The sequence below is a fragment of the Arthrobacter sp. SD1074B genome (genome assembly GCF_056780195.1).
Genome location: NZ_JBRAZT010000001.1, coordinates 168,515 through 279,705, shown reverse-complemented (window position 1 = coordinate 279,705; position 111,191 = coordinate 168,515). Strand labels below are relative to the sequence as shown.

The 111,191-nt window shown below is 68.9% G+C and carries 108 protein-coding genes and 1 tRNA gene (2 of these 109 running past the window's edge); 51 read left to right on the top strand and 58 right to left on the bottom strand.

The window, feature by feature from the left end:
• From ACUYM2_RS01355 to ACUYM2_RS01320, 8 genes are all read left to right on the top strand, one after another.
• Positions 1-42: the end of an ArgP/LysG family DNA-binding transcriptional regulator gene (locus ACUYM2_RS01355; protein ID WP_481598434.1), read on the top strand. The gene continues 840 nt to the left of window position 1, outside the view; 42 of the gene's 882 nt are visible here — the last part of the coding sequence; its start codon lies off the left edge, out of view; the stop codon is at positions 40-42.
• Positions 43-175: 133 nt separating this feature from the next.
• Positions 176-1,210 carry a DMT family transporter gene (locus tag ACUYM2_RS01350; RefSeq protein WP_481598433.1) on the top strand — a complete coding sequence of 345 codons (1,035 nt, stop codon included), beginning with the start codon at positions 176-178 and terminating at the stop codon, positions 1,208-1,210.
• A 10-nt stretch (positions 1,211-1,220) separates the two neighbouring features.
• The gene (locus ACUYM2_RS01345) at positions 1,221-1,667 is read left to right on the top strand and encodes a metallopeptidase family protein (protein WP_481598432.1); all 447 of its coding nucleotides are present in this window, start codon (positions 1,221-1,223) and stop codon (positions 1,665-1,667) included.
• A gap of 29 nt (positions 1,668-1,696) precedes the next feature.
• Positions 1,697-2,617, top strand: a complete 921-nt coding sequence (locus ACUYM2_RS01340; RefSeq protein ID WP_481598431.1) for a cation diffusion facilitator family transporter — start codon at positions 1,697-1,699, stop codon at positions 2,615-2,617.
• A 220-nt stretch (positions 2,618-2,837) separates the two neighbouring features.
• Positions 2,838-4,286 carry a C40 family peptidase gene (locus ACUYM2_RS01335; RefSeq protein ID WP_481598430.1) on the top strand — a complete coding sequence of 483 codons (1,449 nt, stop codon included), beginning with the start codon at positions 2,838-2,840 and terminating at the stop codon, positions 4,284-4,286.
• Positions 4,287-4,427: 141 nt separating this feature from the next.
• Positions 4,428-4,808, top strand: a complete 381-nt coding sequence (locus ACUYM2_RS01330; RefSeq protein ID WP_481598429.1) for a DUF7793 family protein — start codon at positions 4,428-4,430, stop codon at positions 4,806-4,808.
• A 74-nt stretch (positions 4,809-4,882) separates the two neighbouring features.
• Positions 4,883-6,421 carry a putative bifunctional diguanylate cyclase/phosphodiesterase gene (locus ACUYM2_RS01325; protein ID WP_481598428.1) on the top strand — a complete coding sequence of 513 codons (1,539 nt, stop codon included), beginning with the start codon at positions 4,883-4,885 and terminating at the stop codon, positions 6,419-6,421.
• Positions 6,422-6,430: 9 nt separating this feature from the next.
• A complete protein-coding gene (locus tag ACUYM2_RS01320) occupies positions 6,431-7,270 on the top strand; it encodes a class I SAM-dependent methyltransferase (RefSeq protein WP_481598427.1) in 840 nt (279 codons plus the stop codon).
• Between the two features lie 87 nt (positions 7,271-7,357).
• On the opposite strand, the gene ACUYM2_RS01315 is transcribed toward ACUYM2_RS01320, so the two are convergent.
• The 3 genes from ACUYM2_RS01315 to ACUYM2_RS01305 form a co-directional block, all read right to left on the bottom strand.
• Positions 7,358-8,200, bottom strand: coding sequence for an ABC transporter permease (locus tag ACUYM2_RS01315; protein WP_481601371.1), 843 nt, complete (start codon positions 8,198-8,200; stop codon positions 7,358-7,360).
• A gap of 82 nt (positions 8,201-8,282) precedes the next feature.
• Positions 8,283-9,311 (bottom strand): ABC transporter ATP-binding protein, encoded by a 1,029-nt coding sequence (locus ACUYM2_RS01310; protein ID WP_481598426.1) that lies wholly within the window; start codon positions 9,309-9,311, stop codon positions 8,283-8,285.
• Positions 9,308-10,435 carry a LolA family protein gene (locus ACUYM2_RS01305; protein ID WP_481598425.1) on the bottom strand — a complete coding sequence of 376 codons (1,128 nt, stop codon included), beginning with the start codon at positions 10,433-10,435 and terminating at the stop codon, positions 9,308-9,310. Before ACUYM2_RS01305 ends, ACUYM2_RS01310 begins: the two co-directional genes overlap by 4 nt.
• Positions 10,436-11,357: 922 nt before the next feature.
• Between ACUYM2_RS01305 and ACUYM2_RS01300 the strand changes: the two genes are divergently transcribed.
• The gene (locus ACUYM2_RS01300; RefSeq protein WP_481598424.1) at positions 11,358-11,729 is read left to right on the top strand and encodes a hypothetical protein; all 372 of its coding nucleotides are present in this window, start codon (positions 11,358-11,360) and stop codon (positions 11,727-11,729) included.
• 59 nt (positions 11,730-11,788) lie between these two features.
• Here ACUYM2_RS01300 and ACUYM2_RS01295 read toward each other — a convergent pair whose 3' ends face one another.
• A complete protein-coding gene (locus ACUYM2_RS01295; RefSeq protein WP_481598423.1) occupies positions 11,789-12,826 on the bottom strand; it encodes a universal stress protein in 1,038 nt (345 codons plus the stop codon).
• Positions 12,827-13,206: 380 nt separating this feature from the next.
• Here ACUYM2_RS01295 and ACUYM2_RS01290 point away from each other — a divergent pair, with 380 nt between their 5' ends.
• Positions 13,207-13,860 carry an FAD-binding protein gene (locus ACUYM2_RS01290; RefSeq protein WP_481601370.1) on the top strand — a complete coding sequence of 218 codons (654 nt, stop codon included), beginning with the start codon at positions 13,207-13,209 and terminating at the stop codon, positions 13,858-13,860.
• A gap of 18 nt (positions 13,861-13,878) precedes the next feature.
• On the opposite strand, the gene ACUYM2_RS01285 is transcribed toward ACUYM2_RS01290, so the two are convergent.
• On the bottom strand, positions 13,879-14,568 hold the full coding sequence (locus tag ACUYM2_RS01285) for a copper resistance CopC family protein (RefSeq protein ID WP_481598422.1): 690 nt from the start codon (positions 14,566-14,568) through the stop codon (positions 13,879-13,881).
• A gap of 112 nt (positions 14,569-14,680) precedes the next feature.
• Between ACUYM2_RS01285 and ACUYM2_RS01280 the strand changes: the two genes are divergently transcribed.
• Together ACUYM2_RS01280 and hutG are read left to right on the top strand one after the other, a co-directional pair.
• Positions 14,681-16,123, top strand: coding sequence for an NCS2 family permease (locus tag ACUYM2_RS01280; RefSeq protein ID WP_481598421.1), 1,443 nt, complete (start codon positions 14,681-14,683; stop codon positions 16,121-16,123).
• A gap of 109 nt (positions 16,124-16,232) precedes the next feature.
• Positions 16,233-17,192, top strand: coding sequence for a formimidoylglutamase (gene hutG, locus ACUYM2_RS01275; protein ID WP_481598420.1), 960 nt, complete (start codon positions 16,233-16,235; stop codon positions 17,190-17,192).
• A gap of 44 nt (positions 17,193-17,236) precedes the next feature.
• Here the strand turns inward: hutG and ACUYM2_RS01270 are convergent, their stop codons facing one another.
• On the bottom strand, positions 17,237-18,541 hold the full coding sequence (locus ACUYM2_RS01270) for a cation:proton antiporter (protein WP_481598419.1): 1,305 nt from the start codon (positions 18,539-18,541) through the stop codon (positions 17,237-17,239).
• A gap of 194 nt (positions 18,542-18,735) precedes the next feature.
• Here ACUYM2_RS01270 and ACUYM2_RS01265 point away from each other — a divergent pair, with 194 nt between their 5' ends.
• The gene (locus ACUYM2_RS01265; protein WP_481598418.1) at positions 18,736-18,972 is read left to right on the top strand and encodes a hypothetical protein; all 237 of its coding nucleotides are present in this window, start codon (positions 18,736-18,738) and stop codon (positions 18,970-18,972) included.
• An 83-nt stretch (positions 18,973-19,055) separates the two neighbouring features.
• Here ACUYM2_RS01265 and ACUYM2_RS01260 read toward each other — a convergent pair whose 3' ends face one another.
• From ACUYM2_RS01260 to ACUYM2_RS01245, 4 genes are all read right to left on the bottom strand, one after another.
• Positions 19,056-19,292 carry a hypothetical protein gene (locus tag ACUYM2_RS01260; RefSeq protein WP_481598417.1) on the bottom strand — a complete coding sequence of 79 codons (237 nt, stop codon included), beginning with the start codon at positions 19,290-19,292 and terminating at the stop codon, positions 19,056-19,058.
• A gap of 151 nt (positions 19,293-19,443) precedes the next feature.
• On the bottom strand, positions 19,444-21,036 hold the full coding sequence (hutH, locus tag ACUYM2_RS01255) for a histidine ammonia-lyase (RefSeq protein ID WP_481598416.1): 1,593 nt from the start codon (positions 21,034-21,036) through the stop codon (positions 19,444-19,446).
• A 100-nt stretch (positions 21,037-21,136) separates the two neighbouring features.
• Positions 21,137-22,834 carry a urocanate hydratase gene (locus ACUYM2_RS01250; protein WP_481598415.1) on the bottom strand — a complete coding sequence of 566 codons (1,698 nt, stop codon included), beginning with the start codon at positions 22,832-22,834 and terminating at the stop codon, positions 21,137-21,139.
• 160 nt (positions 22,835-22,994) lie between these two features.
• Positions 22,995-23,855, bottom strand: a complete 861-nt coding sequence (locus ACUYM2_RS01245; protein ID WP_481598414.1) for an IclR family transcriptional regulator — start codon at positions 23,853-23,855, stop codon at positions 22,995-22,997.
• A 217-nt stretch (positions 23,856-24,072) separates the two neighbouring features.
• On the opposite strand from ACUYM2_RS01245, the gene ACUYM2_RS01240 reads away from it, so the two are divergent.
• Positions 24,073-24,588 (top strand): hypothetical protein, encoded by a 516-nt coding sequence (locus tag ACUYM2_RS01240; protein ID WP_481598413.1) that lies wholly within the window; start codon positions 24,073-24,075, stop codon positions 24,586-24,588.
• 137 nt (positions 24,589-24,725) lie between these two features.
• Positions 24,726-24,989, top strand: a complete 264-nt coding sequence (locus ACUYM2_RS01235; RefSeq protein ID WP_481598412.1) for a hypothetical protein — start codon at positions 24,726-24,728, stop codon at positions 24,987-24,989.
• A 29-nt stretch (positions 24,990-25,018) separates the two neighbouring features.
• On the opposite strand, the gene ACUYM2_RS01230 is transcribed toward ACUYM2_RS01235, so the two are convergent.
• The 3 genes from ACUYM2_RS01230 to ACUYM2_RS01220 form a co-directional block, all read right to left on the bottom strand.
• A complete protein-coding gene (locus ACUYM2_RS01230; protein ID WP_481598411.1) occupies positions 25,019-25,936 on the bottom strand; it encodes a hydroxymethylglutaryl-CoA lyase in 918 nt (305 codons plus the stop codon).
• The gene (locus ACUYM2_RS01225) at positions 25,936-27,207 is read right to left on the bottom strand and encodes a CaiB/BaiF CoA transferase family protein (RefSeq protein WP_481598410.1); all 1,272 of its coding nucleotides are present in this window, start codon (positions 27,205-27,207) and stop codon (positions 25,936-25,938) included. Before ACUYM2_RS01225 ends, ACUYM2_RS01230 begins: the two co-directional genes overlap by 1 nt.
• Before the next feature lie 116 nt (positions 27,208-27,323).
• Entirely contained in the window at positions 27,324-28,121 is a 798-nt protein-coding gene (locus tag ACUYM2_RS01220; protein ID WP_481598409.1) for an IclR family transcriptional regulator, read from the bottom strand.
• Positions 28,122-28,377: 256 nt separating this feature from the next.
• On the opposite strand from ACUYM2_RS01220, the gene ACUYM2_RS01215 reads away from it, so the two are divergent.
• The 3 genes from ACUYM2_RS01215 (at position 28,378) to ACUYM2_RS01205 (ending at position 31,235) form a co-directional block, all read left to right on the top strand.
• Positions 28,378-29,217, top strand: a complete 840-nt coding sequence (locus ACUYM2_RS01215; RefSeq protein WP_481598408.1) for an ABC transporter ATP-binding protein — start codon at positions 28,378-28,380, stop codon at positions 29,215-29,217.
• Positions 29,214-30,056 carry an ABC transporter permease gene (locus ACUYM2_RS01210; RefSeq protein ID WP_481598407.1) on the top strand — a complete coding sequence of 281 codons (843 nt, stop codon included), beginning with the start codon at positions 29,214-29,216 and terminating at the stop codon, positions 30,054-30,056. Before ACUYM2_RS01215 ends, ACUYM2_RS01210 begins: the two co-directional genes overlap by 4 nt.
• 99 nt (positions 30,057-30,155) lie before the next feature.
• The gene (locus tag ACUYM2_RS01205) at positions 30,156-31,235 is read left to right on the top strand and encodes an ABC transporter substrate-binding protein (RefSeq protein ID WP_481598406.1); all 1,080 of its coding nucleotides are present in this window, start codon (positions 30,156-30,158) and stop codon (positions 31,233-31,235) included.
• Positions 31,236-31,320: 85 nt separating this feature from the next.
• Here the strand turns inward: ACUYM2_RS01205 and ACUYM2_RS01200 are convergent, their stop codons facing one another.
• The 3 genes from ACUYM2_RS01200 to ACUYM2_RS01190 all read right to left on the bottom strand — a co-directional run bounded on the left by ACUYM2_RS01200 (position 31,321) and on the right by ACUYM2_RS01190 (position 34,249).
• Positions 31,321-31,953 (bottom strand): flavin reductase family protein, encoded by a 633-nt coding sequence (locus ACUYM2_RS01200; protein WP_481598405.1) that lies wholly within the window; start codon positions 31,951-31,953, stop codon positions 31,321-31,323.
• Positions 31,954-32,056: 103 nt separating this feature from the next.
• On the bottom strand, positions 32,057-32,806 hold the full coding sequence (locus ACUYM2_RS01195; RefSeq protein WP_481598404.1) for a 3-hydroxybutyrate dehydrogenase: 750 nt from the start codon (positions 32,804-32,806) through the stop codon (positions 32,057-32,059).
• 63 nt (positions 32,807-32,869) lie between these two features.
• Complete coding sequence (locus tag ACUYM2_RS01190; protein ID WP_481598403.1) at positions 32,870-34,249, bottom strand: MFS transporter; 1,380 nt, start codon at positions 34,247-34,249, stop codon at positions 32,870-32,872.
• Between the two features lie 133 nt (positions 34,250-34,382).
• Here ACUYM2_RS01190 and ACUYM2_RS01185 point away from each other — a divergent pair, with 133 nt between their 5' ends.
• Positions 34,383-35,300: a LysR family transcriptional regulator gene (locus ACUYM2_RS01185; RefSeq protein WP_481598402.1), complete on the top strand. Its 918-nt coding sequence runs from the start codon at positions 34,383-34,385 to the stop codon at positions 35,298-35,300.
• Positions 35,301-35,328: 28 nt separating this feature from the next.
• On the opposite strand, the gene ACUYM2_RS01180 is transcribed toward ACUYM2_RS01185, so the two are convergent.
• Positions 35,329-36,294 (bottom strand): spermidine synthase, encoded by a 966-nt coding sequence (locus tag ACUYM2_RS01180; RefSeq protein WP_481601369.1) that lies wholly within the window; start codon positions 36,292-36,294, stop codon positions 35,329-35,331.
• Positions 36,295-36,474: 180 nt separating this feature from the next.
• Here ACUYM2_RS01180 and ACUYM2_RS01175 point away from each other — a divergent pair, with 180 nt between their 5' ends.
• From ACUYM2_RS01175 to ACUYM2_RS01150, 6 genes are all read left to right on the top strand, one after another.
• Complete coding sequence (locus tag ACUYM2_RS01175; protein WP_481598401.1) at positions 36,475-37,323, top strand: hypothetical protein; 849 nt, start codon at positions 36,475-36,477, stop codon at positions 37,321-37,323.
• Positions 37,320-37,751: a phage holin family protein gene (locus ACUYM2_RS01170; protein WP_481598400.1), complete on the top strand. Its 432-nt coding sequence runs from the start codon at positions 37,320-37,322 to the stop codon at positions 37,749-37,751. Before ACUYM2_RS01175 ends, ACUYM2_RS01170 begins: the two co-directional genes overlap by 4 nt.
• Positions 37,752-37,766: 15 nt before the next feature.
• A complete protein-coding gene (locus ACUYM2_RS01165; RefSeq protein ID WP_481598399.1) occupies positions 37,767-38,375 on the top strand; it encodes a DUF3618 domain-containing protein in 609 nt (202 codons plus the stop codon).
• 81 nt (positions 38,376-38,456) lie between these two features.
• Entirely contained in the window at positions 38,457-39,611 is a 1,155-nt protein-coding gene (locus ACUYM2_RS01160; protein WP_481598398.1) for a YihY/virulence factor BrkB family protein, read from the top strand.
• Positions 39,612-39,741: 130 nt separating this feature from the next.
• On the top strand, positions 39,742-40,593 hold the full coding sequence (locus tag ACUYM2_RS01155) for a universal stress protein (RefSeq protein ID WP_481598397.1): 852 nt from the start codon (positions 39,742-39,744) through the stop codon (positions 40,591-40,593).
• 66 nt (positions 40,594-40,659) lie between these two features.
• Positions 40,660-41,664 (top strand): zinc-dependent alcohol dehydrogenase family protein, encoded by a 1,005-nt coding sequence (locus ACUYM2_RS01150; RefSeq protein ID WP_481598396.1) that lies wholly within the window; start codon positions 40,660-40,662, stop codon positions 41,662-41,664.
• On the opposite strand, the gene ACUYM2_RS01145 is transcribed toward ACUYM2_RS01150, so the two are convergent.
• Entirely contained in the window at positions 41,661-44,864 is a 3,204-nt protein-coding gene (locus tag ACUYM2_RS01145) for an HAD family hydrolase (RefSeq protein WP_481598395.1), read from the bottom strand. The two genes, ACUYM2_RS01150 and ACUYM2_RS01145, sit on opposite strands and share 4 nt — an antisense overlap.
• Positions 44,865-44,924: 60 nt before the next feature.
• Positions 44,925-45,854, bottom strand: coding sequence for a polysaccharide deacetylase family protein (locus ACUYM2_RS01140; protein WP_481598394.1), 930 nt, complete (start codon positions 45,852-45,854; stop codon positions 44,925-44,927).
• Between the two features lie 211 nt (positions 45,855-46,065).
• Here ACUYM2_RS01140 and ACUYM2_RS01135 point away from each other — a divergent pair, with 211 nt between their 5' ends.
• Positions 46,066-47,997: a heavy metal translocating P-type ATPase gene (locus ACUYM2_RS01135; RefSeq protein WP_481598393.1), complete on the top strand. Its 1,932-nt coding sequence runs from the start codon at positions 46,066-46,068 to the stop codon at positions 47,995-47,997.
• Here the strand turns inward: ACUYM2_RS01135 and ppsA are convergent.
• The 7 genes from ppsA to ACUYM2_RS01100 all read right to left on the bottom strand — a co-directional run bounded on the left by ppsA (position 47,945) and on the right by ACUYM2_RS01100 (position 57,773).
• The gene (ppsA, locus tag ACUYM2_RS01130; RefSeq protein WP_481598392.1) at positions 47,945-50,350 is read right to left on the bottom strand and encodes a phosphoenolpyruvate synthase; all 2,406 of its coding nucleotides are present in this window, start codon (positions 50,348-50,350) and stop codon (positions 47,945-47,947) included. The two genes, ACUYM2_RS01135 and ppsA, sit on opposite strands and share 53 nt — an antisense overlap.
• Before the next feature lie 96 nt (positions 50,351-50,446).
• The gene (locus ACUYM2_RS01125; protein ID WP_481598391.1) at positions 50,447-53,089 is read right to left on the bottom strand and encodes a cation-translocating P-type ATPase; all 2,643 of its coding nucleotides are present in this window, start codon (positions 53,087-53,089) and stop codon (positions 50,447-50,449) included.
• A 154-nt stretch (positions 53,090-53,243) separates the two neighbouring features.
• Positions 53,244-54,050, bottom strand: coding sequence for a glycosyltransferase family 2 protein (locus ACUYM2_RS01120; RefSeq protein ID WP_481598390.1), 807 nt, complete (start codon positions 54,048-54,050; stop codon positions 53,244-53,246).
• Complete coding sequence (locus tag ACUYM2_RS01115) at positions 54,047-55,459, bottom strand: PIG-L family deacetylase (protein ID WP_481598389.1); 1,413 nt, start codon at positions 55,457-55,459, stop codon at positions 54,047-54,049. The genes ACUYM2_RS01120 and ACUYM2_RS01115 overlap by 4 nt, the downstream gene beginning before the upstream one ends.
• A complete protein-coding gene (locus ACUYM2_RS01110; protein ID WP_481598388.1) occupies positions 55,453-56,538 on the bottom strand; it encodes a hypothetical protein in 1,086 nt (361 codons plus the stop codon). Before ACUYM2_RS01110 ends, ACUYM2_RS01115 begins: the two co-directional genes overlap by 7 nt.
• A gap of 153 nt (positions 56,539-56,691) precedes the next feature.
• Entirely contained in the window at positions 56,692-57,369 is a 678-nt protein-coding gene (locus ACUYM2_RS01105; protein WP_481598387.1) for an O-methyltransferase, read from the bottom strand.
• Positions 57,370-57,446: 77 nt separating this feature from the next.
• A complete protein-coding gene (locus ACUYM2_RS01100; RefSeq protein ID WP_481598386.1) occupies positions 57,447-57,773 on the bottom strand; it encodes a thiamine-binding protein in 327 nt (108 codons plus the stop codon).
• 122 nt (positions 57,774-57,895) lie between these two features.
• Between ACUYM2_RS01100 and ACUYM2_RS01095 the strand changes: the two genes are divergently transcribed.
• The 3 genes from ACUYM2_RS01095 to ACUYM2_RS01085 are packed head-to-tail and all read left to right on the top strand — an operon-like array spanning position 57,896 to position 59,111.
• The gene (locus ACUYM2_RS01095) at positions 57,896-58,558 is read left to right on the top strand and encodes a TetR/AcrR family transcriptional regulator (protein ID WP_481598385.1); all 663 of its coding nucleotides are present in this window, start codon (positions 57,896-57,898) and stop codon (positions 58,556-58,558) included.
• A 10-nt stretch (positions 58,559-58,568) separates the two neighbouring features.
• Positions 58,569-58,985 (top strand): YkvA family protein, encoded by a 417-nt coding sequence (locus ACUYM2_RS01090; RefSeq protein WP_481598384.1) that lies wholly within the window; start codon positions 58,569-58,571, stop codon positions 58,983-58,985.
• 42 nt (positions 58,986-59,027) lie between these two features.
• The gene (locus ACUYM2_RS01085; protein ID WP_481601368.1) at positions 59,028-59,111 is read left to right on the top strand and encodes a hypothetical protein; all 84 of its coding nucleotides are present in this window, start codon (positions 59,028-59,030) and stop codon (positions 59,109-59,111) included.
• Positions 59,112-59,132: 21 nt separating this feature from the next.
• On the opposite strand, the gene ACUYM2_RS01080 is transcribed toward ACUYM2_RS01085, so the two are convergent.
• The 4 genes from ACUYM2_RS01080 to ACUYM2_RS01065 form a co-directional block, all read right to left on the bottom strand.
• Positions 59,133-59,381 (bottom strand): hypothetical protein, encoded by a 249-nt coding sequence (locus ACUYM2_RS01080; protein WP_481598383.1) that lies wholly within the window; start codon positions 59,379-59,381, stop codon positions 59,133-59,135.
• A gap of 70 nt (positions 59,382-59,451) precedes the next feature.
• Positions 59,452-59,763 carry an AzlD domain-containing protein gene (locus tag ACUYM2_RS01075; RefSeq protein ID WP_481598382.1) on the bottom strand — a complete coding sequence of 104 codons (312 nt, stop codon included), beginning with the start codon at positions 59,761-59,763 and terminating at the stop codon, positions 59,452-59,454.
• Positions 59,760-60,551, bottom strand: coding sequence for an AzlC family ABC transporter permease (locus ACUYM2_RS01070; protein ID WP_481601367.1), 792 nt, complete (start codon positions 60,549-60,551; stop codon positions 59,760-59,762). Before ACUYM2_RS01070 ends, ACUYM2_RS01075 begins: the two co-directional genes overlap by 4 nt.
• A complete protein-coding gene (locus tag ACUYM2_RS01065; RefSeq protein ID WP_481598381.1) occupies positions 60,503-60,958 on the bottom strand; it encodes a DoxX family protein in 456 nt (151 codons plus the stop codon). The genes ACUYM2_RS01070 and ACUYM2_RS01065 overlap by 49 nt, the downstream gene beginning before the upstream one ends.
• Before the next feature lie 123 nt (positions 60,959-61,081).
• On the opposite strand from ACUYM2_RS01065, the gene ACUYM2_RS01060 reads away from it, so the two are divergent.
• Together ACUYM2_RS01060 and ACUYM2_RS01055 are read left to right on the top strand one after the other, a co-directional pair.
• Positions 61,082-62,083, top strand: a complete 1,002-nt coding sequence (locus ACUYM2_RS01060; protein ID WP_481598380.1) for an ABC transporter ATP-binding protein — start codon at positions 61,082-61,084, stop codon at positions 62,081-62,083.
• Entirely contained in the window at positions 62,076-63,668 is a 1,593-nt protein-coding gene (locus ACUYM2_RS01055) for an ABC transporter permease (protein ID WP_481598379.1), read from the top strand. Before ACUYM2_RS01060 ends, ACUYM2_RS01055 begins: the two co-directional genes overlap by 8 nt.
• A gap of 30 nt (positions 63,669-63,698) precedes the next feature.
• Here the strand turns inward: ACUYM2_RS01055 and ACUYM2_RS01050 are convergent, their stop codons facing one another.
• Positions 63,699-64,586, bottom strand: a complete 888-nt coding sequence (locus ACUYM2_RS01050; protein ID WP_481598378.1) for a glycerophosphodiester phosphodiesterase — start codon at positions 64,584-64,586, stop codon at positions 63,699-63,701.
• Positions 64,587-64,636: 50 nt separating this feature from the next.
• Between ACUYM2_RS01050 and ACUYM2_RS01045 the strand changes: the two genes are divergently transcribed.
• Positions 64,637-65,947, top strand: a complete 1,311-nt coding sequence (locus ACUYM2_RS01045) for a DUF445 domain-containing protein (RefSeq protein ID WP_481598377.1) — start codon at positions 64,637-64,639, stop codon at positions 65,945-65,947.
• Between the two features lie 124 nt (positions 65,948-66,071).
• Here ACUYM2_RS01045 and ACUYM2_RS01040 read toward each other — a convergent pair whose 3' ends face one another.
• The 13 genes from ACUYM2_RS01040 to ACUYM2_RS00980 form a co-directional block, all read right to left on the bottom strand.
• The gene (locus tag ACUYM2_RS01040; RefSeq protein ID WP_481598376.1) at positions 66,072-67,295 is read right to left on the bottom strand and encodes an MFS transporter; all 1,224 of its coding nucleotides are present in this window, start codon (positions 67,293-67,295) and stop codon (positions 66,072-66,074) included.
• Positions 67,296-67,371: 76 nt separating this feature from the next.
• On the bottom strand, positions 67,372-68,205 hold the full coding sequence (narI, locus tag ACUYM2_RS01035) for a respiratory nitrate reductase subunit gamma (protein ID WP_481598375.1): 834 nt from the start codon (positions 68,203-68,205) through the stop codon (positions 67,372-67,374).
• A gap of 2 nt (positions 68,206-68,207) precedes the next feature.
• Complete coding sequence (gene narJ / locus ACUYM2_RS01030) at positions 68,208-68,828, bottom strand: nitrate reductase molybdenum cofactor assembly chaperone (protein WP_481598374.1); 621 nt, start codon at positions 68,826-68,828, stop codon at positions 68,208-68,210.
• A complete protein-coding gene (gene narH / locus ACUYM2_RS01025) occupies positions 68,825-70,531 on the bottom strand; it encodes a nitrate reductase subunit beta (RefSeq protein WP_481598373.1) in 1,707 nt (568 codons plus the stop codon). Before narH ends, narJ begins: the two co-directional genes overlap by 4 nt.
• Complete coding sequence (locus ACUYM2_RS01020) at positions 70,531-74,241, bottom strand: nitrate reductase subunit alpha (protein WP_481598372.1); 3,711 nt, start codon at positions 74,239-74,241, stop codon at positions 70,531-70,533. Before ACUYM2_RS01020 ends, narH begins: the two co-directional genes overlap by 1 nt.
• Positions 74,242-74,403: 162 nt before the next feature.
• On the bottom strand, positions 74,404-75,153 hold the full coding sequence (locus tag ACUYM2_RS01015; RefSeq protein WP_481598371.1) for a LamB/YcsF family protein: 750 nt from the start codon (positions 75,151-75,153) through the stop codon (positions 74,404-74,406).
• Positions 75,137-75,952, bottom strand: a complete 816-nt coding sequence (locus ACUYM2_RS01010; RefSeq protein ID WP_481601366.1) for a hypothetical protein — start codon at positions 75,950-75,952, stop codon at positions 75,137-75,139. The genes ACUYM2_RS01015 and ACUYM2_RS01010 overlap by 17 nt, the downstream gene beginning before the upstream one ends.
• A 147-nt stretch (positions 75,953-76,099) precedes the next feature.
• Entirely contained in the window at positions 76,100-76,690 is a 591-nt protein-coding gene (locus ACUYM2_RS01005; protein WP_481598370.1) for a hypothetical protein, read from the bottom strand.
• 112 nt (positions 76,691-76,802) lie between these two features.
• On the bottom strand, positions 76,803-78,176 hold the full coding sequence (locus ACUYM2_RS01000) for an NAD-dependent succinate-semialdehyde dehydrogenase (protein WP_481598369.1): 1,374 nt from the start codon (positions 78,174-78,176) through the stop codon (positions 76,803-76,805).
• A gap of 200 nt (positions 78,177-78,376) precedes the next feature.
• Positions 78,377-80,710, bottom strand: coding sequence for a glycoside hydrolase family 65 protein (locus ACUYM2_RS00995; protein WP_481598368.1), 2,334 nt, complete (start codon positions 80,708-80,710; stop codon positions 78,377-78,379).
• A 54-nt stretch (positions 80,711-80,764) separates the two neighbouring features.
• The gene (locus tag ACUYM2_RS00990; protein WP_481598367.1) at positions 80,765-81,511 is read right to left on the bottom strand and encodes an HAD family hydrolase; all 747 of its coding nucleotides are present in this window, start codon (positions 81,509-81,511) and stop codon (positions 80,765-80,767) included.
• A gap of 109 nt (positions 81,512-81,620) precedes the next feature.
• On the bottom strand, positions 81,621-82,631 hold the full coding sequence (locus tag ACUYM2_RS00985) for a LacI family DNA-binding transcriptional regulator (protein WP_481598366.1): 1,011 nt from the start codon (positions 82,629-82,631) through the stop codon (positions 81,621-81,623).
• A 174-nt stretch (positions 82,632-82,805) separates the two neighbouring features.
• Complete coding sequence (locus ACUYM2_RS00980; protein ID WP_481598365.1) at positions 82,806-83,423, bottom strand: alpha/beta hydrolase; 618 nt, start codon at positions 83,421-83,423, stop codon at positions 82,806-82,808.
• 339 nt (positions 83,424-83,762) lie between these two features.
• Here ACUYM2_RS00980 and ACUYM2_RS00975 point away from each other — a divergent pair, with 339 nt between their 5' ends.
• The 7 genes from ACUYM2_RS00975 to ACUYM2_RS00945 all read left to right on the top strand — a co-directional run bounded on the left by ACUYM2_RS00975 (position 83,763) and on the right by ACUYM2_RS00945 (position 89,660).
• Positions 83,763-84,026 (top strand): DUF6458 family protein, encoded by a 264-nt coding sequence (locus ACUYM2_RS00975; protein WP_481598364.1) that lies wholly within the window; start codon positions 83,763-83,765, stop codon positions 84,024-84,026.
• Between the two features lie 435 nt (positions 84,027-84,461).
• Positions 84,462-85,268, top strand: a complete 807-nt coding sequence (locus ACUYM2_RS00970; RefSeq protein WP_481598363.1) for a DeoR/GlpR family DNA-binding transcription regulator — start codon at positions 84,462-84,464, stop codon at positions 85,266-85,268.
• Positions 85,265-86,251, top strand: coding sequence for a 1-phosphofructokinase family hexose kinase (locus ACUYM2_RS00965; RefSeq protein WP_481598362.1), 987 nt, complete (start codon positions 85,265-85,267; stop codon positions 86,249-86,251). The genes ACUYM2_RS00970 and ACUYM2_RS00965 overlap by 4 nt, the downstream gene beginning before the upstream one ends.
• Positions 86,252-86,253: 2 nt before the next feature.
• On the top strand, positions 86,254-88,326 hold the full coding sequence (locus tag ACUYM2_RS00960) for a PTS fructose transporter subunit IIABC (protein ID WP_481598361.1): 2,073 nt from the start codon (positions 86,254-86,256) through the stop codon (positions 88,324-88,326).
• A 58-nt stretch (positions 88,327-88,384) separates the two neighbouring features.
• Positions 88,385-88,663, top strand: a complete 279-nt coding sequence (locus ACUYM2_RS00955; protein WP_056736454.1) for an HPr family phosphocarrier protein — start codon at positions 88,385-88,387, stop codon at positions 88,661-88,663.
• A 203-nt stretch (positions 88,664-88,866) separates the two neighbouring features.
• Positions 88,867-89,370 (top strand): SRPBCC family protein, encoded by a 504-nt coding sequence (locus ACUYM2_RS00950; RefSeq protein WP_481598360.1) that lies wholly within the window; start codon positions 88,867-88,869, stop codon positions 89,368-89,370.
• Positions 89,371-89,372: 2 nt separating this feature from the next.
• On the top strand, positions 89,373-89,660 hold the full coding sequence (locus ACUYM2_RS00945) for a DUF7218 family protein (protein ID WP_481598359.1): 288 nt from the start codon (positions 89,373-89,375) through the stop codon (positions 89,658-89,660).
• 37 nt (positions 89,661-89,697) lie between these two features.
• Here ACUYM2_RS00945 and ku read toward each other — a convergent pair whose 3' ends face one another.
• Positions 89,698-90,813, bottom strand: coding sequence for a non-homologous end joining protein Ku (gene ku, locus ACUYM2_RS00940; protein WP_481598358.1), 1,116 nt, complete (start codon positions 90,811-90,813; stop codon positions 89,698-89,700).
• Positions 90,814-90,853: 40 nt separating this feature from the next.
• Here ku and ACUYM2_RS00935 point away from each other — a divergent pair, with 40 nt between their 5' ends.
• The gene (locus ACUYM2_RS00935) at positions 90,854-93,385 is read left to right on the top strand and encodes an ATP-dependent DNA ligase (RefSeq protein ID WP_481598357.1); all 2,532 of its coding nucleotides are present in this window, start codon (positions 90,854-90,856) and stop codon (positions 93,383-93,385) included.
• A gap of 29 nt (positions 93,386-93,414) precedes the next feature.
• Here ACUYM2_RS00935 and ACUYM2_RS00930 read toward each other — a convergent pair whose 3' ends face one another.
• Together ACUYM2_RS00930 and ACUYM2_RS00925 are read right to left on the bottom strand one after the other, a co-directional pair.
• A complete protein-coding gene (locus tag ACUYM2_RS00930) occupies positions 93,415-93,672 on the bottom strand; it encodes a hypothetical protein (RefSeq protein ID WP_479778033.1) in 258 nt (85 codons plus the stop codon).
• Positions 93,673-93,744: 72 nt separating this feature from the next.
• Positions 93,745-93,981: a hypothetical protein gene (locus tag ACUYM2_RS00925; RefSeq protein ID WP_481598356.1), complete on the bottom strand. Its 237-nt coding sequence runs from the start codon at positions 93,979-93,981 to the stop codon at positions 93,745-93,747.
• Positions 93,982-94,093: 112 nt separating this feature from the next.
• Here ACUYM2_RS00925 and ACUYM2_RS00920 point away from each other — a divergent pair, with 112 nt between their 5' ends.
• From ACUYM2_RS00920 to ACUYM2_RS00910, 3 genes are all read left to right on the top strand, one after another.
• Positions 94,094-94,597, top strand: coding sequence for an N-acetyltransferase family protein (locus ACUYM2_RS00920; protein ID WP_481598355.1), 504 nt, complete (start codon positions 94,094-94,096; stop codon positions 94,595-94,597).
• Between the two features lie 267 nt (positions 94,598-94,864).
• Complete coding sequence (locus ACUYM2_RS00915) at positions 94,865-96,454, top strand: MFS transporter (RefSeq protein WP_481598354.1); 1,590 nt, start codon at positions 94,865-94,867, stop codon at positions 96,452-96,454.
• Positions 96,455-96,664: 210 nt separating this feature from the next.
• Complete coding sequence (locus ACUYM2_RS00910; RefSeq protein ID WP_481598353.1) at positions 96,665-97,732, top strand: FUSC family protein; 1,068 nt, start codon at positions 96,665-96,667, stop codon at positions 97,730-97,732.
• Positions 97,733-97,743: 11 nt separating this feature from the next.
• On the opposite strand, the gene ACUYM2_RS00905 is transcribed toward ACUYM2_RS00910, so the two are convergent.
• From ACUYM2_RS00905 to ACUYM2_RS00885, 5 genes are all read right to left on the bottom strand, one after another.
• Positions 97,744-98,532, bottom strand: coding sequence for an SDR family NAD(P)-dependent oxidoreductase (locus ACUYM2_RS00905; RefSeq protein WP_481598352.1), 789 nt, complete (start codon positions 98,530-98,532; stop codon positions 97,744-97,746).
• Between the two features lie 32 nt (positions 98,533-98,564).
• On the bottom strand, positions 98,565-99,392 hold the full coding sequence (locus ACUYM2_RS00900; protein ID WP_481598351.1) for a hypothetical protein: 828 nt from the start codon (positions 99,390-99,392) through the stop codon (positions 98,565-98,567).
• An 83-nt stretch (positions 99,393-99,475) separates the two neighbouring features.
• Positions 99,476-99,820, bottom strand: a complete 345-nt coding sequence (locus ACUYM2_RS00895) for a GNAT family N-acetyltransferase (protein ID WP_481598350.1) — start codon at positions 99,818-99,820, stop codon at positions 99,476-99,478.
• On the bottom strand, positions 99,817-101,160 hold the full coding sequence (locus ACUYM2_RS00890; protein WP_481598349.1) for an acyltransferase family protein: 1,344 nt from the start codon (positions 101,158-101,160) through the stop codon (positions 99,817-99,819). Before ACUYM2_RS00890 ends, ACUYM2_RS00895 begins: the two co-directional genes overlap by 4 nt.
• 122 nt (positions 101,161-101,282) lie before the next feature.
• Positions 101,283-101,540, bottom strand: coding sequence for a metal-sensitive transcriptional regulator (locus tag ACUYM2_RS00885; RefSeq protein ID WP_138767747.1), 258 nt, complete (start codon positions 101,538-101,540; stop codon positions 101,283-101,285).
• Between the two features lie 248 nt (positions 101,541-101,788).
• Between ACUYM2_RS00885 and ACUYM2_RS00880 the strand changes: the two genes are divergently transcribed.
• The 5 genes from ACUYM2_RS00880 to ACUYM2_RS00860 all read left to right on the top strand — a co-directional run bounded on the left by ACUYM2_RS00880 (position 101,789) and on the right by ACUYM2_RS00860 (position 105,003).
• Positions 101,789-102,610 carry an SGNH/GDSL hydrolase family protein gene (locus tag ACUYM2_RS00880; RefSeq protein ID WP_481598348.1) on the top strand — a complete coding sequence of 274 codons (822 nt, stop codon included), beginning with the start codon at positions 101,789-101,791 and terminating at the stop codon, positions 102,608-102,610.
• An 88-nt stretch (positions 102,611-102,698) separates the two neighbouring features.
• Positions 102,699-102,908: a dodecin gene (locus ACUYM2_RS00875; RefSeq protein WP_476866914.1), complete on the top strand. Its 210-nt coding sequence runs from the start codon at positions 102,699-102,701 to the stop codon at positions 102,906-102,908.
• Between the two features lie 18 nt (positions 102,909-102,926).
• A complete protein-coding gene (locus tag ACUYM2_RS00870) occupies positions 102,927-103,898 on the top strand; it encodes an aldo/keto reductase (protein WP_481598347.1) in 972 nt (323 codons plus the stop codon).
• Positions 103,899-104,113: 215 nt separating this feature from the next.
• A complete protein-coding gene (locus ACUYM2_RS00865; protein ID WP_175322464.1) occupies positions 104,114-104,377 on the top strand; it encodes a GlsB/YeaQ/YmgE family stress response membrane protein in 264 nt (87 codons plus the stop codon).
• A gap of 104 nt (positions 104,378-104,481) precedes the next feature.
• On the top strand, positions 104,482-105,003 hold the full coding sequence (locus ACUYM2_RS00860; protein ID WP_481598346.1) for a hypothetical protein: 522 nt from the start codon (positions 104,482-104,484) through the stop codon (positions 105,001-105,003).
• 35 nt (positions 105,004-105,038) lie between these two features.
• Here ACUYM2_RS00860 and ACUYM2_RS00855 read toward each other — a convergent pair whose 3' ends face one another.
• From ACUYM2_RS00855 to ACUYM2_RS00835, 5 genes are all read right to left on the bottom strand, one after another.
• On the bottom strand, positions 105,039-105,893 hold the full coding sequence (locus ACUYM2_RS00855) for a putative protein N(5)-glutamine methyltransferase (protein WP_481598345.1): 855 nt from the start codon (positions 105,891-105,893) through the stop codon (positions 105,039-105,041).
• A gap of 115 nt (positions 105,894-106,008) precedes the next feature.
• Entirely contained in the window at positions 106,009-106,917 is a 909-nt protein-coding gene (locus tag ACUYM2_RS00850; protein ID WP_481598344.1) for a serine/threonine-protein kinase, read from the bottom strand.
• On the bottom strand, positions 106,914-107,216 hold the full coding sequence (locus ACUYM2_RS00845; protein WP_481598343.1) for a hypothetical protein: 303 nt from the start codon (positions 107,214-107,216) through the stop codon (positions 106,914-106,916). Before ACUYM2_RS00845 ends, ACUYM2_RS00850 begins: the two co-directional genes overlap by 4 nt.
• Before the next feature lie 110 nt (positions 107,217-107,326).
• Entirely contained in the window at positions 107,327-107,830 is a 504-nt protein-coding gene (locus ACUYM2_RS00840) for a MarR family winged helix-turn-helix transcriptional regulator (protein ID WP_481598342.1), read from the bottom strand.
• 148 nt (positions 107,831-107,978) lie between these two features.
• Positions 107,979-108,051 (bottom strand) — tRNA-Lys (locus ACUYM2_RS00835).
• Positions 108,052-108,254: 203 nt separating this feature from the next.
• Here ACUYM2_RS00835 and ACUYM2_RS00830 point away from each other — a divergent pair.
• The 3 genes from ACUYM2_RS00830 to ACUYM2_RS00820 all read left to right on the top strand — a co-directional run bounded on the left by ACUYM2_RS00830 (position 108,255) and on the right by ACUYM2_RS00820 (position 110,898).
• Positions 108,255-108,911, top strand: a complete 657-nt coding sequence (locus ACUYM2_RS00830) for a hypothetical protein (RefSeq protein ID WP_481598341.1) — start codon at positions 108,255-108,257, stop codon at positions 108,909-108,911.
• Between the two features lie 351 nt (positions 108,912-109,262).
• Complete coding sequence (locus tag ACUYM2_RS00825) at positions 109,263-109,880, top strand: DUF47 domain-containing protein (protein WP_481598340.1); 618 nt, start codon at positions 109,263-109,265, stop codon at positions 109,878-109,880.
• 1 nt (position 109,881) lies between these two features.
• The gene (locus ACUYM2_RS00820) at positions 109,882-110,898 is read left to right on the top strand and encodes an inorganic phosphate transporter (protein WP_481598339.1); all 1,017 of its coding nucleotides are present in this window, start codon (positions 109,882-109,884) and stop codon (positions 110,896-110,898) included.
• 102 nt (positions 110,899-111,000) lie between these two features.
• On the opposite strand, the gene pstB is transcribed toward ACUYM2_RS00820, so the two are convergent.
• A protein-coding gene (pstB, locus tag ACUYM2_RS00815; protein WP_481598338.1) for a phosphate ABC transporter ATP-binding protein PstB crosses the window boundary here: on the bottom strand, positions 111,001-111,191 show its final stretch. 589 nt of this gene lie beyond the right edge of the window; the window shows 191 of its 780 coding nt (coding positions 590-780); the start codon falls outside the window, past its right edge — the gene reads right to left on this strand; the stop codon is at positions 111,001-111,003.

The following is a 111,191-nucleotide window of genomic DNA, read 5'->3' as shown; positions in this document are numbered from 1 at the left end:
GTCGCAGCTGCCATCCAGGCCGCCGCCCGGCCGCTCAGGTGAGACAGGGCGGCGGGTCAGGCCGGCGGGTGAGGGCCGGCACGGCACTGACATTGCCCGCAGGTTGGCAGGAACTCGACTAGACCTGACCGATTTCCGCCAGCTGCCCGGCCGCCGCACCGGCTAGATTGGCAACATGGCAACAACAGCCGAGACAGGCTCCCCCTCCCCGGACAGCACGCATCCGAACAGTACGCTGCCGGACAGCACCCGCGACGCGGCCGCGCAGGCCACCCCGCAGGCCGCGGCAGGCGCAGCCCTCCGGCCCGGGCAGATCAGCCGGCTCGGGATCGCCGCCGTCATTGTCACCGTGGTGCTCTGGGCGTCGGCCTTCGTGGGCATCCGCGCCGTCGGCCCCAGCTTCTCCCCCGGACCGCTGACCCTGGGACGCCTCGCCGTGGCCGCCGTCGTGCTGGGCCTCGTGGTGCTGCCAAAATTCCGCAAGGCCGCCGTGCTGCCCCGGGGCCGCGAGTGGTGGCCCATCCTGGCCTACGGCGTGATGTGGTTCGGCGGCTACAACGTCGCCCTGAACGCCGCCGAACACCTGCTCGACGCGGGCACCGCCGCCCTGCTGATCAACGTCAACCCCATCCTCGTCGCCGTGATGGCCGGGCTCATCCTGAAGGAAGGCTTCCCGCGCTGGCTGATCATCGGCAGCCTGGTCGCGTTCGGCGGCGTCGCGGTGATCGCCCTCGGTTCCGGCCAGCGCTCGACGGCGGACGTCGCCGGCGTGCTGCTCTGCCTGCTCGCCGCCGCCCTCGCGGCGGTGAGCGTGATCGTGCAGAAGCCCGTGCTGCGGAAATTCCCCGCGGCCCAGGCCACCTGGTTCGGCATTATGGTCGGCGCGGTGTGCTGCCTGCCGTTCAGCGGCCAGCTCGTCGCCGAGCTGCAGGCCGCGCCGCTGCCCGCAACGCTGGGGCTGGTCTATCTCGGCGTCTTCCCCACCGCGATCGCGTTCACCACCTGGGCCTACGCGCTCTCACTGATCGACGCCGGACGGCTGGCCGCCACCACGTACCTGGTGCCCGGCACCACGATCCTGATCTCCTGGCTGGTGCTGGGCGAAATTCCCACCGTCTGGGGCCTGGTGGGCGGCGTGATCTGCCTCGCCGGCGTCGCCCTGACCCGGCGCCGCTCCCGGGCTCTGCCCGGGGCTCCGGCCAAGGCCTAGGTTCCGGAAGATGTCCGCATCCCTTCCGCCCGGCCTGCCGATCATTCCCGGCGGAAACAACGAGGACGGTACCGTCCACGGCCCCGGACCGTTCCCGATGTCCGAGGATGAATTCGAAGCCGCAGTGGGCGACGCCCTGGACCGGATCCCGCCGGAACTGGCGAAGACCATGAACAACGTGGCGGTCTTCATCGAGGACGACTACACCCCGCAACCGGGCGAGGACCCGGACACGGTTCTGCTGGGCCTCTATGAGGGCGTGCCGCTGACCGAGCGGGATTCCTGGTGGGATGCCGGCTCGCTGCCGGACCGGATCACCATCTACCGCCGGCCGATCCTGGACCTCTGCGCCTCCCGCGAGGACGTGGTCGAGGAAGTCACGGTCACCGTGGTCCATGAGATCGCACACCACTTCGGCATCAGCGACGAGCGGCTGCACGATCTCGGCTGGGGCTAGCCGCCTCCGGTGCGACTAGCCTTGGAATCATGGGACACGACCACAGCCACTCACACGGGATGACGGCCACAGCGAAGCACCGCAAGCGCCTGATCGCCGTCCTGGGCATCACCCTGTCCGTGGTCCTGATCCAGGTTGTTGGTGCCCTCGTCTCCGGCTCGCTGGCCCTGCTGGCCGACGCCGGGCACATGCTCTCCGACGCCGCCGGCGTCTTCATCGCGCTGCTCGCCGCCTGGATTGCCGCGCGGCCGGCGAGCGATGCGCGGACCTACGGTTATCAGCGCGCCGAGGTCCTCGCCGCGCTGGCCAACGCGCTGGTCCTGATCGTCATTTCCGTGGTCATCTTCACCGAGGCCTTCCGGCGCCTCGGCTCGGCCCCCGACGTCCACACCGACGTCATGCTTTTCGCCGCCATCCTGGGCGCGGTCGCCAACCTGGTCTCGCTGCTGATCCTCCGCGGCGCCCAGAAGGAAAGCCTCAACGTCCGCGGAGCGTACCTGGAAGTCCTGGGCGACCTGCTGGGCTCCTTCGCCGTCATAGTCGCAGCCATCATCATCATGGCCACCGGGTACCAGGCCGCTGACACCATCGCCTCGATCCTGATCGCGCTGATGATCCTGCCCCGGGCTTGGCACCTGCTCCGGGACGTCGTGGACGTACTCCTCGAAGCCACGCCCAAGGGCGTGGACGTCCAGATGATCCGCGAGCACATCCTGGCCGTGGACGGCGTGGTCTCCGTCCACGATATCCACATCTGGACGATCACCTCCGGGGTGCCGGTCTTCTCGGCCCACGTGGTGGTGGAGGACGCGGCGCTCGGCGCCCGCGGGGCGGACAGGGTGCTGGACAAGCTGGTCAGCTGCCTGGGCTCGCACTTCGACACCGAGCACTGCACCTTCCAGCTCGAACCGGCCACCCACGCGGAGCACGAGGCACACCAGCACGCCTGACGGGCCCGCCGGCCCCCGTAACCACCCCCCGGCGGGTCACGACACGCCCCGCCGGATGGATCCGAATCACACGCTTGTTGTTTATGTTACTGATGTGACCTTTGTTGCCAAAGTGGCATATGACACGTAGCCTCGTCCCTGCTGGGCGATCCGCAGAGGGGCCATTCACGTGCCACATTCCAACCTCGCTCGCGCCAGCCTGACTGCAACGAGGTTTTCCATGGCTTGGACCGGATCCGGCGGCAGGGCCGCCGCCCTGTGCACCGCCGTCGTACTGCTCGGGGCATTCGCTGTCCCCGCCCAGGCCTCGCCCGCGGCCGCCCAGGCCGCTCCCTCCCTGAGGATGCCAGCCACACCGGACCTCCCGACGCCCGGGGAGATCGCCGCGGCCAAGACCAGTGAACGCGCGACGGCGGACCAGGTCAGCCGGATCGACCGCATCCTGGCGGACGCCTCTGCGGCCAAGGAAGCCGGACTGGCAACCTCACTCGCCGCCAACAACGCCTACGCGGATGCACTGGTGGAACTGCACATCAGGCGGGACGCCGCCGCCCTGGCGGACGCGAAGGCCACCGCCGCCGAGGCCGAGCAGAAGAAGGCACGCTGGCTCATCGGCCAACTCGCCGGTGACCTTTACCGCAATGGCGGCATGACGCCGGCGCTCAGCCTGGTCAGCGGTAACGGCGAGGCGCTCCAGCAGGCCGCCACGCTTGAGGCGGTGGCCGCCGGCCGAACCCGGGCCTTCCAGGCCGCGGAGAATGCTGCCGCCGCCGCCCGGTCATCGAGGGAGGCTGCCGCGGACGCGGACCGCGCCGCCGACGACGCCGCCCGCACCGCAGAGTCCCGTAAGGCCAACGCCGAACACGCTGACGAAGACCGGCAAAAAGCGGTGTCCGATGCCGCCGCCCAGCGAAAAATCCTGGTGAGGCAGCTGGCCACACTGCGGAACACCACCGTGGCACTGGAGTCCGCGCGGGTGGACGCCCTGGACCGGCAGCGCCAGCAGGCACGGCTCGCGGCGCTGACGGCGGCAGCGGCCACCAGCCCGCAGCCTGGCCGGGCAGCGGACCCTGCGCCTGTTACGCCGGCCCGCCCGGCCGGCACGACGCCGACGTCGCCACCGGTGGTACTGGAACCGGTTCCCACCGTCCCGGCGCCGGTCCAGCCCGCGCCCGTCCGTCCGGCCCCGGCACCCCGTCCCGCCCCGGCACCGGCACCCGCCCCGCGTCCTGCCCCGCCGGCTCCCGCACCCGCACCGGCTCCCGCACCGGCACCGGCACCGGCACCGGCACCGGGAGGTTCCAACCAGGTGGCAATTTCCGCGGCCCTCAACAAGGTCGGTTCACCGTACTTCTACCAGTACGGCGGAACGGGCTCCTACGGCTTCGACTGCTCCGGCCTGGTCCAGAATGCGTTCTCCGCCGCCGGCAAGCAGCTGCCGCGCACGGCCGCCCAACAGTACGCGCAGGCACCGGTGCACGTGCCCCTTTCCGCGGCGCTGCCCGGCGACCTGCTGGTCTGGGGCTCGGCCCCGGGCTTCTACCACGTGGCCATCTACCTGGGCGGCGGCCGCGTGGTCCAAGCGCTGAACCCGGAGAGCGGGCTGACCGTGACGGACCTCGCTTCCATGTCCGGGATGCAGCTGTACCCCTACGCTGCCCGGTACTGAGTCGACGCATCCGGGGCGGCTGCTCCAGAACGGGCCGAAAAGTGGGCTCATCAATTCGTGTCCGCTTCAACAGCCCACCCGGAATTCCAGAGTACCTTTGAGAGACTGTCGAAAAGCTCGGCGGCCCATTCAGGAGGCGACGTGGTCGTAGCACCGGAGACCGTGGACGGCGGCAAAGGCACTGTCGAACTGCGCGCTGACGGCGTCGTCCATCTACGGTGGTTGCCTGGGATCCACATTGAGGTAGCGGATGCCAGGGCCGCAATGGCGAAAGTGAATGACGTCTGCCTCGGCGTGCCACACCCGATGCTGGTCGACATGGCTACCGTCGCCTCGGTGAGCCGGGAAGCCAGAAGCATCTGGTCGATTCCCTGCGACGCCGCCCGGATCGCCTTGTTGGGACGCTCCCCGGTGGACCGGGTCCTGGCGAACTTCTTTCTCGGCGTGCATATACCGCCGTGCCCGACCCGTTTCTTCACTTCCCGCGACGAGGCGACGGACTGGCTCTATGACGAGCGGTAGGCGCCGCCATCTGACGGCTCAGCAGCGTCAGCGGCGAGTCCGACTTCACCGAACTATTCCTCGGTCCGGGACACATGGGTCCTGAGGAGGGCATCGAGGACCCGCGCCTGCAGGAGTTGGTAGACGGCATCGTCCGGCTGGCCGCCGGAGAGCTGGACGCGCGTATCGAGCCGTCGGAACGAAGGGATGCCATTGACGCTGTCATCACCGGCGTCAACCTTCTGGCCGAAGAGCTCGGGTATATCCACTCGGACCTGGAGGAACGCGTGGCGGCCCGAACGGCCATGTTGCGTAGAACGCAGGTGGAGCTGGAACAAATGGCCAAGACCGACGCCCTGACCGGTTTGGCTAACAGGACCCTTCTCAACGAGCGCATCAACGAGGCAATCCGGACCGGCCCAGGCGCCCAGGATGCCCCTGCCGTGCTTATCTTGGATCTGGATTCCTTCAAAGCTGTCAACGACACCTTGGGCCATAGCGCCGGAGATGCCGTACTGGTCGAAGTGTCACGCCGCCTTCGCGCCGTTGTGCGGGCCGCGGATACTGTAGCCCGCCTCGGCGGCGATGAATTCGCGGTCCTCATCGCCGGAGCCAGCGCCGAAGAAGTCATGATCATCGCGCACCGGGCGTGGGAAGCCCTGCAGGAAAGTGTGGACATTGGAATAGAAACGGTGTGGACCACGGCCAGCATCGGCGTCTGCATCCGCAGCGCCGGATACTCGGCAGAGGAACTGGTGCGTGGCGCCGACATTGCGATGTACCAAGCCAAAGCGCACGGCAGGAACAAGGTCCAGCTCTTCCACCCGGATATGCTCAATGCCGTCCAGGAGAGGTCGCGGATCACCGCCGAGCTACGTACGGCAGCTGCCAGCGGCCAGCTTGCGTTGCTCTACCAGCCGGTAGTCGAACTAGCGACCGGCAGAGTCGCCGGCGTCGAGGCCCTCGTCCGGTGGCATCACCCCGTACACGGCACCATCATGCCCGACAGCTTCATTGGCATCGCCGAAGAAACCGGCCTGATCCTGGAACTCGGCCGGTGGGTGCTGCACGAAGGCATCTCCCAGCTGGGCCGCTGGAAACGAGCCGCCCCAGAGCTCACCGGGTTTTGCCTGCACATCAACCTCTCGGCCGCGGAACTTCTTCGAAGCGATCTCCTCGAAGACGTCAGCCGGACCCTGGCGAAGAATGACATCGAACCTGGCCGCTTGGTCCTGGAGATTACCGAGAGCGTCCTTATGTCCCGAGGGACGGGCGAAGAACAGGTCCTGGAAAAACTCCGCGCCTTGGGCGTCGGGCTGCAGATCGACGACTTCGGCACCGGTTATTCTTCCATCAGCTACCTGCGGGTCCTTCCCGCCGACACAGTGAAGGTTGACCACTCCCTCATCAAGAACCTCGAATCCGACCTCCGGCAACAGAGATTCGTCGCTGCAATCCTGCAATTGATATCAGCAGCGGAGTTGGAGGCGATCGTCGAGGGCATCGAGACCGCCGAACAGGCAGCCCGATTGCAAGCAATGGGCTGCCTCTACGGGCAGGGCTATTACTTCGGACGCCCCGCCCCCGCCGCGGCGGTACTCGAACGGATCAGCGGCTCCGAGCCCCAACGGTAAGGTGTGTCCATGTCGAAGTTTTGGGACCGGATGCTGCTTGTCCCGACAGTGGTGCGCCTGGTGTCCGGCGCGCCGAAGGATCCGCATGCCGCCTGGGAAAAATACTGGACCGGGATACGTGCCACGGGTCACGACGGAGATGTGCTCTGGGACTCCGGCTCTCCGGCAGAGCGCAAACAGTACACAGAGATAGTTCTCGCGCACTTTGATTCGGACCTGCCCGTCGTCGACGTCGGATGCGGCAACGGGACATACAGCCGATGGCTTGGTTCCCTTTTCCCCAAGGTTCTTGGCGTTGACGTCTCCGCGAGCGCCGTTGCGAGAGCCACCTGGGAAAGCAGGGACAGCCAAAACTTGGGATTCGCCGTCCTGGACGCCACAGAGGTGGGCGCCGGAGACCGCCTCCTGGAGTGCCTGGGGCCCGCGAACGTCTTCGTCCGCGGCGTGTTTCACGTGCTGAAACCCGACAAGCAAGCGGCGCTGGCAGACAACCTGAGAACCATCGTAGGAGGAGCCGGACGCGTGTTTCTCGCCGAAACAAATTTTCCCGGAAACAGCCTCGACTACCTGGCCGAACTCGGCGCAACAAGCGCACATGTACCCGCTCCGTTGCAGCGGGCCTTGGAAAACCTACCCCGTCCGGGGCGTTTCGGCGCCGCGCAGCGACGCGACGCCTTCCCTGAAACAAAGTGGCGCACCATCGCGGACGGACCGGCCAGCATCGGTGTCATCGCCATGAACTCCGCCGGCCGGCCGCAACGGGTCCCGGGCTACTTTGCCCTCATGGCCAGCGCGCCACCCCCGACGGCCGAACACCACCGGACGCAGAACGACATGACGCCTCAGTGATCACGGCTGGGCGCTCCGACCGGTCCCGGCCGGGAGCTCGGCCCTACCGTGCTCGCAGGGCGACGGCGGCGTTGCGTCCCCGAAGTCCTAGGAGAGCACGTCCTTTGTAGCGAACCGTGCGTAGGCGAGGGCGCCGAAGAAGGCCAGGTAGCCGCCCTGAAGCAGCGCGTTGGCGGCGAACGACTCCCAGGCGACGGGCTGGCGCAACAGGTCGGCGAAGTCGAGCCACCGGTGGGTGAAAAGCCACGGGTGCAGCCACTCCAGCTGCGGCAGCGCATCGGCAACCTGGGCGACGACGGCCAGCACCACCGTGGCCGCCATCGCACCGACGGGCACGTCCGTCAGGGTCGACATGAACAGGCCAATGGCCGACAGCCCCACGAGTGAAACCGCCAGATAGGCGGCGATCAGCAGCAGCCGCCCGAATGCCTCGGCGGCGCCGATCGAAGCGCCGGAGAGCAGGGTCACAGGCCCCACCGGGAACAGCGCCGCCCCGATGCCCGCCCCGACCAGGGCCACCGTGAACGGGGCTGCGACGGCGAACGCTGCGGCCCCGGCGTACTTGACCAACAGCAACCGCCCCCGCCCGGCCGGGGCGGCGAGGAGATAGCGCAGGGTCCCCAGCCCGGCCTCGCCGGCCAGGGTGTCGCCCGCGACCACCCCGATCGTGAGCGGCAGGAACAAGGGGACGGCGACCAGCATGGCCGTCACGCCGACGAACAAGCCGTTTTGGCTGATCCGGTCCAGGAACGCGGGCCCGCGGCCTGCCGGTACCGCCGAGGAGAGCCGCACAGCCACGGCGATCAGCACCGGGATGGCGGCCAGGGCGAGCAACATGGCCCAGGTCCGGCGGCGGCGGAACAGCACCCCGAGTTCGGAGCCAAGCAGCCGCACGCCCGGGGCCTTGGCCACCCTCGGCTCCCTGGCCAGCCGCGGGGCAGCCCGGGCCGCCGGAGCAGCCGCCACGACAGGCTCCCCCGCACCGGGGTCGCCTGGACGCAGGGCGGGCGGGTCATTGCGCAACGTCGAAGCCCTCCCCGGTCAATTCCACGAAGCGGTCCTCGAGGCTGCCCTGTTCGACGGCGAAACCGCGGACCCTCACGCCGGCCGCCACGAGCCCCGCCACGAGCTCCTCCGGCGAAGGAAATCCGTCGGCGGAGCCGGCAGGCAGCGGGGCATAAAGCACCTGCCCCGCGCCTGTCTCGCCGGTGAACGCACCGGGGGTCGTGCTGCCCTCGCCCCCGGACTGCGGCTTCCCGCCGTCGACGGCCAGCCCCCAGCCGGCCATCACCCGGGCGGCGGCTCCGGGGTCCGGGGTCAGCAGCCGGACCCTGGACTGCCCGGCCTGCCGCAGTTCCGGCAGGGGGCCCTGGGCCACCAGGCGGCCGGCGCTCATGATGGCGGCGTGCGTGCAGATCTGTTCCACCTCGGCCAGCAGGTGGCTGGAGACGAACACGGTGGCGCCGTCCGCGGCGAGGGACCGTACGAGGTGCCGGACCTCACGGGTTCCCTGCGGGTCCAGGCCGTTGGTCGGCTCATCCAGCACCAGGAGCTCCCGGGGCGTCAGCAGCGCGTTGGCGATCCCCAGCCGCTGCTTCATGCCCAGCGAGTAGGCCCGGACCTTCTTGTCCGCGGCGTGCGCCAGGCCCACGCGCTCCAACGCCGTGCGCACCCTTGCGCGCCGGGTCCCGGCGGGCGCTTCCGGATCCGCGGCGTCGAAGCGGAGCAGGTTCGCGGCGCCGGAGAGGAAGGGGTAGAACGCCGGCCCTTCCACCAGGGCGCCCACCCGCGGCAGTACCGTGCGCAGCTGCCGGGGCATCTCCTCGCCCAGGACGCGCACCGAACCGCTCGACGCCGCCGCGAGGCCCAGCATGATCCGGATCGTGGTGGTCTTGCCCGAGCCGTTGGGGCCTAGGAAACCAAAGACCGAGCCCTTGGGCACCGCGAGGTCGACGCCGTCGACCGCCAATTGCCGGCCGAAGCGCTTGCTCAGGCCCCGGGTCTCGATGCTCAGTTCGGCGGAAGGCGCGACGGCGGTCACCGGGCGGCAGCTGCGGCCTGAAGCCGCTCAAGCGGGACGGATCCGGCGAGGATGCGGCCATCGTCCAGGATCAGCACGTTCACCAGGGCGCTGGAGAGGAGCCTGCCGCCGGCCACGGGCACCGCCGCCTGGGCCAGCAGCGACGCCGCGCTCCCGGGTTTGCCCTGCTGCTGCGGTGTGCCTTGCTCCAACGCTGCCTTGGGCAGGGTGCCGGCGGGCAGTTCGACGACGGATTCCCAGCCGTTCCCGCTCATATTGGCCTTGTCCTTCGGAGCGGCGGCGGGCGCCTTGGTGGCAGGACCGCGCCGTTCCCTGGCGCCGGTCGCCTTGTGGTCCGGAACCGGGAGCTCCTTGACGGTGGCGCCGGGCGGGGGGCTGAACTGGAAGATGGCGGCGTCCGGGGCCTCCAGCGAAAGTTTGGTGAACGCGACGCTGAACGCCGGTTCGGTCTGGCCCCGAGCCGTCAGCTCGACGCCGAGCGGCATGCCGCTCTGGCCGTCGACCGAAATCGCCACGGAGGCCAGCAGCGTGGTCGAGGACCGGGGCGTGAGCACCAGCTGGTACGCGGCGCGCCCGGCGACCTCCACATCCGGGCCGACGGCCACGTCACTGCTGCGGTCGAGCGTGGCGAGGAGCTTCCCGGCCAGCACGTCCGGGGCGGGCACGGACTCCTGCCCGGACGGGTGGCGGCCTGCGGACCGGGCCGGGAGCACCGCGTGCGCTGCGGTGTTGTCCTTGGAGTTGTAGAACCAGAGCTCGTTGCCGTGCCGGATGACGTCGCGCTCGGCGAGCCGGTCCATCACTTGGATGCGGGCGTTCTCCGTCCCGTCGCGGTAAACCCTGGCCGTGTGCGGTCCCGTCAGCAGTTCCAGCCAGGCGGTGTCGCTTGACGCGGTTCCCGGGCCGGTCTGCGGCAGTTCCGGCAGGCCCAGCTCGGAGGTCTGTTCCAGGGTCCCGGAAAAGGACGTCTGGCGGTGCTGGGCTACCAGCTCCAGCACCTGCTGGGGTGATTTGGCCGGCAGCGGATCCCCCGCACTGGCCGGAAGGGATCCCGCCAGCACACCGGCGGCGATCACTGCAGGAACGGTTGCGGCAGGCAACCAGCGCAACCAGGTACGGGTCATTGTGACCGCGCTCCAACATGGCTCATCTTTCAAGGTTACGCCCGGAATCGGCAAGGATCACCGGGCGCGGCAGATTCTTCCCTGCCGCCGTCGACTGTAATGCCCTGCCCGGTGGCGTCCAGCGAGTCGAGGGCGCCACGAGGATCTCACCGGAGGCAGGGGGATGAGTTCTTGGCCACCCCCGAAGAGCTACTCGCCACTCACCGGCAATCCGAGCGCGCGGTATGGGCTCGCTGCGGTGTCGTGCTGCGCGGGTAGAACCCCTTCAACGGTGATCCCCGTTAAGGCTCAGGTCAATCGAAGGACCGGGCCTTGCGAGGCGGCCGCAGCAACCACAATACCGGCGAGAATAACTAGATCCATGCGGACTCCCTTCTCAGGATCGGGTCCGGCCCCTGAGCCCCCAAGCATGGCTGCTCAACTCTCCCTCGGAAACGGCATAGGGGAGGTTCACGCCCACACCCGGGAGAACCCCTAGGCAGTCCGGCACGGGAGGGTCCACAATGGGCGGATCGTCCCACCAAGGGAGGTCGACATGGATCGGACGCGAGTTTCCTGCTTCCTGGGCATGCTCTTGATGCTCACAGCGTGCAGCACGACCGAGAGTCCCTCGACCAAAACTGCCGAATCATCATCAGCGGCAGCCACAGCAGGGACACCCGCCGCCACAACGTCACCCGTGGCGCCGCCCGCATCACCATCGGCGACCGACGCAACTGTCATGGGCACCCTGGCCATCACAGTCGACCCTTGGGGACACGACGTAGTCGAAACCCCCGTCCCGACTGTGTCTGTCTCGCCAACTGGGGACAGCTTTTGTGACCTTTCACGTGTCACTAACAGGTCCGATGCCTACATGTGTGTTTATGAGACGGGCAAAGGTCAGAACCCAGCCGACTTTTGCTTCCGAAAGCCGTCCGCCATGGATGTATACGCCTGCCTCGGGCCGGATCTGCACTGGCAGGTCCTGCGTGGGATCCGGTACCAGGGTATCGAGTCATCCAGAAGGCCGGGAGCTGCTGGTAACTATGTCTACCTCAAGTTAACGGACGGCGCGCTGTGCCGGATCGGAAGAGATAGCAAACCTGATATTCCACACATCGGCGACTACGTCTTTCAGGGTTTCTGCGACGACAACACCTTCTACTACACCCGCTTTGTTGGAGCCGAGCCACCGACTGATGCTGCGAGTCCGTATGGTGAAGGTACCGACCCTGAGGGACGTTGGTTGATCAAAACATCGGACGGCTCTGGTCAGCTCGTAACCAGAGCCGTCGCGGCCGCCTACCGATAGATCAGCCTGCAATGGGGCCCTTTCCGGCCGTTTGGACAAGTGTGTGGTCCCGGGGTGGGCTAGGAGTCGCCGAGCATGGGGCCGAAGCTGGCCCGGTCGGCCAGCCGCGGGTCGTCACGGTCGGGGACCACCATTACGGGGCCTTTGGCGTGGTGCAGGATCCCGTCGGACGTGGATCCCAGCAGCATCCCGGCGAAGCCGCCCCGGCCGCGGGTGCCCACCACCACGAGTTCCACGTGCCGGCTGGCGTCGACGAGGATGTCGATCGGGGAGCCGTCCACAAGCTGGGTCTCGACGTCGAGCCGGGGGAAGTGGCTCTTAACCCACGCCACGCCGGCATCGAGCTGGACCCGGATATCCGCGAAGAGGGCTTCGCGGTCCATCGGGGCGGGGACCCAGGCGAGGGAGCCGCTGTATTGCGGGACCGCGCAGACCAGGCGCAGCGGCGCGGAGAGCCGTTCTGCCTGGGCAGCCGCCTCGAGGACCGCCACCCGGGCCTGCTCGGAGCCGTCGACGCCGACCACCACGACGTTTTCGACCGGCTGGTGCCCGGATTTTTCCCGTTCGGCCCGGACTCGTTTGTCCTGCGTGATTTCGCCCAGCCGGTCGCCGCAGATGAGCGGCACCGTGACGGTGGGGCATTGGGCGTGCGCGGGCAGCGCGCTGCTGACCGATCCGAGGAGCCGGCCCACGAAGCCGCCCCGGCCGCGCGTGCCGAAGACCAGCAGTTCGGCGGTTTCCGACATGTCCAGCAGGACCCCGGAGGCGTCTCCGTTCTCCACCGAGGCGTCGACGTCGATGTTGTAGCCGGCCACCTTGTCCATTGCCTGCTTCAGGATGGCCTCGGCGCCCTCCCGGATCACCGAATCGTCCACCGTCGCGTAGCCCCCGTCCAGCCCGGAGGCTGCGAAAACGGGCACCGAGTATGCGGTCACGATGTGCAGCGGACGACCCCGGCGTGCCGCTTCGCGGGCCGCCCAGACCAGGGCGCAGTGGCTGTGCTCCGAGCCGTCCACGCCGACGACGATCCCCCGAGGAGCGGACCGCTCGGCGTCGGCGTCCCCCGCCGGATCCGGGTGCACCTGTTCTCGGGCCATGGGGTCCGCCTCCTCGCGTTACGTGGCTGTGTTGCGGCTATTCTGCCAGAGAAGTGCCAGGGCGCGGCGTCCACCGGGGGCGCGGGCAGGATGTACCAGCTGTTTACGTACCGCCGGGCAGGATCGGAAACCCGCTCAGTGGCGGCTGTCCGGGCCGCCGAAGCCCGCGTAAGAGGCCGGAAAACCGCGGAAAAGGAAAGTCGGATAGGCCCTGTTCACAGCCCGCAATCTTGGGTATCCTCTGAGGCATTGCTGAACCGAGACTCGTCTTTCAGATCGCAGGCTCCCACGCGGGGCGCGTCGGGACGGACCGCCGGAACAGCGCTCCGGGCCCGGGCCCGGAATCCGCATCATTCGAGGAGGGACCCGCAGTGTCGAGCATGCCTGTGTATGGCGGTATCGAACGGACCAGCACTGTGGTCATCGGCACGGGCCTGTCCGGACTGGCGGTCGCCAGCGAGCTGCAGCGCCGGGGGGTCGGAGCCATCGTGGTTGACGGCCTGGATCTGCTGGGAGCCGGGAACCCGGCCAATACCTCCTCGCTGCAACGATGCGACGCGGCGGACGCCGCCACCCTCAGGGAGCGCAATGAAATCCTGCGCCACCTGCGGAACTACGCCGCCAGCCACAGCCTCGACGTCCGCAACAACGTCCGGGCCCTGCAACTGGACCACCTGGACGCGGACCGCCCGGAGGTCGACGGCCTCGACTTCCAGGGAGCGGGACACCCGGCGCAGCAGTGGGCCGTCAGCACGCCCAATGGCGTCCTGTACGCCGACCACCTGGTGCTGACCCGCTGCGCGCACAGCCAACTGCGCCGCATGCTGGCCGAATTAGGGGTGTCCGCGGGCCAGAACCTCATGGCTGCCATGCACGCCCTTGGCATGTACCTTGTCGGCGTCGGCGAACTGATCACCCCCACGCCGAAGGAAGTCCTGCGCCAGGCCAAACTGGTAGGGCAGGCGATTTCCGCCAAAGTCCATCCGGAGGGCATGCCCTCGCTGCTGCCCGCGGGGCTGGCGCTGCCGGCCTAGGAGCCGGCCTCGGCCACGCTAGTGTCGGGGTTCCTTGGCCGGTTCGTCCGGGTCCACGTCCGTGCCGCCTCCGGCTGGGGCGCCGCCGTCGTCGCCCTCTTTAAGTCGCCGCTTCGCCATCAGGCCCAGGGCAACCAGGATGCCCACGGCCACTGCCACGAAAATCACGATGCTCCACGGGAAGGGCTGGGAGGCGTCCGGCGCGGGGGGCGAGGGCGCGATCGTGGTTCCGGGCTGGGCGGTGCCCAGCGTCGGTACCGAACCCGGCGCCGGGGCAGACGCCGGGGCAGTGCCGCCCGCCGTCGAACCACCGGCTGCTGCCGCGGCGGTGAAGCTGAAGGTGCCTTCGATCGGGTGCCCGTCCGCGCTGGCCACCCGCCACTGCACGGTGTAGGGCCCGGCAGGTGCGCCCGTTTTGAGCTTCTGCGCGGCCACGTTGTCCACGATCTCCACAGCACCGTCGGCCCAGTTGGTGCCGGCGGCGTCGCTGACCTTGATCTGGGTGCCGATCGCCAGCGGGTGGTTGTTCAGGGTGACCGAGACCCTTGCCGGCGGGGTGGGCACCGTCGCGCCGGCGGCCGGGCTGGTCGATTCTACGACGTCATGGGCCAACGCCGGAGCGGCGCCCAGGAGTGCAGCGCCGAACAGGACCGCGACCAGCGTGATCAGGCCGAGCAGGGCGCCCGGAAGTTGTCGAAAAAAACGCATGGCTGGACTGCTCCTTGTGTTGGCTTCCTTACAGACTAGGCGAATTTGGCAGGTGGGCGCCGTCACGCCTAATAGGATTTAGCTAACACCCCCTTTCCCTCCCGGAGGACCAATGCTTAAGCAGGGCTCTGCACTCGACCGGTATTTCAAGATTTCCGAGCGGGGGTCAAACTTCTCGCGCGAGATCCGTGGCGGGTTCGCCACATTCTTCGCCATGAGCTACATCGTGGTGCTGAACCCGCTGATCCTGTCCGGCCCGGATTCGTCCGGCGGGACGCTCGGCTTCCCGGCCGTCGCAGCCGTGACCGCCTTCGCGGCAGGCATCCTGACCATCCTGATGGGGGCCTGGGCCAAGCACCCCTTCGCGCTGGCCACCGGCCTGGGCGTCAACGCGTTCGTGGCCGTCACTGTCGCCACCAACCCGGGCCTGACCTGGCCGGACATGATGGGCCTGGTGGTCCTCTCCGGTGTCACCATGCTGATCCTGGTGCTGACCGGCTTCCGGACCGCGGTATTCAAGGCCGTCCCGGAAGGGCTCAAGACCGCGATCGTGGTCGGCATCGGCCTCTTCATCGCCCTGATCGGCCTGGTCAACGCCGGGTTCGTCCGCCGCATCCCTGATGTCGCCGGCACCACCGTGCCGGTCGGCCTCGGCTTCGACGGCAAGCTGCTGGGCTGGCCCACGCTGGTGTTTGTGGTCGGCCTGATCCTGACCATCGCCCTCGTGGTCCGCAAGGTCAAGGGCGCAATCCTGATCGGCATCATCACCTCCACCATCCTGTCCGTGATCCTGGAATTCACCTTGCACATCGGCCCCAGCTTCGACGGCAAGAACTTCAACCCGCAGGGCTGGTCCCTCGTGGCGCCCAAGTTCACCGAATGGGCCGCCCCGGACCTGTCCCTGATTGGCAAGGCCAACCCGTTCGGTGCGTTCGAGCACCTCGGCTTCGTCGCCGCGACCCTGCTGGCGTTCGTGATCCTGCTGAGCATCTTCTTCGACGCGATGGGCACCATGGTGGGCCTGGCCACCGAAGCCGGCACCATCGACAAGGACGGCAACATCCCCAACGTGGACCGGGTGCTGCAGATTGACGCCCTGGGCGCAATTGTGGGCGGCGGCGCGTCCGTCTCCTCCAACCAGATCTACGTTGAATCCGGCGCCGGCATCGGCGAAGGCGCCCGCACCGGCCTGGCCTCGATCGTCACCGGCTTGCTCTTCCTGGTCGCCATGTTCTTCACCCCGCTGATCAACCTGGTCCCGTTCGAAGCCGTGGCTCCGGCGCTCGTCGTCGTCGGCTTCATGATGGTCTCCCAGGTCGGCAAGATCGACTGGCAGGACTGGGGCATCGCGATCCCCGCGTTCCTGACCTTCACGCTGATGCCGTTCACCTACTCGATCGCCAACGGACTCGGCGCCGGATTCATCTCCTTCGTGCTGATCCGGCTGGTCCAGGGCCGCGCCCGCGAAGTGCACCCGCTGATGTGGGTCGTGGCCGCCGCGTTCCTTCTGTTCTTCGGGATCGGCCCGATCGAGGCCGCGCTCGGCATCCACTAAGGATCCCCGCCCGTCCCCTCGGCGGCGTTTAAGCGGGGTTTCCGGGATTTCGGACACTCCGACGGCGGCGCTGCTGGTTTTCCGGTCCCGGCTGCGGTGAGCTAGGGACATGCCTTCCGCCAAACCCGCCGTTGATGTCCCGCCGCAGTCCTGGACCGGACGGTTCGACGGCGACGGCCCCGACCACCGCCGCTGGTGGCAGGCCGTGACGCCCCGCGCTGCGCACCCGCGGCCGGCCGGCTCCCCCGCCGCGCGGCCCGCCGTCATCCTCGGCTTCGGCAGCGACGCCGGGGTGCGGCGCAACAAGGGCCGCGCAGGCGCCGCCGCCGCGCCGGCCGCCATCCGCGCCGCCCTCGGCCCGCTCGCCTTCCACCTGGACCGGGAGGTCCAGGACGCCGGCGACGTCACCGTGGCCGGGGACGCGCTGGAGGCCGGGCAGGCGCGTGCCGGACTCGCCATCACCGGGCTGCTCGACGCCGGAGCCCTGCCGGTGGTCCTGGGCGGCGGCCATGAAACCGCTTTCGCCAGCTACCTCGGCGTGGCCGGGGCCTCCGCGGTCCGCGAGGGCCTTCGTGTGGGCGTGCTGAACCTGGACGCCCACTTCGACCTCCGCGACGAGCCCGTGCCCAGTTCCGGCACCCCGTTCCTGCAGATGGCCCGGGCGGAAGCCGCCGCGGGCCGCGAACTGAAGTACGCCGTCGTCGGGATCTCCGAACCGAACAACACCCGCGCGCTGTTCCGGACCGCGGCGGAACTGGGCGTGGACTTCCTGCTGGACGAGGACTGCTCCGCGGCCGCCGCGCACGCGTTTGTGGCCGCGTTCCTGGCCCAGGTGGACGCGCTGTACCTGACCATTGACCTGGACGTGCTGCCGGCGTCGGTGGCACCCGGCGTTAGCGCCCCTGCTGCCTACGGTGTCCCGCTTCCGGTGATCACAGCGGTCTGCCGGCAAGTGGCCTCGAGCGGGAAACTGCTGCATCTTGATGTCGCAGAGCTGAACCCGGAGTTCGACGTCGACGGCCGCACCGCCAAGGTCGCCGCGCGGCTGATTAATACACTGTTGCGGTAGCCGGCCGGCGGCGTTAGCGCGGAGCGGGGTTCACGCCCGGCCGCTCAGATGGCTGTGTGCGGGGCCTGGCCCTCGTCGCCGTGCTCTTCCACCGCGCGGCGCTGGCGCAGCCGGTCCAGCCGGTTCATCACCGGCGCCGTCGTGGCGCCGTGCAGCACGATGGACATCGCCACGACCAGACCCACAAAGGCCCAGAGTTCTTCCGCCTGCGCGCCGAAGTTCCCATGACCCAGGGCGTAGGCGAGGTAGTAGAGCGAGCCGATACCACGAATGCCGAAGAAGGAGATGGCGATCCGTTCCCGCGGGCCGGTTTTGCCGCGGGCAAGCCCAAGCCAGCCCGCCAGCGGGCGCACCAGCAGCAGGAAGGCCAGCGCCACCAGCACCTCCGTCCAGCCGATCCCGGCGAGCAGGCCACGGGCGATCGCCCCGCCCAGCAGCACCAGGACGACCACCGTCATGAGCCGCTCCAGCTGCTCGACGTAGGAGTGCATCACCCGGTGGAAACCGTGCGTGCGTTCCGCGGCCCGGATGGTGACGGCGCAGACGAATACGGCGACGAAGCCATAGCCCTCGATCAGCTCGGTCACCCCGTAGGCCAGGAATGTCGCGGCCAGCGCCACGAACCCCTCGGAGTGGTTGGAGAGCCGGACGCTCTCATGCCGGGCCGTGAAGAAGAGCCGGCCCAGCAGCTTCCCCGTCCCGACGCCCAGCAGGATGCCGATGCCGATCCGCCAAAGCACGTCCACGGCCAGCCAGTGACCCAGCCACCCGGACGGGGAGGCCCCGACGAGGCTGATGACAATGGCGAGGTAAACAAACGGGAACGCCAGGCCGTCGTTCAGGCCGGCTTCGGAGGTCAGCCCGAAGCGGATCTCGTCCTCGCGTTCAGTTTCCTCTTCCTCGTCGGCCGGCTCCCCCACCTGCACCTCGGAGGCAAGGACCGGGTCGGTCGGTGCCAGCGCGGCCGCGACGAGCAGCGCGGCGCCCAGGCCGAGGCCCAGGCACCACAGCCCCAGCAGGGTCAGGCCGACGATGCACAGCGGCATGGCCAGGCCCAGCATCCGCCAGGTCGTCGACCAGCGCCGGAGCCCCAGCGGGCGGTCCAGCGCCAACCCGGCGCCCATCAGCGAGATAATGACGCAGACCTCGGTCAGGTGGGTGACGAACTCCCCGTGCTGCAGCGGATCGGGGTCCGGCAGCGCCGGCATCAACGTGAACGCCAGCATGCCGGCGCCCAGGAACACCATCGGCATCGAGAGGGGCGCGTTGCGCAGCAGCTTGGGCAGCACCGCCGCTATGAAGACCGCGATTCCAGCCGCGACGAAGACAATACTGGGTCCCTCAAACATGTGCACGCCCTCCTGCCGCAACCGGGGAGAACGCCCGGAATGGGTCGGGGCGCCGTTCCCAAAAGAACGGCGCCCCTCGCCTAAAAGATATACCGCCACCTGCACACTACCGGCTCCGGGCCTGGACGCCACGCCGGAGAGACTAGAATAGTGGGCGGCCAACCAACCGGCCAGATTCTAGGAAAGACCAGTTAATGAACACACACACCATGCGGACCCAGGCCTCTGACGCTACGTCCATCAAGCTCTCGTTCGCCAGCGCCCACGAGGTCCACCACGGCCTCGAAAACGCCGTCAACACCCTGATCGCCTCGGCCGTGCAGGACCGCCGCTGCGGGATCCGGGTAACCCGCCACGAGCCGGGCGCGTACACCGTGGCGCTCGATGACACCGTGCCGTTCGGCGAGACCCACGAGGACGTCGCCGCCTAGCCTGCGCGGCCGGGACAGGCCAAGGGCCGGTGAGGGAAGCCCCTTACCGGCCCTTCTTTCTTGCCCCGGGCGGCACGGGGCGCTTAGCGCCGGCGCACCTGCACGCCGTCGGACTTCAGGAACAGCTGCGCCTCCGACGGCGCTTCCGGCACCAGCCAAAGCACGTTGCCGCTGGAGGAAACCTCCTCGACTTCGCCCGCCGCCAGCAGCTGCGCGTGCTTCAGGATTTCCACCCGGTCCCCCGCCTTGAGGCTGCTCCAGTCGGAGACCGTGGCTGCGAACGCCGTGCGCCTGGACATAACCGTCCCGCGTGCTTTCATGAACTTCTACCCCTTTGTAGGTTCCTGCCACAACATCTTTGGTGTGGGCTTGCTCATATTTTTACTACACTTCCCGGGGCCCCGGCCGCCGTGTTGCCGAACATTTCGGGGGCCCCAGGAAATTTCTCCGTGCCGCGTATTTTGTTTGCCGTCAGGCCAGATTTCCGACCGCGGATTCGGCGGCGGCCCGCACCTTCCCGGAGGCAACCAGTTGGTCGGCGGCCTCCAGTTCGGGCGAGAGGAACCGGTCGGTGCCGGGGCCATCGACGACGTCGCGCAGCACCGCGATGACCGCGGTCCCGGCCGGTCCCGGCGTCAGCTCGCCGCCGGAGAGCTGCGTACGGATGTCCAGGGCCCGGGCCGAGGTCACCAGCTCGATCGCGAGGACGCGGCGGAGGTTCTCCACCGCACGGCGCAGCTTGCGGGCCGCGTGCCAGCCCATCGACACGTGGTCCTCCTGCATGGCCGAGCTCGGGATCGAGTCCACCGACGCCGGGACGGCCAGCCGCTTGTTGTCCGATACCAGCCCGGCCTGGGTGTACTGCGCGATCATCAGGCCGGAGTCGACGCCGGGGTCCGCGGCAAGGAAGGCGGGAAGCCCGTGCGAGCGGGCCGGGTCCAGCATCCGGTCGGTGCGGCGCTCGGCAATGGAGCTCAGGTCCGCGACGGCAATGGCCAGGAAGTCCAGCACGTAGGCCACCGGGGCGCCGTGGAAGTTGCCGTTGGAGCTGACCCGCCCGTCCGGCAGGACCACCGGGTTGTCGATCGCGGCAGCCAGTTCGCGGGAAGCGACGAGCGCGGCGTGGTCCACGGTGTCACGGACGGCGCCGGCCACCTGCGGCGCGCAGCGCAGCGAGTAGGCGTCCTGGACCTTGGTGTCGTTGATCCGGTGCGAGGCCACGATCGGTGAATTGGACAGCACCCGCAGCATGTTGTCCGCGGAGGCGGCCTGTCCCGGATGCGGCCGCAGCGCGGCGTGCAGTTCGGGCAGGAACACCTGGTCGGTGCCGAGCAGCGCCTCGACGCTGAGCGCGGCGGTGATGTCCGCCGTCGTGAGCAACTGGCGCAAGTCCGCGATGGCCATCAGCAGCATGCCAAGCATGCCCTCGGTGCCGTTGACAAGGGCCAGGCCTTCCTTTTCGGCCAGGGTCACGGGTTTAATGCCGTGCGCGGCGAGGAGGTCCGCGACCGGACGGCCGTCCTTGGAGCCGTAGAGCTCCCCGTCCGGGCCCACCGCCTCGCCTTCGCCCATCAGGACCAGGGCGCAGTGCGAGAGCGGCGCGAGATCGCCCGAGCAGCCCAGCGAGCCGAATTCGCGCACCACCGGGGTGATGCCGGCGTTGAGGACATCCACCATCGTCTGCAGCACCACGGGGCGGACGCCGGTCCGGCCGGAAGCGAGGGTCTTGGCGCGCAGGAACATGATGCCCCGGACCACCTCGCGTTCCACGGCCGGGCCCATGCCCGCGGCATGGCTTCGGATCAGCGACTTCTGCAACTGGGTGCGCAGCTCGTTCGGGATGTGCCGGTTGGCCAAGGCGCCGAAGCCGGTGGAGATGCCGTAGGCCGGGGTCTCGCTGTGCGCGAGGTCGTCGATGTGCGCGCGCACCTTGGCGACGGCGTCGAGGGCGTCTTGGGAGATGGCTACCTTGGCGTCGTGGCGGGCGACGGCGACGACGTCCTCGGCGGTGACTCCGCTGGCGCCGAGGGTGACGGTGAGCGGTTCGTGCGTGGTGAGAGTCATGGGATGTTCCTGTTGATTTCTCATCGGTTGCTCCGCAAGAGCCCTTTTGGTGTCTCAAAACGGCAGTCGCGGAGCAATCGATGTGGGGTTGGGACCGGCGCTAGCGAGTTTCGTTCATGGGGATGCGGACGCCACGTTCCTTGGCGACCTCGACGGCGCGCTCGTAGCCGGCGTCGGCGTGGCGGATGACGCCCATGCCGGGGTCGTTGGTGAGCAGGCGTTCAAGCTTCTGCGCGGCGAGGTCGGTGCCGTCGGCGACAGAGACCTGGCCGGCGTGGATGGAACGGCCGATCCCGACGCCGCCGCCGTGGTGGATGGAGACCCAGGTGGCACCGGAGGCGGTGTTGAGCAGGGCGTTGAGCAGCGGCCAGTCGGCGATCGCGTCGGAGCCGTCGGCCATCGCCTCGGTCTCGCGGTACGGGGACGCGACGGAGCCGGAGTCGAGGTGGTCGCGGCCGATCACGATGGGCGCCTTGACCTTGCCCTCCTTGACCAGCTGGTTGAACAGCAGGCCGGCCTTGGCGCGGTCGCCGTAGCCGAGCCAGCAGATGCGGGCCGGCAGGCCTTCAAACTCGACGCGTTCCTGCGCCGCGTCGATCCAGCGGTGCAGGTGCTTGTTCTCCGGGAAGAGCTCCTTAATGGCCCGGTCCGTCACGGCGATGTCCTCGGGGTCGCCGGAGAGCGCCACCCAGCGGAACGGCCCCAGGCCCTCGCAGAACAGCGGGCGGATGTAGGCCGGGACGAAGCCGGGGAACTCGAAGGCGCGGATGTAGCCTCCCTTGCGGGCCTCGTCGCGGATGGAATTGCCATAGTCGAACACCTCGGCGCCGGCGTCCTGGAACTCGACCATGGCAGCCACGTGCCTGGCCATCGAGGCCTGGGCTTTTTTGGTGAAGCCTTCCGGGTCTGCGGCGGCCTCGCGGTGCCATTCCTCGACCGTGATGCCCTCGGGAAGGTAGCTCAGCGGATCGTGGGCCGAGGTCTGGTCAGTGACGATGTCCACGGTGAGCTCGCCGGCGTTGTGGCGGCGCAGGATCTCCGGGAAGACCTCGGCGGCGTTGCCGACGTAGCCCACGGACCAGCCGCGGCGCTCTTCCTTGGCCTTGAGCACCTTGGCGATGGCGGCGTCGAGGTCGGTCTCCACCTCGTCGAGGTAGCGCTTGCCGGCCCGGCGGCGCAGGTGGCTTTCGTCGACGTCGACGATCAGGCAGGCGCCCTCGTTGAGGGTGACGGCCAGCGGCTGGGCACCGCCCATGCCGCCGCAGCCGCCGGTGAGGGTCAAGGTGCCAGCGAGGGTGCCGTTCTCGTCGCCAGTGAGCTTGCGGGCGATCGCGGCGAAGGTTTCGAAAGTGCCCTGCAGGATCCCCTGGGTGCCGATGTAGATCCACGACCCGGCGGTCATCTGGCCGTACATCATCAGGCCCTCCGCCTCGAGCCGGCGGAATTCGGGCCAGTTTGCCCAGTCGCCGACGAGGTTGGAGTTGGCCAGCAGCACGCGCGGGGCCCATTCGTTGGTGCGGAAGACGCCGACCGGCTTGCCGGACTGGACCAGCAGGGTCTCATCCTTCTCCATGGTTTCCAGGGTGCGGGTGATGGCGTCGAACGCGGCCCAGGAGCGGACCGCGCGGCCGGTACCGCCGTAGACCACGAGGTCATCGGGGCGTTCGGCCACCTCCGGGTCCAGGTTGTTCATCAGCATGCGCAGCGGGGCTTCGGTCTGCCAGCTCTTGGCGGTGAGCTCGGTGCCGCGGGCTGCTTTGACCGGGCGGGCACCGGTGGTGAAATCGGCGGGTGCCATGGGGGCTCCTTCGTTGTCTCGGGTGGTTCGTGGGAAGAGGTTCTGTATCAACTAAAGCCTGTCCGGAGTCCGCGAAACAGGGGGTTCTGGCGGGCGCTGTCCGGGATGCCAGACCCAACTAACTGGCAGTAGTTGTCGTTTTGGCAGCGCAAAACGACAACTAATGCGAGCTAGTCGGGCTGGGGCGCCCATGGATCCGGACCGAGAGATCGTCGGCCACTTTCTTGACCCGCGCTGCCAGGACCGGCCACTGGTCCGCCGGGAGCTTGTCCTCCAGGAACGTCACGGCGACGGCGGCCGTCGGCCAGCCCGTGTGGTCCGTGACGGCGGCCGCGATCGAGCCGAAGCCCGGCGTCACCTCGCCGTGTTCCGTGGCGTAGCCCCGCTGCCGGACCTGGTCCAGGTGTGAGGACAGCACGGAATACTTGGTGATGGGCGATTCGGTCTCATGCCGGGCGCTGAAGGCAGCGGCGTTCGGGTACAGCGCCCGGACCTGGGACTTCGGCAGCGCGGCCAGGATTGCGCGGCCGCTAGCAGTGAGGTGGCTGGGAAGTCGGACGCCGACGTCGGTCACGAGGGACGGGCGGTTCTTGGCCCGCTCCTCGACGATGTAGAGCACGTCCCGGCCGTGCAGCACGGCCAGGTGCGCACTCTCCCCGATCACGTCCACGAGCGATGCGAGCATCGGCCGACCCAGCCGGGAAAGCGGCTCCTGGCGGGAATAGGCGGAGCTGAGCTCAAAGGCGCTGATGCCGAGGCCGTAGCGCTGTTCCTCGTGCAGGTGCAGCACGAAGCCGTTGGCCTCCATCACGCCCAGCAGGTGATAGACGCTGGAGCGCGGCAGGCCCAGGGACGTGGCAATGTTCGACGCCGCCATCGGCCCCCGCCTGGAGGCCAGCAGTTTCAGGATGCGCAGCGTATTCTCGGCCGCCGGCACCTTGGAAGCCGCCGGCCGAGAAGCCGGCTTCGGCGCGGCGGCGGAGGCTTCCGCGGACTGGGCGGTCTGGCTGGCAACAGGCATGTGTTCCTCTTCGACGTCGGGCAGTGTCCGGTATCCCGTACTTAAGCATGCACCCGCCCCACTCCAGCCGGGGTTGTGCCGCCGCACTCCGGCGTCTGGGATACCGGACATTTTGGCGGCCCCAGCCGGGGCGCACGCCCGCAGGACTTCTGCCCCTAGCCGGGCTGCGGGGGCGGCGGTTCACTGAAGGAGCCCCCGTTATCGCAGGAGGACCGCCGTGCACTGGATTGCAGAACTGTTTCTGGTCGCCCACGGCCTCGTTCACCGTGCTCGCCCTGCTGCAGACCGGGTAACGGGCGTGGACACACGGGTTGTGCCGTTTCAGGGGGCGGGGCTGAAAGCCGTCAAGACGGTCCACACCCTGGCGTGGTTCACGATCGAGGCGGCGATGGTCTACGTCCTCTACTCCGGGATCCGGGGACGTTCCGACCGACGGGCGGGCGTCGCCGGCGCCGTCGTCCTCGCCGAAACCGCGATCTTTGCGGGCAACGGCTTCCATTGCCCGCTGACGGCGGTGGCTCAACGACTCGGCGACAGTGCGGGGTCCGTTACGGACATCTATTTGCCGAAGTGGTTCGCCCACAACCTCCCGGCGATCCACGTGCCGCTGATCGTACTGGCCGTGGCCGTTCACTGGCGCAACCTCCGCCGCCAGTCCCGGCGCAGCGGCCCGGCGCTGCCACGCGAGTATCACAGGCGGCCATCCAAGTGGTTCTTGGGGAAGAAGAGGTGAATGTTACTCGTGTTACTGGAGGGGTTGATTCCTAGAGTGGCGAGACGAGGGCGACGGAGCGGGGATGGCCAGGCTGGGGAGCCCGGCCCCGCCGGTCCCCCGCGAAGGGACTTAGTCCGCAGGCAAGGAGCACCCCGATGAGCATTCCCCCAGCACAGCCAGCACGTCCGCAGCCGGCCGGCCGCGTTGCCCGGACAATCGGGCAGGCCGTCCACCGCCTCCGCGAGGGCCGCGTCCCGTTCCGGATCGGCCAGGTGGTGGTGGGCGATGATCCCTTCAATGGCCGCCGGGAGGGGAGGGTCGAGGTCATCCGCGCCCCGTACGTCGGCCTTCGCATTCCCGGCACCCCGGCCGGGAGCCTGGTTTTCTTCGACCACCGGAACGTGCGGCACCCCGACTAGATCCCGGCCCCCAGCATTAGGCCGGCGACTCAGGCAGGTTTCGGAAAAACACCCGCACCGGCAAGCCCGGAACGCGGCACCGTCCCCACTTTGGCGCAAATCCAGCGGCCGAGTTCCGTGGCGCGCTCGGGATCAATCTCCGTTTCGAACCCGGCTCGACCCAGCATCCAGACCAGGTCTTCGGTGGAGACGTTGCCAGCGGCGCCGGGGGCGAAGGGGCAGCCCCCCAGGCCTCCTACCGCACTGTCGAAGACGGCGACGCCGGCCGCCATGGCCGCGTACGTATTGGCGAGGGCGGTGTGACGCGTCTCGTGCAGATGCGCCCGCAACGGGACGCCCGTTTCGGCTCGGAGCGCGGCGAAGACCTCTCCGACCTGCCATGGAACGGCGCAGCCGATGGTGTCAGCGAGCGCCACCTCGGCCAGCTTCGCACGCTGCAACGCGCTGCGGACCGCGGAAAGAGTCTGTTCCCCCGGCACGTCGCCCTGGTACGGACAGCCGAATGCGACCGCGGCCGTCACCGTGAGTGGAACCGATGCCGCGGCGGCGATGGAGGACACCTCCTCCAAGGAGTCGAGGGCCGCGGCCACCGTCGTGTTCTGGTTTGCGGCGGCAAAAGCGTCCGTCACGGGCAGAACGTAGTTCATCTCGTCCACGCCCGCGTCCGCGGCACGGACCGCGCCCTTGGTATTCAGGACCAGACCGATGAAGCTGGCGCCACTATCGCGAGGCACTCCAGCCATGACAGCCTCAGCGTCCGCCATCTGCGGGACCTTGCGGGGATTCACGAAGCTGACGGCTTCAATCCGCCGCGCCCCCAGCGAGATGAGCTCGTTAATGAGCCGCAGCTTGTCCCCCGTACTGACCGGCACTTTTTCGTTCTGGAGTCCGTCCCGGGGACTGACGTCGACAACGGAGACGGGCCGCCGGGCTTGTATGTCGGTCATTAGATAGCTCCTTCGTCCCGGGCTTGCTGGAGCTCTCCGCCGGAGAGCTTGAGCAGGCCCTCATAAATGTCGCGATTGTGGGAGCCCGGAGTCAGCGGCCCGTTCCAGCCAATCTGCCCGGCACTGCGTGTCAGCCTGGGGATGATTCCCGGTTGGACCACTGTGCCGAGCTGCTCGTCCGGCACCTCCACTAGCATTCCCCTTGCTCGCAGCTGGGGATCTGCAAAAATGTCCTCGATGCTGCTGACCGGGCTGTTCGGCACGGCGTGCCGGTCGAGGAGCGAGGTGAGTTCGTCGTGGCTGTGGCTTGCCGCCCACTCGGCGATCACGGACTCCAGCGCCTCCTGGTGCGTCCCCCGGGCCGTGTGATTGCTGTAGCGCGCGTCCGACACCAGTTCTGGGCGCCCCATCGCGGCCGCCAGTCGCACGAAAACGGAGTCCTGGTTTGCGGCAATGACGACCCACTTGCCGTCGCTGGAGCGGAAGATGTTCGACGGCGCGATCCCCTTCAGTCCCGAGCCGCTGGGACCCGGGACAACACCGGCCGCAGCGTAATCCGGGACGGCGCTCTCCAGGAGTGAAAAGCACGCTTCCACGAGAGACACGTCCACCACTTGCCCTGTTCCGCCCCGGGCGTCCCGCCAGTAGAGGGCAAGCAGAATGCCCTGCAGCGCGTAGAGCGACGCCAAGCTGTCCCCGAGCGAGATCCCGGTTCGGGGGGGCGCCTGGTCCGGGTAGCCATTGAGGTACCGCAACCCTCCCCGCGCCTCGGCCACAGACGCGTAACCGGGCTTTTGCGCCTCCGGTCCCGTTTGGCCGTAGCCTGACACCCTGGCAACAATGAGCCCGGGGTTCGCCTTCCAGAGTTCGTCGGGGCCCAAGCCAAGCTTCTCAAGCGTGCCCGGGCGGAAGTTCTCCAGGATCACGTCAGCTTCCTGGCAGAGTTCCAGGAACAGTTCGCGTCCCCGCGGCGCTTTCAGATCGAGCGTCACGCACTTCTTTCCGCGGGACTGCACGGACCACCATAGCGTGTGCCCCTGGACCCGCGCCCTACCCCATTCCCGCATTGGATCGGGCCGGCTGGGCGACTCGATCTTGATCACCTCAGCACCGAAGTCAGCAAGTTGGCGGCCCGCGAAGGGGCCGGCAATCAGAGACCCGAGTTCCAGGACACGCACTCCGGCCAGCGGGCCGGGCATGGGCTGCGGGGATGACTCAGTGGCAGTGCTTGGCTCGTCGCCTCGCATGGCGGTTTGGGAAACGTTCACCATTTTGGGACTCCTGTTCTGCCGGCGCCGGCAATATCCGCGTCAGACGGCGCGGATTCAGTTAGCGGGAGCCTACTTAACCGTCCTTTCAAAGCGGAAGGACATTTCACATTGTGGACCTAAATCCATGATGTGGGTAGCCATTCCGGCGGAACTACTCCTCCGATGACTCTCGTCGCTTCCTCCGCCGCTGCCAGGACGGGTTCCACCCACGAGGCACAGACGTCGTAGGGCATCCGCATGGCCGGGCCCATGACGGTGAGCGCGCCGTACAGTTCGCCCTGCGGTCCGAAGATCGGGGCGGAGATTCCGCTCGCACCCGAGACGCGCTCCCCGGTGGTGATGGCGAACCCGTCCGCCCTGGTCTTGGCGACGGCGGCCTCCAGGCTTGCGGCGTCGGTAATCGTCTGGTCCGTCAGCGAATGCAGTCCGGACTGATAGATCTGCTCGGCAACATCCGGGGTCCAGGCCATGAGGACACGCCCGGCAGCGCCCACATGGAGAGGCATTATTTCACCGACCTGAACCACTCTCCTGAGCATCCGCCTGGTCTCCGCAAGGGCTATACACACCCGCTTCCCTTGGGATTCCCGAAAAATGCAGGCGGTCTCGCCGAGTTCGTCTCGCAACCTGCGCAGCACCGGCGTGAGCAATTCAAGGAAGTCGAGCCCCTGAGTGGCCGGCGCCGCCCAATGGGCCATCCGGACTCCCACCCTGAACTTGTCCCCGTGACGGTCCAGGATGCCCTCTTGGACCATGTTCGCCACAAGGCGCTGCACCGTTGAGTGGGGGACCCCCGTCACGGCGCGGATGTCGGCCAGCGAAAGTTCCGGCCGGGCAAGGGAAAAGGCGTCCAGGATTGCCGTGATCTTTCGCAGGACCAGCAATGGCGTGCCCGAGGATTCGGTGGGACTCATAGACAAAGTGTATGAGCCAGGGACTGCGGTACCTGTCCCGGCGACGGGACGGCGCAAAACAGCAGCCCCCATTGAGTGTGACGTGGGTTACTGTTAGCATCAGGTCCGCATCATGATGGTGAACCCACGATGTGGAATTTAGCGCCCGACGTGTCAGAGCCGACACAGGGAGCGTGGAGGCGACGCACACATGTCCGACCCAGTAAGGATCAGCAGCGAGAAAAATCGGCCACCCGTGGCCGGGAAGAGTGCAATGATGCCAGCTGCACAGGCAGACACGTCAACGTACGCGGTGGAACTCACCGGGTGCACCAAACAGTTCCCGACGCCCGGGGGTGAGACCTACTTCGCCGTCCGGGACATCAACCTCAAGGTGGAGCCCGGACGGTTCGTCTCGATCGTCGGCCCCACCGGTTCCGGCAAGTCCACCATCTTGAACATGGCGGCAGGGCTGCTGACGCCGAGCGCCGGCGAGGTCATGAGCTTTGGAGAACCCGTGAGCGGGGTAAACCGGCGGGCCTCGTACATGTTCCAGCAGGATCCCCTGCTGCCGTGGAAGACAGTGATAGACAACGTGAGCCTCGGGCTGACAATGGCAGGTGTGTCCAAGGCGGAAGCCCACTCCGAGGCCCGGCGCTGGCTCGAAAAGGTCGGACTCAAAAATTTCGCGGACCGCTACCCCCACCAGCTCAGCGGCGGCATGCGCAAGCGCACAGCCATCGCGCAGGCCTGGATCGTCAACCCGGACGTGCTGCTCATGGATGAGCCCTTTTCAGCCCTCGACGTGCAGACCCGCCAGATCATGGAGAACGAACTGCTTCAGCTCTGGCAGGAATCGGGCAAGGCAGTCGTCTTCATCACCCACGACCTGGACGAAGCCATAGCACTGTCGGACGAAGTGGTAATCCTCGGCGCCGGGCCCGGGAGCACTGTCGTCGGAAGCTACGAAATCGATATTCCGCGGCCCCGAGACCTGCTCGATATCCGCGATGACCCACAGTTCGTAACCTTGCACCGGGAGATCTGGGGCCGATTGAAAGTCGAAGTTTCCAAGACCTACGAAACGGCGCTGGCGGAAGAAGGCGAAGTCGCATGACTCTTCTGGAATCAAAGAAAAGCGGCCTCTCGGCAGCGCTGGACGGTGGTGCCGGGCGGCGTGGCCGCAGAATGGAGAGCCCATTGGTGATGCGGAGCACGCAGCTCCTCCTCACCATCGCAGTCCTCGGCGCGTGGGAGCTTTCGGTCCGCGCCGGCATCGTGGATGAGTTCTTTTTTCCGCTTCCCTCCGACATCTTCCAGACTGTTTGGGTGTGGGTCTCATCCGGGTTCGTATTCCCGCATCTGTGGGTAACCATGCAGGAAGCCATTCTCGCCTTCATCGTGGGAGCCGCCGCGGGGCTACTCCTCGGTTTCGTCCTGGCCCGGGTCCGTTTCCTAGAGCGCTTGCTGGAGCCGTTCCTGCAGATGTTCAACGCCCTTCCCCGCGTAGTGCTCGCACCGATCTTCCTGCTCTGGTTCGGTCTGGGCATTTGGTCCAAGGTTGCTTTCGGCTTCACGCTCGTATTCTTCATCGTCTTCTTCAACACCCTCGAGGGCGTCAAGAGCGTTGACCGCGTACTGGTTGATAATGCCCGGATGCTGGGTGCATCCGAAAAGCAACTGCTCCGCCATGTCTTCATCCCCAGCGCCCTGACCTGGATCTTCTCCAGCCTGCACATCAGCGTGGGTTTCGCCATCACCGGTGCTGTGGTGGGCGAATACCTCGGCGCATCTGCCGGCGTGGGCTACGCGATCGCCCAGGCGCAGGGAGTCTTCGACACGAAAGGCGTCTTTGCCGGGATGTTCATCCTGATGATTGTGGTCCTCATCATCGACCTCCTCGTGAATCGCCTGGAACGGCACCTGCTCCGCTGGCGCCCGGTCCAGACGTCCTAGATAAACACGCGTTCCACTCCGTCCAATCGGCGCCAGCCGGCACTCGCCCGACATCTCGGGCCGGACCAATCCATCATCACTGCCTAGAAGGGACCTCAGATGACACAGCACGAAAACCGGCAAAGGCGCCGGGCCCGCATCCGCCCGCTCACCCTTATCGCCGCCGCCGCCCTGGCTCTTTCCGCCTGCGGCACTCCCTCCGCGGCACCTCCGGGCCAGTCCGGCGGAGCCGCGGCCGGTGGGGACGGCAGTCCCAAAGTGACCATCGGCATTGGCGGTCAGACCCTGCTGACGTACCTTCCCACGACACTTGCGCAGGAACTCGGGTACTACAAGGAGGCCGGCGTCAACGTCGAGCTCCAGGACCTGCAGGGAGGCTCGAAGGCGCTGACAGCCATGATCGGCGGAAGCACCAACGTGACGAGCGGATACTACGAGCACACTATCCAGATGCAGGCCAAGAACCAGCAGATTAAGGCGTTCGTGGATATGGGCAGGTCTTCCGGCCTGGCGCTGCTGGTTTCCCCCAAGAACGAGGGAAAGATTAAAACCCTCGCCGATCTCAAGGGCAAGAACGTGGGTGTGACGTCCCCCGGATCTTCCACTGACATGTTTATCAAGTACCTCCTGGCGAAGAACGGCATGCAGAAGACCGACGCGTCGGTCTCGGCCATCGGTGCGGGCTCCTCGGCGGTGGCAGCCGTTGAGCAGGGCCAGGTCGATGCGGCCGTCATGCTCGAGCCGGACGTGTCTGTTCTGACCAAACGGATCGGCCACGATCCCGTGATTCTGGAAGATGTCCGTTCGGCCGACGGACTCAAGGAAGTCTTCGAGACCGATGCCTGGCCGTCCTCCAGTCTCTACGCCAAAACCGAGTGGCTGGACGCCAATAAGGAGACGGCAGGCAAGCTCGCTAAAGCCATAAAACGAACCCTCGAATTCATCGCCGGGCATTCCGGCGAGGAGATCGCCGCAAAGATGCCGGCGAAATTTGCCGGCGACGACAAAGCCCTTTACGCCAAGGTGATCGAAGACCTGAAAAAGACGCTGAGCAAGGACGGCACCTTCACCGAGGACGGCGTCCAGGCCGTGTTGAAGACTCAGCAGGTCGCCAACCCCGAAGTTGGAAACAAGGACATCAAGCTGGCGGAAACGTACACGAACGAGTTCCTGAAGTAGAAACCCGTCCTGCGAGGGGGCCCGACGTCCGGTACCGGACGGCGGGCCCCCTCGTTGCCGGCCCGACGGCGGCCGACCGGGGGCGTTAGGCCCCTCGTTCGCCCCTCCGCCGGAAGTCGCCCGGCCAGTCGGACCTTCGGATACGGCTGAGCTCCTGAACCGGCCCCAGGTGCCCCCATTCGTCGCGCCCGAGCCGCGCCAGCGGTCCGAGCAGGTCGACCCGCGGGTGATTGCCCTCCAGGACGTCGTCGGAAATCGCGGCGTGGGTAACCTCGCCGAACACCAGGACGCAGTCGCCCATGGGCAGGACCGAATGCAGCCGGCACTCCAGAGCCGCCGGCGACTCCGCCACCCGCGGCACGCTGACGGTCAGGCTGGCCTCCCGGGTGACGTGGGCGGCGTCGAACTCGCTGACGTCCGGCGGGAAGTTGGTGCCGGTCGCGTTCACCTCCGCGATGAAATCAGCCGGAGCAAGATTGACCACAAATTCACCGCGCGCGGAGATGTTCCGCAGCGTGTCCTTCCGGCCCACCGAGGTGAACTGGACGATTGGCGGTGTCACCGAGGCGACAGTGAAGAAGGAATGCGGAGCGAGATTGTCCACCCCTTCGGCGGAGGTGCTGGACACCCAGGCGATGGGACGGGGAACGACGACGGCGGTCAGCAGCCGGTAAAACTCCGCGGAGGGCAGGTCGGCGGGGCTGAAATCCTTGCGCATTCGCCCAGCCTAGCGGCATGACCCGCCACGCGGACCGGCCCGGGCAGTGGTGCCCGGGCCGGTCCGCGTGGCGGGTCAGAAGAAAAGGAACAGCGCCATCGGCCTACCGCGCGGACCAGCCGCCGTCCATCGTGTAGCTCGCGCCGGTGACCATGCCGGCGTCGTTCGAGGCCAGCCAGGCCACCAGCGAGGCTACCTCCTCGGGTTCGACCAGCCGCTTCACGGCGGCCTCGGTGAGCATGATCTTGCTCAGCACCTCGGACTCCGGGATGCCGTGCACTTTGGCCTGGTCCGCGATCTGCGATTCGACCAGCGGCGTCCGGACATACCCGGGGTTGATGCAGTTGGACGTGACACCGTGGGCGCCGCCCTCCAGCGCCGTGACCTTGCTCAGCCCTTCCAGCCCGTGCTTCGCGGAGACGTAGGCGCTCTTGAACGGCGAGGCCCGGAGTCCGTGCACCGAGGACAGGTTGATGATCCGGCCGAAGCCATTGGCGTACATGTGCGGCAGCGCGGCCCGGATCAGCAGGAACGGGGCCTCCAGCATGAGCGTGACGATGCGCCGGAAATCGGCCGGATCGAAGTCCTCGATCGGGCTGATGCGCTGGATCCCGGCGTTGTTGACCAGGATGTCGCAATCCAGGCTGAGCGTCTGCAGCGCTTCGACGTCGAGCAGGTTGACCCCCCACGCGGTCCCCCCGACCTCGTCGGCCAGGGCGGTGGCGGCGGCTTCGTCGACGTCGGCAACCACCACCTTCGCGCCCCGCGCGGCGAGGGCACGGACGCTGGCTGCGCCGATCCCGCCCGCGCCGCCGGTGACCAGTGCCTTGCGGCCGTTGAGCGTATTTTCCATTTCCCAGCCCTCCAGTTCAGAAATTCACGGTGATCAGATTCAAGCAGGTCAGAGTCGAGCAGTTCAGCGGACGCCCGCGACGGCGAGGCTCTCACGTTCGGCGTCGGCCCGGTCCACGTCCTCGAGGGCGACGCCCTTGGTCTCCTTGAGGCTCAGCACTGCCCCCGTGGTGATGGCGCAGGCCACGACGAGGTAGATGGCGGTGGGCAGCCAGGAGCCGGTGTCCTTGAGCCACGCGGTGGCCAGCAGCGGTGCCAGCGACCCGGCGAAGATCGAGGTGACCTGCGAGCCCAGCGAGACGCCGGCGTAGCGCATCCGGGTCGGGAACAGTTCGGACATCAGGGCCGGCTGGCCGGCGTACATGAAGGCGTGCAGGCACAGGCCGATCGTCACAGCCAGCACAATGACCACCGGGTTGCGGGTGTCGAACATCGGGAAGGCGAAGAACGGCCAGGTGGCACCGGTGATGGCACCGACCAGGTAGACCGGCTTTCGGCCCCAGCTGTCAACGAGCCGTCCGATCTGCGGGATGACCAGGAAGTGAATGAGGTGGGCAATCAGCAGTGCCAGCAGCAGCGAGGACGTGTCATACTTGTGGACGCTCTTGAGGTAAACGATCGCAAAGCTCACCACGAGGTAGTACATGATGTTCTCCGCGAACCGGAGGCCCATGGCCTGCAGGATGCCCTTGGGGTACTTGCGGATGACTTCGCGGACGCCGTAGCTGGCGGCCTGCTCATGCTCAAGCTGCGCCTTGGCCTCGAGGAAGATCGGGGCTTCGGCAACGTTGGTGCGGATGTAGTAGCCGACGAACACAATCACCGCGGAAAGCCAGAACGCCACGCGCCAGCCCCAGCCGAGGAAATCCGCGGCGCTGAGGACGTTGGACATGATGAACAGCACGAGGGTGGCCAGCAGGTTGCCGACCGGGACGGCGGCCTGGGGCCAGCTGGACCAGAACCCGCGCGACTCGTTCGGGCTGTGTTCGGCGACGAGCAGCACGGCGCCGCCCCATTCGCCGCCCAGCGCGAAGCCCTGGATGAAGCGCAGCGCGACCAGCAGTGCCGGCGCGAGGTAGCCGATGTCGGCAAATCCGGGGAGGCAGCCCATCAGGAACGTGGACACACCGATGATCACGATGGTCAGCTGCAGGGTGGGTTTGCGGCCCAGCCTGTCGCCGATCTGGCCGAAGACGATGCCGCCGAGCGGGCGGGCGACGAAGCCGACGGCGTAGGTCAGGAACGCCTGGATAATGCCGTCCAGCTCATTGCCGGTGGCGGGGAAGAAGTACTTGCCGAACACCAGGGTGGCGGCGGTGGCGTAGAGGAAGAATTCGTACCACTCCACGACGGTGCCGACCATCGATGCGGCGACGATTTTCTTGAGCCCTGCACCCTTGGGTGCGGTGGCAGGGGGTGTTGCGGAGCGTTGATCTACGCTCATCCGGTTCTCCTTAGTGTCCACGATGACACGCGCTGTGATGCACGGCACTGAAAATGGGCCTCATCGAGTATCGCCGCACATTCCGGGCGGCTCAATGGCCAAAGCGGCACGATGTATGTGCAGAATTGCAGATATGAATGCGAACCCTGACGACCTGCTGGTGCTGCTGGCGGTCTCCCGCTCGGCGAAATTCACGACGGCGGCCCAGGTCCTGGGACTGAACCACACCACGGTCTCCCGCCGGATCGCGGCCCTGGAGAAGGCCCTGGGCGGACGGGTGCTGTCGCGGGCCGCGGGAGGCTGGGAGCTGACCGAACTCGGCGCCGCGGCCGTCGCCGTGGCCGAGCAGGTGGAGGGTGCGGTGCGCTCGCTCGAAAAGCCGGGGACGACACCGGACCCCGTCACCGGCGTCGTCCGGATGACCGCCACGGACGGGTTCAGCGCCTATATCGCCGCCCCGGCGGTGGCCCGGTTGCGCCGCCACCACCCGGGACTCAGCGTGGAGATCATCACGGTGACCCGGCGGGCGCTGCAGCAGCGCTCCGGCCTCGACATCGAGGTGGTGGTCGGCGAGCCGCAGGTGCACCGGGCCGAGGCGGCCCGGCTCGGTGAGTACATGCTGGGCATGTACGCCTCGCGCAGCTACCTCACCGAGTACGGAACGCCGCGCTCGGTGGAGGAACTGAAGGCGCATCCGCTGGTCTACTTTGTCGACTCCATGCTCCAGGTGGACGACCTCGACGCCCCGCGGCGGTTGGTGCCGACCATGCGGGACGGGCTGAGCTCCACCAACGTTTTTGTCCACGTTGAGGCGACACGCGCCGGCGCCGGAATCGGCTTCCTGCCCTGCTTCGCCGCCGACCTGCACCCGGACCTGGTCAGGCTGCTGCCGGATGAGTTCGCGGAGCTGCTCCCCTACTGGATGGTCCTGCGGCCCGACTCGATGCGCCGCCCCGCCGTCGCCGCGCTCGTCCAGGCCCTGCGCGAACAGACGGACGCGCACCGGGAGGCGTTGATGGGCCGCGGCGGAGGCTCATCGGTTGCTCCGTAGGCGTCGTTTTGGGGCCGCAAAAGGGCCGTTACGGAGCAGTCGACGACGCCGGGCCCCCGGCCTGCGCGTCCCCGGCGTTCGGCGCCGCGGCCTGCGGCTCAGCAGACGCCGGGTCGTGGCGGACGGCTGCACCGGCGGCGAAAGTCCGCACCCTGTCGTCGTGCCAGATCTGAGCCGGCACCGCGCCGCCCAGCAGCCGCCGCGCGAGCCCGGGGTCGTCGTCGAACGGCACGTCGCTGCCGGCGATGATCATGTTGCCGTAGCGCCGGCCCTTGAGCATGGCCGGATCGGCGATGATCACCGTGTGCTCGAAGGCCGCCGCGATCGTGGCGGCATCCTCCCGTGCGTTGACCAGGGCGGGCGCGTCACCGGAATTCACCAGATAGATTCCGCCCGGAGCCAGGACGCGCTTGGCGTGCTCGGTGAACTCCCTTGTGGTGAGTGGCCGCGGGGTGAGTGAGCCGGCGAAGACGTCGCGGATGATGAGATCCCGCGTCTGCGGCGTGAGGCCCTCGGTGACCTCGCGAGCCTCCCCCACGCGCAGGCGCAGCAGGGGCGCCTTGGGCAGGTCGAACCAGCCGCGGACGTACTCGGCAAGTTTGCCGTCCAGCTCCACCACCACTTGGCGGGCGTCAGGATACGCGGCGTGGAAGTAGCGTGCCAGTGAACATGCTCCCCCGCCCAGGTGCAGGGCCCGCAGCCTGGACCGAGCCGCCGGCGGCCAGCGGGACTCCACCAGCGCGGCGATCCAGCGCATGTACTCAAAATCGAGGAACATCGGATCGGCAAGGTCGATATGCGAGCTCATGACGCCGTTGATCCGCAGCAGCCAGCCGGTGGAATTGTCCTGGTCCGGGATCAGCTCGCAGTCACCGGTGTCGATGTAATAGACGCCCGCGACGGGGCCGTCCGGACGGGTGCCTTTCGGGACTTCCACCACTCCTGGCGTTGCCATTCCGGAGTTGCGGCCGGCCGCCCTGCCCCGTTTGGCCATCAGCCGTTCACCGTATCCCTCATGGTTCAACCCTAGCGGCTGGGATTCCCCGATTTTCGGGATCTCCTTGTATTCAATTGCGAAGCGTGCTTACTATTCATTAGTAATCATGCTTACTATTCGCGTTCGGAGCAGCTGGTTCTCCAACCGGCAGAAGATCTACAAGGAAAGAGAGCGACGATGACAGAGAACCAATGGCCCCAGGACACCACCTACGGCACCCCCGGGGTGACGCAGGGAGAGTCGGACCTGCGGCAGAGCTCGACGTTCCCGCCCGCTTCCTCCGGGACGTCCTCAAAGACCGAGGCCGCCAAGGGCGAGGCCAGCGAAGTGAAGCAGCAGGCTGCGGAATCGGCCCAGAACGTCACAGAAACGGCGAAAGCCGAAGCGGCAAACGTGGCCGGCGAGGTCAAGAGCAACGCCAAGGACCTCATCAACCAGGCACGCACAGACCTCACGGCCCAGGCCGGCACGCAGCAGCAAAAGGCTGCCGAGGGCCTGCGCTCCATCTCCAGCGAGCTGCACACGATGGCTGACGCATCCGACCAGCCCGGCGTAGCGACCGACCTGATCCGTCAGGCCGCCGAACGCTCGCAGTCCGTGGCCACCTGGCTGGACAACCGCGATCCCGGTTCGTTGCTCAACGAGGTGAAGTCCTTTGCCCGCCAGCGCCCCGGCACCTTCCTGCTGGCCGCCGCCGGCGCCGGCATCCTGGCCGGACGCCTCAGCCGCAGCCTCAGCGCCGGCGCTCCGGACACAGCAACCACTGCCCCCACCGGCACCCCGGTGCAGTACAGTGCACCGGTCAGCCGGGTGCCCGACGCCGGAGTCGCAGTCCCGCCGCCGCCGGTCACCTACCCGGAGACGACGACCGCCGGCGTTGCCGACACCTACCCGCCCAGCCCGCTTGAGGGCACCGGTGCGCACGCCGACCAGTGGGCCAGCGACCCGCTGGCCGCCGATCCGTACCGCATCGATCCCACCGTCGATCCCGACCGTAAGGATCCGTTCGACGGAGGCCGTCGATGAGCAGCGAGATGCCCACCGGCGCCCCGATGCCTCCCTCGGAGGCCCACGTGAAAGCGGAAACCAACTCGCTGGGCGATCTGCTCGGTGACGTAACGCGCGACATGTCCACCCTGATGCGTCAGGAAGTGGAACTTGCCAAGGCCGAACTGAAGCAGACCACCAGCAGGGCGGGCAAAGGCGGCGGCATGCTCGCCGGCGCCGGCGTCGCCGGCCACTTCGTCCTGTTATTCCTCTCCCTCGCCCTCTGGTGGGGTCTGGGAACGCTGATGGGGCTGGGATGGTCCGGCGTCATCGTCGCGATCATCTGGGGCATCGTCGGCGCCGTACTGGCCTCGATGGGCCGCAAGGAACTCAAAGCGATCAAGGGCATGCCCCAGACCGCCGAGACGATCCAGGAAATTCCCCCCACCCTCAAGCCCAGCCACTAGAGCGAGGAAAACACAATGAGTGAAAACCCGGATGCCATCCGCGCCGACATTGAAGCAACCCGCGCCCGGCTCGGCACCAACGTCGACGCCGTGGCCGACAAGGTTACCCCGTCGCACATCGTCCAGCGCCAAACTGACAAAGTCAAAGAAAACGTCAAGGACGCCGTCTTCGGAGTGAAGGAGAAAGTCATGGGAGCAGCCGACCACACCGCAGGCAACGTGCATTCCGCAGGCGGCAGCGCCGCCTCGCACCTGAACGACGCCGGCTCCGCCGTCGCCGACGCACCGCACCTGGCCAAGACCAAGACGCAGGGCAATCCGCTCGCTGCCGGGCTGATCGCCTTCGGCGCCGGCCTGCTGGTGTCCTCGCTGATTCCGGCGAGCCAGAAGGAGCGCGAGGCTGCGGACGCCTTGAAGACGGCTGCCGAGCCGCTCACCACCGAGCTGACCGAGGCTGCCCAGCACGTCGCCGAGGGGCTCAAGGAGCCCGCCCAGGCGGCCATGGAGAACGTCAAGGCGACGGCAACTGACGCCGCCCAGAACGTCAAGGGTGAAGGACAGAGCGCCGTCACCGAAGTGAAGGACCGCGCGGCCGACGCCAAGGACAACGTCCAGCAGGCCTAGCCCGACCCGGAAGACGGCCGGTTGCCCTCGCTGACGCGCTGGGCAGCCGGCCGCTGCGCTTAACCACGAAAGAAGATTCCGATGGCCAAGAACTTCACCAAGGCGGAAACTGGCTCCATGGACGACGCCGAAACCGCGAAGAGCAGTACTGCCAAAGTCCGGACCGCGCCCGCGCCGGACGACGCGCGCAAGCCGGACAGCCCCGGAGACGTCACCAAGCCGTCCTGGAAGTACATCGCCAAAAAGACGCTGCGGGAGTTCACCAGGGACCAGTGCCCCGACCTTGCGGCCTCACTGACCTATTACTCGGTACTTTCGATCTTCCCGGCTCTGCTGGCCCTGGTGTCCATGCTGGGCATTTTCGGCGACCCCCAGAAAACTACCTCCGCCCTGCTCGACATCGCCCAGGGCATCGCCCCGGGCGATACCGTGAACACGCTCCGCGGGGTGGTCCAGGACCTGGCTAGCTCCCCGGCAGCCGGCTTCACGCTGATCCTCGGCCTGCTTACCGCCCTCTGGTCTGCGTCCGGCTATGTGGGCGCCTTCGGCCGAGCGATGAACCGGGTGTACGAGATCGATGAGGGCAGGACGTTCCTCAAGCTCCGGGGCACCATGCTCGGCGTCACGGTCGTCAATCTGCTGATCGTCGTTGTACTGGCCGCGATGCTCGTGCTCAGCGGCCCGGTGGCGGAATCCGTCGGGAACATGATAGGCCTCGGCGGGGCGTTCCTGGCTGTCTGGAACATCGCCAAATGGCCGGTGATGCTGGTTCTGCTCGTCCTCGCGATCGCCATCCTTTACTACGCCACCCCCAACGTCAAGCAGCCGAAATTCCGCTGGATGAGCATGGGCTCGGCCATCGCCCTGGTGGTCTTCCTGCTGGCGTCCCTCGCCTTCGGTTTCTACGTGGCCAACTTCAGCAGCTACAACAAGACCTACGGTGCGATCGGCGGCGTGATCATCGCCCTGCTCTGGCTCTGGATCCTGAACATGTCACTGCTCTTCGGCGCCGAGTTCGACGCCGAGACCGAGCGGGGCCGCCAGCTACAGGCCGGCATCGAGGCCGAGGAGACCATCCAGCTGCCGCCGCGCGACACGAAGAAGAGCGACAAGCTGCAGTCCCAGGAGGAGGAGGACATCCGCCGCGGGCGCGAGCTGCGGGAAGAACACAGCGGCAGCGGGCAGCCCTCCACAGACTCCCCCGCCACTGACCGGAACCGGCGCGTCGAAGGCTAACCCCGGCGGGGCAAGCGCCGAACGGCGTCGGCGGGCGCGGGACCAAAGCCCCTAGCCGCCGCTCCGGCGCACCCGCTGTACTGGGAGGACGCACCACTGGGGGTGCTGCGTCCGCCTACCGGGAGGATCCATGCCGGCACCCGCAGTTGGTCCTCCGACCGCCGTCGTAGCCGCCGGCTACGACGGTTCCGAATCCTCGCAGCTTGCCGTCCGCTGGGCCGCCGAACATGCCGCCGCCCGGGGCATGCGCCTGCGGGTGGTGCACGCCTGGGTTTGGCCGATGTTTACCAAAGACCTGGGACCGGTCAAGGGCGTGGCCGGCAGCGGGCTCCGGCATTCCGCCGAGACCATCCTCGCTGAAGGGGTGGGGCTGGTCCACGGCGTTGACCCGGGACTCGACGTCGACGGTGTGATGGAGGCCGGACTGCCCGCGCAGGTCCTGCGGCAGGCCGCCCGGGATGCTGCCCTGCTCGCGGTGGGAAGCCGCGGCATCGGCGGCGTTCTTGGGCACCTGGCCGGCTCGGTGTGCCTTGACCTGGCCGGCTCGGCCCCGTGCCCGCTCATGGTGGTCCGCCGCCCGCACCTGCCCGGCAAGCCCGTCGTCGTGGGCATCGACGCCGCCGCCGGCAGCCCGGCCGTGCTGGCCGAGGCCGCCCGGCTGGCCGCCGCCGTCGGGGCTGAACTGCAGCTTGTCCACGTGGATTCGGGCCGGGGCGGTACCACGGAGCCGCACGGCCGGCACGCCCCGCTCCAGGGCTCGGAACTGCTAAAGCACGCCCTCGATGAAGCGGGACGACTCGCACCCGGGCTCGCAGTCTCCGGAATCCTGACGGAAGGCCACGCGGCGGCCAAAGAACTGGTGGAGGCAGCCGCAGACGCGGACGTGCTGGTCCTGGGCACCCATAACCGCGCGGGAGGCATCGGCAACACCGTCTCCGCAGTGCTGCACAAGGCCGCCTGCAATGTCATGATCACACGCTGATTCTTAGGCACCGGGATCCCTGCCTCCGCAGCCCCGGCCCGGACGAGGAACAGAAAGGGAGGCTCAGTGCGCGCCTGGTGGGTTGCGCGGCCGGGACCGATCGCCGCCGGTCCGCTGGTTTCAGGCGAGCGCCCGGACCCCGTCCCCGGCCGCGGCGAAGTGCTGCTGCGGGTGCGGGTGTGCGGGGTCTGCCGGACAGACCTGCATCTGGCCGAGGGAGAGCTGACCCCCAGACGGCCCGGCGTGGTTCCCGGCCACGAGGTTGTCGGTGAGGTGGTAGGACGGGGCCGGGGCGCGGACAGGTTCCGCCGCGGTGAGCGGGTGGGGGTGGCGTGGCTCGGCGGCACCTGCCGATCCTGCCGGTTCTGCCTGCGCGGGCAGGAAAACCTGTGCCTGTCCCCCACATTTACCGGCTGGGACCGCGACGGCGGCTACGCCGAACTCATTACGGTCGCCGAGGATTTCGCCTACCGGGTTCCGGAAGACTTCAACGATGAGGAAGCGGCGCCGCTCCTGTGTGCCGGCATTATTGGCTATCGCGCCCTGAGCCGGGCCGAGCTGCCGGTGGGTGGCCGGCTGGGCATCTACGGATTCGGTGCCTCCGCCCACCTCGCCGCGCAGATTGCGCTCTACCAGGGCGCCCAGGTGTATGTGATGACGCGGTCTCCGGAAGCCCGGCGCCTTGCCCTGGACCTCGGCGCCACCTTTGCCGGCGGCGCCGACGAGCAGCCGCCGGACCCGCTCGACGCCGCAATCCTCTTCGCTCCCGCCGGGGCCCTCGTGCCGCCGGCGCTGCGTGCCCTCGACCGCGGCGGGACCCTCGCCGTCGCCGGCATCCACCTCAGCGACATCCCGCCCCTGCACTATGCCTCGGAGCTGTTCCAGGAGCGCCAGCTGCGCAGCGTCACCGCCAATACGCGGGCCGACGGCGAGGAGTTCTTCCGCATCGCCGCCGAGATTCCCCTGCGCCCCACCACGGTCGCCTACCCCTTCGACGCCGCAGACCAGGCGCTGCAGGACCTGGCCGCGGACCGGGTCACCGGCGCCGCCGTCATCCGCGTTGCCCCCTAACGCAGCAGCCCGCCCCGCCCGGTGCGGGGGAATTCGTGCTGCTCGCCGGCCCGGAGCAGCACCATCTGCCTGCCGACCCGGACCAGCACGGGAGCGGCGTCTCCGGGGGCCGCGGACACAAGAAGCCGGTCGGTTTCCAGGTGCACGGACAGGAGCTGGTCGCGGTAGCGGACCTGGAAGTCCACCCGGCGGAGTTCGGCCGGCAGCCGGGGGGTGAAGTCGAGGGCGTCGCGGGTAATCCGCAGCCCCGCGAAACTGCGCTGGACGACGTCGATCGAGCCGGCCATCGCGCCCAGATGGATTCCCGAGCTTGTGGTCCCGCCCTGGGTGTCGTCCAGGTCCGCGTCCAGGGCTTCCCGGAACGTGGCCCAGGCCCGCTCCGGATCGCGTTGCGCCAGGACCGAGGCGTGCGCCACCCGGCTCAGCGTGGAGCCGTGCGCGGTCCGGGCCAGGTAGAAGTCCACGGTCGCGGCCATCTGCGCGGGCGTGACGGTGTAGCCCAGCCGGCCGAGGAACCCCACGAGCTGGTCCTCGCCCAGGACATACAGCAGCATCAGGACGTCCGCCTGCTTGGCCAGCCGGTAATGGTTGGTGCTGTCGCCCTCGGCTTCCAGGATGAGGTCCAGCCGTTCGATGTTGCGGTAGCTGCGGCGGTAGTGGTTCCAGTCCAGCTCGCGGAGCGCGCCGTAGCCGGCGAACTGGCTGATGATGCCGTTGCCGTGGAAGGGCACGAACATGCGCCGGCTCAGCCGGGCCCAGGCCGCTATCTCGCCGGCGGTGATGCCGAGCCGGGCATGGAGGTCCTCCATGTCGAAACCCCGGACGGAGTGCATGATCCATTCGGCCTGGTCGAAGACCCAGGCGGCCATGATGTTGGTGTAGGCGTTGTCATCCAGGCCGCCTCCCGGATTGCCCGGGGGCCCGGTGTGGTACTCGTCCGGGCCCATGACGCCCCTGAGGTGGAACCGGTCGTCGGTGGCATCGTAGTCCGCCATCGAGGCGAACAGCCGGGCGACGTCGACAATCAGTTCCGCGCCGTGCTGGGTCAGCCAGCCGCGGTCCTGGGTCGCCTCGAAGTACTGCCAGGCGTTGTAGGCAACGGCCAGCCCCACGTGGCGCTGGAGATGGGAGTAGTCCGGCATCCAGTGCCCGGACAGTTTGTTGAAGAGCAGCTTGGGGGTCTGCTCGGTGCCGTCGCTGCCGCTCTGCCATGGGAACAGCCCGCCACGCAGGCCGGCGGCTTTCGCGGCGTCGCGGGCCGTGCCGAGTCGCCGCCAGCGGTAGTCGATCAGCTCCCGGGCGAGCGAGGGCAGCCGGGAGTTCAGCACGGGCAGGACAAACAGCTCGTCCCAGAAGACGTGGCCGCGGTAGCCCTCCCCGTGCAGCCCGCGAGCCGGCACGCCGGCGTCCAGTTCGGCCGTGTGCGTCGTCAGGGTCTGCAGCAGGTGGAAGACGTGCAGGTTCAGGATCAGTTGCGCCTGCGAGGGTGCGTCGGACTCTATGATGAACGGTGCCAGCAGCAGCGACCAGGCCCGCTCGTGGTCTGCCAGCAGCGCCTCGAAGCCGTCCGAGCGCGCCAGCACCGCCTCGGCGGCCGTCAGCGGCGAGGAGACCGCATGGTCCCGGGAACTGGCGACCCCCACCGTCTTGGTAACTTTCACCGCAGTCCCGTCCGCGACCGGCACGTCGAAGCGGTGCGCGTACAGGCCGTCCAGTTGCTCGAAGGCGGAATTGGCCGGCCCGGACACTTCGGTGCGCAGTGCCACCGCGATGCCGATGCGGCTCTGGCTGGTCTGCACCTGCACGCTCAGGCCGACGGCGCCGCGGCGAACTGCATTCTGCCCACCGGCCGACCGCCCACCTGCGGATTCTGTCGCCTGCACCGCCGTCAGGTGCCGGTTGGACAGCTGCGCGTCCTCGGGAACGTTGGAGTTGGTCACCGCGGTGTCGCAGCCGCTGCGGACGCTGATGCTGCCGCTCCAGCCGTCCGCGGTGAGGACGGTCTCCAGCGCGGCCAGATGCGGCTCGGCCATCGACACAACGCGGCGCTGCACCAGCTGAAGCCGGCGCCCGGCGCCGTCCTCCAGCAGCGCTTCCCGGGTGAGGAGCGCGCGTTTGAGGTCCAGGGTGCGGCGCTCCTGCCGAAGCGTCAGGCCGCCCTCGGACCACCAGGCGCCGTCACCGATGCGCAGGTCCAGATGCAGCCAGTCCGGAATGTTCACCATGTGCTCATCCACGGTGCGCTGGCCCTGCACGACGCTGGCCAGGCGGTTGTAGACACCGGCGAGGTAACTTCCGGGATAGTGGATCTCGCCGCCGCGGTGTTCGGGGGCCGCGCCACGGGTGGCCATGTAGCCGTTGCCCAGGGTAGTCAGGGCCTCCCGGTGCCCTTCGTGGGCAGGATCGAAGCCCTCGTAAACCAGCATCCACGGGTGGGTGATGACCAGCCCGATGTCCAGTTCGCTGACGTCTTCGACCACGATGTCCGCGCCGGCGTTCTCCAGTTCGGCCCGCCGGCCGGTCCGGTCAATGCCGACGACGAGGCCGAATCCGCCGCGGCGACCGGCTTCGACGCCGGCGACGGCCGCTTCGATCACCATGGCCCGCGCCGGCGGGATGTCCAGCCTCCGCACCGCCTCCAGGGCCAGGGCCGGAGACGGTTTGCCGGGGATGGCCTGCCGCAGCGCCGCCTGCCCGTCCGCCACGTGGTCGAAGAACCCGTTCAGGCCGACGGCGGCGAGGAGCGCGCCGGCGTTGGGGGCGGAGGTGGCGAGCAGCACCGGGATCCGGCCGGCCCTGAGCCGTTCCAGCAGGGCCAGGGTGCTGGGGAAGGCCCGCGGCGGCTGGCCGCGCAGCATCTGTCCGAAGAGTTCGTCCTGGCGTTTCCCGAGCCCGAACGCCGTCCACTCGTCCGGACCGTCGTCGGGTGAACCCGCCGGCAGCGAAACGCCGCGCGAGGCCAGGAACGCCGAGGCGCCGTCGGCGGGCGTTCGGCCTTCGATGAAGCCGATGTAATCGGCGTCGGTGGGTGGATCCCGGCGGGCACGCGCCGGGAGCCGGGGGTCCTGGAAGACGTCATCGAGGAGCCGTCTCCACGCGGCCGCACGGAGATCGGCGGTGTCCAGAACAACGCCGTCCAGTTCGAAGACCACCGCGTCGACGGGCGCCAGCGCAGCAGCAACCGTGGGCGACTCCGTCATGGGCTATTCGTACCAGTCATCCGGGTCCGGCAACAGTGGCGCGCGGCCCGGTTGCGTCGCTCAGCCGAGGAGCGCATCGAGGGTGGTGAAGCCGTAGCCTGCCTGGCGGACCCGGTTGATGAGTTGCGGGAGGGCGTCGGCGTCCAGGGTGCTGCCGTCGTCGGGGTTGGAACCGATGTGCATCAGGACGATTTCCCCGGGTTGCAGGCCGGCCAGTGCACGGTCGGCGACGATCTGGGCGGTGACGCCTCCGCTGGTGCCTTTCCAGCCCAGGGTGTCGACTGTCCAGCGCACCGGCACGTAGCCCAGCGAGTTCACCACGGCAATGGTCCGCACGTCGCGTTCGCCGAAGGGGAAGCGGAACAGCGGGCGGCCGTCGGCTCCCCCGGCCGTGATCGCCGCCTGGGCGCCGGAGAGTTGCTGGGCGATCTGGGCGTCGGAGAGGGACGTGAAACCGGGGTGCGTCATCGAGTGGTTGCCGATCCGGTGGCCGGCGGCAACGATCGACGCAACGCCCGCGGGGTTGGCGCTGGCCCAGTTGCCGGTGAGGAAGAAGGTGGCCCGGACCCCGGTGGCGCCGAGGGTGCGGAGAATGCTGGGCAGGCCGGCCGAATTGGCCCCGGCGTCGAAAGTCAGGGCAACCACGCGGCCGGCGTTCGGGATGACCTCGACGTCGGCGCCCCGGAGCGCCGCCGGGAACGGGGCCGGGGGCGGCGCCGGGGGTTCGGGTGCCTTCGTGGCCGGCGGCTCGGGCGGGACCGGGGCGGCGCTCGACGGCGGGGCAGGCTTGACGGTCGGCGTCGGGCTGGTCGGCGCAGGGGTGGCCGGCCGCGGGGTTGCGGTGGAGGGGCTGGCAGCCGGGGCCGTCGACGGAGCAGCGGCCGGGGGCTCGCGGGAGAGGATCAGTGCCGTCACGACCGTGGCGGCCAGCAGCAGCACCGCCGCCAGCGCAACCAGCCGACGGCGTCCGCCAGCGAAGACCGACCACATGCTTCACCGTGGCACCACCGGCCCCGCGTCGGTAGGGCTAAAAGGCCCGCAGCCAGCCCCGAGCCATGCGCGAACGGGCACTTGGGGCCCCGCACGCCCCGCCGCAGGGGCCGCAAGTGTACGTTCGGCCCGGGGGCGGCGCGGGGTGGCGCAGTAGGATGCAAGTAGTCGCAGACGCCGAGTCTTGCGCGAAGAACGAGGCGGGACAACCGTGAAAATTGCGCTGCGGTATCCGCTGGTGGCGGGCACGGTCGCGGCCCTCCTGGCGGTGGTATTGCTGCTGGCCTCGGGCCAGGAAGGCATCGCGCGGATCGCCGCGAGCATCTACGCGCTGGCCGTGGCGGCCTACCTCGCCGTCGGCATGGTCCGCCGGCTGATCGGCGGCCAGTGGGGCATCGACATCCTGGCCGTCACCGCCATTGTCAGCACCGTATTGGTGGGCGAATTCATCGCCTCGATGATCATCGTGCTCATGATGGCCGGCGGCACCGCCCTCGAGGACTATGCCGCAGGCCGGGCCAAGAAGGAACTGACGTCCCTGCTGGAGCGTGTCCCGCAGACAGCCCACCGGGAACGCAACGGCGGAGCCGCCGGAACCCCGGCCGCCGAATCGGGCGGCCAGCACGAGGATGTTGCCGCGACCGACGTCCGGATCGGTGACATCCTGCTGGTCAGGCCGGGTGAAGTGGTGCCGCTGGACGGCGTCCTGCTTTCCGAATCCGGGACGTTCGACGAATCCTCGCTCACCGGGGAGAGCCTCCCGGTGGAGCGCGTGGCCGGCGAAGGGCTGATGAGCGGCTCCCTCAACGGCGAAGCCGCGGTCCGGATGCAGGTCACGGCCCTGATGGAGGATTCGCAGTACAGCCGCATCGTCGCACTGGTCAAGGAAGCCGCGGACAGCAAAGCTCCCATGGTGCGGCTCGCGGACCGGTATGCCGTCCCGTTCACCGCCCTCGCCTACGTTCTCGGAGCGATCGGCTGGATCGTCAGCGGCAGCCCGGTCCGGTTCGCGGAGGTGCTGGTGGTGGCCACGCCGTGTCCGTTGCTGATCGCCGCCCCCGTGGCGTTCCTGGGCGGCATGAGCCGTGCCGCGCGGGGCGGCATCATCGTCAAATACGCCGGCGTCCTGGAGCAGCTGAGCCGGATCAAAACGGTGGCCTTCGACAAGACCGGCACCCTGACCTACGGCCGGCCCTCGCTGGTGGGCATCCGGACCGCGGGGTCCTTTACCGAGGACCGGGTCCTCGGGCTGGCGGCGTCCGCCGAACAATATTCCTCCCATGTACTCGCTGCCTCGGTGATGGACGCCGCACGGAGCCGCGGGTTGGTCTTCGACACCGCCACGGAGGCCACTGAATTCGCCACGCACGGCGTCCGGGCCCGCTTCGACGGCCGGGACGTGGTGGTCGGCAAGCCCAATTTCGTGGCGGAATCGGCCGCCGGCGTCGTGGAGACCGAGCTGGCCAGCGGCGAGCTCGCCATCTACGTGGGCGTCGCCGGGGAATTCGCCGGGGCCCTGGTGATGAGCGACCCCATCCGCAGGGAGACCCGGCGCACCGTGGCCGAGCTCCGTGAACTCGGTGCCGCCCGTACGGTCATGCTGACCGGCGACGGCCTCGGCACCGCCCAGCACATCGCTGCCGAGGCCGGGCTCACGGATGTCCGGGCCGAGTGCCTGCCGCCGGACAAGGTCGAAGCCGTCCGGGCCCTGCCCCTGCGCCCGGTCATGATGGTGGGCGACGGCGTCAACGACGCCCCCGTCCTGGCCGTCGCCGACGTCGGGATCGCGATGGGCGCGCGGGGATCGACGGCGGCCGGCGAGTCCGCCGACGTCGTGATCATCCTTGATGACCTGTCCAAGGTGGCCTCGGCCGTGCGGATCGGGCAGCGCACCGTGAAGGTCGCGCTGCAGAGCATCTGGATCGGGATCGCCTTGAGCGTGGCGCTGATGCTCGCCGCGGCCGCGGGCTACGTTCCGGCCATCGCCGGGGCCCTGTCCCAGGAGGTAGTGGACCTGGCCACCATCCTGAACGCGCTGCGGGCCCTGGGTTCCGGCCGGCCCGCGGGCCCCGGGACAGCGGCCGGCCGGACTAGTCCCCGGACGCCAGCTTCTCGGCTTCCGCGATCCGCGGGACGGTCCTGAGGTAGCTGTCCGGGTTCAGCGAGATCGAATCGATGCCCTCGCCGACCAGGAAGGCCGCGAACTCCGGGTGGTTGCTGGGGCCCTGCCCGCAGATGCCGATCTTGATCCCGGCCGCGTGCGCCTTCCGGATCGCCTCGCTGATCATCGCCATGACGGCCTCGTCGCGCTCATCGAACAGCGCCGCCAGCTGCGCCGAATCGCGGTCCACCCCCAGGACCAGTTGGGTCAGGTCGTTCGAGCCGATCGAGAAGCCGTCGAAGCGGGTGGCGAACTTCTCGGCCAGGACCACGTTGGAGGGGATCTCGCACATCATGTACACCTGCAGGCCGTGCTTGCCGCGGACCAGGCCGTTCTCTGCCATCACCGCCAGGACCTTGTCCGCCTCCCCCGGCGTCCGGCAGAAGGGGACCATCACAATGATGTTGCTGAAGCCGAGCTTCTCCCGGACCTGTTTCAGGGCCCGGCATTCAAGCGCGAACCCCTCCCGGTACCGCTCGTCGTAGTACCGCGAGGCGCCACGGAAGCCAAGCATCGGGTTCTCCTCGGCCTCTTCGAAGGCTGAGCCGCCCACCAGGTGGGCGTACTCGTTGGTTTTGAAGTCGCTGAGCCGCACAATGACCGGGTCCGGATGGTACGGCGCGGCGATCTTCGCGATGCCCAGCGCCAGGGTGTCCACGAAATAGTCGCGTGGATCGGCGTAGCCGCGCGTCAGGTCCCGGATCTGTGCCGTTTCCTGCGGGTCGGTGACGCGTTCCGGATGGACCAGCGCCATCGGATGGACCCGGATCAGGGCGCTGATGATGAACTCCATCCGGGCCAGCCCGACGCCGTCCGCCGGCAGCCGCCACCACTGGAAGGCGGCCGCGGGGCTGGCGATGTTGACCATGACTTTGGTGCGCGTCGGCGGCAGCTCGCCGAGGTCCACGTCTTCGGTTTCGAACGCGAGGCTGCCGGCGTAGACGCGTCCCACATCGCCTTCGGCGCAGGAGATCGTCACGGCCTGGTTCTCGGCCAGCGCGGAGGTGGCATTGCCGGTCCCGACGACGGCGGGCACGCCCAGTTCGCGGCTCACGATCGCCGCGTGGCTGGTGGGGCCGCCGTGGTCGGTGACGATCCCCGCCGCGCGCTTCATGATGGGGACCCAGTCCGGGTCGGTCATTTCGGTGACCAGGATGGCGCCGTCGCGGAATTTCTCGATGTCCGCGGCGCTTCGGATCACGCACGCCGTCCCCTGCGCGATGGAGTCGCCGATCGCGGACCCGGTTACCAGCACCGGCCCGGTTTCCAGGAGGTGGTGGAGGGTGAACCGGGAGCCGGTCTTGAGCGACTGCACGGTCTCCGGCCGGGCCTGGACCATAAACAGCTCGCCGGTCTCGCCGTCGCGGGCCCATTCCATGTCCATCGGCCGGCCGTAGTGCTCCTCCACCGAGACGGCCCAGCGGGCCAAGGTGAGGATCTCGGCGTCGGCCAGGACGAAGGCCCGGCGTTCCGCGTCCGAGGTGTCCACGGTGCGGGTGCGGGCGTGGCCGCCGCGGCTGTAGACCATCTTCTGTGCCTTGGAGCCGAGCGTCTTTTCGATGATCGGACTGACCCCTTCCGCCGGTCCCCCGGCGGCGTCGGTCAAAAGCGGCTTGAAAACCAGGTATTTGTCCGGGTTGATGGTGCCCTGCACCACGGTCTCGCCGAGGCCCCAAGCGGCGCTGATGACGGCCGCCCGGGGGAAACCGGAGTCCGTGTCGATCGAGAACATCACCCCGGAGGCGCCGACGTCGGAGCGCACCATCCGCTGGACCCCGATCGAGAGCGCGACGTCGAGGTGATCGAAACCCTTAACCTCCCGGTAGCTGATGGCCCGGTCGGTGAACAGCGAGGCGTAGCAGCGCCGGCAGGCATCCATCAGTTCCCGGTCGCCGGCGACGTTCAAAAAGGTTTCCTGCTGGCCGGCGAAGCTGGCATCGGGCAGGTCCTCGGCCGTGGCGCTGCTTCGGACCGCGACGGAAAGCCGCTCCCGCCCGGCGCGCTGCCCCAGTTCGGCGTAGTGCGAGCGGATGGAGTCGGCGATGTCCGGCGGGAAATCGCTGGCCAGGAACAGTTCCCGGATGGCTTCGCCGGTTTCGCGGAGTGTGGCGTCCCCGGAGCGGTAGGCGAGGATCCGCGAGCGCATGGCCGGTTCGATCCCGTTCGCTTCTACGAAGGTCCGGTAGGCCGCGGCAGTGGTGGCGAAACCGTCCGGGACCCGCACGCCCCGGGCCTTGAGGGACTGGATGAGTTCGCCCAGGGAGGCGTTTTTACCGCCGACCTGGGGGACGTCGCCCATGCCGATTTCTTCAAACCACTTCACGTGTTCGGGCATGCCGGCGCTCCTTTGGGCGTGAGTCCATCCATGGTCCGATCCTGCGGCCCCGGGATGTGTGAGGTCAGAGGCTTTCGACCTTTTAGGCGGCGCGGCTTAGGCGGCACGGCCGGGCCGGCGCTGCCGGGCCACTTTGTAGAGCCAGTCGGCGATCAGGACCGCCGGGATGGCGGCGAGCGCCACGGCCAGTCCCCCGGGTGTCGGGGGCGCATGGCCCAGCAGGGCGGCGAGCGGGCCGAGGAACAGGAAAACGGAAAGCAGCCCCAGCTCCGCCAGCACGGCCCAGAGCAGCAGCCGGTTGGTGAACCAGCCCAGCCGCCACGGCGGCGACGTGGCGCTGCGGCAGGCGAAGGCGTTGGCGAGCTGGGCCAGCACCACGGTGGTGAACGCGGCGCCGGACGCTGCCATCAGCACGTCCGACGGCGGCAGCACGGCACCAGGGCTCCAGCCGGCGCCGAAGAGCACGGCGGTGTACGCCGTCATCTCCAGCAGCGCCTCCACCGGTCCCAACAGGCCGAAGACCCGGAACATCAGGGCGCGGTCCATCAGGTGCCGGCGTTCCGGCGGCCGTTTCAGGGCCCCCTTGCTGGGCGCTTCGCTGCCAAGCGCCAGGGCCGGCAGTAAGTCGGTGCCGATGTCCAGGGCCAGGATCTGCAGGACGCTCAACGCCAGCGGGAACCTGCCGCCGGACAGGGCCCAGAACACGAACGGGGTCAGTTCCGCGACGTTGTCCGTGAGGTGGTAGGTCAGGAAGCGGCGGATGTTCGCGTAGGTGGCGCGGCCCTGCTCCACGGCCGCGATGATCGTGGCGAAGTCGTCGTCGAGCAGCACGAGGTCCGCGGCTTCGCGGGCCACGTCGGTGCCGCTCAGGCCCATGGCGACGCCGATGTCCGCCTGCTGCAGCGCCGGGCCGTCGTTGACGCCGTCGCCGGTCATGGCCACCACGTGGCCGCGGTGCTGCAGCAGCCTGGCCACCCGGAGCTTTTGTTCGGGCGTCACCCGGCTGACGACGACGCCGTCGCGGTCCAGCAGCGCGGCCAGGACCTCGTCGTCCTCCGGCAGGGTGTGCCCCTCCAGCACCATTTCCGGGGAGCCGATCAGGCCGGTCTCCCGGGCGATGGCCGCGGCGGTGAAGGCGTGGTCTCCGGTGACCATGCCCACCTTGATGCCGGCCTCGCGGGCCGCCTGCAGCGAGAGCCGGACCTCGGCGCGGGGCGGATCGTGCAGGCCGATCAGGCCCAGCAGCGTCAGCCCGGTCTCCACTTCGTCCGCCGTAGTGCTGTCCGGCACCGGCCCCGGCAGCGCACGCTCGGCGACGGCGAGCACCCGGAGACCGCGCGAGGCCATCTGGTCCACCATCTGCAGCGCGCCGTCAGTTCCGTCGCCGTCATTGCCATCGCCGCCGCGCCTGCATAAGGGGATGACGGATTCCGGGGCGCCCTTGACCAGGAGTTCGGTGCCGACGATGGCGGACTCCCGAAGCCGGCGGGGGTCGAAGGCGAAGCGGTGCGACGGCGTCGGCTCGGCCGGAGGGCCGGCGAGGCCGGCCAGCCGGGTGGCCAGGGCATCGATGGCGGCTTCCATCGGGTCGCCCTCGGCGGTCCACTGGCCCTCGTGCAGTACCGCCCGCCCCACCGAGGCGGCGCGCGCGGCGGCGCTGAGCCGCTGCCCCGCCTCGAACGCCGCGGCTCCGGCATCCGCTCCGTCCTCGCCGCTGACCGTCGCCTCCGGCCCGTAGCCGGGCCCGGTGATGCCGAGCAGCCCGGCGGGGGTCCAGACCTCGACGGCGTTCATCCGGTTCTGCGTGAGGGTCCCGGTCTTGTCCGTGCAGATGAAGGTGGTGGAACCGAGTGTCTCCACCGCCTGCAGATTCCGCACCAGGGCGTTACGCGCGGCCATCCGTTGGGCGCCGATGGCGAGCGAGAGGGTCACGGTGGGGAGCAGCCCCTCGGGCACCAGCGCCACGGCCACGCCGATCGCGAAGAGGAACGCGTCGCGCCAGGAAATGCCCACCAGCAGCGAGAGGATGAAGAACAGCGCGCCGATGCCCAGCGCGACGCCGGCGACGATCCGGACGATCCGCTGCAGCTCCAGCGCCAGCGGGCTCGGCGGCGCCTCCACCTTGCCGGTCAGCGAGGCGATCTCGGCGAGCCGGGTCTGTCCCCCGGTGCTGGCCACCAGGCCCTCGGCTGTGCCGATGACCAGGAAGGTGCCGCCGAACACGGTGTCCCCGGCGGCCTTGGCCACCGCTTCGCTTTCGCCGGTGAGCATCGATTCGTCCACCGTGCAGCCCGCGGCGAGCGCAAGGCGCAGATCCGCCGGGACCCGGTCCCCGGCAACCAGCACGACGGCGTCGCCGGGTACCAGCTCGGTGGTGTGCACCTTGATGACGCGGTTGTCCCGGCGCACCGAGACCATGGCGGGCAGGAGCTCCCGCAGCTTCGCTGCGGCGTGCTGGGCGCGTTCCTGCTGGATGTAGGCGAACACGCCGTTCACCAGGATCACCACAACGATGGCGACGCCCAGCTGCGGCATGCCGGCGACGAAGGCGAGGGCCGCCGCGGCCCAGAGCATGACGGCGAAGAAGTGGGTCAGCTCTGCCAGCAGCCGCCGCCAGCCGGGAACCGCGCGGACCTGGGGCAGCCGGTTCGGTCCGCTGCGCTCCAGCCGCCGGGCAGCCTCCGCGGAGCTGAGGCCGGAGAGCCCGGGGAGCGGCCCGGCGCCCGCAGCCGGGATCACCGTCCGCCGCCCGTCACGTGCAGCACCCGGCCCCGGCCCTGCCCAGGTCCCTCATGCCTCCGAGGATGCTCCGGCGCGGCGTGGCCGGTTAGGGCCAAAGGTCACCGCGGCCGGGTACTGCGGCCCGGCTCAGCTGGCGGCCCACCGGCCGGGCTCAGCTGCCGGTGGCCGCCGGCGGCCGCTGCCGGCCCAGCGAGCGCAGGTACGTCCCGAAACCCTGGGGCGCCCGTGCATGGGTCCGGCCGGAGGTCAGCACCCTCATGCTGTCCGTTGCCAGGACGGTGAAAGCGAGGCTGCGCAGGCCCTGGACCAGGGTGCGGTCCTCATGCGATTCCAGATGCGAAAAACCGCCCGCAGCCAGGTACGCGGAGGCCCGGACGCCGAAGTTGGCGCCGTAAATGTGCGGGTGGTTTTCCTCGAAGGGGTGGCGGTCCAGCCAGCGGCGCAACAGCTCCGGATCCATCCCGACGGGGTCCGGTTCCACCGATCCCAGCACCGCGTCGGCCCCCGCTTCGGCGAATTCAAGCTGCCGCACCAGCCAGTTCACTGGAACCTGCGAATCGGCATCGGTGTTGGCCAGCCAGGTCCGTCCCGGCCAGGGCAGCGGCGCGGAACGCTGGCCCGGGGCGCGCCGGTGCGGGCCGAGGACGGCGGCACGAACGCCTGCCGCCCGGCTCGCGCCGGCGCTGCGCAGCCGGACATCGAGCGCCCTGAAGCGCGGGTCGGCGTCGACGTACCCGGCGGTGATCACCGCGGACTGGTCGGTGCAGCTGTCCAGGACCACCATGACCCGGACGGCGACCCCGGGGCGCCGCCGCTGCAGTTCGTCCGCGGCGCATTGCACCGCCCGCAGCGCCCGGTCGATGTGCTGGCCCTCGTTGTGCGCCGGTATGACCACGGCGACGGCGTCGATTCCCGGCCGGCGCTGTGGACTCCGGGCCGGCGGGGTCGGGACGCTCATCCGTGCGGCTCCGGGGCGCGGAGGATTTCCAGTACGAAGTCGCGCTCCCGGTAGAGGCCGGCGTCCGCCCAGCGAAGCTGCCGGCGCGCGGCGGCGTGGACGGTGTCGCCGTCGAGCTCCCAGCCCTCGATCGGGTGCCGCCAGTGGCAGAGCGCCAGCGTCCCGCCGGGCAGCAGCGCGGCCTCGACCCGTTCAAACAGGGTGGCCAGTTCCTCCGGGCTGAGGTAGTAGCCGACCTCCGACACGACGATCAGGTCGAAGGCGCCCTCCGGCCAGTCCCGCGGGACCGTGAGGTGGCGGGTCTGCGCGGCGGGCAGGTGCGCGAGCCGCCGGGCGGCGTGGGCCAGGGCGGCGCCGCTCGCGTCGACGGCCAGGAAGCTGCCGCAGCGTTCCGCGAGTTCCACGCTGAGGGTGCCGATGGAGCAGCCGATTTCGAGGCCGGCGGTGTAGCTGCGGCCGGGCAGGGCTGCGAGCGTTAGGGCGCGCTTGCGGTGTTCGTACCAGCTGGTGGTGTACTGCCAGGGGTCCTCGCTGCGAGCATGGACGGTGTCGAAGAGTCCCTCCGCGTCCGCCGCGGCGTAGCCGGTGCGGGTGCGTGCGGCGTCTGCTGCCGCGCCGTCCGGGCGGCCTTTGGCCGGTGCGGCGGGCCGCTGCCAGGCGAACGTTTCCCAGTGCCGGGAGAAGTGCTGCAGGAAGGCCGGCGGGAGCAGCACTTCGTCTCCCGGCTGGTCGGAGAGTGCCCGGACCTGGGAGGTGTGCGCGGTCATGGCCTGCGCTTTTGCCTGCTCCTCGGCCGGGGTCAGCGGGAGCCGCTGCCAGGACTGCCAGGCCGGGTCCTCGGGGCCAGCCCAGAGCCAGTACCAGATTGGGTACTCCAGCAGCCCGAAGCCGGCGGCGGCGGCCGCCTCGGCGGCGGAGCCCAGCGCGTCGTGGTCCGTGTGGCCGTCATTGCGGTAGGGCGCCACGAGGACGACGCGGTCCGCGGTCCGGCCGGTGGCGGCAGCGGCCTCGGTGATCGCGGCCAGGACCTGCTCCCGGTGGTCGGCGACCTGCCCGTCCGGCAGTCCGAGGTACCGCCAGTCGGCGTCCGGGACGAGCCCTCCGAGTGCGCCGGCGAATTCCTGCAGCCGCAGGTCGGCAAGCTGTTCGGGCGTGGTGCTGGGCGAATCGGGGTGCGAAGCCTCCCCTGCCGTGCACAGCAGCAGCCGCACCTCGGCGCCAAGGCCGTGCAGCCTGGCCATCAGCCCGCCGGCGCCCAGCGATTCGTCGTCGGGGTGCGCGGCCAGGACGATGAACGCGGCGCCGGCCAGCTCGCCGGCGTCGAGCGGCAGTTCCGGCAGGGCGGCGGCGCCGCTGCGCGCCCAGTCCTCTTCGGGCGTCCCGGCGTCGTGGTGCGTGAAGCTCACCATGGGTGGTCCCCCTTGAAGGCCAGGGCGCCGAGCTGGGCGTCGTCGCGCATGGCGTGGTGCTGGCGGATGTAGAGCGAAAGGTCGGCCATCCGCTTGCCGTAGCGAGCGTCGAAGGCCAGCGGGCCGGGCCCGAGGTTCCGGCTCACCAGCGCCTGGACGCGTTCGACGGCGGCGGCCACGCTGCCGCGGACGCGCAGCGCTTCGCTCCAGGCACCGGCCCCGGAGAGCTCCCCGGCGTCGATCCGCGCCGCTGTGCGGGCGAGGTACTGGGTGAGCCCGGTCAGGGTGCGGTCGATTTCGCCGAGGTGGGCGAGGGCGAGCTGGTCCGGTTCGCGGCCGCCGTCGGCCGCTTTCCGCAGCGAGTCCACGTAGCCGCGGGCCACCGCGACGGCGCCGCCGAACCAGCAGGCGGCGACCCCCATGCCGCCCCAGGCGAACCCGGGACGCTGGTAGTACCAGCCTGCCGGGCCGAGCGGTACGGCCGGCACGGCGTCGAAGTGTACGGTGCCGCTGGGGACCTCGCGCAGGCCCAGGCTGGTCCATTCGGGGTCCGCGAAGCCCACACCGGCGGCGTGCAGGTCGACGGCGAACGCGGCGCGGCCGCCTCCGTCGTCCAGGTGCGCGGTGAGCACGGCGCGGTCCAGTTGGGCGGCGATGGAACACCACGGTTTGGAGCCGTTGAGGACGACGCCGCCGACGGTGCTTTTGGCTTCCAGCTTCAGCCCGGGGGCCTCGGCGGCGAAGACGCCCCAGGTCCCGTCGAAGCAAACGCCGGTCGAACCCGGGGCCGGGGCGGCCTGGGTGAGGATCGCGGCGGCGTCGAGGTGGGGTTCCAGGATCCGGCCCGCGGCGACGTCGACGGCGGTCACCGAGGCGAGGATCTCCCAGAGGTAGCCGGTCCGGCCAGTGCCGGGCTTGGGCGCGGTCCCGCCCAGGTCCTTGGCCAGGGCCAGCAGGGCCGGGACGTCGCCGATGCCGGCCTCGGCGGCTTCCAGTAGCGGGTTCAGCCCGGCCAATTCGCCAGGTGCGGAGCTGATCCGTACGGCCTGGGGAGGGCGGGCTTCGTGGGTCGCGTTCATTGCCTCGTCCGTGTCCTTTGCGAAGTGCGCCTGGTGTTGTCCGTGCCTGCAGCTGCCGGCCGAAGCCGCCACTGGGTAAATCCAAGCATACTTAGCACTTGGCCGGTCCCTGCCCGCCGGGCCGGCCGGGCGCACTGCGCACGCCCTCCCGCACTAGAGCACGCGGGCGAGGGCGAAGCCGTCCCAGCCCTTCGAGCCCACGGTCTGGATCACGGTGGCGTCCAGCCGCGGATCCTCGCCCATCATCCGCAGTGCCGCGACGATCCCCGGCGCGTTGACGGCGTCCAGGGCCGGCTCCAGCACCGCCCCTTCCCAGACCACGTTGTCCATCACCACCGTGGTGCCGGGGCGGCCGAGGCGGATGGCCCAGTCCAGGTACTGCGGGTTGTTTTCCTTGTCCGCGTCGATGAACACGAAGTCGAAGGGCCCGGCGCCCTCGCCTTCCAGCGCGCGCAGCGTGTCCAGGGCCGCACCCATCCGGATTTCCACGAGGTGGCCCAGTCCGGCCCGGTCCAGGTTGGCGCGGGCCACCTCGGCGTGCCTGGGCACAAATTCACACGTGGTGAGCCGGCCGCCGTCGGGCAGGCCCTGGGCCATCCAGATGGTGCTGAATCCCGCCAGGGTGCCGATCTCCAGCACCTTCCGGGCTCCGGAGATCTGGACCAGCAGCTTCAGGAGCTTGCCGGCGTTAGGCGCGACCTCGATGGGCGGCATTCCCGCCGCCAGGGCGGCGGCCACCGCATGCCGCAGCGAGTTGTCGGGGCGGACTACGACGCCGGAGAGGTACTCCTCGACGGCGATCCAGCGGGATGTGGGCTGGTGCTCGATCATGCGGCCAGTCTTTCAGTTGCCTCGGCCGGACGGTAGGGCCGGGCTCACGGCGCCGGGGACCGCCGCGGCAGAAGAGGCTAACCTTCCAGGGCCTGTTCCAGCCGGTCGAGTTTGCCGGTCAGCTCGCCGGTATAGCCAGGGCGGATGTCGGCCTTGATTACCAGGGAGACGCGGCTGCCGTAGCGGCCCACCGCTTCCGTAGCGCGCTTCACAACGTCGAACACCTCATCCCACTCGCCCTCAATCGTGGTGAACATCGAGTCGGTGTGGTTCGGCAGGCCGGATTCGCGGACGATCCGCACCGCCTCGGCGACGGCGTGGTGAACCGAGGCGTCGTCGGGTTCGGAACCGGCCGGGGCGTCCGCGGGGCGGCCTGAGGGTGCGACAGAAAATGCAAGCAACATGGCTCCAGTCTGCCACGCGGGCCGGAGCCCGCCCGGGCCAGGGGCGGCGGCCCAACACGTCACATACAGAACTACCCGCCGGTAACAGGTTTCCTCCGCCTTCCCGTTGCTACCCTGAGCAAATGAACCGGGCAGTAGACCGCAGGCCGCTCCGCGCGGACGCCGCGCGGAACGTCAACAAGATCATTGCCGCCGCCCGCCAGTGTTTCCGCGACCACGGCCCCGAAGTCCCGCTGCAGACCATCGCCGTCACCGCCGGAGTGGGCCCCGCCACGCTGTTCCGGAACTTCGCCGACAAAGAAGAACTCGTCCTCGCCGCCCTGCACCAGCAGTTGAAGCTGCGGGTCAATCCGGTGATCGAGGAGGCCCTGGCCGGCAAGGACGCCGCGGAAGGGCTGTTCCGCATAGTCGACGCGCTGATGGGGGTTGCCAGCGACGAGGCCAACCTCCTCGGCGCGGTGGCGGGACGCCGCGGGGTGCTCACCGGGATCACCGGTGACCTGATCGACTCGGTCGCCGTACTGCTGGGCCGCGGGCAGGGCCAGGGCACGCTGCGCAGCGATATCTCGATGACGGACATGATCCGGCTGCTGGCCATGCTGATCGGCGTGGTAGACACGATGGAGGCCGGGTCGGACGCGTGGCGCCGGCCCGTGGCACTGATGGAGGATGCCATCCGTGCCGAGCGGCCCGACCGCCCCCTGCCACCCCAGTCGCTGGTACCGGGGACCACGTACGGCACCGCATTCGGCCTTGGCTTCGGGTCTGCCTACGGATCCAAGTAGCGTTGGCCCCATGACCTGGGAAACCGCTGCCGGCGTGTTCGGCGGCCTCGTGCTGCTATATGCCGTGCTGCTGCTGCTGCTCTGGGGCTACGCACGGCGGCACCCCGAGACCGTCACCATGAAGGATGCCCTGCGGCTGCTGCCGGATCTGCTCCGGCTGATCCGCCGACTGCTGGCCGACCGCACGGTCGCGGTGGGGGTGCGTGTCCGGCTGGGCCTGCTGCTGGTTTACCTGCTCTCGCCGATCGACCTGGTGCCTGATTTCGTGCCGGTGATCGGTTACGCGGACGACGTCGTTATCGTCGCCCTGGTGCTGCGGTCCGTGGTGGCCCGGGCCGGCGTGGAGGCGGTGGAGCGGCACTGGCCCGGCACTCCCGAGGGCCTGCAGCTCATCCTGAAGCTGGCAGGCCTCGGCGCCGCGCGCTGAGGCCCGGCAACCACCGGCCGTTATGGCGCGAAAACCTTCCCGCTGACGAGGGCTGCCGATGCCTTCCGGCTCAACATGGAGGGGCATACCCGCGGCAAGATCGTCGTCACGGTGGACGGCGCCTAGAGCCGCCTGATCCAGGGCGGTTCAGCCGTCCGCGGGCTTTTCCTTGGCTTCGTGGAGGTGGTGGGCCTCCTGCAGGTGCTGTTGCAGCTTCTCCTCGGCCTCCCGGCGGCGGCGCGCCATTTCGCGCAGTTCACGGGTGGCCTCGGCCCCGGGGGACACGAAGTGTTCGTGTGTCTTGGGATGGTGCGCCTTGCCGGCCGTTTCCGGGTTCACGGCTTCCGGATCGTCCGGGCCGGAGGCAGCGGCATTCGGCACGTCTTTATCGGTCATCATCGAATGCTCGCACCGGCCGCCCGGCCGGACAAGGGGCTAAAGACCGTTGAGCGTCCGGCGGCGGCACTCAGTTCCAACCCAGCAACCGCAGCCCTGCCGCGGCGCCGGCGCCGGCCAGGACCACCACCAGGAACGGCGCACGGAACCAGAGTGCCACCGCGGCCGCCGCGAGGGCGCCGAGCCGGGCGTCCAGTGCCAGCGACTGCCCGGACGCCACCGTGTTCACGACGGTCAGGGAGGCCAGCAGCCCGATCGTCATGGTGCCCGCGATCCGGGACATCCGCGGATTGCGCAGCAGGCTGGCGGGCACCAGGTACCCCACCAGTTTCCAGGCGTAGGCCAGCAGGCAGGACAGCAGCAGCCACAGCCAGAGCGTCACGAGGCTTCCCCCGGGCCGCGGCCGGCCGCGTGGTGCGGCTCGGCGTACGGGTCGACGTCGGGCTCAAGCCCTTCGTCGCTCCGGCCGTGACTGAACCAGCCGACCACCGCCGCGACGAGCGCGGCAACCAGGATCGGCACGCCGGCCGGCACCAACGGCACGGCCAGGACGGTGGCCAGGGCGCAGACGACGGCGATCGCGACGGGTTCGCGGCCCTTGAGCCGCGGCCAGAGCAGGCCCAGAAAGGCCGCCACGGCAGCGCCGTCGAGCCCCCACTGCTTCGGGTCTCCCAGGGCGCTTCCGGCCAGCGCCCCCACCGCGGTGAACAGGTTCCACAACACAAAGACGCCGATCCCCGCGGTCCAGAAGCCCCGGCGCTGCTCTGCGGGGTCTGTCTGGCCGGTGCTCGTGGCGGTCGATTCGTCGATGGTCACGTGGGCGGCAGCGAACCGGCGCCAGCCCCGGGGCTGGAGCAGGGCGTTGAGCTGCATGCCATAGATGCCGTTGCGCATGCCCAGCAGGGTGGCCGCGCTCATGGCCGCGACGCCGGAGCCGCCGCCGGCCACGACGCCGATGAAGGCGAACTGCGAGCCGCCGCTGAAGAGCAGCAGGCTCAGCGCCATGGTCTGCCAGAAATCCAGCCCGGACGTCACGGACAGGGCCCCGAACGAGACCCCGTACAGTCCGGTGGCGATGCTGATGGACAGCCCGACGCGGACCGCCGGGGATTGCGTGAACCTCAACGGCGCGGCCGCTTCGGGACCGGCCTGGCCAGGCTCCACGCCCAGGCGATGAGCGGCGCCTGCAGCGGCAGGCGCAGGCTGTGCAGGCGGCGCTGGGCCGGGGTACCGTCGGGGCCGAACGCCTTGCGGAGCGCGTCCAGGTGTCCGGCGAGGAAGGCGGTGAACATGGCGGTGACGCCGGCGGCGGCCGCGCGGCGGGTGGGCGGGACCAGCAGCCCGACGGCGGCGCCGGCCTCCAGCAGCCCGCTCGCCGCGACCCATTCCTCGCGGGACAGCACAGCGAGGGGCCCGTTGCGCCGGCTGCCGGAGTCATCACGGCAGAGGAAATCCGGGACCACCGGGGCGAAGAATCCGGGATCGCGGAAGTGTTTTGCCGCGCTGGCCAGCAGCAGACTGCTCAGGGCGGCCGCGGAGAGTGTCTGGGTTGCCCGGGGGGACCAGCGAAAAGGCATGGGACCATGCAACCACAGCCGCGGGGCACCCGGTAACCTGGGGCCGTAACGTGTGCCGCGGGCTGCGAACACGGGACTTTCCGCAGGGGTCCGGCAACGGCGGCCCGGAGTACCTTGTTGAGTATGAGCAGTGTCGTGGAAATGGCCGGCGTCGTGAAGCGGTTCGGGGCCGTGACCGCCCTCGATGGCCTGGACTTCGAGGTGGCCGCCGGGGAAGTACACGGTTTCCTGGGTCCCAACGGGTCCGGCAAGTCCACCACGCTGCGGCTGCTGCTGGGCCTGCTGCGGTCCAACGCCGGATCCATCCGGGTGCTGGGACTGGACCCCTGGCTCGACGTCGCGACGCTGCACCGCCGGCTGGCGTACGTCCCGGGCGACGTGGCGCTGTGGCCCAACCTGACCGGCGGCGAGGTGATCGAGCTCCTCGGCCGCTTGCAGGGCGGCCAGGACCGGGCTCGTCGGGACCGGCTGCTCGAGCTGTTCGAGCTGGATCCCACCAAGAAGGCCCGCACGTATTCCAAGGGCAACCGGCAGAAAGTCGCGCTCGTCGCGGCGCTGGCCACCGACGCCGAACTGTTCCTGCTGGACGAACCCACCAGCGGCCTGGATCCGCTGATGGAGGATGCCTTCCGCGGCTGCGTCCGCGAGCTCCGGGCGCAGGGCCGCACCGTGCTGCTCAGCAGCCACATCCTCAGCGAGGCCGAGGCGCTCTCCGACCGGGTCAGCATCATCAGGGCCGGCCGGGTGGTGGAGACCGGCCCGCTGGAGCACCTGCGGCACCTGACCCGCACGTCCGTCACCGCCGACGTCGCCGCCGTACCGCAGGGATTGGAACTCCTGGCCGGCGTGCACGATGTGGTGGTGGCCAACCACCGGATCAGCGCCCAGGTGGATCCCGCCGGCCTCGGCCCGTTCCTGCAGGCCCTGACCGCGGCCGGCCTGCGGGCACTCACCAGTCAGCCGCCCACCCTCGAGGACCTCTTCCTGCGGCACTACGGCGCCGGAAACGGCGCACGAGCGGGCAGCGCCGCCGGGTCCGAAGCCGAGGGCTCCGCCACCGCGGGCGCCGGCGGACGGAGCCCCGCCGGGCCGGGGTCCCCGGGGCCGGGGGCCGGCAATGCCTGAAACGCTGGCCGGCACCGGGACGCTGGTCCGGCTGGGGCTGCGGCGGGACCGCTGGCTGCTGCCGGCGTGGGTGCTCGGCTTCGCCGTGGTGGCGTATTCGACGGCGGCGGCCGGCGCGGATCTCTACCCCGACGTCCGCAGCAGGATCGAGGCCGCCAACGCCTTGAATGCGACCGCTTCGATGGTGGCGATGTTCGGCCGCATCTACGATCCCGCCTCGCTGGGGGCACTCTCGCTGATCAAATACACCGCGTTTATGACCGCCATCCTCGCGGTCCTGATAGCCATCCTGATCATCCGGCACACCCGGGCCGACGAGGAAAGCGGACGGCTGGAGCTGCTCGGCGGCGGACGGCTGGGACGCGACGCGGCCCTGGCTGCCGCCCTGGTGATCGGTCTGGGCGCCAGCCTGGGTGTGGGGCTGCTGTCCGCCGCCGGCCTGACCGCCGGGGGCCTGCCGGCCGCCGGGTCGCTGGCCTTCGGCCTCGGCTGGGCCGCCACCGGGATGGCCTTCAGCGCCGTGGCCGGCGTCGCTGCGCAGCTGACCGCGAGCGCCCGCGCCGCTACCGGGCTCAGCGTCGGCGTCATCGCGGTGACCTACGGCCTGCGCGCCGTCGGGGACCTCGCCGAACCGGGACCGTCGTTCCTTTCCTGGCTCTCGCCGATCGGCTGGAACCAGCAGATCAGGGCGTTCGCCGGGGACCGGTGGTGGGTGCTGGCCCTGCCCGTCGCGCTGTGCGTCCTCCTCATCCCGGCCGCGTTTGCCCTCCGGGCGCGGCGGGACCTTGGCGCGGGGCTGCGCGATGAACGCCCCGGCCCGGCCGTCGGCTCTCTCACCGGCGTCTGGGCGTTGGCCGTGCGCCTGCAGCACCGGGTGTGGCTGGCCTGGGCGGTGGCCTTCGTCGCTTTTGGCGTGGTGATCGGGTCCCTGGTCAGCAACGTGGCACAGATGCTCAGTTCCCCCAACGCCCAGGACCTGATCAAGCTGATCGGCGGCACGAACGCTCTCAGGGACGCCTTCCTGGCCGCGGAGATCAGCATCATGGGCCTGCTGGCCGCGGCCTACGGTGTGGCGGCGGCAAACCATTTGCGCGGCGAGGAATCCGCGGGCCACACCGAGGCCCTGCTGGCGACAGCCACCACCCGCAGCCGCTGGGTGAGCAGCCACTACGTTTTCGCCCTGGCCGGTGTCGCGGTGCTGATGGTGCTGGCCGGGGTATCGATCGGCGTCGGCGCCGCAGCCGCAGTCCAGGACGCCGGGCTGGTGGGCCGCGCCACGATCGCCTCGCTCGCCCAGATTCCCGCCGCGTGGGTGCTGACCAGCGTGGCGCTGGCGGTGTTTGGCTGGGCGCCCCGGCTGGCCGGGGCGGTCTGGGGTGTACTGCTGGCCTTCGTGGCGCTCGGAGAGTTTGGGGTGCTGTGGAATGCCCCGGGATGGCTCATGGACCTCTCCCCGTTCCGGCACTCCCCGCTGCTTCCGGTCGGTGCCGACGCGGTGCCCGCGCTGGCGGCCCTGACAGCCGTCGCCGTCGGACTCGCGGCGCTCGGATACCTCGGCTGGCGGCGCCGGGACCTGGCCGCGTAGCAGGAAGCGCCGTCAGCAGCGGGCAAGTCCCTACAGCGGGGCGAGCAGCTGGGCGCGGACCTCGGCGGGGCGGTTGGTAGTGAGCTCCTGGATGCCCAGATCCCGGCAGAGGGCGACGTCGTCCGCCGAGTCCACGGTCCAGACCCGGAAGCGGCGCCCCGAATCCAGCCAGCGCTGGACTGTTCGCGCGTGCCCGCGGACGTAGCTGATGCCGGGGCCGGCCAGGCCCACCTCGCAGTCGTCCAGGATCCGCTCCCCCTCGGTCTGCGCCGCCTTCAAGACGTTGGCCAGGGCGCCGCCGGTGATGGGCCCGAGCCCCAGTTCCTCCCTGATTTCCTCCACGTTCACGTCGTCCACGAGTTGGCAGATTGCCGCGGCCGGCACGGACTGGAGCAGGTGCTTCACCGAGTCGGGGCTGAAGCTCATGAAGGAGACCCGGATGTTGTCCAGCATCGAGGTGGACCGGTCCCAGCCCTCGGCTTCAAGGACCGCCAGGACCCGGTCCTCGAGTTTGAGCTGGTAGGGGCTGGGGTGCTTGAGTTCAATCGCCAGCCCTATCTTGCGGCCGGCCAGGCGCAGGATGTCCAGCAGCTCAGGGAGGGTCAGGAACTGCTCGGAGGGGGCACCGTATTCTTCGGGGATCCGGGCGCCCTTCCAGGAACAGAAGTCCAGCAGCCGCAACTCCTCCAGGGTGTGGTCCGCAACCGGGCCGGTGCCGTTCGAGGTGCGGTCAAGGTTGGCATCGTGGAGCAGCACCGCGTGCTGGTCGCGGGTCAGGTGGACATCGCACTCGACGCCGTCCGCGCCGTCGGCGATGGCCTGCAGATAGGCGGCACGGGTGTGCTCGGCGAAAGCTCCGCTGGCGCCCCGGTGCGCATAGACCAGCGGGCGGGCGGCGGCGGACTCCTCGATTGTCATGCTGACACGTTAGCGGACGTGGGTGGCCGACGCGCGGCTAGGCTGGGCACATGCAGGTGAACACTGAACGACCCGCCAGTACCGCCGTCCCCCGGGTCAGCACCGAACACCGGCTCTCCGCCGCTGACGCCGAAAAGGCCGCTGCGCTGCGGAAGATGAAGCTGCTGGCCGTGTCGCTGCTGATCGGCATGGCGGTCATCTTTGTGGTCGCCTTCGCCCTGCAGAAGCAGTACCCGGCGCTTCAGTACGTCCGGGCCGCGGCCGAGGGCGGCATGGTGGGCGCCCTCGCGGACTGGTTCGCCGTGACGGCCCTCTTCAAGTACCCGCTGGGCCTGAAGATCCCGCACACCGCGATCATTCCGCGGCGCAAGGACCAGATCGGGGCGTCGCTGGGCGAATTCGTGGAGACCAACTTCCTCTCCGAACAGGTGGTCAAGGAAAAGCTAGCCAGCGTGGACGTCGCGCGGAAGATCGGCGGCTGGCTGTCCGGGCCGGGAGGGCCCGAGCGGGTGGCCAAGGAGGGTGCCGCCGTGATCCGCGGCGCCTTCACGGTGCTGAACGACGACGACGTCCAGGCCGTCATCGAGGGCATGGTCCGTAGGCACCTGCTGGCGCCGCCGTGGGGACCCCCGGTGGGCCGGCTCGCTGAGCGCGTGTTCGACGACGGCCACCACCACGCGCTCGTGGACCTGCTGGTGGACCGCGCGGTGGACTGGGTGCGGGACAACCACGAGACGGTCAACCGGCTGGTCACGGACCGCTCCCCCACCTGGGTGCCCACCTTCGTGGACGGGCTCGTGGGCGACAAGGTCTACGTGGAGATCCTGAAGTTCACCCGCGCGGTGCAGGGCGATCCGCAGCACCAGGTCCGGCTCTCGATCGACAAGTACCTCAAGGAGCTGGCCCAGGACCTGCAGCACGATCCGGTCATGATCGCCCGGGCCGAAGGCATCAAAGCCCAGGTGCTGGGCGACCCCGAGGTCCGCGAACTCGCCTCCCGCACGTGGGGCACTGTTAAAGCCGCCCTGTTGGCCGCCGTCGACGATCCGCACAGCGAGCTGACCGTGAAGTTCAAGGCCGCCGTGCACGACTTCGGCACCCGGCTGGTGGTCGACCCCGAGCTGGCCGGCAAGGTGAACACCTGGATCGGCGACGCCGCGGGCTACCTCGTGAACAACTACCGCGCCGACATTGCCGGGGTGATCACCGATACCGTGGCCCGCTGGGACGCCGAGGAAACCTCGCAGAAGATCGAGCTCCAGGTCGGCAAGGACCTGCAGTTCATCCGGATCAACGGCACCGTGGTGGGCGCCCTCGCCGGGCTCGCCATCTTCACCGTGGCGCACCTGCTCTTCGGCTAACCACTCAGCGCGAACGGACACTTAAGGCCCCACCCAACGCGCGAACGGACACTTAAGGCCCCACCCAACGCGCGAACGGACACTTAAGGCCCCACCCAACGCGCGAACGGACACTTGCGGCCCGCTAGACGGGCGCGACCCTGGCCGCGGCGCGGCCATTCAGGGCGAAGACCGTGAACGCCAGCGCCGCGAGTGCCGTGACCACGAGCAGCATCAGCCCGATCGAGTAGCTGCGCGCCGCGGCGTCGTAGGTGGCGCCCATAACCAGCGGCGGGAAGTAGCCGCCCAAGCCGCCGGCGGCGCTGACCACCCCGCTGATGCTGCCGACCTTGCCGTGCGGGGCGAGCACGCCGACCCAGGCGAAGACACCGCCCGTCCCCAGTCCCAGGGCGGCTGCCATGGCGACGAATGTCAGTCCGGCGGGCACATCGCCGTCGGGCTGAAGATTCACTACCCAGGCCAGCACGGCCACGCCGGTGAGCGACACCATCACCACGGGCTTGGGTCCGAACCGGTCCGCGAGGACGCCGCCCACCGGCCGGGCCAGCACGGCGGCGAGGGCGAACCCGGCCGTGCGCGCACCGGCGGCGCTGGGGTCGAAGCTGTAAATGTCGCGCAGGTAGGTGGGAAGGTACGTTGCGAAGGACACGAACCCGCCGAACACCACCGCGTAGAGGAAACACATCTTCCAGGTGACCGGCGTCTTCGCGGCGTCGAGCTGCTTGGGCAGGACCGGGGTGTCGGTGCGGTGCCAGGCCGGCGACTCCTTCATCAGGAACCAGACCAGCGCGGCCATGACGGCCAGGACCCCGGCGATCAGCAGGTGCGTGGGGAAGTACCCGATCCAGGCGACCAGCCGCGGGTTCAGGTAGGCGGCCAGCGCGGTGCCTCCCATCCCGGCGCCGAAGACCCCGGTGGCGAAGCCGCGCCGCGAGGGTTCATACCAGGCGCTGACGAAGGGGATGCCGACGGCGAAAACCGTCCCGGCCACGCCAAGAAGCAGCCCGGCGCCCAGCACCAGCGCGAAGGAGCGGACGGTGCCGCCGACCGCCACCAGCAGGATCGGAACAATGGCCGCCAGCAGCACGAAACTGAACAGGGCGCGGCCGCCGTACTTGTCCGTCAGGGCGCCGACGACGATCCTCCCCAGCGAGCCGACGAAAACCGGCATCGCGACGAGGATGCCCGTGGTGGCCGGGTTCAGCTGGAGGTTCTGCGTATAGAAGGCCCCCAGGGTGGCCACCGAGTTCCACGCCCAGAAACCGGCCACCGAGGCCGCGGTGGCGAGCACCAGGTTGAGGGTCCGGCCGCCCGGGGCGGCTGCGGACGGGGACACTGTTCCGGCCACTGGGCTCTCCTTTCGATTCGGCGGGGCGGGTTCAGCGCTGCGGGTTCAGCAACGCGGCTTCAGCAGAGCCAACTGGTCACCGGTTCCGGGTGTCCCGGTCGCGGGTTCCGACGGCGGACCAGCCGCGGCGGGCGGCGGTGGAAGAGGACCGCGCGGCGGACGCGCCGGCTTTGGCGCCGTCCCGGTCGCGGTCCCGGGAGCGGTACACGATGTAGGGCCGGAAGAGGTAATGGAACGGCGCCGTGAAGGCGTGGACGAGGCGGGTGAACGGCCAGATGACGAACAGCGCCATGCCCACCAGGGTGTGTAGGTGGAAGGAGAACGGCGCCGCCGCCATCGCCGCGATGTCCGGCTGGAAGATGAACAGCGAGCGGAACCACGGGGCCACGGTCTCGCGGTAGTTGTGCCCGTGCCCGCCCTCGAAAACGCTGGCAAGGGTGGTCCAGAGCCCGAACACGATCGCACCGGTCAGCACCACGTACATGGTCTTGTCGTTCTTGGTGGTGGCCATAAACACCGGCCCGGTGGTGCGGCGGCGGTAGATCAGCAGGATGATGCCGCCCAAGGTGCCAACTCCGGCAATGCCGCCCACCAGCAGGGCGTTGAAGTGGTAGAACTCCTGGCTCATACCCACGGTCTGGGTCCACGCCATCGGAATGACCAGGCCGAAGAAGTGCCCGGCGATCACGGCGAGCAGGCCGAAGTGGAATAACGGCGAGGCGATCCGCAGGAGCCGGGATTCGTAGAGCTGCGAGGACCGCGTGGTCCAGCCGAACTGGTCATACTTGTACCGCCAGATAAGGCCGCCGACCAGCACCACGACCATGACGTAGGGCAGCACGCCCCACAGCACGATGTCTAGGGCGGATAGTTCGACGGCGGATCCGGGCTCGACGTCGAAGGCCGGCATGGTCAGGCCCCCTTTACGGGCAGCAGACGGGGATCGTACGGGTCCAGGCCCACCGCTTCGCTGGGCGGCCCGTAGCCGGCCATCCGCATCACGGCCTGCTCGTCTGCCGGTGATTTCCCGGGCAGCGTGGCGCAGATGGCCTGCAGGACCCTGGCGTGCGGCATCTCGTCCCGGAGCAGCCCGAAGCGGAGCATCTCCAGGCTGGCCCGGAACCGGCTCAGCAGTTCGCGGCCGGCCGCAAGGTCCACCCGCGCGGCGTACTCCAACACCATCGGCAGGTAGTCGGGCAGTTCGCCGTGCGTGTCCACCAGAATGTCGCTTTGCCGGTACGTCTTCTTGAAGTTGCCCAGCACTTCGCCGCGGCGCCGGGTGTCCCCGTCGGTCCAGTAGGACAGGTGCAGGGCATGGCGCTTGCCGAGGTCGAACTCGCGGACGTAGTGGGCCTGGATTTCCATCGGCGGCACGGATTCCAGCCGGTCCAGGACCTCCCGGAAGTCCGCTCCGGCGCCGGGGAACTCGGCCAGGGCGGCCCGCATCAACGGGACCCGGCCGATCAGTTCCTCGTCCGGGTAGGACAGGCACCAGGCGGCGGCGAGGTAGACGACCTGCTCGTGGCGGCTCACGGCCGCTCCCCCGTCCGGCTGCCGGAACCAGGAACGGGTCCGGGACCTGGCTGCTTGTCGGGGAACAGGCCCGCCGGCGCGCCCGTCCCGTCCCAGTTCAGCAGGTTTACCCGTCCACGCAGCGTCGTTTCGCCGGGTGCGGCGCCGGAGGTCTGCCGGTCCTTCAGGGCGTTGAAGGTTTCCACCGCCACCGGGACGGGCCTGCCGCTGGCCTCGCCGAACGGCGAGGAATCCTGCATGCCCGGTCCGCCCTCGAAGTCCAGCGAGCAGCCCATTTCCTCAAGGTCGTGCGCCTGCTCCACATGGGCCTTGGGGATCACGTAACGCTCCTCGTACTTGGCGATCGCCATCAGCCGGTACATCTCGTACATGGTCTGGCTGTCCATCCCCACTGCTTCCGGGATCGAGTCATCCGGATCGTTGCCGAGGCTGATCCCGCGCATGAAGGAGCGCATCGCGGCGAGCTTCTTCAGCACCGCGCTGACCCGGTCCGCGTCGCCGGCGGTGAAGAGTTCCGCGAGGTACTCCACCGGGATGCGCAGCGAGTCGATGGCGCCGAACAGGTTCCCGGCGTCCTCGCCGTCGTGCCCCTGGTCCCGCAGCAGATCGACGACGGGTGAGAGCGGCGGGACGTACCAGACCATCGGCATGGTCCGGTATTCGGGATGCAGCGGCAGCGCCACCTTGTAGACCTTCGCGAGGGCGTAGACCGGCGAGCGCCGGGCGGCGTCGATCCAGTCCTCCGGGATGCCCTGGGCCCGGGCTTCGGCCTGGACGGCGGGGTCGTTCGGGTCCAGGAGTACGTCCATCTGGGCGTCGTAAAGGTCCTGGGGGTCGGTGACGGCGGCCGCCGCGGTGACGGCGTCGGCGTCGTACAGGAACAACCCCAGATACCGCAGCCGGCCCACGCAGGTCTCCGAGCACACTGTCGGGAGCCCCACCTCCACCCGCGGGTAGCAGAACGTGCACTTCTCGGCCTTGCCGGTCTTGTGGTTGAAGTAGATCTTCTTGTACGGGCAGCCGGTGACGCATTGCCGCCAGCCGCGGCACTTGTCCTGGTCCACCAGCACAATCCCGTCCTCCACGCGTTTGTAGATCGCGCCGGAGGGGCAGGAAGCCATGCAGGACGGGTTCAGGCAGTGCTCGCAGATCCGCGGCAGGTAGAACATAAACGTCTGCTCGTAGGCGAACTTGATTTTGTCCTCGGATTCGCGCCGGACCTTCTCCACGATCGGGTCCAGGTGGCCGTTCTCCGGGGAACCGCCCAGGTCATCGTCCCAGTTCGCGGACCAGGTGATCTTGGTGTCCTCCCCGGTGATCAGTGACTTGGGCCGCGCCACCGGGAAATCGTCGCCCAGCGGCGCGTCCACGAGGGTCTTGTAGTCGTAGGTCCACGGCTCGTAGTAGTCCTTGAGCTCGGGCTGGACCGGGCTGGCGAAGATCCCCAGGAGCTTCTTGACCCGGCCACCTGCCTTGAGCACGAGTTTGCCGCGCTTGTTCAACACCCAGCCGCCGTGCCACCTCTCCTGGTCCTCGTAGCGGCGCGGATAGCCCTGCCCGGGGCGGGTTTCGACGTTGTTGAACCAGACGTATTCGGTGCCCGCCCGGTTGGTCCAGGCCTGTTTGCAGGTCACGGAACAGGTGTGGCAGCCGATGCATTTGTCCAGGTTCATGACCATGCCCATTTGAGCCATCACACGCATCAGTACTGCACCTCCTGGGAACGACGGCGGACGGTGGCCACCATGTCGCGCTGGTTTCCGGTGGGGCCAAGATAGTTGAAGGCGTAGGCCAGTTGGGCGTAGCCGCCGATCAGGTGTGAGGGTTTGACCAGCAGCCGGGTGACGGAGTTGTGGATGCCGCCGCGCCGCCCGGTGGCCTCGGACTTGGGCACGTCGATGGTGCGTTCCTGGGCGTGGTGGACGTAGACGACGCCGGCCGGCATCCGGTGGCTGACGATCGCGCGGGCCACGAGGACGCCGTTGATGTTGACGCACTCCACCCAGTCGTTGTCCTTGACCTGGATGGACTCCGCGTCGGCCGGGCTCATCCAGACCGTGGGACCGCCGCGGGAGAGCGAGAGCATCAGCAGGTTGTCCTGGTATTCGGAGTGGATGGACCATTTGGAGTGCGGCGTCAGGTAGCGGACCACCACCTCCAGTTGCCCGTCCCGGCCGAGTTTGGGTTCGCCGAAGAGCCTGTGCATGTCCAGTGGCGGCCGGTAGATCGGCAGCGCCTCGCCGATGTCCCGGATCCAGTCGTGGTCCAGGAAGAAGTGCATCCGGCCGGTCAGCGTGTGCCAGGGTTTGAGCCGCTCCACGTTGATCGTGAAGGGTGAATAGCGCCGGCCTCCGGTTTCGGAGCCGGACCATTCCGGTGAGGTGATCACCGGGACCGGGCCGGCCTGGGTCTGGGCGAAGGTGATGAACTTTTCCTCCGACCCCTCGGACAGGTCCGCGAGTTGCCGGCCGGTGCGCACTTCCAGGTCCTTGAAGCCCTGGACGGAGAGGGCGCCGTTGGTGGTGCCGGAGAAGGCCAGGATCGCCTCGGCCATTTTCGCGTCGGTGTCGATTGCGGGGCGGCCGTCCGCTGCGCCGCCGAGCATCACCCCGTTGGAGCGGCTCAGCCGTGCCAGCGGGCCGGCGAGTCTGTAGGTGACGTTCTTGACCGTGAAGCCCAGTTTGTCGGCCAGCGGCCCGACGGCGGCCAGCTTGTCCGCGATGGCCGTGTAGTCCCGCTCCACGACAGAGAAGATGGGCATGTTCTGTCCCGGCACCGCGGGGATGGACGCGTCCCGCCAGTCCCGCACAATGCCGCCGGGCTGGGCGAGCTGGCCCGGGGTGTCGTGCTGCAGCGGCACACTGACCAGGTCCCGGCGGACGCCGAGGTGGACTTTGGCCTGGCGGGAGAACTCCTGGGCCAGCAGGTGGAAGGTGTCGAAGTCCGTCTTGGTCTCCCATGGCGGGTCAATCGCGGGGGTGAAGGCGTGCACGAAGGGGTGCATATCGGTGGAGGACAGGTCGTGCTTCTCGTACCAGGTGGCGGCCGGGAACACGACGTCGGAGAGCAGCGTGGTGGAGGTCATCCGGAAGTCGGCGGAGACCAGCAGGTCCAGCTTTCCTTCCGGGGCCTGCTCGTGCCATTTCACGTCCTTGGGCTTGAGGCCTTCCGCGTGGTCCCTGCCCAGGACGTTGTTGTGGGTGCCCAGCAGGTTCCGCAGGAAGTACTCGTTGCCCTTGGCCGAGGAGCCGAACAGGTTCGAGCGCCACAGCACCAGGGTCCGGGGCCAGTTCTCCGGGGCGTCCACGTCCTCGATCGCCGGGTTCAAAGTGCGGTTTTTGAGGGCGTCCGCAATGTAGCCGGGGGTGTCTTGCGCGGTGCCGGCGGCGACGGCGGCTTCCGCCTCGTCGGCGAGGTCCAGCGGGTTGCGGTCGAACTGCGGGTAGAACGGCATCCAGCCCAGCCGCGCGGACTGGGCCATCGCGTCCGCGGTGTGCATGCCGTCCAGCGCGCCGGTGGACAACGGGGATTTCAGCGCGTCCGCGGAGTAGCCGTCCTGCCGCCACTGGTCCGTGTGCATGTACCAGTAGCCGGTGCCGATCATGGTCCGCGGCGGCCGGGCCCAGTCCAGGGCGTTCGCCAACGAGACCCAGCCGGTGGCGGGGCGGGTTTTTTCCTGGCCGACGTAGTGCGCCCAGCCCCCGCCGTTGCGGCCCATGCAGCCGGTCAGCATCACCAGGGCCAGCACCGCCCGGTAGGTGGCGTCGCCGTGGAACCACTGGCAGATCCCGGCGCCCATGATGATCATGGAGCGGCCATTGGACTCTTCTGCGTTGCGGGCGAACTCCCGTGCCACCCGGATGCAGGCCTGTGCGGGGACGGAGGTGATCTCCTCCTGCCAAGCCGGTGTGTACGGCGTTGTGGCGTCCTCATAGCCGGCGGCCCACTCCCCCGGCAGCCCATCGCGGCCCACGCCGTACTGGGCCAGCATCAGGTCGAAGACCGTGGTGACCAACTGGCCTTCCACCTCGAGGACGGGCACCCCGCGCCGGAGCACGCTGCCCTCACCGCTTGCGTCCTCGAAGCACGGCAGCAGGATCTCGGCGCTGTCAGCGGAGACCTCGCGCAGCGACAGCGCCGGTTTGATCCCCTGCAGATCCAGGTTCCATTTGCCTTGGCCGCTGCCGGAATAGCGGAAGCCCATCGAGCCGTTGGGCACGGCCGGTCGACCGGACTTCTTGTCGAACAGCACGGTGCGGAACGAGGCGTCCTCCGCCAACGACTCGGCCGGGAGGTCCTTGGCGGTGAGGAACTTCGCCGGGGTGAGGGAGCCGTCGTCGCGCGGTTCCAGCCGGACCAGGAACGGCAGGTCGGTGTACTGGCGGACGTAGTCGGAAAAGAACGGCACCTCGCGGTCGACGAAGAACTCCTTGAGCATCACGTGGCCCATGGCCATCGCCAGGGCGGCGTCGGTGCCGGCCTGGGCGGGGAGCCACTCGTCAGCGAACTTCGTGTTGTCCGCATAGTCCGGGCTGACCGTGACGACCTTCGTGCCGCGGTACCGCACCTCGGCCATCCAGTGCGCGTCCGGGGTGCGGGTCACGGGGACGTTGGAGCCCCACATCATCAGATAGCGCGCGTCCCACCAGTCACCGGATTCCGGGACGTCCGTCTGGTCGCCAAAGACCTGCGGGCTGGCCACCGGCAGGTCGGCGTACCAGTCGTAAAAGGACGTCATCACCCCGCCGATGAGCTGGATGAAACGGGTCCCGACCGCGTGCGAGACCATCGACATCGCGGGGATCGGGGAGAACCCGGCGCAGCGGTCCGGACCGTAGGTCTTAATCGTGTTGACATGCGCGGCGGCGGCAATTTCGATCGCTTCCTGCCAGGACACCCGGACCAGGCCGCCTTTGCCGCGGGCCTGCTGGTAGCGGCGGCGCCGCTCCGGGTCCCCCGCGACGTCGGCGAAGGCCAGCACCGGGTCGCCCAGCCGGGCCTTCGCCTCGCGGTACATCTCGACCAAGACACCGCGGGCGTAGGGGAACCGGACGCGCGTGGGCGAGTAGGTGTACCAGGAAAACGCCGCCCCGCGGGGGCAGCCTCGAGGTTCGTATTCCGGGCTGTCGGGGCCCACAGAGGGGTAGTCCGTCTGCTGGGATTCCCAGGTGATGATGCCGTCCTTGACGTACACCTTCCAGGAGCAGGAACCGGTGCAGTTGACCCCGTGGGTGGAGCGGACCACCTTGTCGTGGCTCCACCGGTCGCGGTAGAAGATGTCGCCCTTGCGGCCGCCCTCCCGGAACACGGCCCTGCCATCGTCGGTCTGGTCCCATTTCGTGAAAAAGCGGCCGAGCTTCAACATTGCGTCCGAGGCGGGTCCATCTAACCCCGCGGGGCCTCCGGCAGTCATGCCCCCAAAGCTATGGGCCGCACTTTGGCCCGGCTAGGGCCTTAGGACACTGGGCAGCGCAGGGGCCGCAAGTGTCCGTTCGCGCCCCAAAAAGGGCCGCAAGTGTCCGTTCGCGCCCCAAAAAGGGCCGCAAGTGTCCGTTCGCGCCCCTGCTAGTCCCGCTTAGGCGAAGGGCTCCAGCTCGACGCCGGCCTTCTCCAGCGCGGCGCGGACGGCGGCGGCCACCGCGACCGAGCCGGGGGTATCGCCGTGCAGGCACAGGGAATGCGGCGAGAGCGTCACCACGGTGCCGTCGATCGCCAGTACCTCGCCCTTGAGCGCCAGGCGGAGCGCCCGCTCGACGATCTCGTCCGGGTCTTCGATCACCGATTCCTCCTCCAGGCGCGGCACCAGGGTGCCGTCCGGGAGGTAGGTGCGGTCGGCGAAGGCTTCGTGGAAGACGGGGTGGCCGGCTTCCCGGGCGAACCGGAGCAGGGCTGAACGCTCCAGACCCAGGATGGGCAGGCCCGGGTCGTAGGCCTGGATGGCGGCGACCACGGCGGCGGCCTGGTCCTCGTCGTGCACCGTGCGGTCGTAGAGGCCGCCGTGCACCTTGACATAGTCCACCGAGGCGCCCACCGCGTGGGCCACGCCGTCCAGCGCCCCCAGCTGGTAGAGGACCGACCCGAACAAGTCGTCGAAGGTCATGTCCAGGGCGCGGAGGCCGAAGCCCGCCAGGTCCGGGTAGCCCAGGTGGGCGCCCACCCTGACGTCAAATTCGTAGGCCGCGCGGCAGGTGTCCAGCATGGTGACCGGGTCCCCCGCGTGCATACCGCAGGCCACGCTGGCGCTCGTGACGAGCGGGAACATGGCGGCGTCGTCGCCCATGGTCCAGGAGCCGAAGGACTCCCCCAGGTCAGCGTTCAGATCCATGGGTTCCGCCTTCCAGATCCGGGCCGGCTTCCGCGGCGGGAGCGCCGGGCTTCAGCTCGCCCGGGATGGTCACCGGCATCGGACCGAAGGCCTCCTTGGCGTTTTCGACGACGGCGCGTCCCATGATCCGGTTGCCGACGCCGCCCACCACGGCGCCGACGCCGAAGGGCAGTGCCCGGCCCAGCAGCGCGGTGCCCTGGCGCTTGAGCAGGTTCCGCAGGAAGGCCCGCTGGATCCGCTCGCGCACCGAGCCAAAGCCGATCATCGGCGCCCGGCGTGCGAACAGCGTGCCCCAGGCCTGCGTGGGGCCCTTGCCCTGTCCGGCGGCCTGGCCGCTGAGGGAGCTCAGCAGGGCAGTGCCTTCTTCGCCGAGCATGATGGCCATGACCAGCGTGCTCGCCCGTTCCGGATCGACCATCCGCACTCCGTGCAGTTCCGCCAGCGAGGTTGCGAACAAGGCGGTGGCCTCCAGGAAGCCGACGGTCGCGGCGGCGGAGAGGCCCAGCGCGGCCACGGTGCCGACGCCTGGGATCACGGCAGAGCCGCCGACGAGGGCACCGCCGCCGGTGACGGCGGCCAGGTAGTTGCGTTCCAGGATGGCTGCGAGCTGCGCCGCGGTGGCCTGCGGGTGCTTCCGCTGCAGCCGGCGCAGGTTCGCCAGGACCAGCGGCCGCTGGATTTCCACCGCGCGCAGGAGCATGTTGTGGACGCCGGGCTTGGGCTTGCCGTCGGCGTCGAACATTGCGCTGTGGGCGGTCTTCTGGGCAATTTTCATTGCCGGGTTGCTGCGCTTGGCCATCATCGCCTCTCCGTGAACCATAAGGGTGCTGAACTTCGTCCAGCCTTAACACTAGGCCACGCGCCGGCCGGCCGCGGGGGACGGCTGCTGCTCCGGTCCAGCGCCGCCAGTCCGGCGCGGCCCGTCAGGGGCCGTCGGGCCGGACGGCTAAAACGCCCACGACTCGGCCAGCGCGATGAAGGCCGAGGAGGACGGGCCCAGTGGGCCCGGGTAGACCGACGGCCCGCCCGGCCATTCCACCCCGAATTCGGCGAGCCGCCCGGTGCTGCAGGGCAGGTACACGTTGCTCAGGGCGGCGCTCGCGTCGCCGAGCTGGAAGTCGGGGGCGGCGAACTGCCGCCGGTCCAGGACGCCGCTGATGGCCAGCTCCGCCTTGTGGCCGGTGGCGCGGAAGCCCGACGCCGGGTCCACCTGCACCCTGAACTCGTCGTGGGTGTGGCTAATCCCGGCCAGCGGGAAGCGAGCCGCCTCGGGAAAATAGCGGGTGAGTTCGGTGGCCAGGGTCTCCGCAAGGGCTGCATTGGCGCCGTAGCTGCGCCAGCCCTGCAGGGTGGCCACCAGCAGGGCGCTCCCGGCGCCCCAGCGGGACCAGTCGGCCTGCCAGAACGTAGCGAAGCAACTGGCCGGTTCGCCGGGCACCTGGGCTCCGCGGGAGTCCGCCGGGTGCAGTGCCAGGCCCGCGTTGATCCCCACCAATGCCAGGCTGCGCCGCGCCGGTGCGGTGGCCGTTTTCTCCATGGCAGGAGCCTAACGGGACGGCAACGGCTGCGGCCGGAAGCTCCCTGCCTCCGGCCGCAGCCGTGTCCTGTACCGCGTTGCCGCCTGGCGTTCCCGCCTGGGCGGGTGGCGTTTAGCGCGGCGTGCGGATCAGCTTCTTGTTCACGAACTCGTCCATCCCGAACCGGCCCAGCTCGCGCCCGACGCCGGAGCGCTTGACGCCGCCGAACGGCAGGTCCGCCTGCGTTTCGGCCACGGAGTTGATGAAGACCATGCCCGTATCCAGACGGTCCGCTACGTCCTGGGCCTTCTCCGCGTCCGCGCTGAAGACCGAGCCGCCGAGACCGTACGGCGACCCGTTGGCCAGCTCGATGGCCTCCTCGGCGCTGGCCACCTTGTAGATGACCGCGGCCGGCCCGAACAGCTCCTCGGAAAAGGCGCGCATCTCCGGCGTGACATCGGTCAGCACGGTGGGCTCCACGAAGGCGCCGGGGCCGTCCACGTGGTGGCCGCCGGTCCGCAGGGTGGCGCCCTTGTCCACGGCATCCTGGATCTGTTCGATCAGGCCGTCCGCGGCGCTCTGCGAGGAGAGCGGGCCGAACTTGGTGTCGTCCAGCAGCGGGTCCCCCGGCGTGATCCGGGCCATCCGGGCGGTGAACTTCTCCACGAAGGGTTCGTAGAGGTCCTCGAGCACGATAAACCGCTTGGATGCGGTGCAGGCCTGCCCGGCGTTGCCCATCCGGCCGCCCACGGCAGCCTTGACGGTGGCGTCCAGGTCATCGGCGTCGAGCACGATGAACGGGTCGCTGCCGCCCAGCTCCAGCACGTACTTCTTCAGGTTCCGGCCAGCGACCTCGGCCACCGCCGAGCCGGCCCGCTCGCTGCCGGTCAGGGAAACGCCCTGGATCCGGCTGTCGGCGATGACCTCGGCGACTTGCTCGTTGCTGAGGAACAGGTTGGTGTAGGCGCCCTCCGGGAGGCCGGCGTCCTTGAAGATGTCCTCGATCGCGAGGGCCGACTGCGGGCAGCTGCCCGCGTGCTTCAGCAGGATCGTGTTGCCCAGGACCAGGTTCGGGGCGGCGAACCGCGCCACCTGGTAGTAGGGGTAGTTCCACGGCATGATGCCGAGCAGGGGGCCGACCGGAGCGGAGCGGACGACGGCGGACCCGCCGCCCTTGACCTCCAGCGGCTCGTCCTTGAGGAAGCCCGGACCCTCCGCGGCGTAGTAGTCGTAAATGTCGGCGACCAGCTGCACTTCGCCGCGGGCCTGGGCCACCGGCTTGCCCATCTCGGTCGCGATCAGCCGGGCAAGCTCGTCCTGGCGTTCCCGGTACAGTTCGGCGACGCGGGCGATCACCTTGGCGCGCGCTTCGACGGGGGCCATTCGCCAGGCCTGGAACGCCTGCTCCGAGGCCGCGAGCGCGGCTTCCACCTCGCCGGCGGTCGCCAGCGGGAATTCCTTCAACGTTTCTCCGGTTGCGGGGTTCACTGTCTTGTAGGCAGTCATAGGTCCACCATCTCCGTTTCTGGCTGGTTCAAGCCGGTTCGGGCGCGGACCGCAGGTGGCGCCAGGTACGGCGCCGGCGGCGGTTCCCGCCCAGTGCGTGGGGCCGGCCTGTCCTTTAGGTCAGCACCGGGTCCCATAGGCGCCAACCGGCACCCGCCCCCGACTATTCCATCCGGGTCCCCGCCACCGGCCAACGGCCGCTAGTTGACGGCGCGCACCACCGGGATCGACGCCGTCGGCGGTCCGCCGGGGAATACCGTGGGCTGCGGGCTCATGACGGCATGCAGCGGCACATTCACCGGCTCGCTGCCGACCGTGAACCGTTCGCCCCGCACGTCGACGTCCAGCGGCGCACCCTCCCGAACGCTCAGCCGCAGCGCCGCATGGTCCAGCTCGACGCGCAGCAGCCCGCCCCGGAGTTTCAGGTGGAACGACAGGCCGTCCCATTCGGAAGGCAGCCGCGGATCGAAGTAGGGCACATCGCCCTGGTCCCGCAGGCCCGCAAAACCGCTGACCAGCGAGCTCCAGACCCCGCCGGTCGAGGCGATATGGACGCCGTCGATCGTGTTGCCGTGGGTGTCGTCGAGGTCGATGTAGAGCGCGTGGATGAAGTGGTCCAGCGCGGCCTTGCCGTACCCCACCTCGGCAGCCATGATGCCCTGCACGCAGGCGGACAGGGTGGAGTCGCCGGTGGTGATGGGGTCATAGAAGTCGAAGGCGCGGCGCTTTTCCTCGGCGGTGAAGTCCTGCCACTGCAGGAACATCGCCAGGACCGTGTCGGCTTGTTTGAGGACCTGGTGCCGGTAGATCACCAGCGGGTGGAAGTTCAGCAGCAGCGGGTACTTGGACCGCGGCGTGCTCCAGTCCCACGGCTCCAGGGTCATGAAGTCGTTGTCCTGCGAGTAGACCTGGAGGTCCTCGTCGAAGGGCAGCTGCATCCGGTTGGCGGCCTGCTCCCAGAGCTCCCGCTCCTCGTCGTCGATCGCCGGGTGGTCCAGCGCCGCGGCGGCACGCAGGTTAAAGCGGGCCATGACGTTGGTGTAGAGGTTGTCGTTGACGACAGCGGTGTATTCGTCCGGGCCGGTGACGCCGTGGATGTGGAAGAGCCCGTCCTTGCCGAAGAAGCCCAGCGACGCCCACATCCTTGCGGTCTCGATCAGCAGCTCGGAGCCGAGGGTCTCCTGGAACCCGGTGTCCCCGCTGGCCCAGATGTAGCGGTTCGTGGCGAAGGCGATCGCGGCGGCGATGTGGAACTGCGCGGTGCCGGCGGCGTAGTAGGCGCTGGCCTCCAGGCCGTTGATGGTGCGCCAGGGGAAGAGGGCGCCGTCCACGCTGAGCTCCTTGGCGCGAACCCGGGCTTCGGGCAGCAGGTCGTGGCGGAATTCGAGGACCTGGCGGGCGTTGCCCGGGCTGGTGTAGGTCAGGTACGGCAGCAGGTACACCTCCTGGTCCCAGAAGTAGTGCCCGTCGTAGCCGGAGCCGGACACGCCCTTCGCCGGGATGCCGGCCACGTCGGCGCAGGCCGTGGCCTGCGCGAGCTGGAAAAGATTCCAACGGATGGCCTGCTGCAGTTCGGCCTGGCCGCCCACCACGATGTCGCTGGTGGTCCAGTAGTCACGGTAGTGTGCCTCGCTCTGGGCGAAGATGTCGGCCAGCGGCAGCAGTGACCTCTCGGCGGTGTCCGCGAGGTCCTCGTCCGGGGACGGCCCCACCGCGTAGCTGACGCTTTTTTCCAGCACGAACGGCGCGTCCGCGCTGACGGCGAGGACGTAGCGGACGCTGCTGTCGTCCTGGTCCACCTGCGTGTCGAACGGCTGGACTCCGGCCGAGGTCCAGTGGTCCACGGCCATGCCGAGCCGCTGCTTGGACTCGGCAGCCTCCCAGGACAGCCGGAGCGAGCCGTCGCCGCCGTCCAGCCGCAGCGGGAGCAACACCCGCCCGGCGTGCCGGCCGGCGCGGCGCGGGTCATGGGCGGAGTGGTCCTCCACCGGCTGGTCCTGCCGGTTCACCACGGCGGAGGTCACATCGGCGGAGATGTCCCGGTCGGCCGCGACTTCCAGGGAGATGCCGAGGGCACCGCGCGCCTGGTACCCCACCGCGCGGCGTTCCGTGGTGGTCACCGTCGCGCCGGAACGGCACTGCCAGACGATCTGGCATTCGTAGACGCCGGTCGCGAAGTCCACGCTTCGCCGGTAGTCCAGCACGGTCGATTCCTCCAGGCTGAGCATCTCGCCGTCGATCACCACAACGAAATTGTTGGCATCCGGGACGTACAGGATGCGCTGGCCGGTGCGGGCGAAGCCGTAGGCGTTCTCCGCGTGCTTGATGTCCCAGATTTCGTGGAAGCCGTTGATGAAGCTGCCCGGAAGCTCGGCGTCGGCGGCGGCCCAGTGGGCTCCCCGGATGCCGAGATGGCCGTTTCCGAGGCTGAAGAGGGTCTCCAGCGTCCCGGCATTGCCCGGCAGGTGGACGGTTTCCACAAGCTGCCAGGGGTCGTTGGGGAACCTGGCGCGGTCCGAGGTGATGAGAGCCATGGTGGCGGTCCTTTGGCGGTGACGGTTGTGCGGGTGGGTGCCGGCGGAGGCCGGCTAGAGCAGCTCGGCCAGGTCGTTGACCACGATCGTGGCGCCGGCGTCGAGCAGGGTCTGCCGGCCCGCTCCACGGTCCACGCCGATGACCGAATGGAAGCTCCCCGCGCTTCCAGCCTGGACACCGGAGACGGCGTCTTCGACGACGACGCACTCTTCACTGGGCAGGCCCAGCAGCCGTGCGGCGTACTGGTAGGTGGCCGGGCTGGGTTTGCCCGGCAGCCCCTCGGACACTGCGACGACGCCGTCCACGACCACCGGGAAATAGTCAGACAAGCCGGCGGCCTTAAGCACCGGGACGGCGTTGCGCGAGGAGGAGACGACGGCGAGCTTGAGGCCGCGCTGGAGCGCGGCCTCAATGAAGCGGACGGAGCCCTCGAAAGGCTTCACGCCGCCAGCGGCGACGATGTCGTTGAAGACCTTGTTCTTGCGGTTGCCGAGGCCGTGCACCGTGTCGTGCGCCGGGTCGTCGTCGGCCGGCCCCTCGGGCAGCACGATGTTCCGTGAGGCGAGGAAGTCACGGACCCCGTCGAAGCGGGGCTTTCCGTCGATATGGTCGAAATAGTCGCTCTCGCGGTAGCCCTGTGCCTCCGGAACGTTCTTGAGGAAGCCGTCGAAGAGTTCCTGCCAGGCGCGCTCGTGCACCACCGCGGTGGGGGTCAGGACGCCGTCAAGGTCGAAGAGGATGGCAGAGGCACCGGCGAACACGCCGGCTTTGGCGGGCGTGGCGGTGGAATTCTCGGTCATGGAGTGAAGGTCCTTTCAGACGGGGGCAGGGAAAGCCTTGGGAAGGTTGGTGGCCCCCGCGGGACGGCGCTCCGGGGCCGGGCGCTCTTCTGGGGGGCGTTGGCCGGCATCAGCGCCGGCGGCGGGTACTCCTGCGCTCGACCAGCTTGGTCTCCAGCAGGTGCGTGGCGGGGGGATTCGGAAGCCCCGAGCGGTGCAGCCTTTCGATCAGCAGGTTGGCGGCGAACGCGCCCTGGTCGGCGACCGGCTGGGCAATAGTCGTCAGCCCGAGAAACCAGCTCATCTGATGATCGTCTATTCCAATGATGGAGACGTTTTTCGGCGCTGACAATCCGAGGTCCCGCAGGGCCATCAGTGCTCCGAAAGCGGTCTCGTCGCAGCCGGCGAACACTGCGGAGGGAGTCCGGCGGTTTTCGATCAGCTCTGTCATGGCCCGGCGTCCGCCCTCGATGCTGGACCCGGCGTCGAGCACGAGGTCGGGATCGACGGTCAGCTCGTGCTCGGCCAGGGCCAGTTCGAAGCCGCGCCGCCGCGCGTCGGCGGTGTCCACCGAGCGGTCCCCCGGCTCCCGTCCGGCCAGCATAGCCAGGTCCCAGTGGCCCAGGCCCAGCAGGTGGCCGGTGGCTTGCCGGGCGGCCCCTTCGTTATCAATCCCGACGTTGTCCCACGGCACTCCGCGCATGCCCACGCTCGCGACGGCGAGGCCGGAGGCTTCGAGGGCGGCTATCTCGTCGCCGTCGAGGGCGACGTTCAGCAGCAGGACCCCGTCCACCCGCTGGGCCAGCCCGGCGAGGTCGCCGAAGAGCTTGCGCTGCACGCTGGGCCGGTTGCGCAGGCTGATCAACACCGTGTCGAAGCCGCTGTCAGCGAAGACCTCCTCGGCGGCCTCAACGGCCCGGGCGAAGAACCACGCCGTGGCGGTGGGGGTGATGATGGCCACCGAGCCCGTGCTGCCGCCGGCCAGCCGGGCGGCCGCGGACGACGCCTTGTAGCCCAGTTTGGCGGCCGCGTCAGTGACTTTGGCCTGGGCCTTTTCGGACACGTTGGGGAGGTCGCGGAGGGCCCGGGAGACGGTGCAGATGGAGAGCCCGGAAAGGGCTGCGACGTCCTGGATGGTCACGCGTGGAGCCTTAGCCATGCGACACGGGCCTGGACCTTTCTTCCCCCTGCAGTAGTGGGCCGATCAAATTGGCCAAAGATGAGTGTAAGCGCTTATAAATTCGGCGCGCAAGTGGCAGCCGCTGTCCATCGAATGGAATTGCCCGGCGGCGCGGAAGGCGGCGTCCGAGGCGGCTCAGCGCAGCACGTAGTGGCGCAGGTAGGCGCCGACGTCCACGAGTTCGGCCGCAGAGATCGAGTGGCCCATTCCGGGGTAAGTACGCGCCGTGAGCTGAGTGTTCCGGTGCAGCCAGTCCTCGGTGTGGGCCGTCGCGGCGTCGTTGATTACCGGATCCGCTTTGTCCCGCCCCCAGAAGAACGGGGGCCGGGCGTCGAAGGACTCGCTCATGGCGAGCAACTCGTTGTCCAGCACAAAGCCGGACAGCCCGACGACAGCGCGGAAGCCCTCCGGCCGCAGCCGCAGCAGGGTGCTCGCCATGGCCATGCCCTGGGAGTAGCCCAGCAAGCTGACGCTGCTGTGCCGGTCCTTGACGGCGTCGATCCAGCTGAAGACCGAGTTCGTGGCGGCGATGACGTCCGCAAAGTCGTGGGTGAGGAAGTAGTCCAGCAGGAACCAGCCATAGTGGTCGCCGATCACCTTCGGCCCGCGCAGGGCGGCGCAGGTGAACGCGGGCGGCAAGCTGGGGAACAGTTCCGCCATGCGGGTCTCGTCAGTGCCGTAGCCGTGCAGCATCACCAGCAGCGGGGTGCCGGCACGCTCGGCCTCCGGCTTTGACCAGACCACAGTATCCATGGGGACAGCCTAGCCAGCCCGGCCGGGCCGATGCCGCGCCAGGCCGCGGGGCCGCCTCGGTGAGGGCCTTCGCGCGCGTCCCCGCTGAGCCCGGGGATTTCCGCTACGGAGTCGGACAGATGCACCTCGGATCCGCGCTGCGCTTGCCCGGAATTGACGCGGTCGTCCGGAAACGCCGCGGAAATGGACGCGGCACGGCCCGATCCGGCCCCTCACCTGCGGATTCGCCTGCAGCTCGGCCACGGAATCGTTGAAAGGACACTCGACGGGCTGTAGCGTGACGTTTGACAGCATGCTTAGCAATACCTATCGGTCCCACCGGACACCAAGGAGCAAGTCATGAGAATCGGTTCCTCCATCTTCCTCATCGCCATCGGCGCCATCCTGGCCTGGGCCATCGCGCCCGGACTGATCCCCAACGTGGACCAGACGATGGTCGGCTACATCCTGATGGTGGTGGGCGTCATCGGGCTGGTCGCATCCCTGATCCTGGCGTCCGGCGGCCGCGGCCGCACCCGCCGCGTCAGTGAGACCCGATCCGTCGTCGACCCCAACACCGGCGAGACCATTACCCGCAATGAAAGCCGCGACGCCGGGATCTGATCCCCGGGCACAGCAACGCGCTACCCGACTGACCCGGACGCCGGGCCGGACCCCTGAGGTCTGGCCCGGCGTCCTGCGTTTAAGCCGCAGCCGCCGAACTCCTCAGGGCCCTTGTCGCAGCCCACGGGTCCGGCCATGCCCAACGCCCATCCGGACATGCCCAGCTTCGGACGCGGCGAACGGACATAGTCCCTAAATGCCCACGCTTCGGCCCGAGGAATGAGCATGTCCCCGGCTGCGGGTCTCCGAGAAATGGGCATGTCCCCCTGCCCGTCGAGACCGAGTTCTGCGTTCATGTGGTTTTTCATTGACAAAGCCACATGAACAAAGATAAAGTCAATCAATTCCACTTCATGTGATGGGGGTCACCGAAGTAGCCGGAACCCCGGAACGTGAAGCAGCAGCACCCGAAGTAATCGTCGCAATGGAGGGCAAGTGTTCGCAGAGGAACGCCAACAACTGATCGTGGAGCTCGTCGCCGCCAGCGGCCGGGCCAGCGTCACCGACCTCGCCGAGCGCTTCAGCATCACCACCGAAACCGTCCGCCGCGACCTGGCCACCCTCGAGATCGCCGGCACAGTCCGCCGGGTCCACGGCGGCGCTGTCTCTCCGGAGCGCATCAGCACCACGGAAGAAAGCATCCTCGAGCGCACCGTGCAGCGGCAGCCCGAAAAGACCCGGATCGCCGAGGCGGCCCTGGCCCTCATCCCGCAGGGGCGGTCCGGAAGCATCCTGATCGACGCCGGCTCCACCACGGAGGCCCTCGCTGAGCTGCTCGCGGCCCGCACGGCCGCCGCCGGAGCCGCCGGTGCCGCGGGCGACGCCGAACTCGTGGTCATCACTCACGCCCTGCCTATCGCGGCGAAGCTGTCCGGCGGGCCCGGCATCGCCTTGCACCTGCTCGGCGGCAAGGTCCGCGGCCTGACCCAAGCCGCCGTCGGCCAGTCCACCGTGGACGCCGCCGGGCGGATCCGGCCCGACATTGCGTTCATCGGCACCAACGGCATTTCCGCGGCCTTCGGGCTGAGCACTCCCGATCCTGAAGAAGCAGCCGTCAAGGCCGCCTTCGTCCACTCAGCGCGCCGCATTGTGGTGCTGGCTGATTCCTCCAAGCTGGACGCTGAAACGCTGGTCCAGTTCGCCTCCCTGAAAGATCTGGACACCGTGATCACAGACACGAAACCCAGCCCGGACCTCGCCGCAGCCCTTGCGGACGCCGGAGTGGAGGTGGTGGTCGCATGATCGTCACCCTCACGGCCAATCCCAGCCTGGACCGCACCGTGGCGCTGCCCGGCCCCCTGCTCCGGGGCGAAGTCCAGCGCGCCATTTCCGTCCGCCAGGAGTCCGGCGGCAAGGGAGTCAATGTCTCCCGCGCCCTCGTCGCTTCCGGTCTGAAAACCCTTGCCGTGCTGCCGGGAGCTGCGGCGGACCCGGTGCTCGCCGGGCTGCGGAACAGCGACGTACCGTTCGCCGCCCTGCCCATCGGCGAGCCGCTGCGCAGCAATGTGGCGCTCACCGAGCCCGGCGGCGTCACCACCAAAATCAACGAGCCCGGCCCGGCGCTGAACGCGGAACAGCAGGAGGCCCTGATCGGGCTGCTGCTGGACTCCTCCCGTGCCGCCAGCTGGGTTGTCCTGGCCGGGTCCCTCCCGCCCGGAGTCCCGGCCGACTTCTACGCCACCGTGACCCGGCGGCTGCGTTCCCTGCACGACGGCACCGAGGCACCCCTCATCGCCGTCGACTCCTCCGGCGAACCGCTCGCCGCCGCGATCTCCGGGGACGCCCTGGGGAAACCGGACCTGCTCAAACCCAATGCCGAGGAACTGGCGGAGCTGGCGGCCGCAGCCGGGTTTGCCACGAACAAGTCCGCCGAGGAACTCGAGGCCGATCCGGAGGCTGCCGCGGCAGCCGCCGCCGCCGTCGTGCGGTCCGGTGTGGGGGCCGTGCTCGCCACCCTCGGTTCCAAGGGTGCGGTACTTGTGACGGCCGACGGCGCGTGGCTGGCCACGCACCCGCCGGTCAAGGCGGTCAGCACGGTCGGCGCCGGCGATTCCTCGCTGGCCGGCTACCTGCTCGCCTCCAGCCAGGGCGCCGCCCCGGCCGATTGCCTGCGTCAGGCGGTGGCCCATGGTGCCGCCGCTGCTTCCCTGCCCGGCTCCACCGTCCCGGCAGTGCACCAAACAACCCCCGCCGCCGTAACCATCACGGCCCTGAAGAAGGATTGACAGTGACCCAGCTCATTACTACCGAACTGGTCGAGCTCGACCAGAATCTCGGCAATACGCCCGAGGACGTGATCCGCCACCTGGCAGGCAGAGTTGCAGCCAACGGACGCGCCACCGAAGTCGAAGGGCTCTTCACCGACGCCTTCGCCCGCGAATCCAAGACCGCCACCGGCGTGCCGGGAGGCATCGCGATCCCGCACTGCCGCTCGACGGCGGTCACGGAAGCGACGCTGGCCATGGCACGGCTGTCCCAGCCGGTCGATTTCGGAGCCAAGGACGGGCCGGCCGACCTGATCTTCTTCATCGCGGCCCCCGAAGGCGCGGACCAGGAGCACCTCAAGCTGCTCTCCAAACTGGCCCGGTCGCTGATCAAGAAAGACTTCACCGGCGCGCTGCGGGCCGCCACCACGCAGGCCGAGGTCGTGGAACTGGTCGAGGGCGCACTGGCAGACAAGCCCGCCAGCCACGCCGCCACCGTCCCCGCCGGGGCAGGCGCGGCGCCGGCCGGTACAAGCAGTGCGCCCGTGGCGGCTGAAGCGGCCGCCGGGGCCCCCCGAACCAAGCGCCTCGTTGCCGTCACGGCGTGCCCCACCGGCATCGCCCACACCTACATGGCCGCCGACTCCCTCGTGGCGGCCGCCAAGGAAGTCGGCGTGGACCTGCAGGTTGAGACCCAGGGCTCCTCCGGCGCCAAGGCACTGGATCCGGCTGTAATCGCCGCAGCCGACGCCGTCATTTTCGCCGTCGACGTCGATGTGCGCGGCAAGGAGCGTTTCGCCGGCAAACCGGTCATCAACGCCCCGGTCAAGCGCGGCATCGACGAGCCGGACAAGATGGTCCAGGAGGCCCTCGCCGCGGCCGACAACCCCAACGCCCGGCGCGTGCCGCACTACGGCGCCGAGGAACAGGCTCAGCACGAAGCCGAGGAAAAGGGCGAGCACATCGGCCAGAAGCTCAAGAAGGCCCTGCTCACCGGTGTCAGCTACATGATCCCGTTTGTGGCCGGCGGCGGCCTGCTGATCGCCCTCGGATTCCTGATGGGCGGCTACCTGATCACGAATTTCGCCGATGACATCGTGGTGCAGAACAGCCTCTTCAACCTGCCCACCGAGTTCCCGGACAACGCCTGGGGTCCGCTGGGCGCCTACCTCGGAGCCGTGCTGTTCAAGATCGGCGCGCTTTCGCTGGGCTTCCTGGTCCCGGCCCTGGCCGGTTACATCGCCTACGCGATCGCCGACCGTCCGGGTATTGCGCCCGGCTTCGTCGCCGGCGCCGTGGCCGGGTTCATGGGGGCCGGCTTCCTCGGCGGCATCGTCGGCGGCCTGCTCGCCGGCTACATCGCCCACGTGGTCGGACGCCTGCAGGTGCCCCGCTGGCTGCGCGGCCTGATGCCGGTGGTCATCATTCCGCTGCTGGCCTCGCTTGTCGCATCGGGCCTGATGTTCCTGATCCTCGGCGGTCCGATCGTCGCCATCACCAAGGGCCTGAATGCCTGGCTCTCCGGCCTCACCGGCGCGGGTGCAATCGCCCTCGGCGTGATCCTGGGCCTGATGATGTGCTTCGACCTCGGCGGCCCGGTCAACAAGGTTGCCTACTCCTTCGCCGTCGCCGGACTCGGCGCCGCATCCATGGACAACCAGGCGCCGTGGCAGATCATGGCCGCCGTGATGGCCTCCGGCATGGTGCCGCCGCTGGCCATGGCCCTCGCCTCCACCGTGCTGAACAAGAAGCTGTTCAGCCTCGCAGAGCAGGAGAATGGCAAGGCCGCCTGGCTGCTGGGCGCGTCCTTCATCTCTGAAGGTGCCATCCCCTTCGCCGCTGCCGACCCGCTGCGCGTCATCCCCGCCAGCATGGTGGGCGGCGCGGTGACCGGTGCCATTTCGATGGCGGCCGGCGTCGGGTCCAAGGCCCCGCACGGCGGCATCTTCGTCTTCTTCGCGATCGACAACTTCCTGATGTTCGTCGTCTCGATCCTGGTCGGCACGGTGGTCACCGCGCTGTCCGTGATCGCGCTCAAGCGCTGGGCAGTCAAGAAGACCGTTGATACGGTTGAACCGGTTCCCGTAACCGTCTGAGCCGGTCCGAACAGACCTTCCCGAGCTGATCATCCATAGCTGAAATCAAGGAGCAGAAATGACCGAACGTAACGCCACCATTGCCAGCCGCGTAGGGCTCCACGCCCGCCCGGCCGCCATCTTTGCCGAGGCTGCAGGCGAGTTCGATCTCGAAATCACCATCGCCCGGCTCGGCGAACCGGAAGACGAGGCCATGGACGCGGCCAGCATCCTGTCGCTGATGAGCCTCGGCGCATCGCACGGCGAGGTTGTGGTGCTGCGTGCCGAGGGCGACGGCGCCGACGCCGCCCTGGAGCGCCTCGTCCAGATCCTCGAGACGGACCACGACGCCGAATAAGGGCACGCCGCGGCGGCCCGGCAGCACCCTTCGCGAGGGTAGTGCCGGGCCGCTGTCGTTTCTGCTCCCGGGCCCGCCCGGGGACAAACCGTAAGGGGCCTTAGTAAATGCTTGTTTTCCCTTCCCTACGTCGATAGCTTGGAAAACGCGGCTGAGGCCCGGGCAGCCGCCAGGACCAGTTCCCGGCTATAAGGAGACGAAGCGTGACAAGCGTGCAGGAAAGCATCGAAGTCGACGTCCCCGTGTCGACTGCGTACAACCAGTGGACCCAGTTCGAGACCTTCCCGGAATTCATGGGGGGCGTCGAGGCCGTCGAGCAGATCGACGAGACCTGCCTCCAGTTCCGCACCGACATCGCGGGCGTGCGGCGCGAGTATTTGGCCCAGATCACCGAGCAGACACCGGACCGCCGGATCGCTTGGGTCAGCACGGACAAACCCCGCAACGCCGGCACCGTCACGTTCGACTCCCTTGGCGCCGACCGCACCCGCGTCAGCGTCGAACTGGAGTGGGAGCCCGAAGGCATGGTGGAAAAGGCCGGCTCCGCGGTCGGTGCCGACAGCCGCCAGGTCAGCACCGACCTCGGCCGCTTCAAAGAGTTCATCGAGTCCCGCGGCATCGAAACCGGCGAGTGGCGCTCTTCCGTTGACCGCGGCGAGGTCGACGACGTCGCGCCGACCGATCCCGCCGACGGGGGGCCGCGGTAGCCATGCCCACGAAGAAAGGTGAGCCCAAGGGTTCCGAGAGCCCCAGCATCAAGGACCCGGAACTCTACGAGGCCCTGTTGGACGACGGCGCCTCGAAGCAGAAGGCTGCCCGCATCTCCAACGCAGCGGCCAAGCGGGGCCGGTCCTCGGTGGGCCGCAAGGGCGGCAGGTCTGACGACTATGAGGACTGGACCGTCCCGCAGCTAAAGGACAAGGCCAAGGAAGTCGGCCTCAGGGGCTATTCAGCGAAAAAGAAGAGCGACCTGATTTCCGCGCTGCGGAATTCCTGAGCCCATGACGTCAGCGCCGCAGGCGGCCACCCCCGGCTCAGGCGCGCTTGCGCGCCGTCCCCTTCGCGGCGGTTGTCTTGGCGGCAGCGGTCTTGGAAGTGGTGGTTTTCGATGCGGCACTCATCGACGCCGTCGCCTTGGCTGCGGGGGTCTTCGCTGCGGTTGTCTTGGACGCCCTGCCGGTTCCGCCGGCACCCCCGGACGCTGCCTTCGCGCTGGTCCTGGCGGCGGCCTTCGGGGCCGCCTTCGACCGGGTGGCCTTGGCCGGGGCAGCCTTCGCCTTGCTGCCGGCCGCCGCGCCGTCGTCCTCCCCTGCGCCGTCGTCGTCTGCGGCGGCGCGGGAACCGTTCCCGGAACCGGCAGCGGCTCCGCGCTTGCGCTCGATGCTGCGCTTCAGAGCGTCCATCAGGTCGATCACCTCGCCGGTTCCGGCCTCCGCCGCGGGGGCACCGAAGGTCTCCTCGGTGTCCAGAGACTCGCCCTGTTCGATCTTGGCGTCGATCAGTTGGCGCAGTTGGAGCTGGTACTCGTCGGTGAACTGTTCCGGCTCGAAGTCCGCCGCCATCGAGTCCACCAGGGCTGCGGACATTTCCCGCTCCTGCGCCGAGATCCGCACACTGGTTTCAAGCGCGGGGAAGCTCGCCTCGCGCACCTCGTCGGCCCAGAGCAGGCCCTGGAGCACCAGCACATCGCCGCGGATCCGCAGCGCGCCGAGCCGGGTCTTTTCCCGCAGCGCGAACTGCACGACTGCCACCCGGTCGGTGTCTTCCAGCGCCCGGCGCAGCAGCACGTAGGCCTTGGGCGACTTGGCATCCGGCTCGAGGTAGTAGCTTTTCTCGAACATCATCGGGTCGAGCTGGTCGGCGGGCACGAACTGCACCACTTCGATCTCGTGGCTGTTCTCCGCCGGGATCGATTTGAGTTCCTCGCGGCTGAGGATCACCGTGCGGCCCTCGTCTTCGTAGGCCTTGTCGATGTCCTCGTAGTCGATGATCTTGCTGCAGATTTCGCACCGGCGCTGGTAGCGGATCCGGCCGCCGTCGGCGTTGTGGACCTGATGCAGGCTAATGTCGTGGTCCTCGGTGGCGCTGTAGACCTTCACCGGCACGTTGACCAGCCCGAACGCTATCGCGCCTTTCCAGATGGCTCTCATGGCTCAAGTGAACACCAGACCCGCACGGAGGTGAAGTGTTTTGGCTGACAGCAAGGAACGCGTCCGCGTTGACGGCCGGGAACTGGTGCTGACCAACCTGGAGAAGGTGATGTACCCGGAGACCGGTACGACCAAGGCCGATGTGCTCGCCTACTACGCCGCGGTGGCGCCCGTGCTGATCCCGGCCGCGGCGAACCGACCGGCCACCCGGAAGCGCTGGGTCCACGGCGTGGGGACCGCCGGGGCGCCCGGGGAGATGTTCTTCCAAAAGAACCTGGACCATTCCACGCCGGGCTGGGTGCCGCGCGCGTCCATCACGCACAAAGAGCGCACCATCCAGTACCCGCTGGTCAACGACCCCGCCACGCTCACCTGGCTGGCTCAGATCGCGGCCCTTGAGATCCACGTTCCGCAGTGGCGGGTGGATTCGCACGGCAACGCGCTGCCGCCGGACCGGCTGGTGCTTGACCTTGATCCCGGGGACGGCGCAGGCCTGGCCGAGTGCGTGGAAGTCGCCAAACTGGCCCGCAGCATCCTTCAGGACGTGGGCCTGGAGCCCGTGCCCGTGACCAGCGGCAGCAAGGGCATCCACCTTTACGCCGCGCTGGACGGGACCCAAAGCTCGGACCAGGTCTCCGAGTTTGCCCACGAACTGGCCCGGGCGTTGGAGGCGGACCACCCGGACCTGGCGGTCAGCGACATGAAGAAGACCCTGCGCACCGGCAAGGTACTGGTGGACTGGAGCCAGAACAGCGCCGCGAAAACCACGATTGTGCCCTACTCCCTGCGGGGTAGGCTCCGGCCCACGGTGGCGGCACCGCGGACCTGGCGGGAGCTCGGCTCGCCGTCCCTGCGCCAGCTCGATTACCAGGAGGTGATGAAGCGGGTGCAGGCGGGCAAGGACCCGTTCGCAGCCATCTCGGGCGGGGCCCACCGCGGCGCGCACTCCCCCGCCGCGCCGGCGGCCAGCGCCGGTGGTACCTCCGGGTCCGACGGCCACGCTTCGGCGAGTACCGGCGACGGCGGCGACACCGACTCCCGGCTGGAGACCTACCGCGCAAAGCGGGACTCGGCCGCCACGCCGGAGCCTTTCACTGCCGAACAGCACCGCAGCAGGACCGCGGGCGGCACACTCCGGGAAAGCTTCGTCATCCAGGAGCATCACGCCAGCCGGCTGCACTTCGATTTCCGCCTCGAGCGTGACGGCGTGCTGGTGTCTTGGGCGCTGCCCAAAGGCGTCCCCACCACCAAGGCCAAAAACCACCTCGCGGTCCAGACCGAAGACCATCCGATGGACTACGCGGACTTTGAAGGCACCATCCCCAAGGGCCATTACGGGGCGGGCACCGTCAGCATCTGGGACCGCGGGCACTACGAGTGCGAAAAGTGGATCGCGGGCAAGGAGGTTATCGCCACCCTCACTGGAGAGGACGGCGGCGGGCTGGGCGGCACCCGGAGGTTCGCGCTGATCCACACCGGCAAGTCCAACGACCAATGGCTCATCCACCTCATGGACACCCCCGACGCCGGGCACGGCCACCACGCTGCCCCGGAGGAACAGCAGCCGGCCACTGCAGGCCCCCCGGCCGGCTCCGCTCCGGACCCGGCGGAGCTCTCACCGATGCTGGCGAGCCCCGGTAGCCCGGCGGACCTGGCGGACAAGGACTGGCAGTTTGAACTGAAATGGGACGGTATCCGGGCCCTGGTCCTGGGCGACGCGCAACAGATCCGGCTGATCAGCCGCAACGGCAACGACATGTCCGCCAGCTACCCGGAGCTGACGGATCGCTCCTGCTGGCCGCCTGAGGAGTTCGCCGCCGACGGCGAGATCATCGCGGTGGGACCGTCCGGCAGGCCCGACTTCGGGCTCTTGCAGGGTCGGATGAAACTGAGCAAGGCCGCCGACGTGGCGAAGGCGCAGGCTTCGACCCCGGTGCGCCTGATGCTCTTCGACCTGCTCACCGAGGGCGGCGAGGACCTCCGGCGCCGCCCCCTCCGGGAGCGGCGGGACCGGCTGGAGGCCTTCTTCCGGGCCGGTACCCGGGGCGGCGCCTGCCCGGTGGGACTGTCCGAGGTGATCGACGCCGACGTCGGGCACATCCTGGAAAGCGCCAAGGAGCTGGGACTCGAGGGCGTGATGGCCAAGCGCACCGGCGGGCGCTACGTCGGCCAGAGAAGCCGGTCCTGGCTCAAGCTCAAGCTTGGCAAGACCCAGGAAGTGGTAGTGGGCGGCTGGCGGCCAGGCAACGGCGGCCGCCGCGACACGGTCGGTTCGCTGCTGCTGGGCATCCCGGAGGGAACGAAGCTGCGCTACGTGGGCCGGGTGGGCAGCGGCTTCAGCGGCCGCGAACTCAGGGAATTGCGCCAGCAGCTGGATGCTTTGCCGCGCAAAACCTCGCCGTTCGCGGAGGTTCCCGCCGAAGACGCCTCCGACGCCCGGTGGGTGTCCGCGAAGCTGGTGGGCGAGGTCTCGTTCGGCGAATGGACGGCCGGCGGGAAGCTCCGCCACCCGGTCTGGCGGGGCTGGCGCCTGGACAAGGCCCCGGCCGACGTCGTCGTCGAACATGGCTGAGGGCCCGCCGTGGCGGGCCCCCAGGGTGTTCAGTCGTGATGGGGGATCTGCGGGCGGCTTTGCCGGTGGATGGCCGCGTCTGCCACCTGCTGTCCCTGCTGGCCGCGGACAACGTCGCGGTCCTTGGGATGACGGTGCTTCCCGCTGCCGTCTGGCCACTCGTGGCCGTCCGCGGGCGACGGCGGTTCGGGCCGCTTGCTCTCCGGCCCGGGCACCTCGTCCATGGACTCCGCCAGGTGACCTGCAACCTCCGGCTCGATCTCTTCTTTCGAGTGATGATCCGCCATGGCTCTTCCTTTCTGCGATGAAATGAAGCGTCCCCCAATCGTAGGTCTGCGCCGCTGCGATGTCTCTAGGTCCTACCAGCGGACTTTCTTCTGCGCGGGACCCGGCTTGCCGCTGGCGTGGGTGGGCTTGTGGCTGCGCCCGACACTGGGCAGCCCGGCCCCGCCGCGGGACTTGCTGGCCAGCATTTCCTTCTGGGCATCGGTGAGGCGGGATTTGACGCCCTGCCCCGGCGTCCCCGGGGCGCCGGGCTCTTCGCGCTTGCCGGACTCGGCACTGCCGCTTGTGTCACTGCCGGTGTTGTCACTCATGGAAGGTTCTCCTCGGATCGGCTTTTACCAGCACCGGCAACGACGCCGGCGATGGGTCAACCATAGGCGGCGTCCGCGCCGTTGGACAGAGCCCCTGAAGTTAGGCTGGGGCATGGACTACAGGATCCGCCGGGCCGTCGCCACGGACGCTGATGCGTTGGTGCGGATGCACACCCTGGCCCACGAGGAATGCTACGGACACCTGTTGCCTGCACGGTTCTTCGAGGCCAGGCTCAGCAACATCGCCGTGCGTGTGGAGCAACGCCGACCATATCTGGAGAGCGCCGAACCCCGGATCATCGCTGTCGACGCGGGCAATGACATCGTAGGATTCGCCGATGCGGGTACCGGGCGGGACGAGGACCGGCCCGTGGAACTGGAGCTGTTCTCCCTCTACACTTTGAGCCGCACCCACGGCACCGGGCTCGGCGCTGCCTTGCTGCGCGCCGCGATTGGGGCCTCATCCGCGTACCTTTGGGTGCTGGAGGGCAACCCGCGGGCTGACGCGTTCTATGCCAAGCACGGGTTCGTCCCGGACGGGAAGCGCAAACTGCTGTCGGCCGAGTGGAACTCGCTACCCGCGGTGCGGATGGTTCGGCCCGCCGCGCACCTCTGAAAGAGGCCGGAATAGCCTCGGAAAGCGCCCCAATCCGGGCCAACGCGGAAAAACTTGGCGGAGATGCCCCGGAAGCGGCTTCTTCCCAAGAGCGGCGCGGATAAACCCGGCCCGAAGTCACCGCCGATAGTGCCCCTTTGCACCGGAATCGGCGGATCATACGGCACCAAAATCGGAAACGCCATGGAAATCGCGTAAAATTGAGAGCCTGCCCGGAGCGGGGCAGCTACAAGTCGCAAGCAAATGATCTCCATAGGAGCTTCCCAAATGCCCACAGACCGAAGCACGACCGACTCTTCAGCAGGCGTTATTCACGCCGGCGGAACCAACCAAGGCGCACCACGGGGCGTCAAGAAACCGAAGCTGCGTCGCCGTCGACTCCGCGAGTCCGACGTCAACGTTGTCGACCAGCCGATGCTTAAGAAAGCGCTCGGCGGCACCATCGTGGGTAACACCATGGAATGGTACGACGTCGGCGTGTTCGGCTACCTGATCACCACCATGGGTCCGGTGTTCCTACCTGAGGCTGACAGATCAGTCCAGACCCTCTTCCTGCTCGGCACCTTCGCCGCCACCTTCATTGCCCGTCCCCTCGGCGGAGTCGTGTTCGGCTGGCTCGGCGACAAGATCGGCCGGCAGAAGGTCCTCGCCGCGACACTCATGATCATGGCGGCCAGCACTTTCGCCGTCGGCCTCCTGCCGGGTTACGCCCAGATCGGCATCTGGGCTGCTGTCCTGCTGGTCCTGTTCAAGGTGATTCAGGGCTTCTCCACCGGCGGCGAGTACGCCGGTGCCACGACCTTCGTGAGCGAGTACGCCCCGGACAAACGGCGCGGATTCTTCGCCAGCTTCCTGGACATGGGCAGCTACCTCGGCTTCGCCGCCGGCGCCGCCCTGGTTTCGGTACTGCAGCTGACCCTCGGCCAGGACACCATGGAGCAGTGGGGCTGGCGCATTCCGTTCCTGCTGGCCGGTCCGCTGGGCCTGATTGCCGTTTACTTCCGGAGCAAGATCGAGGAATCCCCCCAGTTCCAAGCCACCCTGGATGCCCAGGAAAACCTCGCCAAGGATGCCACCGCCGGTGACGCGGCCGCGTCCAAGGGCCCGGTGGGCATCGTGAAGGCCTACTGGCGCTCCATCATCGTCGCGATGATCCTGGTAGCCGCAGCCAACACCGCCGGCTACGCCCTGACGTCGTACATGCCGACCTACCTGACCGAGTCCAAGGGCTACGACGAGCTTCACGGCACCCTGCTGACTATCCCCGTGCTGGTCATCATGAGCCTGTGCATCCCGCTGACCGGCAAGCTCTCCGACCGGATCGGCCGCCGCCCTGTGCTGTGGATCGGCGCCCTGAGCACCGTCGTCCTGGCTACCCCCGCGTTCCTCCTGATTGGCGTCGGCGAGATCTGGTCCACGCTGGCCGGCCTCGCCTTGATCGCCTTCCCGGTGACGTTCTACGTGGCCAACCTGGCGTCCGCGCTGCCGGCCCAGTTCCCGACGGCCAGCCGCTACGGCGCCATGGGCATCGCGTACAACTTCTCGGTGGCCATCTTCGGCGGCACCACCCCGTTCATCGTCGCCGCGCTGATCAACGCGACCGGCAACGACATGATGCCGGCCTACTACCTGATGGCCACCTCGGCGATCGGCGCAGTGGCTATCTACTTCCTCAAGGAATCGGCCCAGATGCCGCTGCCGGGCTCCATGCCGAGCGTCGACACCCAGGCCGAGGCCCGCGAACTGGTCGCGACGCAGGACGAAAACCCGCTGATCGACCTGGAGCACATGGACATGCCGCTCACCTCGGCCGACGCAAACGGCGGGGACGCCGGCAAGGTTCCGGCCCGGTCCTAGTCCAGGCCCGACGGACCGGAACGCCCTAACCAGCGCCCCGCCCAGAGAGGCCTGTCCCGCGTACTTTTCCATTGGGGGAAGCACACGGGGCAGGCCTTTGGCGCGTTTGCCGGCCGCCCGGCCGGCGCGCCTGTCGGCTGCCGCCTGCGTCCCGGGGCGCACCCGTCCGTACCCCGTCCCCGCCCCACTCCGTACCCCGAGGAGGTCCGCGTGCAGTCCCTGTTTCGCCACGTCCGCGTCCTGCACCGCCTTGGCCCGGCGAACCGCGACCGCGTCTCCGCGCTGCGCGTCGCCGTCAGCGTGGCGGTGCCGTCCCTGGCGCTGCTCGCGGCCGGTCGGCCGGACCTCATCATCTACGCCGTGTTCGGCGCCCTCACAGGGATGTACGGCCGCTCCGAACCGCACCAACTCAGGCTCAAGCACCAGCTCCACGCGGCCTTCGTGCTGGTCGGCGGGCTCGGCGTCGGCGTGCTGCTCTCGGTGAACCAGATCCACTCCTGGGCGCTCGTGGCCGTCGAATCGGTCCTGGCCGCCGCGGGGTCCCTGTTCGCGGACAGGGTAGGGCTGCGGCCCAACGGCCCGTTCTTCGGCATCCTGGCGCTGGGAGCCTGCGCCTCCATCCCCACCTCTGTCCCGTGGCCTCTCGCCCTCCTGATTGGCGCGGGGTCCGCCGCATTCGCCATGGCGGTCGGCTTCGGCGGCTGGGTCCGCGACCGGGCCTGGCAGCGCGGCGCCGGACGCGACGTGCAACCGCTGCGCGGGGTCCGCCGCCGCGCGGCCTGGATCCACGCGGCGCGGTACCTGGCCGCGGTAGCCGCGGCCGGCAGCCTCGGGGTCATCAGCGGCAGCGGGCACCCGCACTGGGCGATGGCCGCCGCGGCGGTCCCCCTGGCGGGCGCGGACCTGCCCAGCAGCGTCTACCGCGGTCTGCACCGGATCGTCGGCACCCTGCTGGGCCTGGTGGTGGTCGCCGTGGTGCTGTTCCCTTGGGCGGGGTCACCACTGCGGCTCTTTCCCGGACACGAAACGGCGGTGGTGGCGGTCCTGGTGATCGTCCTGCAATTCACCACCGAGCTCTTCATGGCCCGCCACTACGGCCTGGCCATGGTGTCCTTCACCCCCGTGATCCTGCTGATGACGCAGCTGGCGTTTCCCGCCGACCCGCGGCTGCTGGTGGCAGAGCGGGCGGTCGAGACCCTGATCGGTGCCTGCACCGGGATCGCCGTCGTGGTCCTGATCCGGCGCCGCCGGCCGTCCGTCCCGGCGGCGGGCCCGTAGGCCGGCTGCCCCTACTTCGCGCGGCGCGGCGGTCCGGCGACGAGCCGGGCGGGCAGCACCCGCGCCGCAGCCGTGAGCAGTTTGTACCTTTTGCTTGGGATCGAGACGGCCTTGCCCTTGTCGTTGTCGGCGAGGCCTTCGCGGACCACCTGTTCGGCCTGCAGCCACATCCAGCGCGGGGCCACCGCCTTGTCCATGCCCATCCGGTCGTGGAATTCGGTGTGTGTGAAGCCGGGGCAGACCGCCGTCACCTTAACCCCGCGCCCGGCATAGGCCAGGTTGGCCCAGCGGCTGAAGCTGAGCAGCCACGCCTTCGCGGCGGAATACGTTTCGCGGGGCAGGAAAGCCGCCACGCTCGCGACGTTGATGATCCGGCCCGACCGCCTTTGAAGCATGCCCTGCAGCGCGGCGTGCGTCAGTTCCATAGCCGTCTCGACGTGCAGCTTGAGGTGCCGCTTTTCGTCGGCGATGTCGTTGTCGGCAAAGGACTGCAGCAGCCCGATCCCCGCGTTGTTGACCAGGATGTCCACCGGCCGCGCCGGATCGGTCAGGCGTGCGACGACGGCGGCCACGCCGGCGTCGTCCGCCAGGTCGGCGGCCAGCGTCTCCGCGCGGACACCGTAGCGGTTTTCCAGCTCCGCTGCGCGGTCCCGCAGCCGCGCCTCGTCACGTGCCACCAGGACGACGTGGTGGCCCTGCTGGGCAAGCTGGCGGGCGAACTCGGCGCCGAGGCCGGCGGCGGCGCCGGTAACCAGGGCGGTGCCGGCGGTGGCTGAGGGTCCTTGCGCGGGTGTGTTCATAGCCACAGCCTAGCGGCGCGGTCCGCTGGCCTTCAGGCGACGACCGGACCGGCGGCGAGTTCGCCGTCCGCCGGGCCGTCCGGGGCGCTCTTCAGCCCAGCGCTGCTCAGGTCACGGCTGTTTGACTCAGCACTGTTCAGCCCAGCACTGTTCAACCCGGCACCGGCCGCATCCGTAGCACGGTAGCGCTGCTGCAGCTCTTCGGCGGCGAGCTCGTACCAGGTGTGGGCGCCGAACGAGGGGCTGGGGGTGTCCAGGTGGCGGTACAGCGCATCGGCCAGCTGGCCGAGGGCCGTGTCGGACAGTGCCTGCACGGTGGCAGCCGGATCCAGGGTCCCCTCGAAGTAATCTGAGAGCTCAAGGCCTTCGATCAGCTCCGGATCGGCCGCCGCGCCGCCGGTGCCGTCCGGCGCGGGACCGGCGCCGTCGAGGGTATCGACCTCCGCCAGCAGCCGGCCGTTGACGGCTCCGCTGATTTCGCCGTCCAGGCCCGCCAGCGCCTCGCCGTCGGAGCCTACGTGGAGCAGGCAGATCGGCAGCTCGGCAGGCTCCTGGAGGCGGACCCCGAAGGACTCGGAGCCGCCCGGGGCCATCCCGGCGGCGGCCGCTACGTGCTCCGGGGTGGCCGCCGGGTCGTTCGTTGCGGCGAGCTGGCGGAGGTAGAGCAGGATCTCCGGGTCGAGGTGGGAGGCGCCGTGCAGATCGATGCTGACGTCCGAGCCAGCGGCAAGACGGCTTGCGCGACGCACGATGTGCAACAGGGCGGGATAGTTTGCCTGGGTCAAGCAACCGGTGACTTCGAGAGTCACGTGTCCGGGATCGACATCAACACGGACAAGCACACGCAGTTTGTGGTTCACGGGGTTCTCCAAATGACACGTCCTTGAGCCAACTGCATAACTCAAGCTAAACCATACGAAATTGTCGCCCCGCTCACAAGCGGTTACGCCCCGGCGGGTGCCTGTTCGGGCCAGTCGATGCACTGGTTGTAGGCGTCGTGTTTGCGCAGGTAGCGGTAGATGAAAGGGCAGTGCGGGATGATCCGCTTCCCCGAGGCCACCACGTCGTCCAGGGCGAAGTGGGCGAGCACACTGGCCAGCCCCTGCCCCTTGAATTGTTCGGCCGTCTCGGTGTGGATGAAGTCCACGTGGCCCGGCCGGTCGATGTAGCGCACCTGGACCGCGAGCTTGCCGCCGACATGGAGCTCATAGCGGTGCAGGGCATCATTGCGGGTGGTGGAGACGTCCGGGCTGAACGTGTCTTCCGTAGCTGCCGAGTTCTCCGTCATGGTTCGAGATTGGCACTTAATGGCGGGTGTGGCAATGGCCGTCCGGGTCCGTCCGGCCCGCTTCCTGTTGCGCCCTGGGCCGCGCCGCGGGCCGGAACGCGGCCCAGCAGCAGCACGGCGAGCGCAAAGCAGGCCGCTCCGCCGCCGAGCAGTCCCACAGTGAGGCCGTTGAGAGCCGCGTCGGCCACCGGAAGGAAGACGACGACGACGGCCGTCACCACGGCGGCCGCCGGCCGCGTGCGGGACTGGCCAGGCGCCGTCGGGCGCTCCTCCAGCGGGCCGAACATCACCAGCACCGGCAGCAGCAGCACGACCACGCCCAGCAGCACCAGCGGGCGGGTCCACCACCACGCCAGGCTCCCGCCGGCCGGTTGCGGAAGGTCGGTCAGCAGCAACAGGCCGGACATCGCCGCCAGCAGCGGCAAGTGCCACAGGTAGACGGTCATCGAGCGCCGCCCCACCCGGGCCAAAACCCTCCGGACCCGGCCGAGGGCCGTCAGCCGGGAAAGCAGGGGCCGGACCAGCTGCAGCGTGGCGGCCTGGGCGGCGGCCAGCAGGAGCAGGGTCACATTGGGCGGGTTGAGGTTGACCAGCATGTTTCCGGAGTACAGCCGCAGCACCACCAGGACACCGAGCAGCAGGTTGCTCGCCGCGACGATGCCGAGCAATCCCGACGGCGCCAGGCCCTGCAGTTTCCCGTCGGCCACGAGGAAGCCAAGCTGCTGCACAGCGCACCAGAGGAAGACCATGTTGGCGTAGGCCAGCGCGGGCAGGGCGCCGCGGAGGCTGTCCACCGCCGCCACAAGGACAACGAGGCCGGCAAGGGTGGACCAGGGTGCCCGGTCATGGAGAGCGGCCAGCCAGGGTAGATTCAGCTGTGCGGCGAGGTAGGCGGCCAGGAACCAGAGCGGCATGCCCGCGCCGGTGGCGAGCAGCTGGATGACCTGCGGATCGACTCCGCTGAGCCTGGCGGCCCACAGGCCGGTGAACATGGCGGCCAGCAGGACCGCCGCCGGGCGGACCAGCCGCAATAGCCGGCCCTGGACGAACTCGACGGCATTGCCGCCCCGGTCGCGCAGCCGGCGCCAGGAATGCAGGCCGGTGACTCCGCCGGCGACGAAGAACAGCGGCATCACCTGCAGCACCCACACCACCGGTTCGAACCAGTGCTGGTTCCCCAGGGTGTTTTCCGAGCTCACGGTTCCGTCCGGATGCAGGACCGGGCTCACCATCAAGGTGTGGCCGATGACCACCAGCGCGAGGCAGAAGAAGCGGGCCAGGTCGATGACCAGGTCGCGCTCCGGCGCGGCCGCTGCCGGGCCGCCTGCAGGCTGCTGCATGGGACTCCTTAGCCTCGCGGCAGGGTCACCCGGCCGCGCTTCCTCCATTGTCGGCCCAGCCGGAAGGAACGCAAAAGGCCGGGATCATCAGCTGATCCCGGCCTCCTGGCGATGGCATGCGCTTAGGCGAGCGAGAGGAAAAGTTTCTCCAGCTCGGCACGGTCCAGGCTCGGATCCTCCTGCTGCATGCACTGCTGCAGCCCGGTGGCGATGATGGAGAATCCCGCCTTGTCCAGGGCGCTTGAGACGGCGGCAAGCTGCGTGACGACGCTCTTGCAGTCCCGGCCCTCTTCGATCATGCGCGTGACCGCAGCGAGCTGGCCCTGGGCCCGGCGCAAGCGGTTAATGACGGACTTCATGTCCGTGGGATCGAGTTCCATGGCGGCCTCCCGGAGTAAATGGTTTCCCTCCCATGATATACCCCCCTTGGTATTTTCCCTACCCGCAGTGGTATGGGGGGCTCCGACTGCTCCACAGGCGTCGTTCCGGGACCCCACAAGGGCTGTTACGGAGCAGCCGTCGGCCAAACGGGCGCTAATACCATCCGGTAGGGACGTAAGTACCTACCGGAGCCCGGTGCGGTAAGCGTATTGCTGGAGGTGTGAACGCGGCCAGCTTCGGTAATCCGGTGAGGGCCCGAAAAGGTGCCACCACCGGCCCGGGCCCCTGGAATCGCTACGTCGCGCTGGGGGATTCGTTCACCGCCGGCCTCGGCGACCCCGAGCCCCTGAGCCCCGGCGGCATGAGGGGCTGGGCGGACCGGATCGCCGAGGAACTCAGCGGCGCCCGCGGCGATTTCTCCTACGCCAACCTGGCCATCAGCGGCCTGGTGCTGCAGCAGATCGTGGACCAGCAGCTTGGCCCGGCGATCGCCCTGAAACCGGATCTGGTGACCCTCTCCGCGGGTGGCAACGACCTGGTCTTCCACCGCCGGGACCCCGACCGGCTCGCGGTGAGCCTGGACGCGGCGGTCGCGGCGCTCTCGGCCGCCGGCGCAACCGTGGTGCTCTTCACGGGACCGGACTGGGGAGACACTCCCGTCTTCGGCCATATCCGGGGAAAGGTGGCCGTCTTCAACGAAAACATCCGGACCATCGCGGCCCGCCACCACGGCGTGATCGCGGACCTGTGGACGCTGCGGCAGCTGAGCGACCCCCGGATGTGGGATCCGGACCGCCTGCATTTTTCCCCCCTGGGCCACCACACGATCGCGGGCATGGTGCTGGACACCCTGCAGGTCCCGCACGGCCTGCAGCCGCTGCAAGCCAAACCGCTGCCGGCAGGCACCTGGCGGGAGACCCGTGCCGGCGACCTGGCCTGGGCCACTCACTACCTGCTGCCCTGGATGATCCGGCGCGTCCGGCCGCGCGACGGCGACGCGCCGCCCGCGCCCAAGCGGCCCGAGCCCGGACCGGTCTTCGGCTTCCCCACCACTGCCGCGCACCCCTAGTCCGGCCGGCATCTGTCGGCTACTCTGCAGGGACTGCCCCGGCCAACGGCCCAAGACAGCAGACCGATGACGATCACGAGGAGCGAAGTTGTCTAATCACACCTACAGCATTTCTGAAATTGTCGGGACCTCGAATGAAGGCGTGGACGCCGCCGTCCGCAACGGCATCACCGAGGCCGCGAAGACCCTGCGGAACCTGGACTGGTTCGAAGTCAAGGAGATCCGCGGGCACCTCGAAAACGGCCAGGTCGCCGACTGGCAGGTGACCATCAAGCTCGGGTTCCGGCTGGAGCGCTGACGTCCGGGAGGCCGGCGAATGCAGTACACCCAGCTGGGCCGCTCCGGCCTGAAAGTTTCGCGGCTCTGCCTGGGCACCATGAATTTCGGTCCGCAAACGGCAGAGCCGGATGCCCATGCGATCATGGACTCCGCACTGGACGCCGGCATCAATTTCTTCGACACGGCCGACGTCTACGGAGGCTCCAAGCACCGCGGCTGGACGGAGGAGATCCTGGGCCGCTGGTTTGCCCAGGGCGGCGGCCGGCGGGAACGGACGGTGCTGGCCACCAAGGTCTACGGCACCATGGCGGACCAGCCGAATGAGTCGCGGCTCTCCGCGTTGCACATCCGCCGGGCCCTCGACGCAAGCCTGAGGCGCCTCCGCACCGACTACATCGACCTCTACCAGTTCCACCACGTGGACCGGAACACCCCCTGGGAAGAGATCTGGCAGGCCGTGGATGTCGCGGTGCAGCAGGGGAAAATCGTGTACTCGGGCAGCAGCAATTTCGCCGGCTGGCACCTGGCCCGGGCACAGGAGGCCGCAGCGCACCGGCATTCAAACGGACTGGTCAGCGAGCAGTCGATCTATAACCTGCTGACCCGCAACGTGGAACTTGAGGTGGTTCCGGCCGCGCAGCACTACGGCCTGGGGATCCTGGCGTGGTCGCCGCTGCAAGGCGGGCTGCTCGGTGGCGTGCTCAAGAAGGAGCACGACGGCGTCCGCCGGGCCGAGGGCCGCGCCCTGGAAGCCCTCAATAAGCACCGGAACCAGATCCGCCGCTATGAGGACTTCGCCGACGAGCTCGGCCATGAACCCGGGGAACTGGCACTGGCCTGGCTGCTGCACCAGCCGGCCGTGACGGCGCCGGTCACCGGACCACGGACCCGGGAGCACCTTGACGCCGCCCTCCGGTCCCTGCAGATTGAGCTCGACGCCGCGGCCCTCGAGCGCCTGGACGCCATTTTTCCGGGCCCCCGGACCGCCCCGGAAGACTACGCATGGTGAGCGCCGCCGCGGCCATGACCCCGCCCGGAGCGGTGCTCGTCTGCGCATTTCCGGCCCGCTATCCGCGCGTAAATTCCCGGTAAATACAAGGATTTTGGAACTTTTCCGCGTGCCGAGTGGCGTTTTGATAGTAAGCATGATTAGTATTTAGGCAGAAGGATGAAGCGCACCCGGCAACCCGGGTGTCTCCTCAATGAAAGAGAAGGGCCGATAAAATGGGTTTTTTCGCATTTCTAATTCTGGGTCTTATTGCCGGAGCAATTGCTAAGGCTATCCTGCCGGGACGTCAGGGTGGTGGCTGGGTCATCACGCTGATCCTTGGTGTTGTGGGCGCCCTCCTGGGCGGCCTCATCGGTAGCGCGATCTTCGGCACCGGACTGCAGGAATTCTTCTCGCTGACGACGTGGTTGCTGGCGATCGGCGGTGCGATCATCGTACTGCTGGTTTACGGCATGATCACCAAGCGCTCGCACCGCTAAATCGGTGTGACCGGAAACCGGTCCCGGGATTCCTTCCTGGGGCCGGTTTTTTGGCACCACCACCTTTTCGAACAGTTCCAGAGCACCAAGAGCAGGAGTACAGCATGAAAGCCAAACTTCTTTTCGGCACCGGCCTTGCGGCAGGTTACGTCCTGGGATCCCGTTCCGGCCGGGCCGCCTACGAAAAATTGAAGGCCCGGGCAGCAGACATCTGGCAAAGCAAGCCGGTCCAGGACAAGGTGGCTGCCGCGGCCGACGTGGTCAAGGAAAAGGCCCCCGAAGTCTCCAGCCAGCTCACCGAGGCCGCCCGCCGCGCCGGAACCGTGATCAGCTCCGCCGCCCACAGGGACGACACCCCGGCCCGGAGCGCCTCCGGCCCTGAAAGCCCGGCACAAAGCCCCGCGGCAACCCCCACCGGCGCCATCCCGGCCCACAGCACCCACCCCGGCACGGCCAACCTGGGGACCTCCGGTGGCGCCCACATCGCCGTGGACGGCGGTTCCGAGGCCGCAGCGGACGTCCATTCGGATCCCGCCCTAACTGACGAAACCGGGCAGGACTGGTCCGACGAGGGCGGCGCCACTCCCGCCGGGCCGGCCACCAACGTCGACCCGGACAAGCACTGACCGGACGGGTTCAAACACGACGGGGATGGGCCCCCTCAGCAGCGGCTTGGGCCCGTAGCACCGGCACTGACGGGGCCCAGCACCACGGTGGCGTCCCGCTTCCGAGAGCTGAGCACTCGGCCGGAGAGCCCGTTTCCGGCAAAGATTTCGACCGTCTGCGGCGCCTGCCGCCGGCTGGTTTCCATCAGCAGGTAGCCGCCCGGCGCCAGCCACTCCGGTGCCGCGGCGGCTACACGCCGCTGTAGCTCCAGCCCGTCCGGGCCGCCGTCGAGGGAAATCTGCGGCTCGTGCAGGCGGGCTTCGGGCGGCATGGTCCCGATCATCGCCGAGGGAACGTAGGGCGCATTGACGGCCAAGAGGTCCACCCGGCCGCGGAGCCGCTCCGGCAATGCTCCGTAGAGATCGCCCTCGTACACCTCCCCTCCCAGCGGCAGCAGGTTGCGCCTCGCGCAGGCCGCCGCAGCAGGGTCGAGGTCAGCTGCATGCAACTCGAGCGGCCCGGCCAGCGCAGCGAGCGCGACACCGACGGCGCCGGAGCCGCAGCAGAGGTCGACGACGACGGGCACCCTTCCCGCCCGACCCGCCTTGCCTGGGCTTCCTGCGCGCAGGAGCTTTGCCGCCTGCCGGACGAGGTACTCGGTGCGGCGCCGGGGAACAAAGACGTGAGGGTCCACAGCGATGCGGAGGCCGCAAAACTCCGCCCAGCCCAGTAACTGCTCCAGCGGCAACCCCGAGACCCGCTGGCGGACCAGCGCTTCCAGCTCGCCGGCCGTGGCCGCGGCGGCAGCCAGCAGGGCGGCCTCTTCTTCGGCAAAAACGCAACCGGCAGCGCGAAGCCGCCGAACCACCTCGACCGCCGCGGGCCGCGGGGGCACTGCCTGCATCGACATGGCTCCCTCTTCCACCGCGGTTTTCCGGCCGCCGTTTCCGGCCGCCGGCCTGCAAGCCATGCTATCCACGTCGGGGGAGTACTGGTGGTCGGGCAGCCGGCGGCTTGTCCGACCCTCAGCCGACCAGGCGAAGCGGCGGGAGGGCCCGCGCGAGCCTGCCGGCCAGCTTGTGGGCCGCTGCCGCCGTAGGGCGCGCCGCGGGATCCATCGCCGTCATGGCGGCCAGCAGGGACACCCAGGCGGCCCCCAGTTCGGCCGGGATCTCCGGCCCGCGCAGGGTGCGGGCCACGAGCGATTCGACGGGGGTTCCGGGGTACGCCTTCACCCCGGTGAGGCACTCGAGCAGCACCAGCCCCAGCGCATAGATGTCGGAGGCCGCGTGGAGCGGGTGCCCGGCCGCCTGCTCCGGGCTCATGTAATGCACGGTGCCCGACGATTCGCCGGGTTCAGGCGCAGCGCCGGCCTGCGTGGCGATCCCGAAGTCGGCGATTCGGACCGAACACCTCCGGAGCGCACTCAGCAGGATGTTTGCAGGCTTGACGTCCCGGTGGACGAGCCCGCGTGAGTGGATGTGACGGAGCCCGGACAACGCGGCGGCGGCCCAGCCGGCCACTTCCTCCGGCCCGGAGATCCCGCCGCGGATCCGCTCCGCCAGGCTGCCGCCGTAGGCGAACTCCTCGACCAGGAACGGTCGGCCCGCCCACTGGCCACCGGGCGGCACCGTGCCGGCGGCGACGAAGCCGACAACGGCCGGGTGGTCCAGCGAGGACAGCACGCGCGCTTCGGAATGGATCCGCCGCGCGTCCTTCTCGGTGGGGCCCTGCGCCACCTTGAGGGCCACCGGCCTGCCACTGAGCAGGTCAGTTCCCCGGAAGACCGTGGCGGTCGCCCCGCTGCCCAGGAGTTCGTGCACCAGGAAGCGGCCTTCGGGAGCCCCGGGCAGGGGCAGGATCCGGCCGCTGAGGCCGGCGGTCGACGCTGCGGGGCGGGTCTGCGCCGCCACGGGCACGGGCACGGCGCTCACGACAGCGCGGCGAGCGCGTTGGAGGTGTGGACGATGCCGTCCAGCTGAAATCCGCACTCGCATCGCCACACCGGCGGAAGCCCGGCGGAGGCGAAGCCGGCGTCGAAGGTGTGGACGGACACGGCATCCAGCGCCGGGGCCGTCCATTCCATCGGGGTTCCGCAATGGCTGGGCGCCTGGCTGGGCGGGTTCGAGGGCAGCAGGGGGGCCGCGGCGCCCGGCTTGGCCGGCGAGTGGGGCGGAACCTGCGGGCCCGCACCGGCTCCCGGGGTTCCGGCGATCGTCAACAACTCAGCCACGACTCCTCCACGCAAACGATTATCTGACACAAGTAGTAAGCATACATATCACTAGTCCAACTAGCTAGTTGCTAGGCGCAGATATTCTCCACGGGCGCTCTCGCCGCGCGTCAGTGTCGTTCGGTGGGCTCGTTCAGGGCCTCGGTCATGCGCTGCAGGAAGGCCACGATGACGTGGCACTCCTCTGCGGTGAGCTCCTCCGCTACCGCCAGCATCCTGCGGTGCATCTCCCCGAGCGTGGCGCGCACCTCGGAATCCGTCGCGGCGGTGGGGACGATCACCAGGGAGCGCCGGTCGGTGGGGTGCGGCTCGCGGCGCACGTGCCCGCTGGTCACGAGCCGGTCGATCAGCGATGTGGTGGAAGCCGTGGTGATGCCAAGCATACGGCTCAGGTCCTTGGGTCCTACCTGCTCCCCGGCGGACTCCGCGCGCAGCAGGTACCGCAGGGCCAGCAGGTCGGTCTCGCCCATGCCCATGGAGTCCCGGGTGGAGCGCCGGGTGGCAACCTCGGCCGCCCGGTACCCGCGGAGGGCCTGCAGCACCGCGGTGGGCGGGTCGATCCGCTCGTCGGGGCCATACCAGTAGCCTGAGCCTGCCGCGGTATCCGAGTTCATCCAATAATCCTAGCCGAACTAACTACTAGCCAGGCTTGCTTGTCTCATGTGCTCCGGCGGCTCCCGCGGCTCCGGAATCCGGGCGCAAAAAACCCCCGGCTTCCTGTTGCCAGGCTGCCGGGGGTTGTTCCACTCTTCGCTAAAAGAGTGGGCCCTGTGGGGATCGAACCCACGACCCACGGATTAAAAGTCCGATGCTCTACCAACTGAGCTAAAGGCCCCAGCCGACAGCCGCAACGGGAGGAAATCCACCCCATTGGCGGGCGCGTCGGCCCAGTCCATTTCTGGACGTTAACACTGTACCCCAGACACGGGCGCGCTTCGTTACCGGACCCGACACGCCGCCGTCGTACTCCCTTCCGGCCCCCTCGCGCCGGACTGCGCCGTGCTCGATTCCCTGAATGCACAGGAGTAGCGTGATGGCATGAGCGAGCAAACAGGAGCCAGCAGCCCCGGACCGCACCGTCACCACAAGCCGAAGCCCTTTGCGCCCATTGACTTCGAACCGTTCGCCGGCGGCGCGGACCCGGCGCGGGTGTCCGAGGCGGCACACCTGGCGGCCCAGGCGCTCGTGCGCCGCGGACGGGACAGCGACGACCCCACGGTCACCCGGCGGCTGGTGAAACTCGCCGACGAACAAGGGCTCGACGCCATCGCCGAGATGTGGGCGGAAAGCCCCGCGCGTTCCCTCCCCGGCGCCCTCTGGCGGCTTTACGCCCTCCGCGCCGCCACCATCCGGGATCCGGAACGGATTTCCGTCTACTTCAGGGCGGGCAAAGACACCGCGCAGGTCTCCCACGTGGTGGCTGGCGCAGCCGAACCTCCCGGCGCCGAGGAAATGAAGTCCATGGCGGACGCCATCCTCTCCGGCGCCTTCGACGGCGAGTTCGACGTCGCGCTGGAACGCTCGGCGGCATTCTGCCGGGTGGTGGCGCTGGGCCAGGCCACCCTCGCCGATGGCGCCGAACACAGCAACGAGAGCCACGCGAGCAAACTCACCCGGAATTCGCACCTCCTGGTCAAGACCGCCGAGGACCTCGAACACGCCGCGAATGCCTGGCGGCTGGGCGAGCTGGACTGAGCGCCTCCCTCGGCCCGGAGTGCCGGCGACCGGCCCCGCAGTGCCGCTTCGCGGCACTGTTGATACACACGCCGGCGCCCGGCTGTCAATGTTGACTTGGTCCTGCCGACGGTGAAAACTAAAGGCGGTGCCGAGCCGCGAAACCCCCGGGCTTCAACAATTAGCCGCCTAGAGCGGCCTACCGCCGAGAGGCGTATCCGGTTCGGCACCATTTTCATGCCCGCCTCCGGGCGCGGTTCCCGGCGGGCGAAGTACGGGCGGTAAAGTGATCCCCATGCGCGGGTCATCGTCACGTTCCAGGGCCGGCAGACAACACCCGTGTAAGCCTCGTCCGGAGACCGGTAACCCCACGTGAAGCTGCGCCTTTTCCCCCAGGAGCCCGCAGGGCTGAACCTGCTTTCCCAGATGGCCCGGCAGATAGCCCTGGCCACGGGAACCCTTTCGGAGATCCTCGGCGCCCCTGCCAGCGAGCACTCGCGCCTGGTGGAGGACATGCATGACCACGAGGCGAAATCCGCGGAACTGCACTTCGCCCTCCTGACGCACATGCGGACGAGCTTCCTGAACCCGCTCCCCCGCGAGGACATGTACGCGCTCTCCCGCTACCTCAACGAGGCAATGGAGAAGCTGGACGCCGCCGCGGACCTGGTGTTCCTCTACAAGCTGGAACGCCTGCCCAAACGCGCCGCTGACCAGCTGGAAATCATCAGCCGCCAGGCCGAGCTCACCGTGGACGCCATGCGCAGGCTGGACAACCTGGATGACCTCGAGGACTACTGGATCGAGGTCCTCCGCCTTACCAAGCGCGCGGAGCGCACCCACCGGGTCTGGGTGGCGGACATGCTCAAGGACATGAAATCAGCCCAGTACGCGCGCAACCGCGACATTGCGGACCAGCTCGTGGAGGTCACGAAGGACATGCGGCGGATCGCCACCCAGGTGGGCAGCATCATCGTCAAGGAATCCTGAGGTGTCGGTCCTCTTCTTCGCCGTGGTGGTGGTCTTCGCCGGGGCGTTCGCCTTTCTCAACGGTTTCCGTGATGCTTCCTCCTCGGTTGCCCTCGCGGTCCGGACGCGGGCCCTGACCCCCACCGTCGCCGTGCTTTTGGCCGGACTGTTCAACTTCATCGGAGCCGGCCTGAGCGCAGCCCTGGCGCTGGGGGTCAGCCGGACGTGGGTGGTGCTTCCATCCGGCGGCAACGGCCTGACCATCCTGATGGCCGGGCTGCTGAGCGCCGTGGTGTGGGGCCTCTACACCTGGTGGCGCGGCATCCCCTCCTCCTCGACACACGCGCTGGTGGGCGGCCTCGCCGGGGCCGGCGTCGCCAGCGTGGCAGTCGGGGGGAACGCGGTCCTGGGCGCGGACCGGTCGCTGCTCTTCCAGGTGGTGCTGCCGCTGCTGCTCTCCCCCGTGATCGCCTTTGCCGGCGCCTACCTGCTGGTGTGGCCCGCGACGTGGGCGGCGCGCTACACCCCGCCGAGCGTGGTGAACAGCAGGTCGCGGCGGGCCCAGTCGATTGCAGCGGGCGCCGTCGCCTTTGGCCACGGCCTGCAGGACGGGCAGCGCACCGGCGCGGTACTGATCCTGGGCATGCTGGCCGCGGGACTGCCGGTCGGCGATTCCACCCCTGTCTGGGTGGGCCTGCTGACCGCTGCCGCGCTGACGGCCGGCACCCTGGCGGGCGGCTGGCGGATCTCCTACACGATCGGGTACCGGATGATCCGGATGGATCCGATGCGCGGGTTCGTGGCGCAGCTGAGCAGCAGCGCCATCCTGCTGGTGGGGGCGATCGGCCTGTACTGGCCGGTTTCCACCACCCACACGGTCACCGCGGCCGTGCTGGGGGCAGGCACCAACCAACGCTACGCGGGGACCAACCGGCGGCTGGTGCTCCGGATCCTGGCGTTCTGGGCACTGACCCCGCTGGTCACCGCCGCGGTGGCCTTCGTGCTGGAACTCGCCCTTTCGCCCCTCGCGGGGCTCTAGGGCCCGGGGCCCAGGGCCGGTCAAAAACCCGTCGGTTGCTCCCTAGGAGCCCTTTTGACGGCCCAGAACGGCACCTACGGAGCACTCGATGGGGCAGGCGGCCTATCCGAAGCGGCCAGAAACGTAGTCCTCGGTCGCCTTCTCGGTGGGGTTGCTGAAGATGGTGTGGGTGTCGCCGTATTCGATCAGCTTGCCCGGCTTGCCGGTGCCGGCGATGTTGAAGAACGCCGTCTTGTCCGAGACGCGGGCGGCCTGCTGCATGTTGTGGGTAACAATCACCACGGTGTACTGGT

Coding starts and splice junctions, on each gene's coding strand:
- ACUYM2_RS01350 (WP_481598433.1), top strand. CDS start 176: ATGGCAACAACAGCCGAGACAGGCTCCCCCTCCCCGGACAGCACGCAT.
- ACUYM2_RS01345 (WP_481598432.1), top strand. CDS start 1,221: ATGTCCGCATCCCTTCCGCCCGGCCTGCCGATCATTCCCGGCGGAAAC.
- ACUYM2_RS01340 (WP_481598431.1), top strand. CDS start 1,697: ATGGGACACGACCACAGCCACTCACACGGGATGACGGCCACAGCGAAG.
- ACUYM2_RS01335 (WP_481598430.1), top strand. CDS start 2,838: ATGGCTTGGACCGGATCCGGCGGCAGGGCCGCCGCCCTGTGCACCGCC.
- ACUYM2_RS01325 (WP_481598428.1), top strand. CDS start 4,883: ATGGGTCCTGAGGAGGGCATCGAGGACCCGCGCCTGCAGGAGTTGGTA.
- ACUYM2_RS01320 (WP_481598427.1), top strand. CDS start 6,431: ATGTCGAAGTTTTGGGACCGGATGCTGCTTGTCCCGACAGTGGTGCGC.
- ACUYM2_RS01305 (WP_481598425.1), bottom strand. CDS start 10,435: ATGACCCGTACCTGGTTGCGCTGGTTGCCTGCCGCAACCGTTCCTGCA.
- ACUYM2_RS01300 (WP_481598424.1), top strand. CDS start 11,358: ATGGATGTATACGCCTGCCTCGGGCCGGATCTGCACTGGCAGGTCCTG.
- ACUYM2_RS01295 (WP_481598423.1), bottom strand. CDS start 12,826: ATGGCCCGAGAACAGGTGCACCCGGATCCGGCGGGGGACGCCGACGCC.
- ACUYM2_RS01290 (WP_481601370.1), top strand. CDS start 13,207: ATGCCTGTGTATGGCGGTATCGAACGGACCAGCACTGTGGTCATCGGC.
- ACUYM2_RS01285 (WP_481598422.1), bottom strand. CDS start 14,568: ATGCGTTTTTTTCGACAACTTCCGGGCGCCCTGCTCGGCCTGATCACG.
- ACUYM2_RS01280 (WP_481598421.1), top strand. CDS start 14,681: ATGCTTAAGCAGGGCTCTGCACTCGACCGGTATTTCAAGATTTCCGAG.
- hutG (WP_481598420.1), top strand. CDS start 16,233: ATGCCTTCCGCCAAACCCGCCGTTGATGTCCCGCCGCAGTCCTGGACC.
- ACUYM2_RS01270 (WP_481598419.1), bottom strand. CDS start 18,541: ATGTTTGAGGGACCCAGTATTGTCTTCGTCGCGGCTGGAATCGCGGTC.
- ACUYM2_RS01265 (WP_481598418.1), top strand. CDS start 18,736: ATGAACACACACACCATGCGGACCCAGGCCTCTGACGCTACGTCCATC.
- ACUYM2_RS01260 (WP_481598417.1), bottom strand. CDS start 19,292: ATGAAAGCACGCGGGACGGTTATGTCCAGGCGCACGGCGTTCGCAGCC.
- hutH (WP_481598416.1), bottom strand. CDS start 21,036: ATGACTCTCACCACGCACGAACCGCTCACCGTCACCCTCGGCGCCAGC.
- ACUYM2_RS01250 (WP_481598415.1), bottom strand. CDS start 22,834: ATGGCACCCGCCGATTTCACCACCGGTGCCCGCCCGGTCAAAGCAGCC.
- ACUYM2_RS01245 (WP_481598414.1), bottom strand. CDS start 23,855: ATGCCTGTTGCCAGCCAGACCGCCCAGTCCGCGGAAGCCTCCGCCGCC.
- ACUYM2_RS01235 (WP_481598412.1), top strand. CDS start 24,726: ATGAGCATTCCCCCAGCACAGCCAGCACGTCCGCAGCCGGCCGGCCGC.
- ACUYM2_RS01230 (WP_481598411.1), bottom strand. CDS start 25,936: ATGACCGACATACAAGCCCGGCGGCCCGTCTCCGTTGTCGACGTCAGT.
- ACUYM2_RS01225 (WP_481598410.1), bottom strand. CDS start 27,207: ATGGTGAACGTTTCCCAAACCGCCATGCGAGGCGACGAGCCAAGCACT.
- ACUYM2_RS01220 (WP_481598409.1), bottom strand. CDS start 28,121: ATGAGTCCCACCGAATCCTCGGGCACGCCATTGCTGGTCCTGCGAAAG.
- ACUYM2_RS01215 (WP_481598408.1), top strand. CDS start 28,378: ATGCCAGCTGCACAGGCAGACACGTCAACGTACGCGGTGGAACTCACC.
- ACUYM2_RS01210 (WP_481598407.1), top strand. CDS start 29,214: ATGACTCTTCTGGAATCAAAGAAAAGCGGCCTCTCGGCAGCGCTGGAC.
- ACUYM2_RS01205 (WP_481598406.1), top strand. CDS start 30,156: ATGACACAGCACGAAAACCGGCAAAGGCGCCGGGCCCGCATCCGCCCG.
- ACUYM2_RS01200 (WP_481598405.1), bottom strand. CDS start 31,953: ATGCGCAAGGATTTCAGCCCCGCCGACCTGCCCTCCGCGGAGTTTTAC.
- ACUYM2_RS01195 (WP_481598404.1), bottom strand. CDS start 32,806: ATGGAAAATACGCTCAACGGCCGCAAGGCACTGGTCACCGGCGGCGCG.
- ACUYM2_RS01190 (WP_481598403.1), bottom strand. CDS start 34,249: ATGAGCGTAGATCAACGCTCCGCAACACCCCCTGCCACCGCACCCAAG.
- ACUYM2_RS01185 (WP_481598402.1), top strand. CDS start 34,383: ATGAATGCGAACCCTGACGACCTGCTGGTGCTGCTGGCGGTCTCCCGC.
- ACUYM2_RS01180 (WP_481601369.1), bottom strand. CDS start 36,294: ATGGCCAAACGGGGCAGGGCGGCCGGCCGCAACTCCGGAATGGCAACG.
- ACUYM2_RS01175 (WP_481598401.1), top strand. CDS start 36,475: ATGACAGAGAACCAATGGCCCCAGGACACCACCTACGGCACCCCCGGG.
- ACUYM2_RS01170 (WP_481598400.1), top strand. CDS start 37,320: ATGAGCAGCGAGATGCCCACCGGCGCCCCGATGCCTCCCTCGGAGGCC.
- ACUYM2_RS01165 (WP_481598399.1), top strand. CDS start 37,767: ATGAGTGAAAACCCGGATGCCATCCGCGCCGACATTGAAGCAACCCGC.
- ACUYM2_RS01160 (WP_481598398.1), top strand. CDS start 38,457: ATGGCCAAGAACTTCACCAAGGCGGAAACTGGCTCCATGGACGACGCC.
- ACUYM2_RS01155 (WP_481598397.1), top strand. CDS start 39,742: ATGCCGGCACCCGCAGTTGGTCCTCCGACCGCCGTCGTAGCCGCCGGC.
- ACUYM2_RS01145 (WP_481598395.1), bottom strand. CDS start 44,864: ATGACGGAGTCGCCCACGGTTGCTGCTGCGCTGGCGCCCGTCGACGCG.
- ACUYM2_RS01140 (WP_481598394.1), bottom strand. CDS start 45,854: ATGTGGTCGGTCTTCGCTGGCGGACGCCGTCGGCTGGTTGCGCTGGCG.
- ppsA (WP_481598392.1), bottom strand. CDS start 50,350: ATGCCCGAACACGTGAAGTGGTTTGAAGAAATCGGCATGGGCGACGTC.
- ACUYM2_RS01120 (WP_481598390.1), bottom strand. CDS start 54,050: ATGAGCGTCCCGACCCCGCCGGCCCGGAGTCCACAGCGCCGGCCGGGA.
- ACUYM2_RS01115 (WP_481598389.1), bottom strand. CDS start 55,459: ATGGTGAGCTTCACGCACCACGACGCCGGGACGCCCGAAGAGGACTGG.
- ACUYM2_RS01110 (WP_481598388.1), bottom strand. CDS start 56,538: ATGAACGCGACCCACGAAGCCCGCCCTCCCCAGGCCGTACGGATCAGC.
- ACUYM2_RS01105 (WP_481598387.1), bottom strand. CDS start 57,369: ATGATCGAGCACCAGCCCACATCCCGCTGGATCGCCGTCGAGGAGTAC.
- ACUYM2_RS01100 (WP_481598386.1), bottom strand. CDS start 57,773: ATGTTGCTTGCATTTTCTGTCGCACCCTCAGGCCGCCCCGCGGACGCC.
- ACUYM2_RS01095 (WP_481598385.1), top strand. CDS start 57,896: ATGAACCGGGCAGTAGACCGCAGGCCGCTCCGCGCGGACGCCGCGCGG.
- ACUYM2_RS01090 (WP_481598384.1), top strand. CDS start 58,569: ATGACCTGGGAAACCGCTGCCGGCGTGTTCGGCGGCCTCGTGCTGCTA.
- ACUYM2_RS01080 (WP_481598383.1), bottom strand. CDS start 59,381: ATGACCGATAAAGACGTGCCGAATGCCGCTGCCTCCGGCCCGGACGAT.
- ACUYM2_RS01065 (WP_481598381.1), bottom strand. CDS start 60,958: ATGCCTTTTCGCTGGTCCCCCCGGGCAACCCAGACACTCTCCGCGGCC.
- ACUYM2_RS01060 (WP_481598380.1), top strand. CDS start 61,082: ATGAGCAGTGTCGTGGAAATGGCCGGCGTCGTGAAGCGGTTCGGGGCC.
- ACUYM2_RS01055 (WP_481598379.1), top strand. CDS start 62,076: ATGCCTGAAACGCTGGCCGGCACCGGGACGCTGGTCCGGCTGGGGCTG.
- ACUYM2_RS01050 (WP_481598378.1), bottom strand. CDS start 64,586: ATGACAATCGAGGAGTCCGCCGCCGCCCGCCCGCTGGTCTATGCGCAC.
- ACUYM2_RS01045 (WP_481598377.1), top strand. CDS start 64,637: ATGCAGGTGAACACTGAACGACCCGCCAGTACCGCCGTCCCCCGGGTC.
- narI (WP_481598375.1), bottom strand. CDS start 68,205: ATGCCGGCCTTCGACGTCGAGCCCGGATCCGCCGTCGAACTATCCGCC.
- narH (WP_481598373.1), bottom strand. CDS start 70,531: ATGCGTGTGATGGCTCAAATGGGCATGGTCATGAACCTGGACAAATGC.
- ACUYM2_RS01020 (WP_481598372.1), bottom strand. CDS start 74,241: ATGACTGCCGGAGGCCCCGCGGGGTTAGATGGACCCGCCTCGGACGCA.
- ACUYM2_RS01015 (WP_481598371.1), bottom strand. CDS start 75,153: ATGGATCTGAACGCTGACCTGGGGGAGTCCTTCGGCTCCTGGACCATG.
- ACUYM2_RS01010 (WP_481601366.1), bottom strand. CDS start 75,952: ATGGCCAAGCGCAGCAACCCGGCAATGAAAATTGCCCAGAAGACCGCC.
- ACUYM2_RS01005 (WP_481598370.1), bottom strand. CDS start 76,690: ATGGAGAAAACGGCCACCGCACCGGCGCGGCGCAGCCTGGCATTGGTG.
- ACUYM2_RS01000 (WP_481598369.1), bottom strand. CDS start 78,176: ATGACTGCCTACAAGACAGTGAACCCCGCAACCGGAGAAACGTTGAAG.
- ACUYM2_RS00995 (WP_481598368.1), bottom strand. CDS start 80,710: ATGGCTCTCATCACCTCGGACCGCGCCAGGTTCCCCAACGACCCCTGG.
- ACUYM2_RS00990 (WP_481598367.1), bottom strand. CDS start 81,511: ATGACCGAGAATTCCACCGCCACGCCCGCCAAAGCCGGCGTGTTCGCC.
- ACUYM2_RS00980 (WP_481598365.1), bottom strand. CDS start 83,423: ATGGATACTGTGGTCTGGTCAAAGCCGGAGGCCGAGCGTGCCGGCACC.
- ACUYM2_RS00975 (WP_481598364.1), top strand. CDS start 83,763: ATGAGAATCGGTTCCTCCATCTTCCTCATCGCCATCGGCGCCATCCTG.
- ACUYM2_RS00965 (WP_481598362.1), top strand. CDS start 85,265: ATGATCGTCACCCTCACGGCCAATCCCAGCCTGGACCGCACCGTGGCG.
- ACUYM2_RS00955 (WP_056736454.1), top strand. CDS start 88,385: ATGACCGAACGTAACGCCACCATTGCCAGCCGCGTAGGGCTCCACGCC.
- ACUYM2_RS00945 (WP_481598359.1), top strand. CDS start 89,373: ATGCCCACGAAGAAAGGTGAGCCCAAGGGTTCCGAGAGCCCCAGCATC.
- ku (WP_481598358.1), bottom strand. CDS start 90,813: ATGAGAGCCATCTGGAAAGGCGCGATAGCGTTCGGGCTGGTCAACGTG.
- ACUYM2_RS00930 (WP_479778033.1), bottom strand. CDS start 93,672: ATGGCGGATCATCACTCGAAAGAAGAGATCGAGCCGGAGGTTGCAGGT.
- ACUYM2_RS00925 (WP_481598356.1), bottom strand. CDS start 93,981: ATGAGTGACAACACCGGCAGTGACACAAGCGGCAGTGCCGAGTCCGGC.
- ACUYM2_RS00920 (WP_481598355.1), top strand. CDS start 94,094: ATGGACTACAGGATCCGCCGGGCCGTCGCCACGGACGCTGATGCGTTG.
- ACUYM2_RS00915 (WP_481598354.1), top strand. CDS start 94,865: ATGCCCACAGACCGAAGCACGACCGACTCTTCAGCAGGCGTTATTCAC.
- ACUYM2_RS00905 (WP_481598352.1), bottom strand. CDS start 98,532: ATGAACACACCCGCGCAAGGACCCTCAGCCACCGCCGGCACCGCCCTG.
- ACUYM2_RS00895 (WP_481598350.1), bottom strand. CDS start 99,820: ATGACGGAGAACTCGGCAGCTACGGAAGACACGTTCAGCCCGGACGTC.
- ACUYM2_RS00890 (WP_481598349.1), bottom strand. CDS start 101,160: ATGCAGCAGCCTGCAGGCGGCCCGGCAGCGGCCGCGCCGGAGCGCGAC.
- ACUYM2_RS00885 (WP_138767747.1), bottom strand. CDS start 101,540: ATGGAACTCGATCCCACGGACATGAAGTCCGTCATTAACCGCTTGCGC.
- ACUYM2_RS00870 (WP_481598347.1), top strand. CDS start 102,927: ATGCAGTACACCCAGCTGGGCCGCTCCGGCCTGAAAGTTTCGCGGCTC.
- ACUYM2_RS00865 (WP_175322464.1), top strand. CDS start 104,114: ATGGGTTTTTTCGCATTTCTAATTCTGGGTCTTATTGCCGGAGCAATT.
- ACUYM2_RS00860 (WP_481598346.1), top strand. CDS start 104,482: ATGAAAGCCAAACTTCTTTTCGGCACCGGCCTTGCGGCAGGTTACGTC.
- ACUYM2_RS00855 (WP_481598345.1), bottom strand. CDS start 105,893: ATGTCGATGCAGGCAGTGCCCCCGCGGCCCGCGGCGGTCGAGGTGGTT.
- ACUYM2_RS00840 (WP_481598342.1), bottom strand. CDS start 107,830: ATGAACTCGGATACCGCGGCAGGCTCAGGCTACTGGTATGGCCCCGAC.
- ACUYM2_RS00830 (WP_481598341.1), top strand. CDS start 108,255: ATGAGCGAGCAAACAGGAGCCAGCAGCCCCGGACCGCACCGTCACCAC.